At 72.6% G+C, this 111,821-nt stretch carries 99 protein-coding genes (2 of these 99 cut by a window edge); 57 read left to right on the plus strand and 42 right to left on the minus strand.

Annotated elements, in window-relative coordinates; translation table 11 throughout:
• Together glnD and map are read right to left on the minus strand one after the other, a co-directional pair.
• A protein-coding gene (gene glnD, locus EV699_RS00450) for a [protein-PII] uridylyltransferase (protein WP_132537979.1) crosses the window boundary here: on the minus strand, positions 1-2,123 show its 5' portion. It extends 568 nt beyond the left edge of the window; the window shows 2,123 of its 2,691 coding nt (coding positions 1-2,123); the start codon lies at positions 2,121-2,123; its stop codon lies beyond the left edge, outside the window.
• 21 nt (positions 2,124-2,144) lie between these two features.
• Complete coding sequence (gene map / locus EV699_RS00455) at positions 2,145-2,912, minus strand: type I methionyl aminopeptidase (RefSeq protein ID WP_132537980.1); 768 nt, start codon at positions 2,910-2,912, stop codon at positions 2,145-2,147.
• Positions 2,913-3,150: 238 nt separating this feature from the next.
• On the opposite strand from map, the gene rpsB reads away from it, so the two are divergent.
• The 14 genes from rpsB to lpxB all read left to right on the plus strand — a co-directional run bounded on the left by rpsB (position 3,151) and on the right by lpxB (position 16,866).
• Positions 3,151-3,900, plus strand: coding sequence for a 30S ribosomal protein S2 (rpsB, locus tag EV699_RS00460; protein WP_132537981.1), 750 nt, complete (start codon positions 3,151-3,153; stop codon positions 3,898-3,900).
• 107 nt (positions 3,901-4,007) lie between these two features.
• Entirely contained in the window at positions 4,008-4,889 is an 882-nt protein-coding gene (gene tsf / locus EV699_RS00465) for a translation elongation factor Ts (protein ID WP_132537982.1), read from the plus strand.
• Positions 4,890-4,986: 97 nt separating this feature from the next.
• On the plus strand, positions 4,987-5,712 hold the full coding sequence (gene pyrH, locus EV699_RS00470; protein ID WP_132537983.1) for a UMP kinase: 726 nt from the start codon (positions 4,987-4,989) through the stop codon (positions 5,710-5,712).
• A gap of 5 nt (positions 5,713-5,717) precedes the next feature.
• A complete protein-coding gene (frr, locus tag EV699_RS00475) occupies positions 5,718-6,275 on the plus strand; it encodes a ribosome recycling factor (RefSeq protein WP_132537984.1) in 558 nt (185 codons plus the stop codon).
• A gap of 46 nt (positions 6,276-6,321) precedes the next feature.
• Complete coding sequence (gene uppS / locus EV699_RS00480) at positions 6,322-7,083, plus strand: polyprenyl diphosphate synthase (protein WP_424450008.1); 762 nt, start codon at positions 6,322-6,324, stop codon at positions 7,081-7,083.
• Positions 7,076-7,894, plus strand: a complete 819-nt coding sequence (locus tag EV699_RS00485) for a phosphatidate cytidylyltransferase (RefSeq protein ID WP_132537985.1) — start codon at positions 7,076-7,078, stop codon at positions 7,892-7,894. Before uppS ends, EV699_RS00485 begins: the two co-directional genes overlap by 8 nt.
• Positions 7,891-9,081, plus strand: a complete 1,191-nt coding sequence (gene ispC / locus EV699_RS00490; protein ID WP_132537986.1) for a 1-deoxy-D-xylulose-5-phosphate reductoisomerase — start codon at positions 7,891-7,893, stop codon at positions 9,079-9,081. The genes EV699_RS00485 and ispC overlap by 4 nt, the downstream gene beginning before the upstream one ends.
• A gap of 13 nt (positions 9,082-9,094) precedes the next feature.
• A complete protein-coding gene (gene rseP / locus EV699_RS00495) occupies positions 9,095-10,459 on the plus strand; it encodes an RIP metalloprotease RseP (RefSeq protein WP_424450009.1) in 1,365 nt (454 codons plus the stop codon).
• A gap of 43 nt (positions 10,460-10,502) precedes the next feature.
• Positions 10,503-12,788 carry an outer membrane protein assembly factor BamA gene (gene bamA, locus EV699_RS00500; RefSeq protein WP_132537988.1) on the plus strand — a complete coding sequence of 762 codons (2,286 nt, stop codon included), beginning with the start codon at positions 10,503-10,505 and terminating at the stop codon, positions 12,786-12,788.
• Between the two features lie 90 nt (positions 12,789-12,878).
• Positions 12,879-13,406 carry an OmpH/Skp family outer membrane protein gene (locus tag EV699_RS00505; RefSeq protein ID WP_341540208.1) on the plus strand — a complete coding sequence of 176 codons (528 nt, stop codon included), beginning with the start codon at positions 12,879-12,881 and terminating at the stop codon, positions 13,404-13,406.
• On the plus strand, positions 13,403-14,464 hold the full coding sequence (lpxD, locus tag EV699_RS00510) for a UDP-3-O-(3-hydroxymyristoyl)glucosamine N-acyltransferase (protein ID WP_132537989.1): 1,062 nt from the start codon (positions 13,403-13,405) through the stop codon (positions 14,462-14,464). Before EV699_RS00505 ends, lpxD begins: the two co-directional genes overlap by 4 nt.
• A 21-nt stretch (positions 14,465-14,485) precedes the next feature.
• Positions 14,486-14,926 carry a 3-hydroxyacyl-ACP dehydratase FabZ gene (fabZ, locus tag EV699_RS00515; protein WP_165903981.1) on the plus strand — a complete coding sequence of 147 codons (441 nt, stop codon included), beginning with the start codon at positions 14,486-14,488 and terminating at the stop codon, positions 14,924-14,926.
• Entirely contained in the window at positions 14,923-15,693 is a 771-nt protein-coding gene (gene lpxA, locus EV699_RS00520) for an acyl-ACP--UDP-N-acetylglucosamine O-acyltransferase (protein WP_132537991.1), read from the plus strand. Before fabZ ends, lpxA begins: the two co-directional genes overlap by 4 nt.
• Before the next feature lie 12 nt (positions 15,694-15,705).
• Entirely contained in the window at positions 15,706-16,866 is a 1,161-nt protein-coding gene (gene lpxB / locus EV699_RS00525) for a lipid-A-disaccharide synthase (protein WP_132537992.1), read from the plus strand.
• On the opposite strand, the gene EV699_RS00530 is transcribed toward lpxB, so the two are convergent.
• Entirely contained in the window at positions 16,856-18,769 is a 1,914-nt protein-coding gene (locus EV699_RS00530) for an ATP-binding cassette domain-containing protein (RefSeq protein WP_132537993.1), read from the minus strand. The genes lpxB and EV699_RS00530 overlap by 11 nt on opposite strands.
• Positions 18,770-18,924: 155 nt before the next feature.
• Here EV699_RS00530 and EV699_RS00535 point away from each other — a divergent pair, with 155 nt between their 5' ends.
• The 3 genes from EV699_RS00535 (at position 18,925) to EV699_RS00545 (ending at position 21,189) form a co-directional block, all read left to right on the plus strand.
• On the plus strand, positions 18,925-19,266 hold the full coding sequence (locus EV699_RS00535) for a YqcC family protein (RefSeq protein WP_132537994.1): 342 nt from the start codon (positions 18,925-18,927) through the stop codon (positions 19,264-19,266).
• A 91-nt stretch (positions 19,267-19,357) separates the two neighbouring features.
• On the plus strand, positions 19,358-20,689 hold the full coding sequence (rlmD, locus tag EV699_RS00540; RefSeq protein WP_132537995.1) for a 23S rRNA (uracil(1939)-C(5))-methyltransferase RlmD: 1,332 nt from the start codon (positions 19,358-19,360) through the stop codon (positions 20,687-20,689).
• A gap of 11 nt (positions 20,690-20,700) precedes the next feature.
• A complete protein-coding gene (locus EV699_RS00545; RefSeq protein WP_132537996.1) occupies positions 20,701-21,189 on the plus strand; it encodes a DUF2721 domain-containing protein in 489 nt (162 codons plus the stop codon).
• Between the two features lie 7 nt (positions 21,190-21,196).
• Here EV699_RS00545 and EV699_RS00550 read toward each other — a convergent pair whose 3' ends face one another.
• The 6 genes from EV699_RS00550 to EV699_RS00575 form a co-directional block, all read right to left on the minus strand.
• Positions 21,197-23,362, minus strand: coding sequence for a methyl-accepting chemotaxis protein (locus EV699_RS00550; RefSeq protein ID WP_165903971.1), 2,166 nt, complete (start codon positions 23,360-23,362; stop codon positions 21,197-21,199).
• Positions 23,363-23,445: 83 nt separating this feature from the next.
• Positions 23,446-23,847 (minus strand): GtrA family protein, encoded by a 402-nt coding sequence (locus tag EV699_RS00555; RefSeq protein WP_132537998.1) that lies wholly within the window; start codon positions 23,845-23,847, stop codon positions 23,446-23,448.
• Positions 23,844-24,794, minus strand: coding sequence for a glycosyltransferase family 2 protein (locus EV699_RS00560; protein WP_132537999.1), 951 nt, complete (start codon positions 24,792-24,794; stop codon positions 23,844-23,846). Before EV699_RS00560 ends, EV699_RS00555 begins: the two co-directional genes overlap by 4 nt.
• On the minus strand, positions 24,791-26,413 hold the full coding sequence (locus EV699_RS00565) for a hypothetical protein (RefSeq protein ID WP_132538000.1): 1,623 nt from the start codon (positions 26,411-26,413) through the stop codon (positions 24,791-24,793). The genes EV699_RS00560 and EV699_RS00565 overlap by 4 nt, the downstream gene beginning before the upstream one ends.
• Complete coding sequence (locus EV699_RS00570) at positions 26,410-28,182, minus strand: glycoside hydrolase family 17 protein (protein WP_132538001.1); 1,773 nt, start codon at positions 28,180-28,182, stop codon at positions 26,410-26,412. The genes EV699_RS00565 and EV699_RS00570 overlap by 4 nt, the downstream gene beginning before the upstream one ends.
• A 36-nt stretch (positions 28,183-28,218) precedes the next feature.
• Positions 28,219-29,817, minus strand: coding sequence for an ArnT family glycosyltransferase (locus EV699_RS00575; protein ID WP_132538002.1), 1,599 nt, complete (start codon positions 29,815-29,817; stop codon positions 28,219-28,221).
• Between the two features lie 320 nt (positions 29,818-30,137).
• Between EV699_RS00575 and EV699_RS00580 the strand changes: the two genes are divergently transcribed.
• From EV699_RS00580 to EV699_RS00590, 3 genes are all read left to right on the plus strand, one after another.
• Entirely contained in the window at positions 30,138-30,791 is a 654-nt protein-coding gene (locus EV699_RS00580) for a glutathione S-transferase family protein (protein WP_132538003.1), read from the plus strand.
• Positions 30,792-30,825: 34 nt separating this feature from the next.
• A complete protein-coding gene (locus EV699_RS00585) occupies positions 30,826-31,776 on the plus strand; it encodes a LysR substrate-binding domain-containing protein (RefSeq protein ID WP_132538004.1) in 951 nt (316 codons plus the stop codon).
• 129 nt (positions 31,777-31,905) lie between these two features.
• Positions 31,906-33,000, plus strand: coding sequence for an enolase C-terminal domain-like protein (locus EV699_RS00590; protein ID WP_132538005.1), 1,095 nt, complete (start codon positions 31,906-31,908; stop codon positions 32,998-33,000).
• 15 nt (positions 33,001-33,015) lie between these two features.
• On the opposite strand, the gene EV699_RS00595 is transcribed toward EV699_RS00590, so the two are convergent.
• A complete protein-coding gene (locus EV699_RS00595) occupies positions 33,016-34,419 on the minus strand; it encodes an FAD-binding oxidoreductase (protein WP_132538006.1) in 1,404 nt (467 codons plus the stop codon).
• A 134-nt stretch (positions 34,420-34,553) separates the two neighbouring features.
• On the opposite strand from EV699_RS00595, the gene serA reads away from it, so the two are divergent.
• From serA to EV699_RS00615, 4 genes are all read left to right on the plus strand, one after another.
• The gene (gene serA / locus EV699_RS00600) at positions 34,554-35,789 is read left to right on the plus strand and encodes a phosphoglycerate dehydrogenase (RefSeq protein WP_132538007.1); all 1,236 of its coding nucleotides are present in this window, start codon (positions 34,554-34,556) and stop codon (positions 35,787-35,789) included.
• A gap of 14 nt (positions 35,790-35,803) precedes the next feature.
• Positions 35,804-36,625 (plus strand): alpha/beta hydrolase, encoded by an 822-nt coding sequence (locus tag EV699_RS00605; protein ID WP_165903972.1) that lies wholly within the window; start codon positions 35,804-35,806, stop codon positions 36,623-36,625.
• Positions 36,626-36,635: 10 nt separating this feature from the next.
• On the plus strand, positions 36,636-37,169 hold the full coding sequence (locus EV699_RS00610; protein WP_132538008.1) for a DUF2058 domain-containing protein: 534 nt from the start codon (positions 36,636-36,638) through the stop codon (positions 37,167-37,169).
• A gap of 86 nt (positions 37,170-37,255) precedes the next feature.
• Positions 37,256-37,930, plus strand: a complete 675-nt coding sequence (locus EV699_RS00615; RefSeq protein ID WP_132538009.1) for a hypothetical protein — start codon at positions 37,256-37,258, stop codon at positions 37,928-37,930.
• 9 nt (positions 37,931-37,939) lie between these two features.
• Here the strand turns inward: EV699_RS00615 and rarD are convergent, their stop codons facing one another.
• From rarD to EV699_RS00645, 6 genes are all read right to left on the minus strand, one after another.
• Positions 37,940-38,842: an EamA family transporter RarD gene (rarD, locus tag EV699_RS00620; RefSeq protein WP_243662511.1), complete on the minus strand. Its 903-nt coding sequence runs from the start codon at positions 38,840-38,842 to the stop codon at positions 37,940-37,942.
• A 2-nt stretch (positions 38,843-38,844) separates the two neighbouring features.
• The gene (gene acuI, locus EV699_RS00625; protein WP_132538010.1) at positions 38,845-39,828 is read right to left on the minus strand and encodes an acrylyl-CoA reductase (NADPH); all 984 of its coding nucleotides are present in this window, start codon (positions 39,826-39,828) and stop codon (positions 38,845-38,847) included.
• 122 nt (positions 39,829-39,950) lie between these two features.
• Positions 39,951-41,153: a lysophospholipid transporter LplT gene (lplT, locus tag EV699_RS00630; RefSeq protein ID WP_132538011.1), complete on the minus strand. Its 1,203-nt coding sequence runs from the start codon at positions 41,151-41,153 to the stop codon at positions 39,951-39,953.
• 102 nt (positions 41,154-41,255) lie between these two features.
• Positions 41,256-41,540 (minus strand): hypothetical protein, encoded by a 285-nt coding sequence (locus tag EV699_RS00635; protein ID WP_132538012.1) that lies wholly within the window; start codon positions 41,538-41,540, stop codon positions 41,256-41,258.
• A gap of 43 nt (positions 41,541-41,583) precedes the next feature.
• Complete coding sequence (aas, locus tag EV699_RS00640; protein ID WP_132538013.1) at positions 41,584-43,710, minus strand: bifunctional acyl-ACP--phospholipid O-acyltransferase/long-chain-fatty-acid--ACP ligase; 2,127 nt, start codon at positions 43,708-43,710, stop codon at positions 41,584-41,586.
• 141 nt (positions 43,711-43,851) lie between these two features.
• Positions 43,852-44,172: a heavy metal-binding domain-containing protein gene (locus EV699_RS00645; RefSeq protein WP_132538014.1), complete on the minus strand. Its 321-nt coding sequence runs from the start codon at positions 44,170-44,172 to the stop codon at positions 43,852-43,854.
• A gap of 171 nt (positions 44,173-44,343) precedes the next feature.
• Here EV699_RS00645 and EV699_RS00650 point away from each other — a divergent pair, with 171 nt between their 5' ends.
• Positions 44,344-45,264, plus strand: a complete 921-nt coding sequence (locus tag EV699_RS00650; protein ID WP_132538015.1) for a hypothetical protein — start codon at positions 44,344-44,346, stop codon at positions 45,262-45,264.
• 197 nt (positions 45,265-45,461) lie between these two features.
• Here EV699_RS00650 and mfd read toward each other — a convergent pair whose 3' ends face one another.
• Complete coding sequence (gene mfd / locus EV699_RS00655; protein ID WP_132538016.1) at positions 45,462-48,905, minus strand: transcription-repair coupling factor; 3,444 nt, start codon at positions 48,903-48,905, stop codon at positions 45,462-45,464.
• A 126-nt stretch (positions 48,906-49,031) separates the two neighbouring features.
• Here mfd and EV699_RS00660 point away from each other — a divergent pair, with 126 nt between their 5' ends.
• Together EV699_RS00660 and EV699_RS00665 are read left to right on the plus strand one after the other, a co-directional pair.
• Entirely contained in the window at positions 49,032-49,670 is a 639-nt protein-coding gene (locus tag EV699_RS00660; protein ID WP_132538017.1) for a response regulator, read from the plus strand.
• A gap of 482 nt (positions 49,671-50,152) precedes the next feature.
• Positions 50,153-50,683 carry a hypothetical protein gene (locus EV699_RS00665; protein ID WP_132538018.1) on the plus strand — a complete coding sequence of 177 codons (531 nt, stop codon included), beginning with the start codon at positions 50,153-50,155 and terminating at the stop codon, positions 50,681-50,683.
• 18 nt (positions 50,684-50,701) lie between these two features.
• Here the strand turns inward: EV699_RS00665 and hrpB are convergent, their stop codons facing one another.
• Together hrpB and EV699_RS00675 are read right to left on the minus strand one after the other, a co-directional pair.
• Entirely contained in the window at positions 50,702-53,224 is a 2,523-nt protein-coding gene (gene hrpB / locus EV699_RS00670) for an ATP-dependent helicase HrpB (RefSeq protein ID WP_132538019.1), read from the minus strand.
• Positions 53,225-53,235: 11 nt separating this feature from the next.
• Positions 53,236-53,781, minus strand: coding sequence for a hydrolase (locus tag EV699_RS00675; protein ID WP_132538020.1), 546 nt, complete (start codon positions 53,779-53,781; stop codon positions 53,236-53,238).
• 158 nt (positions 53,782-53,939) lie between these two features.
• Here EV699_RS00675 and EV699_RS00680 point away from each other — a divergent pair, with 158 nt between their 5' ends.
• Together EV699_RS00680 and EV699_RS00685 are read left to right on the plus strand one after the other, a co-directional pair.
• Positions 53,940-55,055 (plus strand): response regulator, encoded by a 1,116-nt coding sequence (locus EV699_RS00680; protein ID WP_165903973.1) that lies wholly within the window; start codon positions 53,940-53,942, stop codon positions 55,053-55,055.
• A gap of 227 nt (positions 55,056-55,282) precedes the next feature.
• Positions 55,283-57,907 carry a sensor domain-containing diguanylate cyclase gene (locus EV699_RS00685; RefSeq protein ID WP_132538022.1) on the plus strand — a complete coding sequence of 875 codons (2,625 nt, stop codon included), beginning with the start codon at positions 55,283-55,285 and terminating at the stop codon, positions 57,905-57,907.
• Positions 57,908-57,913: 6 nt separating this feature from the next.
• Here the strand turns inward: EV699_RS00685 and znuB are convergent, their stop codons facing one another.
• Genes znuB through EV699_RS00700 form a run of 3 tightly spaced genes read right to left on the minus strand, consistent with a single transcriptional unit; the run spans position 57,914 to position 59,911 of the window.
• Positions 57,914-58,705, minus strand: a complete 792-nt coding sequence (gene znuB, locus EV699_RS00690) for a zinc ABC transporter permease subunit ZnuB (protein WP_132538023.1) — start codon at positions 58,703-58,705, stop codon at positions 57,914-57,916.
• Complete coding sequence (znuC, locus tag EV699_RS00695) at positions 58,695-59,462, minus strand: zinc ABC transporter ATP-binding protein ZnuC (RefSeq protein ID WP_132538024.1); 768 nt, start codon at positions 59,460-59,462, stop codon at positions 58,695-58,697. The genes znuB and znuC overlap by 11 nt, the downstream gene beginning before the upstream one ends.
• On the minus strand, positions 59,459-59,911 hold the full coding sequence (locus tag EV699_RS00700) for a transcriptional repressor (RefSeq protein WP_132538025.1): 453 nt from the start codon (positions 59,909-59,911) through the stop codon (positions 59,459-59,461). Before EV699_RS00700 ends, znuC begins: the two co-directional genes overlap by 4 nt.
• 87 nt (positions 59,912-59,998) lie before the next feature.
• Between EV699_RS00700 and EV699_RS00705 the strand changes: the two genes are divergently transcribed.
• From EV699_RS00705 to aspS, 4 genes are all read left to right on the plus strand, one after another.
• Positions 59,999-60,943 carry a zinc ABC transporter substrate-binding protein gene (locus tag EV699_RS00705; protein WP_132538026.1) on the plus strand — a complete coding sequence of 315 codons (945 nt, stop codon included), beginning with the start codon at positions 59,999-60,001 and terminating at the stop codon, positions 60,941-60,943.
• 159 nt (positions 60,944-61,102) lie between these two features.
• Entirely contained in the window at positions 61,103-62,122 is a 1,020-nt protein-coding gene (locus EV699_RS00710; protein WP_132538027.1) for a CobW family GTP-binding protein, read from the plus strand.
• Positions 62,123-62,295: 173 nt separating this feature from the next.
• Positions 62,296-62,577, plus strand: a complete 282-nt coding sequence (locus tag EV699_RS00715; RefSeq protein ID WP_132538028.1) for an FmdB family zinc ribbon protein — start codon at positions 62,296-62,298, stop codon at positions 62,575-62,577.
• Between the two features lie 129 nt (positions 62,578-62,706).
• Positions 62,707-64,476 (plus strand): aspartate--tRNA ligase, encoded by a 1,770-nt coding sequence (gene aspS, locus EV699_RS00720; protein WP_132538118.1) that lies wholly within the window; start codon positions 62,707-62,709, stop codon positions 64,474-64,476.
• Between the two features lie 13 nt (positions 64,477-64,489).
• Here the strand turns inward: aspS and EV699_RS00725 are convergent, their stop codons facing one another.
• From EV699_RS00725 to EV699_RS00735, 3 genes are all read right to left on the minus strand, one after another.
• Entirely contained in the window at positions 64,490-65,881 is a 1,392-nt protein-coding gene (locus EV699_RS00725) for a methyl-accepting chemotaxis protein (RefSeq protein WP_132538029.1), read from the minus strand.
• A 65-nt stretch (positions 65,882-65,946) separates the two neighbouring features.
• A complete protein-coding gene (locus EV699_RS00730) occupies positions 65,947-66,369 on the minus strand; it encodes a DNA polymerase III subunit chi (RefSeq protein ID WP_132538030.1) in 423 nt (140 codons plus the stop codon).
• The gene (locus tag EV699_RS00735; protein WP_132538031.1) at positions 66,369-67,874 is read right to left on the minus strand and encodes a leucyl aminopeptidase; all 1,506 of its coding nucleotides are present in this window, start codon (positions 67,872-67,874) and stop codon (positions 66,369-66,371) included. The genes EV699_RS00730 and EV699_RS00735 overlap by 1 nt, the downstream gene beginning before the upstream one ends.
• A gap of 163 nt (positions 67,875-68,037) precedes the next feature.
• Between EV699_RS00735 and lptF the strand changes: the two genes are divergently transcribed.
• Together lptF and lptG are read left to right on the plus strand one after the other, a co-directional pair.
• Positions 68,038-69,126, plus strand: a complete 1,089-nt coding sequence (lptF, locus tag EV699_RS00740) for an LPS export ABC transporter permease LptF (protein WP_165903974.1) — start codon at positions 68,038-68,040, stop codon at positions 69,124-69,126.
• Positions 69,123-70,193 (plus strand): LPS export ABC transporter permease LptG, encoded by a 1,071-nt coding sequence (gene lptG / locus EV699_RS00745; RefSeq protein WP_132538033.1) that lies wholly within the window; start codon positions 69,123-69,125, stop codon positions 70,191-70,193. The genes lptF and lptG overlap by 4 nt, the downstream gene beginning before the upstream one ends.
• Before the next feature lie 9 nt (positions 70,194-70,202).
• Here the strand turns inward: lptG and EV699_RS00750 are convergent, their stop codons facing one another.
• The gene (locus EV699_RS00750; protein ID WP_132538034.1) at positions 70,203-70,721 is read right to left on the minus strand and encodes an RDD family protein; all 519 of its coding nucleotides are present in this window, start codon (positions 70,719-70,721) and stop codon (positions 70,203-70,205) included.
• A 143-nt stretch (positions 70,722-70,864) separates the two neighbouring features.
• Here EV699_RS00750 and EV699_RS00755 point away from each other — a divergent pair, with 143 nt between their 5' ends.
• The 4 genes from EV699_RS00755 (at position 70,865) to EV699_RS00770 (ending at position 73,776) form a co-directional block, all read left to right on the plus strand.
• Positions 70,865-71,221: a DUF2173 family protein gene (locus EV699_RS00755; protein WP_132538035.1), complete on the plus strand. Its 357-nt coding sequence runs from the start codon at positions 70,865-70,867 to the stop codon at positions 71,219-71,221.
• A gap of 48 nt (positions 71,222-71,269) precedes the next feature.
• A complete protein-coding gene (locus tag EV699_RS00760) occupies positions 71,270-71,656 on the plus strand; it encodes a DUF2173 family protein (RefSeq protein WP_132538036.1) in 387 nt (128 codons plus the stop codon).
• A 9-nt stretch (positions 71,657-71,665) separates the two neighbouring features.
• Entirely contained in the window at positions 71,666-71,998 is a 333-nt protein-coding gene (locus tag EV699_RS00765) for a DUF2173 family protein (RefSeq protein WP_132538037.1), read from the plus strand.
• A 137-nt stretch (positions 71,999-72,135) separates the two neighbouring features.
• Complete coding sequence (locus EV699_RS00770) at positions 72,136-73,776, plus strand: L,D-transpeptidase family protein (protein WP_132538038.1); 1,641 nt, start codon at positions 72,136-72,138, stop codon at positions 73,774-73,776.
• A gap of 21 nt (positions 73,777-73,797) precedes the next feature.
• Here the strand turns inward: EV699_RS00770 and EV699_RS00775 are convergent, their stop codons facing one another.
• Positions 73,798-74,256, minus strand: coding sequence for a YybH family protein (locus tag EV699_RS00775; RefSeq protein WP_132538039.1), 459 nt, complete (start codon positions 74,254-74,256; stop codon positions 73,798-73,800).
• A gap of 148 nt (positions 74,257-74,404) precedes the next feature.
• Between EV699_RS00775 and upp the strand changes: the two genes are divergently transcribed.
• The 4 genes from upp to EV699_RS00795 all read left to right on the plus strand — a co-directional run bounded on the left by upp (position 74,405) and on the right by EV699_RS00795 (position 77,212).
• A complete protein-coding gene (upp, locus tag EV699_RS00780; protein ID WP_132538040.1) occupies positions 74,405-75,037 on the plus strand; it encodes a uracil phosphoribosyltransferase in 633 nt (210 codons plus the stop codon).
• A gap of 110 nt (positions 75,038-75,147) precedes the next feature.
• A complete protein-coding gene (fabA, locus tag EV699_RS00785) occupies positions 75,148-75,663 on the plus strand; it encodes a 3-hydroxyacyl-[acyl-carrier-protein] dehydratase FabA (protein WP_132538119.1) in 516 nt (171 codons plus the stop codon).
• A 15-nt stretch (positions 75,664-75,678) separates the two neighbouring features.
• Positions 75,679-76,896: a beta-ketoacyl-ACP synthase I gene (gene fabB / locus EV699_RS00790; RefSeq protein ID WP_132538041.1), complete on the plus strand. Its 1,218-nt coding sequence runs from the start codon at positions 75,679-75,681 to the stop codon at positions 76,894-76,896.
• Between the two features lie 130 nt (positions 76,897-77,026).
• A complete protein-coding gene (locus EV699_RS00795) occupies positions 77,027-77,212 on the plus strand; it encodes a hypothetical protein (protein ID WP_132538042.1) in 186 nt (61 codons plus the stop codon).
• A gap of 30 nt (positions 77,213-77,242) precedes the next feature.
• Here EV699_RS00795 and EV699_RS00800 read toward each other — a convergent pair whose 3' ends face one another.
• The 5 genes from EV699_RS00800 to thiD form a co-directional block, all read right to left on the minus strand.
• A complete protein-coding gene (locus EV699_RS00800) occupies positions 77,243-78,673 on the minus strand; it encodes a sigma-54-dependent transcriptional regulator (protein ID WP_132538043.1) in 1,431 nt (476 codons plus the stop codon).
• A gap of 98 nt (positions 78,674-78,771) precedes the next feature.
• The gene (locus EV699_RS00805; protein ID WP_165903975.1) at positions 78,772-81,633 is read right to left on the minus strand and encodes a response regulator; all 2,862 of its coding nucleotides are present in this window, start codon (positions 81,631-81,633) and stop codon (positions 78,772-78,774) included.
• Between the two features lie 40 nt (positions 81,634-81,673).
• Positions 81,674-82,852 (minus strand): CaiB/BaiF CoA transferase family protein, encoded by a 1,179-nt coding sequence (locus EV699_RS00810; RefSeq protein ID WP_132538045.1) that lies wholly within the window; start codon positions 82,850-82,852, stop codon positions 81,674-81,676.
• Positions 82,849-83,508, minus strand: a complete 660-nt coding sequence (gene thiE, locus EV699_RS00815) for a thiamine phosphate synthase (RefSeq protein WP_132538046.1) — start codon at positions 83,506-83,508, stop codon at positions 82,849-82,851. Before thiE ends, EV699_RS00810 begins: the two co-directional genes overlap by 4 nt.
• A gap of 13 nt (positions 83,509-83,521) precedes the next feature.
• Entirely contained in the window at positions 83,522-84,331 is an 810-nt protein-coding gene (thiD, locus tag EV699_RS00820; RefSeq protein ID WP_132538047.1) for a bifunctional hydroxymethylpyrimidine kinase/phosphomethylpyrimidine kinase, read from the minus strand.
• Between the two features lie 111 nt (positions 84,332-84,442).
• On the opposite strand from thiD, the gene EV699_RS00825 reads away from it, so the two are divergent.
• Positions 84,443-84,607, plus strand: a complete 165-nt coding sequence (locus EV699_RS00825) for a rubredoxin (RefSeq protein ID WP_132538048.1) — start codon at positions 84,443-84,445, stop codon at positions 84,605-84,607.
• Between the two features lie 4 nt (positions 84,608-84,611).
• Here the strand turns inward: EV699_RS00825 and EV699_RS00830 are convergent, their stop codons facing one another.
• A complete protein-coding gene (locus EV699_RS00830; RefSeq protein WP_132538049.1) occupies positions 84,612-85,169 on the minus strand; it encodes a class II aldolase/adducin family protein in 558 nt (185 codons plus the stop codon).
• A complete protein-coding gene (locus tag EV699_RS00835) occupies positions 85,166-85,954 on the minus strand; it encodes a metallophosphoesterase (protein ID WP_243662512.1) in 789 nt (262 codons plus the stop codon). Before EV699_RS00835 ends, EV699_RS00830 begins: the two co-directional genes overlap by 4 nt.
• Before the next feature lie 147 nt (positions 85,955-86,101).
• On the opposite strand from EV699_RS00835, the gene EV699_RS00840 reads away from it, so the two are divergent.
• Positions 86,102-86,722, plus strand: a complete 621-nt coding sequence (locus EV699_RS00840; protein WP_132538051.1) for a YdcF family protein — start codon at positions 86,102-86,104, stop codon at positions 86,720-86,722.
• 71 nt (positions 86,723-86,793) lie between these two features.
• On the opposite strand, the gene EV699_RS00845 is transcribed toward EV699_RS00840, so the two are convergent.
• The 3 genes from EV699_RS00845 to argE form a co-directional block, all read right to left on the minus strand.
• A complete protein-coding gene (locus EV699_RS00845) occupies positions 86,794-87,108 on the minus strand; it encodes a c-type cytochrome (protein WP_132538052.1) in 315 nt (104 codons plus the stop codon).
• A 151-nt stretch (positions 87,109-87,259) separates the two neighbouring features.
• A complete protein-coding gene (gene argA / locus EV699_RS00850) occupies positions 87,260-88,579 on the minus strand; it encodes an amino-acid N-acetyltransferase (protein ID WP_132538053.1) in 1,320 nt (439 codons plus the stop codon).
• On the minus strand, positions 88,576-89,733 hold the full coding sequence (gene argE / locus EV699_RS00855; protein ID WP_132538054.1) for an acetylornithine deacetylase: 1,158 nt from the start codon (positions 89,731-89,733) through the stop codon (positions 88,576-88,578). Before argE ends, argA begins: the two co-directional genes overlap by 4 nt.
• A gap of 180 nt (positions 89,734-89,913) precedes the next feature.
• Between argE and EV699_RS00860 the strand changes: the two genes are divergently transcribed.
• The 3 genes from EV699_RS00860 (at position 89,914) to EV699_RS00870 (ending at position 95,832) form a co-directional block, all read left to right on the plus strand.
• Positions 89,914-92,631 (plus strand): PAS domain S-box protein, encoded by a 2,718-nt coding sequence (locus EV699_RS00860; protein WP_132538055.1) that lies wholly within the window; start codon positions 89,914-89,916, stop codon positions 92,629-92,631.
• A 136-nt stretch (positions 92,632-92,767) separates the two neighbouring features.
• Entirely contained in the window at positions 92,768-95,254 is a 2,487-nt protein-coding gene (locus tag EV699_RS00865; RefSeq protein WP_165903976.1) for a two-component system response regulator, read from the plus strand.
• 89 nt (positions 95,255-95,343) lie between these two features.
• Positions 95,344-95,832: a hypothetical protein gene (locus tag EV699_RS00870; protein WP_132538057.1), complete on the plus strand. Its 489-nt coding sequence runs from the start codon at positions 95,344-95,346 to the stop codon at positions 95,830-95,832.
• Positions 95,833-95,963: 131 nt separating this feature from the next.
• On the opposite strand, the gene EV699_RS00875 is transcribed toward EV699_RS00870, so the two are convergent.
• Positions 95,964-97,367, minus strand: coding sequence for an FAD-binding oxidoreductase (locus tag EV699_RS00875; protein WP_132538058.1), 1,404 nt, complete (start codon positions 97,365-97,367; stop codon positions 95,964-95,966).
• 127 nt (positions 97,368-97,494) lie between these two features.
• On the opposite strand from EV699_RS00875, the gene EV699_RS00880 reads away from it, so the two are divergent.
• Entirely contained in the window at positions 97,495-98,370 is an 876-nt protein-coding gene (locus tag EV699_RS00880; RefSeq protein WP_132538059.1) for a DUF72 domain-containing protein, read from the plus strand.
• A gap of 144 nt (positions 98,371-98,514) precedes the next feature.
• Here EV699_RS00880 and EV699_RS00885 read toward each other — a convergent pair whose 3' ends face one another.
• Together EV699_RS00885 and EV699_RS00890 are read right to left on the minus strand one after the other, a co-directional pair.
• A complete protein-coding gene (locus tag EV699_RS00885; RefSeq protein ID WP_132538060.1) occupies positions 98,515-100,362 on the minus strand; it encodes a sensor domain-containing diguanylate cyclase in 1,848 nt (615 codons plus the stop codon).
• A gap of 60 nt (positions 100,363-100,422) precedes the next feature.
• Positions 100,423-101,034, minus strand: a complete 612-nt coding sequence (locus EV699_RS00890) for a c-type cytochrome (protein WP_132538061.1) — start codon at positions 101,032-101,034, stop codon at positions 100,423-100,425.
• 202 nt (positions 101,035-101,236) lie between these two features.
• Here EV699_RS00890 and ilvD point away from each other — a divergent pair, with 202 nt between their 5' ends.
• From ilvD to EV699_RS00925, 7 genes are all read left to right on the plus strand, one after another.
• Complete coding sequence (gene ilvD, locus EV699_RS00895; RefSeq protein WP_132538062.1) at positions 101,237-103,090, plus strand: dihydroxy-acid dehydratase; 1,854 nt, start codon at positions 101,237-101,239, stop codon at positions 103,088-103,090.
• Positions 103,091-103,261: 171 nt separating this feature from the next.
• On the plus strand, positions 103,262-103,972 hold the full coding sequence (locus tag EV699_RS00900; RefSeq protein WP_132538063.1) for a phospholipase D family protein: 711 nt from the start codon (positions 103,262-103,264) through the stop codon (positions 103,970-103,972).
• Between the two features lie 105 nt (positions 103,973-104,077).
• Complete coding sequence (locus tag EV699_RS00905; RefSeq protein ID WP_132538064.1) at positions 104,078-104,851, plus strand: nuclease-related domain-containing protein; 774 nt, start codon at positions 104,078-104,080, stop codon at positions 104,849-104,851.
• Positions 104,852-104,963: 112 nt separating this feature from the next.
• Positions 104,964-105,461 carry a VOC family protein gene (locus EV699_RS00910; protein ID WP_132538065.1) on the plus strand — a complete coding sequence of 166 codons (498 nt, stop codon included), beginning with the start codon at positions 104,964-104,966 and terminating at the stop codon, positions 105,459-105,461.
• Positions 105,462-105,538: 77 nt separating this feature from the next.
• Complete coding sequence (locus tag EV699_RS00915; protein ID WP_132538066.1) at positions 105,539-105,832, plus strand: DUF2277 domain-containing protein; 294 nt, start codon at positions 105,539-105,541, stop codon at positions 105,830-105,832.
• Between the two features lie 220 nt (positions 105,833-106,052).
• Positions 106,053-107,639: an FAD-dependent oxidoreductase gene (locus EV699_RS00920; protein ID WP_243662513.1), complete on the plus strand. Its 1,587-nt coding sequence runs from the start codon at positions 106,053-106,055 to the stop codon at positions 107,637-107,639.
• A gap of 47 nt (positions 107,640-107,686) precedes the next feature.
• The gene (locus EV699_RS00925; RefSeq protein ID WP_132538067.1) at positions 107,687-108,301 is read left to right on the plus strand and encodes a DUF1294 domain-containing protein; all 615 of its coding nucleotides are present in this window, start codon (positions 107,687-107,689) and stop codon (positions 108,299-108,301) included.
• A 38-nt stretch (positions 108,302-108,339) separates the two neighbouring features.
• Here the strand turns inward: EV699_RS00925 and EV699_RS00930 are convergent, their stop codons facing one another.
• Positions 108,340-108,816 (minus strand): WbuC family cupin fold metalloprotein, encoded by a 477-nt coding sequence (locus EV699_RS00930; protein WP_132538068.1) that lies wholly within the window; start codon positions 108,814-108,816, stop codon positions 108,340-108,342.
• A gap of 242 nt (positions 108,817-109,058) precedes the next feature.
• Between EV699_RS00930 and EV699_RS00935 the strand changes: the two genes are divergently transcribed.
• Positions 109,059-111,614: a proprotein convertase P-domain-containing protein gene (locus EV699_RS00935; protein WP_132538069.1), complete on the plus strand. Its 2,556-nt coding sequence runs from the start codon at positions 109,059-109,061 to the stop codon at positions 111,612-111,614.
• Positions 111,615-111,662: 48 nt separating this feature from the next.
• On the opposite strand, the gene wrbA is transcribed toward EV699_RS00935, so the two are convergent.
• Positions 111,663-111,821 carry the 3' end of an NAD(P)H:quinone oxidoreductase gene (wrbA, locus tag EV699_RS00940; RefSeq protein WP_132538070.1) on the minus strand. It continues 444 nt past the right edge of the window, so only the last 159 of its 603 coding nucleotides appear in the window; its start codon lies beyond the right edge, outside the window; the stop codon is at positions 111,663-111,665.

A 111,821-nucleotide genomic window follows, 5' to 3' on the forward strand; every position in this document is an offset into this window, starting at 1 on the left:
GCGTCCTCGCGCGCGAGCACCAGCACCGGCGGCAGCGGGGTGCTCTCCTTCTTCTTCAGGATCGCGCGGGTGTGCCAGGCGATCTCGTCGGGCGAATAGCGCAGGAAGTAGTCGTCGCCGAAGCCGCTCCACACGGCATCGATGCGTGTGCGGTCGATGCCGGTGCGCGCCAGGTGTGCGCGTGCCGCGCTCTGGATCTCGCGGATGCACTCCTCCTTGTCCAGCGGCGTACCCAGCCCCCGCAGCAGGGCCCGGCGCGTCGCTTCAAAGAGCTCGCGCAGCAGCGACGCGCGCCAGGTGTTCCACAGGCTCGGGTTGGTGGCGCGGATGTCGGCGACGGTCAGCAGGTAGAGGTAGTCGAGGCGGTTCTGGTCGCCGACCTGGCGGGCGAAGGTCTGGATCACCTCCGGGTCCTGGATGTCCTTCTTCTGCGCCGTCACCGACATCAGCAGGTGGTAGCGCACCAGCCACTTGACCAGCCCGGTATCGAACCGCGACAGGCCGTGGCGCTCGCAGAAGGCTTCGGCGTCCTCGGCACCGAGCACCGAGTGGTCGCCGCCGCGGCCCTTGGCGATGTCGTGGTACAGCGCCGCGATGTAGAGCAGCTCGGGCTTGGGGATGCGCTTGCAGACCTCGCTGCAGTGCGGGAACTCGTGCTCGAACTTCGGCAGGTAGAAGCGGCGCAGGTTGCGCACCACGAACAGCGTGTGCTGGTCGACCGTGTAGGTGTGGAACAGGTCGTGCTGCATGCGCCCGACGATCTGCGCGAACTCGGGCAGGTAGGCGGCGAGGATGCCGTACTGGTTCATGCGCCGCAGCTGCCGGGTCAGGCAGCGCGGCTGGCGCAGGATCTCCATGAACAGCGTCTTGGCGCGCACGTCGTTGCGGAAGCGCTCGTCGATCAGCGGCCGGTGGTCGCGCACCAGGCGCACGGTCTCGGCGCGCACGCCCTTGATCTCGGGGTGCTGCTGCAGCAGCAGGAACAGTTCGAGCAGCGCCAGCGGGTAGCGCAGGAAGACGTTCGGGCGGGTGGCCTCGAGGTAGCCCTTGCGCACCTGGAAGCGCCGGTTCAGCGGCTGCGGCGGCGCGTCGTCGTCGGCGAGCAGGATCGCCTCCTCGAAGAGCTGCAGCAGCATGCCGTTGAGCCGCGACAGCTCCATGATCGTGCGGTAGTAGCGCTGCATGAACTGCTCGACCGCGAGCGCGCTGACGCTCTCGGTGTAGCCGAACAGCTTCGCCAGCGTGCGCTGGTGGTCGAACAGCAGCCGGTCCTCGCGCCGCCCGGTGATGGCGTGCAGGCCGAAGCGCACCTGCCAGAGGAAGTCGCGGTAGCCGAGCAGGTCGCGGTATTCGCGCTCCGTCAGGAAGCCGTGGCCGACCAGGTCCTCCAGCGTGTTGGCGCCGAAATGGCGTTTGGCGACCCAGCCGATCATCTGCAGGTCGCGCAGCCCCCCGGGGCCCTCCTTGACGTTGGGTTCGAGGTCGTACTCGGTGTCGTGGTACTTGCGGTAGCGCCGGATCTGCTCCTGGCGCTTGGCCTCGAAGAACTGGCGCACCGGCCACACGCGCTCCGGCCCGGTCCGCGCGCGCATCGCGTGGTAGAGCGCCGCGGGGCCGGCGAGCAGGCGGGCCTCCATCAGGTTGGTGGCGACGGTGAGGTCGGCGGCGCACTCGCGTTCGCAGTCCTCGAGGGTGCGCACGCTCTGGCCGACCTCGAGGCCGATGTCCCACAGGAAGGTCAGGAACTGCTCGATGCGCCCGCCGGTGTCGGCATCCTCGGCGTGGCGCAGCAGCAGCATGATGTCGACGTCGGAGCACGGGTGCAGTTCGCCGCGACCGTAGCCGCCGACCGCGAGCAGGGCGATCTCGGCCGGGGCGGAGCCGAGGAAGTGCGTCCACACCAGCGTCAGCGCGTGATCGATCAGGCGCGCGCGCGCCGTCACCAGCGTGTGCGCCGGCGTGCCGGCGAGGAACTGCTGGCGCAGCGCCTCGCTGCTGGCCTTCAGCGCCTCGCGGAAGGGTTTGACCGCGCCGCCGCCGGCCGCGAGCGCGGCACTGAGCTGGGACTCGTCGAGGAGCGCATCGGCGCGCCCGGGCGCGGTGGCGGCGGATGAAGGCGACATGGCGGGCTGGAGGTCCACGGCTCAGAGCGGATCGGTCGGCAGACGGGTCAGCACCTCGTGGCCGTTGTCGGTGACCAGCACGGTGTGCTCCCACTGCGCGGACAGGCTGTGATCCTTGGTGACCACCGTCCAGCCGTCGGGCAAGAGCTTCACGTGCCGCTTGCCGGCGTTCACCATCGGCTCGATCGTGAAGATCATGCCCGGCACGAGCTCGACCCCGGTGTTCGGCTGGCCGTAGTGCAGCACCTGAGGGTCTTCGTGGAACACGCGCCCGATGCCGTGCCCGCAGTACTCCTGCACGATGGAGCAGTTGTTGGCCTCGGCGTGGCGCTGGATGGCATGGCCGATGTCGCCGAGGCGGATGCCCGGGCGCACCATCTCGATGCCGATGCACATGCATTCGTGGGCGATGCGCGACACCCGCTTGGCGATCACCGAGACATCGCCGACCAGGAACATGCGGCTGGTGTCGCCGTGCCAGCCGTCCTTGATCACGGTGATGTCGAGATTGACGATGTCGCCCTTCTTGAGTTTCTTCGGGCCGGGGATGCCGTGGCAGACGACGTGGTTGACCGAGGTGCAGATCGACTTCGGAAAGCCGCGGTAGTTCAGCGGCGCGGGGATCGCGCGCAGTTCGTGCACGATGAAGTCGTGGCAGATGCGGTCGAGCTCATCGGTGGTGACGCCGTCACGCACGTGCGGGGTGACCATGTTCAGCACCTCGGCGGCGAGCCTGCCGGCGATGCGCATCTTCTCGATCTCTTCGGGCGTCTTGATGCTGATGGCCATGGTGGGGTGGGGGCGTCCTCGGGTGCTGGAGCCGCGGCTGGGAGGCGGGCGGGCAGTGGCCCGCGGAGTCGGGGCCGGGCGCGGCCGCGTTGGGCCGGTTGAATTTTCATGGTATAAAGCGCGCGCCTTCACGGCAATCAATCTCACTTCTCACACGCAGCCGACACATGCGGCCGGGTGCCCGCGAGGGTCGCCGCATGGGGCGCGTGGAGGCAAAACCCCTCCAGGAGCTCAAGCAATGCCCAACGTTTCCATGCGCGACATGCTGGAAGCCGGTGTCCATTTCGGCCACCAGACCCGCTACTGGAACCCCAAGATGGGGCCGTACATCTTCGGTGCGCGCAGCAAGATTCACATCGTGAATCTCGAAAAGACGCTGCCGATGTTCAACGACGCGATGAACTTCGTCGGCAAGCTCGCCGCCAAGGGCGGCCGCATCCTGTTCGTCGGCACCAAGCGCTCGGCGCGCCTGCCGATCCAGGAAGCCGCACGGCGCTGCGGCATGCCCTACGTGAACCACCGCTGGCTCGGCGGCATGCTCACCAACTTCAAGACCGTCCGCCAGTCGATCAAGCGCCTGAAGGATCTCGAGCAGATGGCGGTCGACGGCAGCTTCGAGCGCCTGTCGAAGAAGGAAGTGATCCTGCTCAAGCGCGAGATGGACAAGCTCGAGCGCAGCCTCGGAGGCATCAAGGACATGCCGGCCCTGCCCGATGCGCTGTTCATCATCGACGTCGGCCACGAGAAGATCGCGATCCAGGAAGCCAGCAAGCTCGGCATCCCGGTGGTCGGCGTCGTCGACACCAACAATTCGCCCGAGGGCGTCGACTACGTCATCCCCGGCAACGACGATGCCATCCGCGCCGTGTCGCTGTACGCCGACGGCGCCGCCGACGCCGTGCAGATGGCGCGGGGCGCGCTGCCGGCTGCGTCGCGTGCCGACGAGGACTTCATCGAAGTGGCGGACGCCGACAAGAGCACCGGCTGATCACGTTCCGCTGCACCGGTGGTGGGGGCCCGCGTGCCAGGGAGCGTGCGGGCCCTTTTTCCGCCACCCTCCAGGATTCCGGTTTCAATTCCCAAGAGGTTTACGCCATGTCGATTTCCGCCGCTCTGGTGAAGGAACTGCGCGAGCGCACCGGCTCGGGCATGATGGAGTGCAAGAAGGCCCTCACCGAGACCAACGGTGATATCGAGGCCGCCGTCGAACTGATGCGCAAGCAGGGGCTCGCCAAGGCCGACAAGAAGGCCGGCCGCACCGCCGCCGAGGGCGTCGTCATCGCGCGCCAGTCGGACGATGGCAAGATTGCCGCGATGGTCGAGGTCAACTGCGAAACCGACTTCGTCGCCAAGGGTGACGACTTCCAGGGCTTCGCCGTCGCCGTTGCCGACCTCGTGCTCGGCAGCGATTTCGCCGACCTCGACGCGCTGCTGGCGGCGCCGCTGGCCGATGGCAAGAGCGTGGACCAGGTGCGCCGCGAGCTGGTCGCGAAGATCGGCGAGAACATCGCCGTGCGCCGCTTCGCCCGTTTCGCCACGACCGCGGGGCGCCTGAGCACCTATCTGCACGGCAGCCGCATCGGCGTGATGGTGGAGCTGAGCGGCGGTAGCGACGACCTCGCCAAGGACGTCGCGATGCACGTCGCCGCCAGCAAGCCGGTGTGCGTATCCGCCGAGCAGGTGCCGGCCGAACTCGTCGCCAAGGAGCGCGAGATCTTCGCCGCGCAGGCGGCCGAGAGCGGCAAGCCGGCCGACATCGTCGCCAAGATGGTCGAGGGACGCATCCGCAAGTTCCTCGGCGAGGTCACGCTGCTCGGCCAGCCCTTCGTCAAGGACCCGGACCAGACCGTCGAGAAGCTGCTGAAGGCGGCGGCGGCGAGCGTGCGCGCCTTCGAGCGCTTCGAGCTGGGCGAGGGCATCGAGAAGAAGGTCGAGAACTTCGCCGAAGAAGTCATGGCGCAGGTGCGCGGCAGCTGAGCTGCCCGGCCCCTCCGCTCCCTCACGCCCGGGCGCCCGCTGGCCGCGTCCGGGCGGCTTGATTACACTCCGCCGACGCCGAATGACGAGACGCCCCATGCCGGATGCCAGACCAGCCTACAAACGGATCCTCCTCAAGCTCAGCGGCGAGGCGCTGATGGGCGACGGCGAGTTCGGGATCGACCCGCAGGTGATTGGCCGCATCGCCGACGAGGTCGCCCACATCAACCGCCTCGGCGTCCAGATCGGCATGGTGATCGGTGGCGGCAATCTGTTCCGCGGCGCCGGACTCGCCTCGGCCGGCATGGATCGCGTCACGGGCGATCACATGGGCATGCTGGCGACGGTGATGAATTCGCTGGCGCTGCAGGACGCCCTCGAGCGCATCGGCATCTTCGCGCGCGTGATGTCGGCGATCCGCATCAACCAGGTGTGCGAGGACTACATCCGCCGCCGCGCGATCCGTCATCTCGAGAAGGGCCGCGTGGTGATCTTCGCCGCCGGTACCGGCAACCCCTTCTTCACCACCGACTCCGCGGCGAGCCTGCGCGCCATCGAGATCAATGCCGATGTCATGCTCAAGGCGACCAAGGTCGATGGCATCTACTCGGCCGATCCACTCAAGGATCCGGCGGCCGAGCGTTTCACTCAACTGACGTATGACGAGGCCTTGCGGCGCAATCTGCAGGTGATGGACGCCACCGCCATCGTCATGTGCAAGGAGCACGCGATGCCGCTGAAGGTGTTCAATCTGAACAATCCCGGCGAGATCGTCCGGGCCGTGTGCGGCGAGGATGTCGGTACCACTGTGGTCCGGGGCTGAACGACATGATCCAAGACATCAAGAAGGATTCGGCGGCGCGCATGGAGAAGAGCGTCGACAACCTGCGGCAGGAGCTGACCAAGCTGCGTACCGGGCGTGCCCACACCAGCCTGCTCGACCATATCCACGTCGATTACTACGGCCAGAGCGTGCCCCTGTCCCAGGTGGCGTCGGTATCGGTCGGCGACGTGCGCACCCTGGTGGTGCAGCCGTGGGAAAAGAACATGGTGACGGTGGTGGACAAAGCCATCCGGACCTCCGACCTCGGCCTCAACCCGGCGACCGCCGGCATGGTGATCCGCGTGCCGCTGCCGCCGCTCACCGAGGAGCGCCGGCGCGAGATGGGCAAGATCGTCCGCCACGAAGGCGAGAATGCCAAGGTCGCCGTGCGCAACATCCGCCGCGACGCGATCGCCGATCTCAAGGCCCTGCTGAAGGAGAAGGCGATCAGCGAGGACGAGGAGCGGCGGGCGCAGGACGACATCCAGAAGCTCACCGACAAGTTCGTCGAGGAGATCGACAAGATCGTCGGCGTGAAGGAAGCGGAACTGATGGAGATCTGAACCGGTCGCGCGGGGCGGCTCCCTGCGGACGGTAGAGGCTGACAATTTGAACAAGGCTGAAGACGAGCGGCGTGCGGCGGCGGACCTGCCCCGGCACGTGGCGATCATCATGGACGGCAACGGCCGCTGGGCCAGACAGCGCCGGCTGCCGCGGCCGCTGGGGCATCGCGAGGGCGTCAAGGCGCTGCGTCGCGTGGTGCAGCACGGCATCGACCGCGGCATCGAAGTCATGACCTTCTTCGCGTTCAGCAGCGAGAACTGGCGCCGGCCGGCGCTCGAGGTCAAGTTGCTGATGGGCCTGTTCGCCATCGTGCTGCGCTCGGAGATGAAGCGCCTGATGGCGAACAACGCGCGCCTGCGCTTCATCGGTGACCGCAGCGCCTTCTCGCCGCGGCTGGTCGAGGCGATGGCGCAGGCCGAGGAGACCACCGGACGCAACACCGGTACCACCATCGTCATCGCCGCCAACTACGGCGGGCGCTGGGACATCGCCCAGGCCGCGCGCCGGCTCGCCCTGGACGCAGCGGCGGGGCGCGTGTCGGCCGATTCGATCGGTGTCGACACGCTCGCCCCCTACCTGTCGCTGTCCGACCTGCCCGAGCCCGACCTGTTCATCCGCACCGGTGGCGAGGAGCGCATCAGCAACTTCCTGCTCTGGCAGATGGCGTACACGGAGTTCTTCTTCACCGACCGCCTGTGGCCCGAGTTCGACGAGGCCGCCCTCGACGAGGCCGTCGCCTCCTTCGGCAAACGTCAGCGCCGGTTCGGTCGTACCGGCGATCAGATCGAGCAGGGTAGCGGTGCTTAAGCAACGCCTGCTGACCGCGCTGGTGCTTGGAGCGCTGGTGGTCTGGGGCGTGCTCGCGCTGCCGAGCGCGGCGTTCGGCGCGGTGCTGTTCCTGGTGCTGCTGGTCGGCGCCGACGAGTGGCTGGGGCTCGTCGGGCTGCGCTCGCTCGCGGAGCGCGCCGGGGGTTTCGCCGTGCTGGCGGCGCTGATCGGTGCCGGGGCGCTGCTGCCGAACTCGGTCGGCTGGGGCCTCGTCGTGCTCGGCGCCGGCTTCTGGGTGCTGGCGCTCGCCTGGCTGGCCCGCTTCGCCTGCGCGCCGGAGCGACGCGACGGACGCACGCGCTGGCTCGCCGCCGGTGCCGTGGCGCTGGCAGCACCGTGGTGCGCGCTGTACCTGCTGCACCGCTCGCCGGCCTGGGGCCCGGGTTACGTGCTGCTGCTGCTGGTGCTGGTATGGGCGGCGGACAGCGGCGCGTACTTCGCCGGGCGTCGCTGGGGGCGCACCAAGCTCGCCCCGGCGATCAGCCCGGGCAAGACCCGCGAAGGCGTCTACGGCGCGCTCGCCGCGGCCGCGGTGGTCGCCGTCATCGGCGCCTGGGTCCTCGGCGTGGCGCCGCTGCGCTGGCTGCCGTTCCTGCTGGTGTGCCTGGCCACGGTGCTGTTCTCGATCAGTGGCGACCTGCTGGAGAGCATGCTCAAGCGACAGCACGGCGCCAAGGACAGCGGCCGCCTGCTGCCCGGACACGGCGGCGTGCTCGACCGCATCGACAGCCTCACGGCAGCCGCACCGGTCTTTGTGTGCGGGCTCTGGCTCGGCGAGGTCGCCCGATGAACGCGCCACGCGTGCAGAACGTGACGATCCTGGGGGCCACCGGATCGATCGGCGTCAGCACGCTCGACGTCCTCGCCAGGCACCCGGAGCGTTACCGCGTTTACGCGCTGGCCGCGCAGCGCAGCGCCGAGCGCCTGTTCGAGCAGATCCTCGCGCATCGGCCGCGCTACGCGGTGCTGACCGACCCCGCCGCCGCCGCCGCACTGCGCGAGCGGGTGCGGGCCGCCGGTGTCCCCACCGAGGTCCTCGACGGCGCGGACGCGCTCTGCGAGGTCGCCGCCGCGCCCGAGGTCGACCAGGTGATGGCGGCGATCGTCGGCGCGGCCGGCCTGCTGCCGACGCTCGCCGCCGCGCGCGCCGGCAAGCGCGTGCTGCTGGCGAACAAGGAAGCGCTGGTGATGTCGGGTGCGCTGTTCATGGAGGCGGTGCGCACCCACGGTGCCACGCTGCTGCCGATCGACAGCGAGCACAACGCGGTCTTCCAGTGCCTGCCGTCGGCCGCGCGCTGCGGCGAGGCAGCGCAGGGGGTCACGCGCGTGCTGCTCACCGGTTCCGGTGGGCCGTTCCGCCAGACCCCGCTGGCGGAGCTCGCCGGGGTCAGCCCGGCGCAGGCCTGCGCGCACCCCAACTGGTCGATGGGGCCGAAGATCTCGGTCGATTCGGCGACGATGATGAACAAGGGCCTCGAAGTGATCGAGGCCGCGTGGCTGTTCGCGCTGCCGAGCGCACGCATCGACGTCGTGGTACACCCGCAGAGCGTGATCCACTCGATGGTCGAGTACGCCGATGGCTCGGTGCTGGCGCAGCTCGGTCATCCCGACATGCGCACCCCGATCGCCCATGCCCTCGCCTGGCCCGAGCGGATCGCCTCGGGGGTATCGGCGCTCGACTTCTGCCGGGTCGCCCGGCTCGATTTCCTCGCCCCCGACGTCGACCGCTTCCCCTGCCTGCGCCTCGCCTACGACGCGCTGGCGGCCGGCGGGACGGCGCCGGCGATCCTCAACGCCGCCAACGAGGTCGCGGTGGCGGCCTTCCTCGACGGTGCGATCCGCTTCACCGACATCGCGCGGACGATCGCCGGCGTGCTCGATCGACTGAACTGCACCCCCGCCGACGGCCTCGAAGCGGTGCTGGCCGCCGACGCGCGCGCGCGCGCAGCGGCGGCGACGGTCATCGCGGGTTTCTGACGGGGGCGCAATGGTGGGGGATTCCTTGTTTTCGCTGCTGGCACTGGTGGTCACGCTCGGCGTGCTGATCACCGTGCACGAGTTCGGTCACTTCTGGGTCGCGCGGCGCTGCGGGGTCAAGGTGCTGCGCTTCTCGGTGGGCTTCGGCTATCCGCTGTGGCGGCGCATCGGCGCCGACGACGTCGAGTACGTCATCGGGGCGATTCCGCTCGGCGGCTACGTGAAGATGCTGGACGAGCGCGAGAGCGTGGTGCCGCCGGCCGAGGCGCACCGCGCGTTCAACCGCGCGGGCGTGGGGCGGCGCATCGCCATCGTCGCCGCCGGGCCGGCGTTCAATTTCGCCTTCGCGATCCTGGCCTACGCCATTCTGTTCGCGACCGGTGTCAGCAGCGTGCGACCCCTGCTCGGCGACGTGGTGCCGGGGTCGGCGGCGGCGAGCGCGGGCTTTCGCAATGGTGACGAGATCCTGCGGATCGCGGAGCGGCCGGTGCGGACGCTGGAGGATGCGCTGCTCGCGCTGGTCGAGTTCGCCGACGGCGACAGCGTGCTGCCGGTGCAGGTGCGCGACGCCGACGGCCACGTGGCGACGCGGCGCCTGCTCGCCCCCGATCTCGGCGAGGCTGCCGACGGCCAGGTGCTGTCCCGCGTCGGCCTGGCACCGTACCGGCCGCCGCTGCTGCCGGTGATCGGCCAGTTGAAGCCCGGCGGGGCGGCCGAGGCGGCCGGGCTGCGCCCGGGCGACCGCGTGATCGGTGCCGACGACATCCGGTTCCGGGACTGGCAGGAATGGGCGGCCTACGTGCGGGCGCGCCCGGGCCAGGCGCTCGCGGTGCAGATCGAGCGCGACGGCGTGCCGCTGACCGTGGCGGTCACGCCGGCCACCGTGCCGGGCGCGCGCGGACCCGAGGGGCAGGTCGGCGCCTTTGTCCGGGTGCCGCCCGACCTCGCGGCGAACCTGCGCGTCGTGGTACGGTATGAGCCGTTCGATGCCGCCATCGCAGCCGTCGGCAAGACCTGGGACATGTCGGTTTTCACGCTGCGCATGCTCGGGCGCATGCTGGTCGGGCGGGCCTCGCTCGAGAACATCAGCGGGCCGCTGACCATCGCCCAGATGGCGGGGCAGTCCGCCTCGATCGGTGTCTCGGCCTTCCTGTCGTTTCTCGCCCTGGTGAGCGTGAGTCTCGGCGTGCTGAATCTGCTGCCGATTCCGGTGCTCGACGGCGGCCATCTCGCCTACTACCTGTTCGAGCTCGTGAAGGGCAGCCCGGTGTCCGAGGCGGTGCAGAACGTCGGGCAGCGCCTGGGGTTCGCGGTGCTGCTGCTGATGATGGGATTGGCTTTCTACAACGACTTGGCCCGCCTGTTCGGGTCGCCTTGAACCGTGCCGGGCGCGTACCGCCCGGCCCAGATGCTGACGATCCATGAACCCACTCCATAAGTACCTGTTGCTGTCGGCCTGCGTGGCCGTGCCGGCCTTGGTCCAGGCGGCGGATTTCGTCGTCCGCGACATCCGCGTGGAGGGGCTGCAACGCATTTCGGCCGGGACCGTGTTCAACTACCTGCCGGTCAGCGTCGGTTCCACCGTGCGCCAGGAGGACTTCCCGGAGCTGATCCGGGCCCTGTTCCGCACCGGCTTCTTCACCGACGTCTCGCTGGAGCGCGACGGCAACGTGCTGGTGGTCAACGTCGTCGAGCGTCCGGCGATCTCCGAGGTCACCATCAGCGGCAACAAGGACATCTCGACCGAGGACCTGCAGAAGTCGCTGAAGGCGATCGGCCTCTCCGAGGGGCGCGTGTTCGACCGCGCGCTGCTCGACAAGGTCGAGCAGGAGCTCAACCGCCAGTACTTCGCCCGCGGCAAGTACGCGGTGAAGATCGACACCCAGGTCAAGAACCTCGACCGCAACCGCGTCGCGCTCAACATCGACATCTCCGAGGGCCTGGCGGCGCGCATCAAGCAGATCAACATCGTCGGCAACCGCGCCTTCGACGAGGACGACCTGCTCGCGCTGTTCCAGAGCTCGACGACGGGCTGGCTGTCGCTGCTCACCAAGGACGACCAGTATTCGCGGCAGAAGCTCGGCGGCGACCTCGAGGCGCTGCGCAGCTTCTATCAGGACCAGGGCTACCTGAAGTTCGCGGTCGAATCGACGCAGGTGTCGATCACGCCCGACAAGAAGGACATCTACATCACGGTGAACATCACCGAGGGCGAGCGCTACACGATCAAGAGCATCGCGCTGTCGGGCGAACTGCTGGTGCCGCGGCCCGAGCTCGAAGCCCTGATCACGCTGAAGCCCGGCGACGAGTTCTCGCGCAGCGCGTTGAACGCCACCACCAAGGCGATCACCGACCGCATCGGCGACGAGGGCTACGCCTTCGCCAACGTCAACGTGGTGCCGCAGATCGACGAGACCACCAAGCAGGTCGCCGTCAACCTCATCGTCGACCCGGGCAAGCGCGTGTACGTGCGCCGCATCAACTTCAAGGGCAACGTCAAGACGCAGGACGACGTGCTGCGCCGCGAGATGCGGCAGACCGAAGGCTCGTGGTTCTCGACGCGCGACGTCACGCGCTCCAAGGAGCGCCTGGAGCGGCTGAGCTTCGTGCAGGAGGCCACGGTCGAGACCCCCGCGGTGCCGGGCTCCGGCGACCAGGTCGACGTGAACTTCGGCATCACCGAGCGCCCCGCGGGGAGCCTGAGCTTCGGCATCGGCTACGGCCAGGACGCCGGCGTGCTGCTCAACGCGAGCGTCACGCAGAACAACTTCATGGGCACCGGCAACCAGGTGTCGGCGACCTTCAACAACAGCCAGATCAACACGATCTACAGCTTCTCCTTCATCGATCCGTACTTCACCGCGGACGGCGTCAGCGCGGGCATCCGCGGCGCCTACCGCGAGACCGACGCGACCGAAGCCAACCTGGCGAACTACCTGACCAACGAGTACTCGGTGCTCGGCACCCTGGGCTTCCCGCTCAACGAGACCGACTTCATCAACGTCAACTTCGGCTGGTCCGGGATCAAGATCAAGACCAACGGCAGCGAGACGCCGATCGAGATCTACGACTACATCGCGCAAAACGGCGACAAGAACGAAGGCCCGCGCGTCGAGGTCAGCTGGGCACGCGACTCGCGCAATCGCACCGTCTTCGCCGATCAGGGCTCCTACAACCGGGTGGGCCTGGAGAGCCAGCTGCCCGGGAGCGACCAGCCCTGGTACAAGCTCACCTATCGCAACAGCACCTATTTCCCGCTGACGAAGTCGCTGACGCTGCTTGGGCATTTCGACCTCGGTTACGGCGACGGCATGGGCAGCGCCGACGGCCTGCCGTTCTACGAAAACTTCTACGCCGGCGGCCTGCGTACCGTGCGCGGCTACAAGACCAACACCCTCGGCCCGAAGTGGTCCAACGACGATCCGCGCGGCGGCGCGCTGCGCACCGCCGGCGGGATCGAGGTGCTGTTCCCGGTCCCGTTCATCAAGGATCCGAAGAACGTGCGCCTGTCGGCCTTCGTCGATGCGGGCAACGTCTACGAGGACTACAACAGCTTCGACGCCAGCGAACTGCGTTACTCGGCGGGCCTGTCGGTGCAGTGGATCACCCCGCTCGGGCCGCTGGTGATGAGCCTTGCGCAGCCGCTGAACAAGAAGGACGGCGACAAGTCGCAGCCGTTCCAGTTCACCTTCGGCGTGCCGTTCTGAGCGCTGCGCGCGCCCGCCACGTGCGGAGGTGGCGGGTTTCCGTCGCCTGTATAGACTTGACGCGTGCTTGATCCCCGGGGGACCCCGACCTTGAAGCGCTTGCATCTGGCCGTCGCGCTGCTCATCGGTGCCTGGTTCGCCGGACCGGGTGTCGTCGCTGCCGCCGAACTGAAGATCGGTTTCGTCAATGCGGCCAAACTGCTGAAGAACGCCCCGCAGGCCGAGTCGGCGCTGAACCGGCTGGAGCGGGAGTTCTCGCCGCGCGACAAGGCGCTGGTCGACGCCCAGCGCGCGCTGCGGCGACTCGAGGACAAGATCGCCAAGGACGGGGCGGCGATGGGCGATGCCGAACGGCGTAACCTCGAACGCGACATCATCGCGCAGCGGCGCGAACTCAAGCGCGCGCAGGATGAGTTCCGCGAGGACTTCAACATCCGCCGCAACGAGGAGATGGGCAAGCTGCACAAGCAGATCCAGGACGCGATCACGGAACTCGCGGTCGAGGACGGCTACGACCTGATCATCAACGACGGGGCGGTGATCTACGCGAGCAATCAGGTCGACATCACCGATCGCGTGCTGCGCCGCCTCACCGCCGGCAAGGGCAACAGTCCATGAGCGGGCGCCGGGGCCGTGTCAGCTACACGCTGGGTGACCTGGCCGCTGCGCACGCGGGCGTGCGCCTGCACGGTGACCCGACGCTCGTCGTCACCGGCGTCGGCACCCTGCAGGGCGCGCGCGCCGGTGAACTGAGCTTCCTCGCCAACCCGCTCTACCGGCGCTACCTCGCCACGACGCGTGCCTCGGCGGTGATCATCGCCGCGGCCGATCTCGAGCACTGCCCGGTGCCGGCGCTGGTTGCCGACAACCCGCATCTCGCCTACGCACGCATCGCCGCGCTGTTCGATGCCGCCCCCGATGCCACCGGCCAGTGCGGCGTGCACGCGCGCGCCTGGGTGAGCCCCGACGCGCAGGTCGCTGCCGATGCCTGGATCGGGCCGCAGGCGGTGGTCGAGGCCGGTGCCGAGATCGGCGCGCGGGTGTTCGTCGGGCCGGGGTGCGTGGTCGGGGCGGGGGCGGTGCTCGGCGCCGATACGCGCCTGGTCGCCAACGTCACCGTCTGCCACGGCGTGCGCATCGGTGAACGGGTGCTGATCCATCCCGGGGCGGTCATCGGCAGCGACGGTTTCGGCCTCGCCAACGATCGTGGCCGCTGGATCAAGGTGCCGCAGCTCGGCAGCGTGGTGATCGGCGACGACGTCGAGATCGGCGCCAATACCGCGATCGACCGCGGCGCGCTCGAAGACACGGTGCTCGAGGACGGCGTCAAACTCGACAACCTGATCCAGATCGCCCACAACGTGCGGGTCGGCGCGCATACGGCGATGGCCGGCTGCGTGGGGATCGCCGGCAGCGTCCAGATCGGTCGCTACTGCACGCTGGCGGGCGGGGTGGGCATCGCCGGCCACCTGCAGCTCGGTGACCACGTCCACGTCACCGGCATGTCGCTGGTGACCAAATCCCTGCCGGAAGCGGGCGTGTACTCGTCGGGGCTGCCCGTCGAGCCCGGCCGGTTGTGGAACAAGGTGAGCGCGCGCCTGCGGCGCCTCGACGAACTCTTCCGCAGGGTCGCGTCGCTCGAGAAGCGACTCCCTGCGGATTCCGAAAAGTCCTAGAGGAAAAAGAACTTGGAAGCGATGGACATCTCGCAGGTGCTGAAGTACCTGCCGCACCGCTATCCCTTCCTGCTGATCGACCGCGTGCTTGCCTGCGAGCCCGGGGTGTCGCTCACGGGCCTGAAGAACGTCACCTTCAACGAGCCGTTCTTCCTCGGGCATTTCCCGCAGCGGCCGGTGATGCCGGGCGTGATGATCCTCGAGGCGCTCGCCCAGGCCACCGGCATCCTCGCCTTCCTGTCCTCGGGCGAGATGCCCGAGGAAGGCTCCACCTACTACTTCGTCGGCATCGACCGTGCGCGCTTCAAGCAGCCGGTGGGGCCGGGGGATCAGCTGCTGCTCGAAGTGAAGCTGCTGCGGACCAAGCGCGGCATCTGGATGTTCGGCGCCGAGGCGCTGGTCGACGGCAAGGTCGTGTGCTCGGCCGAGTTGATGTCCACCAAACGGGAGCACGGCCTGTGATCGATGCGCGTGCGATCGTCGATCCCGCCGCCCGGCTGGCACCTTCGGTGCGCGTCGGCGCGTACAGCATCATCGGCCCCGATGTCGAGATCGACGAAGGGACGGTGATCGGGCCGCATGTGGTGATCAAGGGCCCGACCCGGATCGGGCGCGACAACCGCATCTTCCAGTTCGCCTCGGTCGGCGACGACCCGCAGGACAAGAAGTACGCGGGCGAGCCGACGCGGCTCGAGATCGGTGACCGCAACACCATCCGCGAGTACGTCACCATCAACCGCGGCACGGTGCAGGACCAGAGCGTCACCCGGCTCGGCGACGACAACTGGATCATGGCCTACGTGCACGTCGCCCACGACTGCGTCATCGGCAGCCGCACCGTGTTCGCCAACAACGCCTCGCTGGCCGGGCACGTGCACATCGGCGACGACGTCATCCTCGGCGGCTTCACGCTGGTGCACCAGTTCTGCCGCATCGGCGAGCACGCCTTCTGCGGCTTCTCCACCGGCGTGCAGCGCGACGTGCCGCCCTACGTCACGGTGGCCGGCTACCGCGCCGAGCCGCACGGCATCAATGCCGAGGGGCTGCGCCGTCGCGGGTTTTCCGCCGAGGAGATCGTCGCGATCAAGCGCGCCTACCGCGCCGTGTACCGGGCCGGGCTGAAACTGGAAGACGCGATCGCCGAACTGCGCACGATCGCGCAGGACTGGCCCCGCGTCAGCGTGTTCGCCGACTTCGTCGAAAGCTCGACCCGCGGCATCGTCCGCTAGGCCGGGGGCGCGATGCGCATCGCCCTCGTCGCCGGCGAACTGTCCGGCGATCTGCTCGGCGCCGGCCTGATCCGGGCGCTGCGCCGGCGTTACCCGCAGGCCGTGTTCGAGGGCATCGCCGGCCCCGGCATGCTCGCCGCCGGCTGCAGCGGGCTGTTTCCGCTGGAACGGCTGTCGGTGATGGGGCTGGTCGAGGTGCTCCGCCACCTGCCCGAGCTGCTGCGCATCCGCCGCGCGCTGCTCGCGCGCTGGCGCGCCGATCCGCCCGACGTCTTCATCGGCATCGACGCGCCCGACTTCAACCTGCCGCTCGCCCGCCGGCTGCGCGCCGGCGGCGTGCGCACCGCCCACTACGTGAGCCCCTCGGTGTGGGCCTGGCGGCAGGGGCGGGTGCGGGGGATCGCGCGCAGCGTCGACCTGATGCTGGCGCTGTTCCCGTTCGAGGAGCGCTTCTACCGCGATCACGCGGTGCCGGTGGCCTGCGTCGGCCACCCGCTCGCCGACGAGATCCCGCTCGTCAGCGACCGCGCCGCCGCGCGGGCGGCGCTGGCAGTCACCGCCGCCGGACCGGTGCTCGCGGTGCTGCCCGGCAGCCGGCACGGCGAGGTCGGCCGCCTCGGTCCCGACTTCATCGCGGCGGCGCAGGGGCTCGCCGAACGCCACCCGGGTCTGCAGGTGCTGCTGCCGTGTGCGACTCCGGCCTTGCGCGCGCAACTCGAAGCGCAGTTGCGCGCGGCGCAGGCACAGTCCCTGGTCCGCCTCGTCGACGGCCGCGCGCGCGAGGTGCTCGCCGCCGCCGACCTCGCGCTGGTGGCCTCGGGCACCGCCACGCTCGAAGCGATGCTGGTGGGGCGGCCGCTGGTGATGGCCTACCGCATCGCCCCGCTGACCTACGCGATCGCCCGGCGGCTGATGAAGATCGACCGCTTCGCGCTGCCGAACCTGCTCGCCGGGCGCGACCTGGTGCCCGAGTTCATCCAGGACGCCGCCACCCCCGCGGCGCTGTGCGCCGCGCTCGACGCCTGGCTCACCGAGCCCGCGCGGGCGCAGGCGGTGTGCGCCGAGTTCGCGCGCCTGCACGCCGAGCTGCGCCGCGATGCCAGTGAGGCCGCGGCGACGGCGCTCGGCGCGCTGCTCGGGCCGCCGGCCGCCGCCGTCCCCGTCACTCGCTGAGGCGTTCCAGTTCCTCCTGCAGTTCCAGCCAGCGCTCCTCCTGCGTCGCCAGCCCTTTCGCCACCTCGGCCTGCTCGGCGAGCAGCGCCTTGAGCGCGGCCTTGTTGGCTTCGGCGTAGGCGGCGGGGTCGGCGAGCGCCGTCTCGATGCGCGTGCGGGCGGCGTTCAGTGTGTCGAGCGCGCGCTCGATCGTCGCCAGCTCGCGCTCCAGCGGACGCCGGCGTGCGGCCAGGCGGTTGCGCGCCTCGGCCTCCAGGCGCTTCTGCTCCTTGCGCACGGCGGCGGAGTGCTCGGCCGGCGCGCGTTCGGCGTCGTCGCGGCGCGCGGCGGCGCGGGCGCGCTCGGCGAGCCAGTCGCGGTAGTCGTCGAGGTCGCCGTCGAACGGCCTCGCGCGGCCTTCGCCGACGATCAGGAAGGCGTCGGTGCAGGTGCGCAGCAGGTGGCGGTCGTGCGAGACCACGATCAGCGCCCCCTCGAAGTCCTGCAGTGCCAGCGTCAGCGCGTGGCGCATCTCGAGGTCGAGGTGGTTGGTGGGCTCGTCGAGCAGCAGCAGGTTGGGGCGCTGCCAGACCAGGATGGCGAGCGCGAGGCGCGCCTTCTCGCCACCGGAGAAGGGGGCGACCGGCTCCAGCGCGCGGTCGCCACGGAAGTCGAAGCCGCCGAGGAAGTCGCGGATGTCCTGCTCCGACACGCTGGGCGACAGCGCCTGGATGTGCTGCACCGCGCTGCGCTCGGGGCGCAGGGCTTCCATCTGGTGCTGCGCGAAGTAGCCGATGGCGAGCCCCTGGCCTTCGCGGCGCTGCCCGGCGAGCGGGGCGAGCTGCCCGGCGAGCAGCTTGATCAGCGTCGATTTGCCGGCGCCGTTGGGGCCGAGCAGGCCGAGCCGCGTGCCCGGCTGGATGTCGAGCGTCAGGCGTTCGAGCAGCGGCGTGGCGCCGTAGCCGACGGCGCAGCCGTCGAGGCTCAGCAGCGGGTGCGGCAGGCTCGCCGGCGCGCGGAAGGCGAAGCCGAACGGCGAGTCGACGTGCGCGGCGGCGATCAGCTCCATGCGTCCGAGCGCCTTGATGCGGCTCTGCGCCTGGCGCGCCTTGGTCGCCTTGGCGCGGAAGCGCGCGATGTAGCTCTCGAGGTGGGCGATCTCGCGCTGCTGCTTCTCGTGCGCGGCCTGCTGCTGCGCCAGGCGCTCGGCGCGCTGGCGCTCGAAGGCTTCGTAGTTGCCGCTGTAGAGCGTGATGCCCTGCTGTTCGATGTGGGCGATGGCGCCGACGACGTTGTCGAGGAAGTCGCGGTCGTGCGAGACCAGCAGCAGCGTGCCGGGGTAGCCGGCGAGCCAGCCTTCGAGCCAGATCACGGCGTCGAGGTCGAGGTGGTTGGTGGGCTCGTCGAGCAGCAGCAGGTCGGAGCGGCACATCAGCGCGCGCGCGAGGTTGAGGCGCATGCGCCAGCCGCCCGAGAACTCCGCCACCGGGCGGTCGAGCTGCGCGGTGGTGAAGCCGAGCCCGGCCAGCAGCTGCGCGGCGCGCGCGCGCGCGGTCCAGCCGCCGATGGCCTCGAAGCGGGCGTGCAGTTCGGCGAGGCGCAGGCCGTCGTGCGCGGCCTCGGCCGCCGCCAGCGCCGCCTCGACCTCGCGCAGCTCGACGTCGCCGTCGAGCGCGTAGTCGAGCGCGGCGCGCGCGACGGCCGGCGTTTCCTGGGCGACGTGCGCCACCACCCACTTCGCCGGCAGCTCCAGGTCGCCGGCGTCGGCGTGCAGCTCGCCGCGCAGCAGCGCGAACAGCGACGACTTGCCGCTGCCGTTGGCACCGGTCAGGCCGATCTTCTGGCCGGGGAAGATCGTCAGCGTGACGTTCTCGAACAGCGCGCGCGTGCCGCGGCGCAGGGTCAGGTTCTTGAGTGCGAGCATGGTGGTGCGAGTCTATCAGGCGCGGGCGGCGGGCACGTCCGGTGGGCATCGGGCGGCGTGCGCCGGGGCGGTCGCGGCGCTGCCGCCCACCGCCATGCCGGCGCACTGGTCTACGCTTGCCGTCATCGGTCCGCAACCTTCCGGTAACTGCTGCGATGACGCCCGATCATGCCGCCCTGATGTCCGCCCTGTTCGAACTCGAGGCCGAATTGCGACGCCTGGCGCTCTGGGAGGACGAGCCGCCCGCGGCGGAGCGGCTCGCGAGCCGGCTGCCGTTCTGCCACGACACGCTCGAATTCCACCAGTGGCTGCAGTGGGTGTTCGTGCCGCGGCTCGGCGAGTTGCTCGGCTCCGGCGCCGAACTGCCGCACGCGAGCGGCATCGCGCCGCTGGCCGAGATGACCTTCGCCGAGTGCCAGGTGGAGGCCGAGGAACTGGTGGCGATCCTCGGCCGCATCGACGCCCTGCTCAACGCGAGCGCGCCGCGCATCAACTAGGCCCGCGGCGGACTTGAGTTTTCGGGCCCGCGCCGTACCCTAGCGCACCCCATCGCCCACGCGGCCACCCCGGCCGCCGCCCGACACCACCATGGCGCGCCCGCACAAGAAGCCCCGAGTCCCCGAAGGCGTGTTCAGCGCCCGTATCGACGACCTCGCGCACGACGGCCGCGGCGTCGCCCGCTGCGACGGCAAGGCCGTGTTCATCGAGGGCGCGCTGCCCGGTGAGCAGGTCGAGTTCCGTTACACCGCGCGCCGTTCGAGCCTCGACGAGGGCGTCGTCACCGCCGTGCTCGACGCCTCGCCCGACCGCGTCGAGCCGCGTTGCGCGCACTTCGGCCTGTGCGGCGGCTGCAGCCTGCAGCACCTTGCCGCAGAGCGGCAGATCGCCTTCAAGCAGGCGCAGCTGCTGGACAACCTGGCGCGCATCGGCAAGGTCGCGCCGGCCGAGGTGCTCGCGCCGCTGACCGGCCCGCACTGGGGCTACCGGCAGAAGGCACGCCTGGGCGTCAAGGACGTGGCGAAGAAGGGGCGGGTGCTGGTCGGCTTCCGCGAGAAGCATTCGCCCTACCTCGCCGAGCTCACGCGCTGCGAGGTGCTGCACCCGCGTGTCGGCGGCCTGCTGCTCGCGCTCTCCGAGCTGGTCGGCAGCCTGAGCATCCGGGCCCGCGTGCCGCAGATCGAGGTGGCGGTGGGCGATGACGCCGTGGCGCTGTGCTTTCGCGTGATGGACCCGCCGAGCGACGCCGATCGCGAGCGCCTGGTGGCCTTCGCGCAGGCGCACGCGGTGCAGGTGCTGCTGCAGCCGGGCGGCCCGGAGTCGACCGTGGCGCTGTGGCCGGACACCGAGGCGCTCAGCTACCGCCTGCCCGACTTCGGGCTCGAACTCGCCTTTCGGCCCTTCCACTTCACCCAGGTCAACGGCGCGATCAACCGCAGCATGGTGGCGCGCGCCATCGAGCTGCTCGACGTCGGGCCCGCCCACGCGGTGCTCGATCTGTTCTGCGGGCTCGGCAACTTCACCCTCGCGCTGGCCCGGCGCGCCGGGCGGGTGGTCGGCGTCGAGGGCGAGGCGAGCCTGGTCGACTGGGCGCGCGGCAACGCCGTGCGCAACGGCATCGGCAACGCCGAGTTCCACGTCGCCGACCTGACCGCCGACATCCTCGGCCAGGCGTGGCGGCGCGGCGAGTACGACCGCATCCTGCTCGACCCGCCGCGCTCCGGGGCGCTGGAGATGATGCCGCACGTCGCTGCGCTCGGTGCCCGGCGCGTCGTCTACGTGTCGTGCCACCCGGCCACGCTGGCGCGCGACGCCGGCGAACTGGTGCACACCTACGGCTTCCGCCTGCTCGCCGCCGGGGTCATGGACATGTTCCCGCACACGGCGCACGTGGAGTCGATCGCGCTGTTCGAGCGCGGCTGACGGGGGCGGCGGTGGACGGGGTCACGGCGGCGGGGAGCGTGCTCGGCGCGATGATCACGCCGGCGGTGCTGATCTCGGCCGCCGGCACCCTGGTGCTGTCGACGTCGAACCGCCTGAACCGGGTGGTCGACCGCGTGCGCGGGCTGGTGCGCGAGGCCGAGCAGACGCCGCCGGGCGAGGTCGGTGCCGGCCGCGCCGCGCTGATCGAGAGCCAGCTCGACCTGTTCGGCCGGCGCGTCGGCCTGCTGCGGGCGGCGATGACCGCGTTCTACCTCGCCATCGGCCTGCTGGTGGCCACCAGCATCGGCGTCGGCCTGGTGACGCTGTTCGCGTGGAGCCACGGCGGGGTGGTCGCGCTCGGCGGCCTGTGCGGCGCCGGTGCGCTGTTCTATGGCAGCCTGCTCCTGGTGCGCGAGGCGCGCCTCGCGGTCGCGGCGACGATGCAGGAGCTGCGCTACGCGCGCGAGCTCGTCGCCGCGCGCTTCCACCCGCCGGCGTGAGCCCCGCCTAGCAGCGGAAGCGGTGCACCAGGTTCTCGAGCGTCGCCGCGAGCTGGGCCAGCCCGTCGGCCGCGGCGCTCAGTTCGCGCACCGCCTCCGAGGTCGACTGCGCGCGCGCGGCCACGCCGCCGATGCCCTGCGCGATCTCCTGGCTGTTCTGGGCGGCGCCGGCGACGTTGTGGGTGATCTCGGCGGTCACCGCGGTCTGCTGTTCCACCGCGGCGGCGACCGTGGCCTGGATGTCGTTGACTTGGTTGATGATCGCGTCGATGCGCCCGATCGCCTCCACGGCCCGCTGGCTGTCGCTCTGGATGCCCTGGATGCGCGCGCTGATGTCGTCGGTGGCGCGCGCGGTCTCCTTGGCGAGCTCCTTGACCTCGTTGGCCACCACGGCGAAGCCCTTGCCGGCCTCGCCGGCGCGCGCCGCCTCGATGGTGGCGTTGAGCGCCAGCAGGTTGGTCTGCTCGGCGATCGAGTTGATCACCTTGACCACGTCGCCGATCTCGGCGCTGCTGGTGCCGAGCCCGCGCACCGTGGCGTTGGTGGACTCGGCGATCTGCACCGCGCTGCGCGCGATGGTCGAGGCCTGCGCGGTGTTGCGGGCGATCTCGCGCACGCTGGCGCTCATCTGCTCGACGGCGGCGGCGGCGGTCTCGATGCGCGCGCTGGCCGTCGCCGCCGCCTGCGCGACGTGCTGCGCGTCGACCGAGGTGGCCTGGGCGTTGCTGCCCATCTGGCGGCTGGTGTCCTGGGTCTGCGCGGCGGCGGCGGCGAGCGTCTGCGCGGTGGCGGCGATCTCGCGGATGCTCATGCGCAGGTCGCCGAGCAGGCGCTGCAGGCCCTCGGCCATCGCCGCCATCGCCCCTTCGCCGTCGACGCGCGCCTCGTGGGTGAGGTCGCCGGAGGCCGCGGCGCGCACCACCTTGAGCAGCGCCTCCACCTGCTCGCGCAGCACCCGCGCCTGTGCCTGCTCGCGCTCGGCGGCCTCGCGCGCCAGCGTCTCGTTGCGCAGCTGCTCGGTGATGATGTCGAAGTAGTAGGCGGTGCCGAGGCGCGTGCCGTCGGCGCGGACGTCCACGCAGAACATGCGCAGCGCCTCGCCGCCGAGGTGCACGAGCTGGCCGTGGCCGATCTTGCCGGCGGCGAAGGAGGCCTCCATCGCCGCGCGGTCGACCCCGAGCAGCGCGGCATCGGCGCCTTCGAGGGCGTCGGCCGCCACGCCCAGCGCCGGGCCGGCCTGCGCCAGCAGCCGCCGTGCGCTCGGGTTGACGTAGCGCAGCCGCCCCCCGGTATCCGCGAACAGCATGCCGCGCGGCGAGCTTTCGATCATCTGGCGGATGCGGTCGAGCTCCTGGCGCTGCGCGGCGACGCGGTCCCAGTCGACGTGGTCGGCGGCCACCGCGCGGTGCACGTCGTCGATCATGCGGTCGAGTGCCACCGCCATGCGCCCGAGTTCGTCGTGCGTCTGCACGCGCAGGCGCGTGGTGAGGTCGCCGCCGGCGATCCCCTCCAGCACCTGCAGGGCGCGGGACAGCGGGCGCAGGATGCTCGCCCGCACCATCACCGCGAAGCTCGCGCCGACCAGCGCGATGATGAGCGTGATGCCGAAGCCGACCTTGAGCATGCCGTCGAGCTTGCGCGCCGAGTACGCGGTGAACAGGGTCACCGCGTCGTTGGCGACGGTGTGCACCTGCTGGCCGCGTTCGAGCATCTCGCGCAGCCGCGCGCTGCGCTGCGGGTCGCCCGGCGGCAGCGCCAGGAAGGCGTCGGCCGTGCGGTTGAAGTCGGCGATGAGCTGCGCATTCTGCGACAGCTTGGCGCGCAGCTCGTCGGTGGGTGCCGGCGGGATCTGCACGGTGCGTCCGCTGGCCAGGTCGATCACCGCCTCGCCGCCGTCGGCGAGGGCGGCGAGGGTGTCTTCGAGCGCCTTGCGGGTCGGTCGGTAGTCGGCCTGCTGGCCCTGCGCGAGCAGCAGGATCTCCTTCATCTGACGCTGGTTCAGCATGCGCTGGCGCCCGGCGAGGTCGACCAGCAGCGCGTCGGACTCCTGCGCGCGCACCGCGAACAGCGTGTAGCCGAGGATGCCCACCAGCACCAGCGTGGACAGCAGCGGCGTCATCGCGAGCTTGAAGCCGATGCTCATGCGGGACAGCAGGGGAAGGTTGAAGCTCACGTCGGCAGGCTCCTGGGGCAAGCGGTCCGGACGCGCACGGCGCGTCGGGGTGAAGATAGATGAGCGCGCGCCGCGCCGGCGGCCTAGGTGGGGTGCGAGGGGCGGAACACCAGCCATTTGGAACTGGCGAAGTTGATCACCATGCCGGCGAGCGAGCCCGCCGCCACGGCCAGGGCCGGCCACGCGCGCACCAGCTCCAGGTACGCGTAGCACAGCGCCGATACCGCGTAGTTGACCGCGCCGCCGGCCAGCATCAGCGTCACGTAGTGCGCCCACTCGTGCAGCAGCGGGCGCCCGCTGGCGACGCGGAAGGTATAGCGGCGGTTGAACGCCCAGGTGGCGCTCGCCGCGGCCAGGAAGGACACCGCGCGCCCGGCGTAGAAACCCGTGCCGAGCCACAGCGCCAGTTGCAGCACCGCGATGTCGACGACGAGCCCGAACACGCCGCCGACCGCGAAGCGCAGCATCTGCCGGCCGAGCGTCATGGCGCCGGCTCGCGGGTGGCGGGGATCGCCAGGTAGGCCAGGCGCTTCATCTCCTGGCGCCCGCGGGTGACGGTGTCGAGGATGACGCCGCAGGCGGCGCTGAGGAAGGCGACGATCATCATGCCGGTGGCGAGGATCGCGGTGGGGAAGCGCGGCACCAGGCCGGTTTCCAGCCAGGTGATCACCAGCGGCACGGCGAGCAGCACCGCGAGCAGCGCGAGCGCCGCGCCGGCGAGCCCGAAGAAGCCGAGCGGGCGCTCGGTCTTGGCGAGCTTGAGGATGGTGCGCAGGATGCGCCAGCCGTCGCGCCAGGTGCTGAGCTTGCTCACCGAGCCCTCCGGGCGGGCCAGGTACGGCGTGAGCACCTCGGCGATCGGCATGCGCAGCTCGAGCGCGTGCACGGTCAGCTCGGTCTCGGTTTCGAAGCCCTCGGCGAGCGCCGGGAAGCTCTTCACGTAGCGGCGCGAGAACACCCGGTAGCCGGACAGGATGTCGGTGAACACGCGCCCGAAGATGCCTGCCACGCAGCCGGTCAGCAGGCGGTTGCCGAAGCGGTGGCCGCGACGGTAGGCGGCCTGCTCGACGCTCTCGCGGCAGCCGACGAGCATGTCGAGCTCCTCGGCCAGCAGCCGCGCGACCATCCCCGGCGCGCTGGGCGCGTGGTAGGTGGCATCGCCGTCGACCAGCACGTACACGTCGGCCTCGACGTCGGCGAACATGCGCCGCACCACGTTGCCCTTGCCCTGCCGGTGCACGTGACGCACCACGGCGCCGGCCGCGCGGGCCACCGCCACGGTGTCGTCGGTGGAGTTGTTGTCGTAGACATAGACGGTGGCGCCGGGCAGCGCGGCCTGGAAGTCACGTACCACGGTGCCGATCGCGACGGCCTCGTTGAAGCACGGCACCAGCACGGCGACACGGTGGTGCGGGAACAGGGGGGCGGTCATCGACCGGTCTCCGTGGCGGGATCGTCGGGGCGGTGCACGGGGCACAGGGCGTAGGCGCCGGCACCGATGTTGGCCGTCAGCGGGCGGCAGCCCGCGGCGTCGAGCGCGAGCCCGTACTCGGCGAGCTTCTTCAGCATCTCGTGGCGCTCGGTCTCGATGAACAGCGCGCCGAGCGGCCCGCGCTGCGCCGCCACCAGGCGGCGCATCAGCGGGTTGAAGGCGACGGCGTCCTCGCCGGGGTGGGTGAAGGTCGAGTCGATGCGCAGGAAGCGCCAGTCGCGCGGCAGCGCCGGCAGCAGGAAGGACAGCGGCTCGTGCCCGGCGAGCAGCACCACGGCGCCGGTACCGAGCGGCAGCGGCGCCGGCAGCCGCACCTCGATCGCGTGCGCGGCGAAGGGTTCGCGCAGCCAGTCCGGCGGGCGCGTGGTCGCGAGCAGCGCGGCGAGCAGCGCGGTGCTCGCCAGCGCCCAGGCGCGGCCGCGACCGAGCAGCAGGCCGAGCGCGGCCACCAGCAGGGTCGGTGCCAGCATCTCCAGCGGCAGCAGGTAGCGGTAGATGCGGAACAGCGCGAGCCACAGCGCATAGGCGATCGCCAGCGCCAGCGCGAGCCAGACCAGCGGCCGGACCCGCACCGGCGGCGTCGGGCGCCGCCGCCAGGCGAAGACGCCGAAGGCGAGCGGCAGCAGCAGGTAGAGCGCGAGCAGGCGGTGGTCGGTGAACGTCGCCTCGGCGGCGAGGCGCGGGTCCAGCGTGAAGCGCAGCGGAAAGCCCAGCGCTTCGAAGAGGCCCGGCTCGCCCGGCAGGAAGCCCGGATCGCGGTAGCTCTGCGCCAGCGCCCAGGGTGAGCGGAACACGTGATTGTAGAACGGGAACAGCGGGTTGCCGTAGGCGTGCCAGAGCCTCAGCAGCCACCAGCCGCCGCCGGCGGCGGCGCCGGCGAGCACCCCGGTGGTGCCGGCGAGGCCGAGCAGCAGGCGCCGCCCCGGGCGCGCCGGCACCGTCAGCAGCAGCGCGAGGCCCGCGCCCAGCACGAACAGCACCTGCGTCTGCTTGAGCGCGAAGGCGAGCCCCAGCAGCCCGCCGGCGGCGAGCGTGCGCACGAGGCCGCGCGGCCCGGCGGCGAGATCGCCCCAGCCCGCCGCGAGCAGCGCCAGCGCGCCGAGGATGCCGAGCGAGATGACGTTGTCGTGGAAGGTGGTGCCGAGTTCGGACAGCGCGATCGCACCGCCGAGGCCGGCCGCGGCGAGTGCCAGCGCGAGCGCGTCGCGCCGCGGCAGTTCGGCGGCGAGCAGCGCGCGCGCGATCACGAACAGCGGCACCGCGTTCAGGCCCTGCACGCAGCCGAGCACGAAGGCCACGCCGCGCCCCGGCAGCACCTCGGTCAGCGCGTAGTAGGCCACGTCGAGCGCCGGGTTGAAGAAGCTCGGCAGCTGCGCCACCAGCAGGTCGTGGCCGAAGCGCCCGGCGGGCAGCGCGTAACCGTTGTAGTAGTGGTAGTTGCGCAGATCCCAGCTCGCGTCCTGGCCGAAGGCGAGGGCGAGCAGGCCGCAGCCGGCGGCGAGCAGGGCGAGGCCGGCCCCGACCCAGCGGGCCGGCCGGTCCGCCGCCGGCGGCGTCATGCCGGGTGCACCGGGCGCCGCTCGGCCCACAGCGGCAGCGCCAGCGCGAGCAGCGTCGCCACCCAGCCGAGCAGCTCGCGGTTGGCGACGAGGTAGGCCGCGAGCAGCGGCAGGCGCTCGCCGAGGCCCGGGTGGGCCTGGACGAAGTCCTCGCCGTGGGCGAGCGCCCAGCCTTCGCCGGCGAGCACGGCGACGGCGGCGAGCAGCAGCAGCCACGGCAGCCAGCACGCCGGGCGCCGGCGCAGCGGGTCGAGCGCCAGCGCCTCGCGCCACGGCCGCCCCTGCGCGCTGCGGCGCACCGCGGCGAGCGCGAGCGCGCCGAGCAGCGCCGGCAGCAGGTCGGGCGTGGCGATGTCCAGGTAGCGCCCGGCATAGGCGAACAGCGCACTGAAGCCGAGCGCGCCGGCGCAGCAGAGCGCGTAGCCGACGCGGGCATGGCCGTCGTAGCGCCCGCTGGCGCGGCCGGCGAGGGCGTCGCGCAGGCAGGCGACGCTGAGCGCGACGGCGAGCAGCACGCCGAACCCGCGCACCCAGGCCCAGCCGCGGGCGAGCGGCGCGGCGCTGTCGGCGAGCGCGCGGTAGGCGCGGCCGACGGTGTCGGGCGCGAGCCAGCCGAGGTCGGCGCCGAGGAACAGGAGTTTCTGCGCCCCCCAGGTCAGCGAGGTCGGGGCGACGACGAGTCGCCAGGCGCCGTAGGCCGCTTCCACGGCACCGGCGGCGAGCACCTGGCAGGCGATCGCCGCCACCACCGCCGCGGCGGCGCTGCGCGCCGCCGGCAGCACCAGCAGCGCCAGCACGAGCCCCAGCGCCAGCGCGCCCAGCGCCCGTGCGCGGGCGTGCGCGAAGGGCTCGACCGGGCCGGCGGCGGTGAATTTCTGCACGCGGTCGATATCGAACAGCCCCCAGCGCGCGCCCACGGTGCCTTCGAGCTGGGCCTTCCACGGCTGGTCGTAGGCTTCGACGACGTTGTAGTCGAAGCCGTGCGCGGCGGCCAGGCCCGGCAGCGCGCGCACGAAGCGCGCCGCCTCCGGCAGGCTGGCGGTCGCCGGCCCGCGGTTGCGGCCCTCGCTCGGCCAGCCGATCTCGCCGATCAGGATCGGCTTGCCGGGAAACGCCGCGCGAATGCGCGCGAGGATCTCCAGCGTGTGCGTCTCGGCGTCGGCGACCGCCGCGGGCTCGTCCTCCCAGTACGGCAGGATGTGGATGGTGATGAAGTCCACGTGCTCGGCGAGCTGCGGGTTCTTCAGCCAGAAGGCCCAGACGTCGGCGTAGGACACCGGCTGGCGCACCGCCGCGCGCACCTGGTCGAGCGCCGCGATCAGCGTCTCGACCGGCAGGTCGCGGCGCAGCAGCACCTCGTTGCCGACGATCACCCGCTCGATCGCCTGCGGGTAGCGGTTCGCCGCGTTGATCAGCGCCTGCAGTTCGGCGGCGTTGATCGCCGGATCGCGCCCGAGCCAGGCGCTGTGGGTCAGCGCGAAGCCGTGGCGCTCGGCGAGTGCGGGCACCACGTCCATGCCTTCGCGCGCGGTGTAGGTGCGGATGCCGCGGAACACGCCCTTGAGCCGCACGAGGTCGTCCTCGATCTGCGCGGGGTCGGGGTAGTGGCGCGTGAGCGGGCTCTGGCCGTCGCGAAACGGCGCGAACGAGGCGCTGGCGAGGCCGCCCACCCAGCGTTCGGCGACCGCGACCGGGCGCGCGGCGAAGTACCAGGCGAGCGCCGCGAGCAGGGCGGCGGCGAGGGCGGCGAGCAGGCGGATGCGGGGCATGCGGGTATCCCTGGGGCGGGCGGGCCGTCGGCGGGGCTAGGGCAGGTCCTGGCCGCGCAGGTCGCGAACCACGACGAAGGGGGCGCCGAAGCGTTCCACCACGATCAGGTTGGGCAGGGGCAGCTCGCGGTCGCAGCCGTCGTGGGTGAGCGCGATCAGGAAGTCGGCGCGGTCCCATTTCTCCTCGAAGACGAGGAACGGGGGGAAATAGTAGATCGCCGATTCCTCCTTGCCGCACACCGCCACCTTGTAGCGCCGGCGGATCGGCTCGCCCTCGTCCTCGGCGCGCACCACGTCGGCGAGGCGCAGCACCGCCTCGCGCAGCGACAGGCCCCAGTAGTCCATGTCCCAGCGGTCCTCGGCACCCTTGGTGCCGCCGACCAGCGCGTTGTAGTAGGTGTACTCGTACGGGTGCAGGTAGACGACGATGCCGGCCTGGCCGAGCAGCACGGCGCCGAGCGCGAAGGCGAAGGCGCGCCCGGCGCTCGCCGAGATGCCGGCGATGTGGCGTAGCAGGCGGTCGAGCCCGCAGGCGGCGACCAGCACCAGTGGCGGCACCACGAACAGGAAGTGGCGCAGGCCGTTGTAGGCGGTGGTGTGCGCGGCGATCGCGTAGACCACCGGGAAGGTGCCGGCGAGGGCGAGCACCGCCACCACCAGCGGGCGGTGGTCGGCGGCGCGCGGCCGGCGCAGCCACACCAGCGCGAAGCCGAGCGCGAACACCAGCCCGAGCAGCACGAGCTCGGGCAGCGTGATCAGGAAGTACGCCGGCAGGTAGAAGTCGGGCAGCGCGGTGGCCGGGTACCAGACACCGTTGGCAAGCGTCTCGAGGTCGATCGGCAGGTGCGAGAACTGGCTCAGCGCGCGCCAGGGGTTCAGCGGCGCCTGGTAGGCATAGGGCCAGAACGCCGCCATCACCGCGTAGGCGAGGACGAGCGCGGGCAGCAGCCGGCGGTTGATGGTCCACAGCGCGCACGCCAGCTCGCGCCAGGAGGCGCCGGTGCGCCAGCGCAGCAGCAGGTGCAGCACGATGCCGAAGCCGAGGTAGGGCACCAGCAGCACGGCGCCGACGCGCACGCTGATCGCCATGCCGAAGGCGGCGCCGAAGCCGAGCGCCGCCCGCCACGACGGCCGCGGCAGCTCCTCGAGCACCAGGGCGATCGCGTACAGCGACCACAGCATCGCCGTGGCGAAGGGGGCGTCCTTCGGGTTGATGAAGCTGTGGCCGACGAAGGCCGGCGTCAGCAGCAGCAGCAGCAGCGCGAGCAGGCCGACGCGGTCGCCGCCGAGGTGGCGGCCGAAGGCGAACGCCCCCCACAGGCCGAGGATGCCGACCAGGCCGCCGAGCAGGTGGCGGGTTTCGTACTCGCCGAACGGCGAGACCAGGTTCAGCGCGGCGCAGGCCATGTCGAAGGCGCCGCCGTAGCGGTAGAGGTCGATGTAATTCAGCGCCGAACGGTCGGCGAAACCGCTCGCGTAATAACGCAGCAACAACTGACCGTAAGTGTTCTGCACTTCCTCGTCGTTGCTGATGCCGTAGTCGCGGAACACCAGAAACACCACGACGACCAGCCCCGCGAGCAGGGCATAGGCCAGGTAGCGGGCGAGGCGCGACTCGGGAGGCGGGGTGATCATCGGCGGTCGGCGTTCCTTGCGAGGGGACGCAGCGGCACCGGCGGGAAGCGGCGCAGGTGCGGTGGCACGGTGCGGGTCGGCGGATTCAAGTGGAGCCCCGTGGTGGCAAGTAGTTGTTTCGACTGAATCCGTCGATGGGTGGGGGTGCCGGTGGCGGTGGCGCGTGGGGCGCGCGTGGCGCCGCGCGCCGAAGCATAGCCGCCGCCGGCCGGGCGACGCAAACCGGGTGCCGGTGGCGTGCTGTGTTAGGTTCTGGCGGCAAGGCGGCCCGGTGACGGCCGCGGCCGACCTCGCCGCAACGGCTTTACCTCGGAGGATGCATGCATCTCGAACTGACCAGCTTCCCGCTCTGCCCCTTCGTGCAGCGCGCCGTCATCACGCTGAAGGAGAAGGGCGTGCCGTTCAGCGTGCGCTACATCGACCTCAACGCCCCGCCGGACTGGTTCCTCGCGTTGTCGCCGATGGGCAAGGTGCCGCTGCTGCAGGTCGATGGCACGGTGCTGTTCGAGTCGGCGGTGATCAACGAATTCCTCGACGAGACCCACCCGCCGTCGATGCTGCCGGTCGCGCCGCTGGCGCGCGCCCGTGCCCGCGCCTGGATCGAGTTCGGCTCCAACCTGATCGGCCGCCAGTACCAGATGCTGGTGGCGCCCGAGCAGGAGGGCTTCGAGCGCCAGCAGGCGGCCTCGAAGAGCGAACTGCGCTTCCTCGAAGCCGCGCTCGGCGCCGGGCCGCTGTTCCTCGGCACCGGCTTTTCGCTGGTCGATGCCGCCTACGCGCCGCTGTTCATGCGCCTGCGCCTGCTCGACGCCGCGCACCCGACCGGGTTGCTCGACGAGTTGCCGAAGACCGCCGCGTGGGCCGCGGCGCTGTGCGCCCGCCCCGCCGTGCAGGGCTCGGTCCCCGAGGGCTTCGAGACGCTGTTCCGCGAGCGTTTCCGCGCGGCCGGCGGCTGGGTGGGGCAGTTCCTCTGAGCACGCCGGCGCGCGCCGGCGAGGGTCGATCCTGATGGCCTACCGTCTTCCGCCCATCCACTGCCTGGTGGCCTTCGAGGCCGCGGCGCGGCTCGGCAGCCTCGCCGCGGCGGCGCGCGAGCTGTACGTGACGCCGAGCGCGGTCAGCCATCGCATCCGCCAGCTCGAGGATGGCCTCGGCATGCGCCTGTTCGCGCGTGGCGAGCGCGAGCAGCGCCTCACCGCGCGCGGGCGCGACTACCTGCAGAGCGTGCGCCAGGCGCTGCTCGCGCTGAACGCCTACCCGGTGTCGGAGGCCGGTCGCGCCGCGCGCAGGGCGATCAACCTCGCGGTGCCGGCGACCTTCGCGCGGGCGCTGCTGATCGAGCGCCTGCCGGCCTTCGTCGAGCGTCACCCCGACGTCGACGTGGTGATGCAGGTGGCGATCCCGCTGCTCGACGTCACCGCCGACGAGCCCGACCTCGAGATCCGCTTCGGCACCGGCGACTACCCGCGCCTCGCAGTGACGCCGCTGCTCGACGACCGCGTGCTGGTGGTGTGCAGCCCCGACTACCGGCGTCGGCACGGGCCGTTCGAGCACCCGGTCGACCTCGCCCGCGCGAGCCTGCTGCGCTGCCCGCTCGAGCCCTGGCGGCCGTGGTTCGCCGCCGCCGGGCTCGACTGGCCGGAGCCGCGCGACGGCGTGCAGTTCAGCGACCTCGGGCTGATGATGCACGCCGCCGCCTACGGCCAGGGCGTCGCGCTGGCGCGCCAGGTGCTCGCGCGCAACTGGTTCGAGCGCGGCGCGCTGCAGCCGCTGTTCGACGTCAGCAGCGTCTCGCCGCACGCCTACTACCTCGTCTACCACCACCACGTCGCCGAGCGCGAGGAATGCGCGGCGTTCATCGCCTGGCTCAGCGAGCAGCGCTGGGACGAACCCGTCCTCGGCCCGGTGGTGCCGCCGCGCGCACCGCAGCCGCTGCGCGACGACCGCTGGGGCTGGTGAAAACCGTTACCACACGCTGAAAACCATTGGTCGCGAACGTGAAAAATGCTCACTCACCCCTGTGCGGCAGCGTTCCTAGAATCCCCGTTCCACAGACCAGAACACGACACCAGAGACGAGGGGCGCTGCATGCTGGGTGAACGCATCACCATTTCCGAAGTGCAGGTACGGGGCGTGGAACTGCCGCTCGGGCGGCCGCTGCGGCTCGCCGGCGGCGAACTCACCAGCACGCCGCTGGTGCTGGTCGATCTCGAGACCGATCAGGGCGTCGGCGGCTGCGGCTACGCGTTCTGTTACCAGAGCGTGGCGGTGAAGCCGCTGGTGGTGCTGCTGCGCGGCCTCTCGGCGCTGCTGGTGGGCGAGGAGCTCGCGCCGCTCGCGATCGAGGCGCGGCTGCGCCGTGAGGTCACCCTGCTCGGCGCGCAGGGCCTGGTCGGCATTGCGCTGGCGCTGCTCGACACCGCCTGCTGGGATGCCCACGCCAAGGCCCAGGGCCTGCCGCTGGTGCGCCTGCTCGGCGGCACGCCGCAGCCGGTGCGCGCCTACAACGGCTGCGGCCTCGGCCTGGTCGGCGCCGGCGCGGCGGCCACCGAGGCCGAGGCGCTGCTCGAAGGCGGCTTCCGCGCGCTCAAGCTGCGCCTCGGCTACCCGACGCTCGCCGAGGACCTCGCCGTGCTGCGCGCGGTGCGCGGCGCGGTCGGCGACGGGGTCGAACTGATGGTCGACTACAACCAGTGCCTGTCGATCGCCGAGGCGTTCACGCGCGTGCGCGCGCTCGACGACGCCGGGCTCGCCTGGATCGAGGAGCCCACGCGCGCCGACGACTTCACCAGCCACGCGCGCATCGCCGCCGCGGCGCGCACGCCGATCCAGCTCGGCGAGAACTGCTGGGGGCCGAGCGAGCTGTCGCGTGCGCTGGTCGCCGGCGCCAGCGACTACGTGATGCCCGACCCGATGCGCATCGGCGGCGTCACCGGCTGGCTGCGGGCGGCGGCACTCGCCGAGGCCGGCGGCGTGCCGATGTCCTCGTGCCTGTCGCCCGAACTGAGCGCGCACCTGCTCGGCGTGACCGCCACCGCGCACTGGCTCGAGTACGCCGATTTCGCCGCGCCGATCCTCTGCGAGGCGCCGCGACTGATCGACGGCCACGTGGTGCCGAGCGAGGCGCCCGGCCACGGCATGCGCTGGGACACGCGCCAGGTCGAGCGCCACCGCATCGCCTGAGGCCGTCCGGCGCGCTCAGGCGGGGTCGAAGATCTTGCCCGGGTTGAGGATGCCGTGCGGGTCGAACACCGCCTTGAGCGCGCGCAGGTAATCGATCTCGACGGCGTCGCGGGTGTAGCCGAGCCACGGTTTCTTCACCAGCCCGACGCCGTGCTCGGCCGAGACGCTGCCGCCGTGGCGGCGCAGCGTCTCGAACAGCAGCACGTTGACGCGCGCGCACTCGGCGACGAAGGTCGCGGCGTCCCAGTCGACGGGCTTGAGCACGCTGATGTGCAGGTTGCCGTCGCCGATGTGGCCGAACCACACCACTTCGAAGCTCGGGTACTCGCGCGCGAACAGCGCGTCGATCTCGGCGAGGAAGGCCGGCGCCCGTGACACCCGCACCGCGATGTCGTTCTTGTAGGGCTGGCGCGGGGCGAGCGATTCGGTGATGTCCTCGCGCAGCCGCCACAGCGTCTTCGCCTGGGTCTCGCTCGCGCTGATCACGCCGTCGACGATCCAGCCCTGCGCGCCGGCGTGCTCGAACGCCGCCAGCGCGGCGTCCATGTCCTCGGCATGGGCGTGGTCGAACTCCACCAGCACGTAGTACGGCGCGCGCGTGGCGAAGGGCGCCGGCACGCCGCGCGCGAGCACGTGGCCGAGCGCGCGGTCGTCGAAGAACTCGAAGGCGGTGAGCTGCAGGCGCTCGCGGAACGCCGCGAACACCGCCATCACCGCGTCGAGCGCCGGCAGCGCGAGCACCATCACCGCCGGTTCACGCGGCGGCGTGGTCAGGCGCAGCGTGGCCTCGACGATGAAGCCGAGCGTGCCCTCGGAGCCGATGAACAGGTGGCGCAGGTCGTAGCCGGTGGCGTTCTTGATCAGGCCGCGGTTGAGATCGAGCAGGTCGCCGCGGCCGGTGACGACCTTGAGCCCGCTGACCCAGTCGCGGGTGAGGCCGTAGCGGATCACCTTGATGCCGCCGGCGTTGGTGGCGATGTTGCCGCCGATCTGGCTGGAGCCGCGGGCGGCGAAGTCCACCGGGTAGAACAGCCCGCGCTCGCGCGCGTAGCCCTGCAGGTTCTCGGTGATCACGCCGGGCTCGACGGTGACGCTGCGGTCGACCGCGTCGAAGTCGAGGATGCGGTTCATGCGCTCGAACGACACCACCACCTCGCCCTGCGCCGCCACCGCCCCGGCCGACAGCCCGGTGCGCCCGCCCGAGGGCACCAGCGCGAGGCGCTCGGCGATGGCGTGGCGCACCAGCGCCTGCACCTCGTCGATGCTGACCGGGAACACCACGGCGGCGGGGGCGGGGGTGTAGAAGCGCGTCCAGTCCTTGCCGTGGCTGGCGAGGGTGTCGGCGTCACCGCGCACGCGCGCCTCGGGCAGCAGGCGGCGCAGGCCGGCGAGGAGATCGGCGGGGGCGGGCTGGGTCATGCGCGAGGCTCCGGTGGAGGCGATGGAGGAACCGGCCTTCCCTTGGGGCGTCTGTTTCGGGGATCATCACCGGCCTCGTCCGGGACGCCCCGGGCGAGGCCGGCACTATAGCCAGCCGACGGAGTCCCGAGAACATGTCGACGGTGTCCCTCGACAAGCGCGAGATCAAGGTGTTGCTGCTCGAAGGCGTGCATCGCAGCGCGCGCGAGACCTTCGAGGCCGACGGCTACACGCAGATCGAACACCATGACAAGGCCCTGCCCGAGGAGCGCCTGCTGGAGCGCATCGCCGACGCCTACATCGTCGGCATCCGCTCGCGCACGCAGCTGACCGCGCCGGTGCTCGCCGCGGCGAAGCGGCTGATCGCGGTCGGCTGCTTCTGCATCGGCACCAACCAGGTCGACCTCGCCGCGGCGCGCGAGCTCGGCGTGCCGGTGTTCAACGCGCCGTTCTCTAACACCCGCAGCGTCGCCGAACTGGTGCTCGCCGAGGTGGTGATGCTGATGCGCGGCATCCCGGCGAAGAACGCGCTGTGCCACCGCGGCGGCTGGACCAAGTCGGCCGCGGGCTCGGTGGAGGTGCGCGGCAAGACACTCGGCATCGTCGGCTACGGCCACATCGGCACCCAGGTCGGGGTGCTCGCCGAGGCGCTCGGCATGCGCGTGGTGTTCCACGACATCGAGGCCAGACTCGCCCTCGGCAGCGCGCAGGCGACGCGCTCGCTCGACGCCCTGCTCGAAGCCGCCGACGTGGTCACGCTGCACGTGCCGGAGACGGCGCAGACCCGCAACCTGATCGGCGCCGCCGAACTCGCGCGCATGAAGCCGGGCGCGCACCTGATCAACGCCTCGCGCGGCACCGTCGTCGACATCGACGCGCTCGCCGCGGCGCTGCAGGCGCAGCACCTCGGCGGCGCGGCGATCGACGTCTTCCCGGTCGAACCCCAGGGCAACGACGACGCGTTCGTCTCGCCGCTGCGCGCCTTCGACAACGTGCTGCTGACGCCGCACATCGGTGGCAGCACGCTGGAGGCGCAGGAGAACATCGGCTACGAGGTCGCCGGCAAGCTGGTCAAGTACAGCAACAACGGCTCGACGCTGTCGGCGGTGAACTTCCCCGAGGTCAGCCTGCCGGCGCACCCGGGCAAGCGGCGCCTGCTGCACATCCACCGCAACCGGCCCGGCGTGCTGTCGGCGATCAACGACCTGCTCGCGCGCGAAGGCATCAACATCGCCGGCCAGTACCTGCAGACCGACCCGAGCATCGGCTACGTGGTCATCGACATCGACGACGACGCCCACGCCGGACGCCTCGCGCTGCAGCAGCTGCGCGGCGTCGACGGCACCCTGCGCACGCGCATCCTCTACTGAGCCGCGACCCCACCGTGTACTTCCCGAACCGCGCCGCGTCCCCCGAGCAGATCGAAGTCATCAGCCGCCTGCCGGCGCAGGCGCCCGCGCGCACGCCGCTGCTGTTCGTGCACGGCGCCTTCGCCGGCGCCTGGTGCTGGGAGGACCACTTCCTCGACTGGTTCGCCGCGCGCGGCCACCCGGCGTACGCGCTGAGCCTGCGCGGCCATGCCGGCAGCAGCGGCCACGAGCGCCTGCTGTGGAGCGGCCTCGCCGAGTTCGTCGAGGACGTCGCCGGCGTCGCCGCGAGCATCGGCGGGCCGCTGGTGCTGGTCGGCCACTCGATGGGCGGCATGGTGGTGCAGAAGTACCTGGAGCGGCAGCCGGCCGCCGCCGCGGTGCTGATGGCCTCGGTGCCACCGAGCGGGCTCGCCGGCTCGATGCTGCAGTTGCTGTGGCGCGACCCGGTGCTGTGGACCGAGATGGGCCTGGTGCAGGCCGCCGGCCCGCACCTGGCGTCGCGCAGCACCGCCCGCCGCTCGCTGTTCTCGGTCGACGTCCCCGAGGCCCTGGTGGCGAAGTTCGCCAACCGCTCGCAGCCCGAATCGCAGCGCGTGATCGCCGACATGCTCGGCTGGGACCTGCCCGACGTCGCCCGCGTCGGGCGCACGCCGCTGCTGGTGCTGGGCGCGGCCGACGATGCCCTGGTGCCGGTCGCCGAGGTGCATTACACGGCGCGCCGCTACGGCGCCGAATGCGAGGTGTTCAGTCGTCTGGCGCATGCCATGATGTGCGACAGCGGCTGGCGGCGGGTGGCCGAATACCTCGGCGGCTGGCTCGACCGGCGCGGACTTTGAGGAGGCGAACATGTCCCTGCGCGATCAGTTGCTGAAGGCCGGCGTGGTGTCGGCGGATGCCGTCACCAAGGCCGAGAACGAGCGGCGCAAGCAGACGCATCAGGCGAAGAAGGGCCAGCCCGAAGCCAAGACGGCGGAGCAGCAGCGTGCCGCCGAGCAGCGCGCCCGTCAGCAGGCCGAAGCCGAGGCCAGGCGCCAGCGTGACCGCGAGCTGAACGCGCAGCGCGAGGCCGAGCGCAGGCGCAAGGAGGATCTCGCCCGCGCCAGGCAGCTGATCGAGGCCAACCGCGTGAACGACCCCAAGGCCGAGGATCGCTACAACTTCACCGACGGGCGCTTCGTGCGCAGCGTGCGCGTCACCGATGCGCAGCGCCGGCAGATCGCGATGGGCAAGCTCGGCATCGCGCGCATGGACAACAAGGGCTTCGACTTCGCGCTGGTGCCGCGCGAGGTCGCGCTGAAGCTGCAGGGCTTCTGCGCCGACCGGGTGGCGCTGCTGTACGAGGAAACCGACACGCTCGAGGACGACGACTGGGCCTGGTGAGCGCACACACCGGGCCGGCAGCGTACCGGCGCGGCGGGAAAGGGAAAATCGGGAAACGACACGTGCTGATGACGGCGAAGACATCCATGGGGAACGGGGGAGACGGTACGGCGGATCGCCTGCGCGGCCGCCGGCGCAATTCGACGCGCTGGAGCCAACGCAGCAAGCTGCTGTTCGTGGGGCTGGTGTTCTGCGTCACCGCGACGATCGTCACGGCGCTCTATTTCGGCACCCAGATCAAGGTCCTGCGGAGCGACAACGAACGCCTCGGCGCGACGCTGGAGGCGCGCGAGCGCGAGCTGGCGACGCTGCGTCCCGAGGTCGAGCAGTTGCGGGTCGACGTCGACGCCCTGGTGCAGAAGCGCGTGCCCGGCCTGCGCCCGCTGACCTTCGACCAGGTGATCTCCCTCGACGAGCGCTACCTGCGCACCGTGGTGTTCTCGGTGGTCAAGCGCGGCGGCAAGAGCCGCTACGAGTACCGCCTGACGATGCGCAACGACAGCGTGCTGGCGATCACCCCGCGGCTGTCGATCGCGCTGTTCGACCGCCACGGCGTGCACATCGGCGTGGCGCGCATCGGCGTGATGGCCGAGGCCAGCGACCTGATGCCCGACCTGCAGCCCGGCGAGAGCGTGTCGAAGTCGGGCTTCATCAGCATGGTGTCGGACACCGAGGAGGAGCCCGCCTACTTCCTGCTGCGCGTCGCCGAGCCGGTGGTCAAGCCCGAGCCGCTGCCGCTGCCGGCCGACGGCAGCGGCTGACGCGGCACCTCAGCCGCTGCGCGCGCGCTGCGCATCGAAGCTGTAGAGGCCGAGCGCGCACCAGATGCAGCCGAAGGTGACCGCGTGCGCCGGCGTGAACGGCTCGCCGTAGGCGAGCACCGCGAGCGCCATCTGGCAGCTCGGCGCCAGGTACTGCAGCAGGCCGAGCGTCGACAGGCGCAGGCGCTTGGCGGCGTTGGCGAACCACAGCAGCGGCAGCGCGGTGATCAGCCCCGCGCCCACGATCAGCAGGTCCTGTGCCGTGCCGCCGTGCAGGAACACCCCCTCGCCGCGGCCGTCGGCGTAGAGCAGGAAGGCGCCCGCCAGCGGCAGCAGCACCAGGGTCTCGGCGGTCAGGCCGACCAGCGGCTCGATCGGCGCGAGCTTGCGCAGCAGCCCGTAGCTGCCGAAGGTCAGCGCGAGGCTCAGGGCGATCCACGGCAGCGCGTGCAACTGCCAGCCGAGGTTCGCCACTCCCAGCGCCGCGACCGCCACCGCCAGCGCCTGCCAGGGGCGCAGCCCTTCCTTCAGCAGCAGCACGCCGAGCAGCACGTTGAGCAGCGGGTTGATGAAGTAGCCCAGGCTCGCTTCGAGCACGTGGCCGTTCAGCACCGCCCAGATGAAGATCAGCCAGTTGCCGCTCACCAGCAGCGCAGTGAGCACCAGCAGCCCCATGCGGCGCGGGCTGCGCAGCGTGGCGAGCAGCTCGGCGCCGCGGCCGAACCACAGCACCAGCGCCACGGTGACCAGCACCGACCACACTACGCGGTGCGCCACCAACTGCAGCGACGGCACCTGCGCGATCAGCTTCCAGTAGGCCGGCATCAGCCCCCAGGCGAGGAAGGCGAGCACCGCGTAGGTGACGCCGGCGGCGAGGCCGGTGGCGGGGTCGGTGCGCGACGGCAGCGGCACGCTCAGCGGTCCACGTCCACCACCAGGCGCCCGCGCACCCGCCCGGCGAGCAGCTCCGCCGCGGCGGGGATGGCCTCGGCGAGGCCGATCTCGCGGGTCATCGCGGCGAGCCGCTCCAGGTCGAGCTCGGCGGCGAGCGCGGCCCAGGCGGCCTCGCGCCGCGGGCGCGGCGCCATCACGCTGTCGATGCCGGCGAGCGTGACCCCGCGCAGGATGAACGGCGCCACCGTGGCCGGGAAATCCATGCCGCCGGCGAGCCCGCAGGCGGCGACGGTGCCGCCGTAGCGCGTGCCCGCGCAGACGTTGGCGAGGGTGTGGCTGCCGACGGTATCCACCGCCCCGGCCCAGCGCTCCTTCATCAGCGGCTTGCCGGCGACGGCGAGCTCGGCGCGGTCGACGATCTCGGCCGCCCCCAGCGCCTGCAGGTAGTCGGCCTCCGCGGTGCGGCCGGTGGCGGCCAGCACGCGGTAGCCGCGCCGCGCCAGCAGCGCGATCGCCACGCTGCCGACGCCGCCGGCGGCACCGGTGACCAGCACGTCACCCTGCGCCGGCGTCACTCCGGCGCGCTCCAGCGCCTGCACGCACAGCATCGCGGTGTAGCCGGCGGTGCCGATCGCCATCGCCTGCGCGGTGCCGAAGGCCGCCGGCAGCGCGATCAGCCAGTCGCCCCTGACGCGCGCCTTCTGCGCGAGCCCGCCCCAGTAGGCTTCACCGACGCCCCAGCCGTTGAGGATCACCACGTCGCCCGGCTGCCAGCGCGGGTCCGAGCTCGCCTCGACGGTGCCGGCGAAGTCGATGCCCGGCACCATCGGGTAGCGGCGCACCACCGGCGCCTTGCCGGTGATCGCGAGCCCGTCCTTGTAGTTGAGCGTGGAGTGCGCCACACGCACCGTGACCTCGCCCTCCGGCAGGGCGGCGTCGTCGAGTTCGGCGATGCGCGCCTCGACGCGATCGGCGGGTTTCTCCAGGTAGACGGCCTTGAACATGGTGTGCGCTCCGCAGGTTTGCAGGCGGTGGAGCGGCCCGGCGGCGCCGGGCGCGCGAAGGGGGGCGGGGCGGCGTGCCCGCCGGGGAAGCGGCCGCCGCGCGGCCGCGGACGGCGACGCTCTCACCGCTGCCGCCGCCGCGCCACCCACAGCGCGGCGATCGCCGCCGACAGCCCGAGCCCGAACAGCGGGGCGATCAGCAGCACCGGCGTGCCGGCGCCGAGCGCGAGCGTGTACAGGCCGAGCATCGCCAGCATCGCGCCGTTCTCGCCGAGGTTCTGGATGGCGATCGCATGCCCGGCGCCGACGGTTTCCTTGCCGCGTTCCTGCAGCAGCGCGTTCAGCGGCACGATGAAGAAGCCGCCGCAGGCGCCGACCACCGCGAGCAGCATGTAGGCCGGCCCCAGGCTTTGCACCATCGCCAGCAGCGCGACGGCGATGCCGATGCCGACCCCGGCCGGCAGTGCGCGCTCGACCTGGTCGAGCCGCACCAGCGCGCCGGCGAGGCCCGCGCCGAGCACGATGCCCACCGCCACCATCGCGTTCAGGTAGGCCGGCGTGGCGTTGTCGGCGAGGCCCAGCGCCACCGGCACCCAGGCCACCAGCAGGAAGCGCATGGTCACGCCCGAGCCCCAGAACAGGCTGGTGCCGATGACCGAGAAGCGTGTGTCGGGGTGCTGCCAGAGCGTGCGCACCGCGGCGCTGAAGTCGGCGAACAGCGTGCTCAGCGACGCCCCCGCCAGCGGATGCGCCGGCGGCAGCCGCGGGATCAGCAGGTTGGCCGCCGCCGCCACCGCGTACACCCCGGCGCACACCGCCAGCGCGCCCGGCACGCTCCAGTCGGCGAGCACGCCGCCGGCGATCGCCCCGAGCAGGATCGCGGCGATGGTCGACGACTCCATCAGCCCGTTCGCCTTCACCAGTTTGTCGCCCGAGGTCAGCTCGCCGAGGATGCCGTACTTCGCCGGCGAGTAGGCCGCCGCGCCGACGCCGATCAGCGCGTAGGCGGCGAACGGGTTGAGCCCCACCAGCAGCCCCGCCGCGCCGGCGAGCTTGAGGCCGTTGCCGAACAGCATCACCCGGCCCTTCGGCAGGCTGTCGGCGAACGGCCCGGCGAAGGGCGCGAGCAGGATGTACGCCGCGACGAAGAACTGCTGCAGCAGCGGCGCCGCCCAGCCCGGGTAGGCCTCGTGCTTCAGCAGCGCCAGCGCCGAGAACAGCACCGCGTTGTCGCCGAAGGCCGAGAAGAACTGCGCGAACAGCACCGCGGCCATGCCGCGCGACCACAGCGGGCGGACGTCGGGAGAGGGCGAATCCGTGGACATGAGGGCTCCGGGGTGGCGGCGCGCGGCCGGCATGGGCGCAAAGGATAGGCGATGCCCGCGGCGCGCCGGCAACCGCCGCCGCACACCTTGGCGCGCGCGGCGTCAGTCCCGCGTCAGCACGATCACCGCGATGATCGCCGGCAGCGCCACCGCGGCGTCGTAGAAGTCCTTGCCGGCGAGCTGGCGCAGGTGCACGACCTGGGTGCCGACGCTCTGCACGGTGCCGGTGAGTTCCTCGCCGGAGGTGAGCCGCACCGTCACGCGCTTGCCCTGCTGCGCGCCGAGCACGCTCTGGACGGTGTCGTCGGGGCCGACGGCGAGCGGCGCGGCCGTGGCCGGGGCGGCGAGGGCGGCGAGCAGGGGCAGGACGGGCAGCAGGCGGGTCATCGCGGGTCGGCTCCAGGGGCGGGGAGAGGGCGCGGCGGCGGCTTCAGCCCGCCGCCCGTTCGTTCAGGCGCACGTAGTCGGTCTTGCCGGTGCCGAGCAGCGGGATCGCGTCGAGGTGGCGGATGTCGCGCGGCACCGCGAGTTCGGGCGTGCCCTGGGCGCGGGCCTGGGCGAGCAGGGCATCGCGGTCGAGGTCGGCCGCGGTCGTGAACAGCACGATCGCCTCGCCCTTGCCGGGGTCGGGGCGGGTGACCGCGGCGTGCATGGCCGCGGGGGCGACGCCGGCGGCGAGCCGCTCGACCACTTCGAGCGAGATCATCTCGCCGGCGAGCTTGGCGAAGCGCTTCAGCCGGCCGCGGATGTAGACGAAGCCGTCGGCGTCGATTTCGACCACATCGCCGGTCGAGTACCAGCCGGGCTCGCCCTCCCAGTGCGGCGGCTCCAGCACGCCGGGGTTCTCGAAGCGCAGGTAGCCGCGCATCACGTTCGGCCCGTGCACCACCAGCACGCCGCCGTGCTCGACGCCGGGCACCGGCACGAGGCGGTGGCGCATGCCGGGCACGAGCTGGCCGACCGAGCCGCTGCGCGCGGCCATCGGCACGTTGACCGCCACCACCGGCGCGCACTCGGTGACGCCGTAGCCTTCGAGGATGCGGATGCCGAAGCGCTCGATGTAGGTGCGGCGCACGCCCTCGTCGAGCTTCTCGGCGCCGGCGACCACGTAGCGCAGGCGGCCGAAGTCGTAGGGGTGGGCGAACTTGGCGTAGTTGCCGAGGAAGGTCGAGGTGCCGAACAGCACCGTGCAGTTCCGGTCGTAGGTCAGCTCGGGGACGATGCGGTAGTGCAGCGGGCTCGGGTAGAGGAACACCTTGCAGCCGGCGACCAGCGGCAGCAGCGCGCCGCAGGTGAGGCCGAAGCTGTGGAACAGCGGCAGCGCCACCATGAACTTGTCGAGCGGGCTGAAGTCGGCCACCGCGCGCACCTGGGTGACGTTGGCGAGCAGCGAGTCGTGCGAGTGCACCACGCCCTTGGGCTTGCCCTCCGAGCCCGAGGTGAACAGCACCACCGCCGGGTCGTCGGGGCCCTGCGGCAGCCGCGCCAGGCGCGGGAAGAGGAGCCGCGGCAGCAGCCAGCGCTTGTCGGCGCCGGTCATCTGCGCGCGCAGGTCCTCGAGGAAGCGCCAGTCGAGTTCGGGCAGCGCCGCCGGCAGGTGGTCGAGGTGGCCCTTCTCCAGGAAGGTGCGCGAGCTCACCACCACGCGCACCTGCGCCGCGGTGCAGGCGGCGCGCAGGCCGTCGGCGCCGGCGGTGTAGTTGAGCATCGCCGGCACCCGTGCGCGCGCGCTCAGCCCGAGCAGCGCGGCAAGGGTCGGCGCGGCGTTCGGCAGCAGCAGGCCGACGCGCTCGCCCGGCGCGGTGGCGCCCTCCAGCAGGCGCGCGAGGCCGAGCGCCATCTTCGTCAGCGAGGCGTAGGACTCCTCGACCAGGCGCACGTCCTCGACCACCCGGGCGTTGCGCCCGAAGATCGCGCGGGCGTCGAGGAAGGCGTCGAACAGCGTGGTGCGCGGGCGCGTGGCGACCAGCATGTCGAGCAGCAGCGCGCGCATGTGCTCGCCGGCGACGCGCCGGCGCTCGCGCGCGCTCGGGTAGTCGGGCATCGGCAGGCGGCGCGGTTCCAGCACGTGCAGCGTGATCTTCGGCAGCAGGCGCCGCGGGTAGAGCCCGGCGAGGCGGCTGAAGTAGCTGCGCCCGGCGCCGGCGATGCGCACCGGCACCACGGTGGCGCCGGTGTGCGCGGCGACGAAGGCGGCGCCGTCGTAGACCTTCATCAGCGAGCCGGTCACGGTGATGCGCCCCTCGGGGAAGATCACCACCGGCTTGCCGCTCTCCACCAGGCGCACGATGGCCTTGATCGCGAGCGGGCTGGTGGCGTCGACCGCGAGGTGGTCGACGTGGCGCAGCAGGCGCGCGAACAACGGGTTCTGCGCGATCTGCGTGTGCACGACGAAGGTCGGCCGCACCGGCAGGAACAGCCCGAGCAGCACGCCGTCGAGGAAGGATTCGTGGTTGGCGACGATCAGCGTACGCGGATCGCCGAAGACGTCGCGCCGGCCGTGGACCTCGACGCGGAACAGGCCCCAGAGCAGGGCGCGGAGCAGTTTGACGAGCATCGCGGGTTTCCGTGGGCTTTGTTGTTGGTATCAACGCCCCCTTTCCCTCTTCCGGGGGCGGGGCTCGATGCGTCCTTCCCGCGGTGCAGGATGGGGCCGGACTCCCTTCCCCCAGCGGGGGAGGGGCCGAACACATTCTTGTCAGTCGATGACGACGGCGGTGCCGCTGACGGTGACCATCAGCATGCCGTTGCTCTCGCCGAGCACCTCGTAGTCGAGGTCGACGCCGACCACGGCGTTGGCGCCGAGGCCGCGCGCGCATTCGCGCAGGTCCTCGAAGGCGTTGTCGCGGGCGTCGCGCAGCACCTGCTCGTAGGTGCCGCTGCGCCCGCCGATGAAGTCGCGGATGCCGGCGAACAGGTCCTTGACGACGTTGGCGCCGAGGATCGCCTCGCCGGTGACGATGCCGCGGTACTCGCGGATGGCGTGGCCTTCGATGTTCGGCGTGGTGGTGATGATCATGCTGCGCGCTCCTGGCTCGAACCGGTTCCGGAGAGTAGCCGCTGCCGGCGCGCATTGCTCGCCCGGCGCACGGCCTGGCGCCCGTGCCGGGGCGTGCCACACTCGGCGCAGGCGGGGCGCGGCGTCCCGTCGGCCGGCGTCACGCCGGCGCGTCCTCGGGGGAGTGGATCCATGCTGCGTCGTCTGTTCGCCGGTTTCGCCCTGTGCTGCGCCTGGGCGGCGTCCGCCGCCGTGCTCAACGTCGAGTTCAAGTTCACGCCCTACACCGGCGACCCGGCCGGCGAGACCGTCGAGGCGGTGGCCGGCACCGCGCGCGTGTTCCTCAACGAGGTGCCGGTCATCGAGCAGGAGGTGCGGCGGCAGACGCTGCCGGTGATGTTCGAGGCGCGCGAGATCGGCCCGGCGGTGTGGCTGCCGGCGGCCTCGCTCGGCGCCGGGCTGCGCAAGGGCGACAACCGGCTGCGCATCGAGTTCGAACCCGCCGACGCCGCGCTCGCCTACGCCGCGCAACTGCGCTGGGCGGCGGTGACCGACCAGGTCACCGAGCACAGCGCCGACGGCCGCTACAGCGCTACCAACCAGGCCGACGAAGGCGTGGAGACGAAGAACGGCAGCGGCCGGCTGGTGTTCGAGCGCACCTTCGGCGCCGACTTCGCCACCGATCGACCCTGGCACCACTACCCGCCGGTCAGCGCGCTCGACGACGCCGACCGCGCCGCCATCGCCGCGCTGCTGAAGGCGCGCGCCGACGCCTTCAAGCCGCCCTTCGCCGGCGTCTACACGCTGCTGCAGGCGCGCGAGGGCATCCGCGTGGCCGACGTGCGCAAGTTCAAGTGCCTCGACAAGGCCTATGCCGCCGGCGTGCGTGTGCTCGCCCCGACGGCGAAGGACATCGAGTTCGTCACCGTGGGCCAGCCCGAGGTGATGCTGCAGCGCGCCGGCGGCCACCTGTTCGCGCCCGACCCGAAGCCGTTCGAGCGCATCAGGGGCAGCGAGATGCAGTTCTGCGCCGGCGTGGCGCTGGCCGCCGCCTACCCGGCGCGCCTCGCGGTGGTGCGCACGCCGCAGGGGGCGTGGGAGGTCGTCTACTGAGGCCCGGGACGGGCTGCCACCGCGCAGCGCGTGTCGGCGAAGCGCGGCCGAGGGGCCGTTGCTGCGCTCATTCTCGGCGTACATCCATGTACGCCTCCGAGGTACGGCGCCGCTCCGCGCCTTCCGGGCGCTCGCGGCGGCGTAATCCGCTTCGCAACGGCCCCTCGGCCGCGCCCCTGCGCATTCCCCGCCGCCGGTCAGCCGGCCAGGCGTTCGAGCAGGCCGGCGATCTCGCGTTCGCGCGCGTCGACGTCGGGCAGCTCCTTGAGGATGCGCAGCTTCTCCTGGCCGTCGAGCTTGTAGTGCAGGTGCTGCTTCTGGATCAGCGCGAGCAGCGCCGGCACCTCGATCTTCGGCGCGGGGCCGAAGACGATGCGCCCGCCCTTGGGCCCGGCCTCGATCTTCTTCACCCCGAGCGGTGCGGCGGCGAGCTTCAGCGCGGTCACCCGGAACAGGTTGGTCGCCGGCGCCGGCAGCAGCCCGAAGCGGTCGATCACCTCGGCCTGCAGCTCGCGCAGCGCCCCGGCGTCGGCGCAGCCGGCGATGCGCTTGTACAGGATCAGCCGCGCGTGCACGTCCGGCAGGTAGTCGTCGGGGATCAGCGCCGGCGCCGTCAGGTCGACCTCGGGGCCGTGGTCGAGCGGGCGGTCGAGCTGCGGCACCTGCCCGGCCTTGATCGCCTTCACCGCGCGCTCGAGCATGTCCATGTACAGCGTGAAGCCGACCTCGTGGATCTGCCCGCTCTGTTCCTCGCCGAGCAGCTCGCCGGCGCCGCGGATCTCCAGGTCGTGGCTCGCCAGCATGAAGCCGGCGCCGAGGTCCTCGAGCGACTCGATCGCCTCGATGCGCTTGATCGCATCGGCGGTCATCGCCTTGCGGTGCGGCACGATCAGGTAGCAGTAGGCGCGGTGGTGCGAACGCCCGACGCGCCCGCGCAACTGGTGCAGCTGCGCCAGGCCGAGCTTGTCGGCGCGGTTGATGATCATCGTGTTGGCGCTCGGCACGTCGATGCCGCTCTCGACGATCGTCGTGCACACCAGCAGGTTGCAGCGCTGGTGGTAGAAGTCGAGCATCACCCGCTCCAGCTCGCGCTCGGCCATCTGCCCGTGCGCCACCGCCACGCGCGCGCCCGGCACCAGCGCGCCGAGTTCCAGCGCCTGCCTGTCGATGGTGTCGACGTCGTTGTGCAGGAAGTACACCTGCCCGCCGCGCTTGAGTTCGCGCAGGCAGGCCTCCTGCACCAGTGCCTTGTCGTACTCGCCGACCTGCGTCTTCACCGCCAGGCGGTTGAGCGGCGGCGTGGCGATGATCGACAGGTCGCGCAGCCCCGCCATCGCCATGTTCAGCGTGCGCGGGATCGGCGTCGCCGTCAGCGTCAGGATGTCGACCTCGGCGCGCAGCGCCTTGAAGGCCTCCTTCTGCTTGACGCCGAAGCGGTGCTCCTCGTCGATGATCACCAGCCCGAGCTGCTTGAAGCGCACCTCGGCGGAGATCAGCTTGTGGGTGCCGATGACGATGTCGACCGAGCCCGCGGCGAGCCCGGCGAGCACCGCGTCGGTTTCCTTCTTCGAGCGGAAGCGCGACAGCGACTCGACGCGGAACGGCCAGTCGGCGAAGCGGTCGGCGAAGTTCTGGAAGTGCTGCTGCGCCAGCAGCGTGGTCGGCACCAGCACCGCCACCTGGCGCCCGTCCTGCACCGCCAGGAAGGCCGCGCGCATCGCCACCTCGGTCTTGCCGAAGCCGACGTCGCCGCACACCACGCGGTCCATCGGCCGGCCGGCGCGCATGTCGGCGATCACCGCCTCGATCGCGCCCTGCTGGTCGGGCGTCTCCTCGAACGGGAAGGCCGCGGCGAACGCCAGGTACTCGGCCTCGTCGCCGCAAAAGCCGTGCCCCGGCCGCGCCGCGCGGCGCGCATAGATGTCGAGCAGTTCGGCGGCGGCGTCGTTGACGCGCTCGGCGGCGCGGCGCCTGGCCTTCTCCCACTGGTCCGACGACAGCCGGTGCAGCGGCGCGGCCTCGCCGCCGGTGTAGCGGCTGACGCGGGCGAGGCCCGCCACCGGCACGTAGAGCTTCTCGCGCTCGGCGTACTCGATCACCAGGAACTCGGCGTCGACGCCGCCGGCGGTGAGCCGCGTCAGCCCCTGGTAGCGGCCGACGCCGTGGTCCTCGTGCACCACCGGCGCGCCGATCGCGAGGTCGGCGAGGTCGCGGATGATCGCCTCGGCGTCGCGCACCGCGGTGCGGCGCCGGCGCGTCTGCCGCACCCATTCCTGGTGCAGCTCGGCCTCGGTGATCACCGCCAGCGCCGGCTCGCGCAGGCGCAGGCCGTGGTCGAGCGGGGCGATCGCCAGCGCGAGCCGCGCGCTGCCGCCGACGAAGCCGGCCCAGCCCTCGCACGGGCTCGGGCGGATGCCCTGCGCGCGCAGCAGCTCGGCAAGCAGCTCGCGCCGCCCGGCGCTCTCGGCGACGAACAGTACGCGCCCGGGGAAGGCGTCGAGGAAGTCGAGCAGCGCCGCCGCCGGGCGCTCGGCGCGCGCCACCAGGTGCAGCGGCGGCAGCGGCGCGCCGCCGAAGTCGACGCCGCCGCCGGCATCGGTGGCGAGCGTCACCCGGCGCAGCCGGCCGAGGCGCTGCTGCACCTCGGTGGCGTCGAGGAACAGCCGCGGCGGCGGCAGCAGCGGGCGCTCGCGGTCGTAGCGGCGGCTCTCGTAGCGCTCCAGCACCTGCGCGATGAAGCCCTCCATCGCCGCGTCGAGCCCCGGCAGGCACAGCGCCAGCGTCTCCGCCGGCAGGTAGTCGAACAGCGTCGCGGTGGACTCGAAGAACAGCGGCAGCCAGTACTCGATGCCGCCGGGAGCGAAGCCCTGGCTGACCTCGCGGTACACCGGACAGCGCTGCGGATCGCCCTCGAAGGTGGCGCGGAACGCCGAGCGGAAGCGCGTCACCGTCTCCTTGTCGAGCGCGAACTCGCGCGCCGGCAGCAGCTCGACCGCGTCGAGCTTGGCCACCGACTTCTGCGTGTCGGGCTCGAAGGTGCGCAGGCTCTCGACCTCGTCGTCGAACAGGTCGACGCGGATCGGCGCCGCGCTGCCCATCGGGTAGAGATCGACGATCGAGCCGCGCACCGCGAACTCGCCGTGCTCCATCACCTGCGACACGCAGGCGTAGCCGGCCGCCTCCAGCCGCGCGCGGAAGGCGTCGAGGTCGAGGCGCTCGCCGCGCGCCAGCACCAGCGCGTGGCGGTCGAGGTAGCCGCGCGGCGCCAGGCGCTGCATCAGCGTCGCCGCCGGCACGATCAGGATGCCGCGCTTCTGCGTCGGCAGCCGGTACAGCGTCGCCAGGCGCTGCGAGACGATGTCCTGGTGCGGCGAGAACACGTCGTAGGGCAGCGTCTCCCAGTCCGGGAACACCAGCGTGTCGAGCCCGGCGTCGGCGGCGAAGAAGCCGAGCTCCGCCTCCAGCCGCAGCGCGGTGTGGGTGTCGGGCGTCACCGCCAGCAGCAGCCCCTTGTAGCGCGCGGCGGTCTCGGCCAGCGCCAGCGCCAGCGCCGCGCCCTCGACGCCGCCCCAGTGCGCGGCGTGCCGGGCATCGGCGGGCAGCGGCGGCGCGGGCAGGACGGTGGCGGATGCGGTCGGCATGGCGGTGTTTCGTGCGGCGGATTCGGCGGGGCGCCATCATAGCCCATGGCCGGCGCGGCGCCCCGGCCGGGCGGTGTATGCTCGGCGCCGACAGGCGGCGGAGGCCCGTGGCGGCGCGGTGGACCGATGATCAAGGTGATGCTGGTCGACGACCACGAACTGATCCGCATCGCGCTCGCCGCGGTGCTCGGCGAGCGGGACGACATCCGCATCGTCGCCACCGCCGCCGACGGCGAGGAGGCGCTGCGCCTGGCGCGCGCGATGCTGCCCGACGTGGTGCTGGTCGACGTCGACATGCCCGGCATGGGCGGGCTCGAAGCCACCCGCCGCCTCGCCACGCTGGCGCACGCACCCAAGGTCATCGCGCTGTCGGTGCACGAGCAGCCGCCCTACCCGCAGCGCATGCTCGAAGCCGGCGCGGTCGGCTACCTGCCCAAGGGCGGCTCGGCCGACGAGGTGGTCGCCGCGGTGCGCGCGGTGGCGCGCGGCCTGCCCTACATCGCCCCGAAGATCGCCGGCAGCCTGATACTCGCGCGCGTGCACCGCGCCGACAGCTCGCCGCTCGAATCGCTGTCGCGGCGCGAGCTGCAGGTGATGCTGATGCTGGTGCAGGGCCACAACGTCCAGCACATCGCCGATGCGCTGAAGATCAGCACCAAGACCGTCTTCACCCACCGCTACCGCATCTACGCCAAGCTCGGCGTCGACAACGACGTCGCCCTCACGCACCTCGCCTACCGCTACGGCGTGGTCGAGATCGTCTGAACCGGCGCCCACGCCGCCGACCCCGGCCATCCCGCCATCCCGGTGCGGCGCCTTGCCGGCGCGCCGCGCCGGCCGGTGAAAACGCCGCCTTCCGCCGCAGCGTACACGCGTGTAGACGCCTGGTACGGCCGTGTACGTCCTTCGTACACGCGTGTCGTTGCTTCGTACTGGCGTGTACGAGGCTCTTGCCCGCGTGTACGGACCCCGTTTCCGCTTTCGGGAAGCCCGTACACGCGTGCACGAAGCCCGAAGTCGCAAGTTCCTGCCTCGTACAAGCGCTTTTCAGGTTCGTACAGGCGTGTACGAATGTCGTACACGGCGCGTCGAGCGTCCCTGCCGCACCGGCCCGGGGGCGTGCCCGGCGATCGCGGCGGCAGGTCGACGCACGCGCCCGCCCGCACCTTCGCCTATGGTGACGGCACGGGCACCGTGCCGTTGCGGTGCGGTCGTAACTGACGTGATCGCGGCTTGCGGGGGGTGTCGTGGAGGCGAACGCGAAGGCGCCGGACAATGCCCGGCTGCTGGCGGCGGCGCTGCGGCGCGGCCAGCAGCTCGGGCGCATGCGGCGGGTGTGCGAGGCGGCGGGCGGCATCGCCATCGCCGCCGGGCTCGTCGCGCTGCTCGAGGAGCAGATGCCGGTGGCGCTGTCGCTCGCCTTCATCATCGTGCTCGGCGGGCTCGCCGCGCTCGGTTCGGTGACGGTGCTGCGGCGCATCGAGCGCCTGGCGCGGGTGCTGCCGCGGCTGCGCCCGGCGCCGTGCCGGCTGCACCTGCACCTGATCCGCTGGATCGACGGCGTCGACTACGCCGCCGAGGTCGACGTGGCCGGGATGTGGACGCTCAGGGTCGAGTTCGAGCCGCCGGAGCGGCGGCTGGAGCCGCTCGCCGGGCACGAGTTCGAGGCGATCGCCTGGGTGGAGCCGCAGTGGCACAGCCTGTGGGCGGTGGAGCTGCCGCGCACGGTGCTGTGGGTGCGCCGCCAGGTGCGCGCCGGCCAGGGGCTCGGCGACTGAACGCAGCGCCCGCGGCGCTCAGCCGCGCGGCTTGGCGCGGCGCGTCGGGGTGGCGCTCCACGGGTCGTCGGGCCAGGGGTGGCGCGGGTAGCGGCCCTTCAGTTCCTTGCGCACCTCGGGGTAGGTGCGGTCCCAGAAGCCGCGCAGGTCCTGGGTGACCTGGATCGGGCGCTGCGCCGGCGACAGCAGGTGCAGCGTCACCGCCACGCGGCCGTCGGCGATGCACGGGGTGTCGGCGAGCCCGAACAGCTCCTGCAGCTTCACCGCGAGCACCGGCGGCGCGCCGTCGGCCGCATAGGCGAGGCGCAGGCGCGAGCCCGACGGCACCTCGAGGTGGGTCGGCGCGAGCGCATCGAGGCGCTGGCGTGCCGGCCAGGGCAGGCGCGCCTGCAGGATCGCGGCGAGGTCGAGCCGGGCCAGGTGCTCGCGGCGGGTGATGCCGTCGAGGCAGGGTTCGAGCCAGTCGTCGAGGCTCGCCGCGAGCGCGGCATCGGCGACGTCGGGCCAGTCGCCGCCGACGTCCCAGGCGCGCAGGCTCAGCACCCGCGCCTGCCAGTCGCGCAGCGCCGGCGTCCACGGCAGCGCGTCGAGCCCCAGGCGTTCGACGCCGCTGCGCATCGCCGCGCGCAGCCGCGCCGGGTCGACGCGGGCGAGCGGCTGCGTGCCCAGCAGCAGCTCGCCGAGGCGGCGTTCGCGGCGCGCCAGCACCGCCTGCTCGCGCTCGTCCCAGCGCACCGTGGCGAGCTCCTCGATGCGCCCGGCGAGCGCGGCTTCGACGCCGGCGAGCTCGAGCGGCGCGGCGAGGAAGATGCGCGCCTCGGTGTGGCCGGCGTCGAGCGCGGCGACCGCGAGCCAGTCGCTGCCGGCGAGCGGGTCGCCCTCGCGCAGCCGCGCGCCGCGGCCGCCGGCGAGCTGGTAGCGGTCGACCGCGCCGTCGCGGCGGCGGGCGACGCGCTCCGGGTAGGCGGCGGCGACCAGCGCCGCCAGTGCCTGGGGGTCGACGTGGGCGCCGGCGCCGTCGTCCGGCGCGACGTCGAGGCGCTGGCGGTAGGCGCGCGCCGCCTGCGCGGCGCGGGTGCAGGCGGCGGTGTCGGCACCGAAATCGCGTGCGGCCTGGCGGCCGCGCGCGGCGAAGGCGCGCAGCGCCTCGACGCGCAGGCCGAGGTCGGCGCTGCGTGCGGCCTCGCCGCGCAGCACGTCGCGCTCCTCCAGCAGCGCGGCGAGTTCGCAGGCGAGCGTCGCCTGGCCGTCGGCGACGCCGCGCAGCAGCAGGTGGCCGAGCCGCGGGTGCACGCCGAGTGCGGCGAGGCGCCGCCCGGCGGCGCTGATGCGGCCGTCGCCGTCGAGTGCGCCGAGCGCGCCGAGCAGCTCGTGCGCCTGCGCGAGCGCGCCGGGGTTCGGCGGGTCGAGCCAGGTCAGCGTGGCCGCGCCGGCGCCCCACAGCGCGAGTTCGAGCGCGAGCGGGGCGAGGTCGGCTTCGAGGATCTCCGGCACCGTGTACGGCGCCAGCGTGCGCTGCGTCGCCTCGGTCCACAGCCGCAGGCAGCGGCCGGGGCCGAGGCGCCCGGCACGGCCGGCGCGCTGCTCGGCGGCGGCGCGGCTGACGCGCACCGTCTCCAGCCGCGTCAGCCCGCTGACCGGGTCGAAGCGCGGCACCCGCGTCCAGCCGCCGTCGATCACCGTGTCGACGCCGGGGATGGTCAGGCTGGTCTCGGCGATCGGCGTGGCGAGCACCACCTTGCGCCGGCCGTCGGGATCGGGGTCGAGCGCGCGCTGCTGCTCGGCCTGGCCGAGCTCGCCGTAGAGCGGCAGCACCGCCAGCGCCGGCGCGTGCTCGGCGATGAGCGCCTGGGCGCGGCGGATCTCGCCGCCGCCGGGCAGGAAGGCGAGCACGTCGCCGCCGTCCGGGTGCTCGCGCAGCTCGGCGAGCACGCCGCGCGCGACCGCCTCGGCGACCGTGTCGGCGGGTTCGCGGGCGAGGTAGCGCAGCTCGACCGGGTGGGCGCGGCCGGCGCTGGCGACGATCGGCGCGTCGCCGAGCAGCGCGGCGATGCGGGTGCCGTCGAGCGTCGCCGACATCACCAGCAGCTTCAGGTCCTCGCGCAGGCCGAGCTGGGCGTCGCGTGCCAGCGCCAGCGCGAGGTCGGCGTGCAGGCTGCGCTCGTGGAACTCGTCGAAGATCACCAGGCCGACGCCGTCGAGCGCCGGGTCGGCCTGCAGGCGGCGGGTCAGGATGCCTTCGGTGACGACCTCGACGCGGGTGGCGCGCGACACCCGCTGCTCGAAGCGCACGCGGTAGCCGACGCGGCCGCCGGGGGCCTCGCCGAGCAGCGTGCTCATGCGCGTGGCGGCGGCGCGCGCGGCGAGGCGGCGCGGTTCGAGCATGACGATGGCGCGGCCGCCGAGCCAGTCGGCGTCGAGCAGCGCGAGCGGCACGCGGGTGGTCTTGCCGGCGCCGGGCGGGGCCTGCAGCACCACCGCCGGGTGCGCGGCGAGCGCCGCGCGCAGCGCCGGCAGCGCCGCGTCGATCGGCAGCTCCATGGCGGGCCGGCTCAGCGGATGAAGTCGCGGCTGACGGCGCGGAAGGTGTCGGTGCCGGCGCGCTCCAGCCACTCGAAGGCGACCATCTCGCGGCTGACCACGCCGCAGCCGGCGTCGCGCGCGCGCTGCAGCGCGAGTGCCTGGTCGCCGACACGGCGCGAGCCGACCGCCTCGGCGACCAGGAACACCTCGAAGCCCTGCGCGCGCAGGCCGAGCGCGGTCTGCAGCACGCAGACGTGAGCCTCGGCGCCGGCGATCACGCACTGGCGCCGGCCGCCGGCGGTCAGCCGCGCCGGCAGCGCGGGCTCGGCGGCGGCGTTGAAGCAGAGTTTCTCCAGCGTGGCGCCGGGCGGGATCAGCGCCGCCAGCTCCGCCACCGTGCGGCCGAGCCCGCGCGGGTACTGCTCGGTGGCGAGCACCGGCACGTCGAGGCGCGCCGCCACGCCGAGCAGCCAGGCGGCGTGCGCGACGACGTCCGCGCCCCGGTCGAGCGCGCCGACCAGGCGCTCCTGCAGGTCGATGATCAGCAGCGTGGCGTGTTCGGCGCGCATCAGCATCAAAGGGCTCCGTTGGCAAGCGGTGGATTTGCAAACATCAGTTTCGCATGCGATGCGCGCAAACCGCACGGGGATGCGTTTCGCGGCGGGCTGGCCTAACAATACCCGGTGCCGGCCCGGCGGACGTCGCCGGCAGGGGCCGGCTTGGGACGGGGGGCATGGTGCTGAAAACGGCGTTGGTGGTGGACGATTCGCGGCTCGCACGGCTGGCGCTGACGCGCACGCTGGAGCGCCACGGCTGGCGCGTCGAGCAGGCGGCATCCGGCGCCGAGGCGCTCGCGGCACTGCGCGCCCGCCAGCCCGACGTGGTGTTCATGGACGTCACCATGCCCGAGATGGACGGCTTCACCGCGGTTTCCCACATCCGCAACGACCCCGCGAGCCAGGACATCCCGGTGGTGATGTGCTCGGCCGAGGAGACCGACCAGGTACGCCGGCGTGCCGCCGCCTGCGGCGCCTACGCCTTCCTGTCGAAGTCGTCGAGCGACGAGGGCATCGAACGCCTGCTCGGCGACCTCAGCGTGACGGTCGGCCGCGACAGCGTGCCGCCGGCCCCGGCTCCGGCTCCGGCTCCGGCCGTCGCCCCGGTCGCTGCTGTCCCGGCCGAGCCGCCGCCCGTGATGCCGGCAGCGGCCCCCGCGCCCGTCGCCCCGCCGGTGGCAGTGGTGGCGGAGACGACGGCCGCCGGGATCGACGCCCGGGTGCACGCGGCGGTCGAACGCGCGCTCGCCGGGCAGCGCGCGGCGCTCGAGGCGGCGGTCGCCGCGGCCGTGCTCGCGCGCCTCGAGGACCACGGCCCCGAGGGCTGGGAGGCGCGCATCGGCCAGGCCTGGGGCGAGCGCGTCGAGCGCCAGGCGGTGGCGGCGGCGCGCGAGGCGGCGCTCGCGCAGGCGGCGCAGGCGGCGGCACGGGAACTCACCGAACGCCAGGGCGAGTGGCTGGGCGTGGTGGTGCGCTCGCTCGACAGCGGCCAGATCGGCGCACGCCTGCACGAGCTCGCGAGCGCCGCGGCGGCGAGCGCGGCGCGTCAGCAGGTGGCGGCGCTGCTGGTCGAAGTGCGCGAGTCGGTGTTCGCCGCGGTGCAGAACGAGCTGTCGGCACTGCGGCGCGAGCGCGAGACGCTGCCGTCGCCGCGCGCCTTCGAGGACCTGCGCAGCGAGGCGCGCGGTGCCCGGCGGCGCGCCGAGGAGGCGCTCGCGCGCAGCCGCAACGCGCTGATCGTGCTCGCGATCGGCGCCTTCGCCGCGATCCTGTCCTCGGTGCTGCTGCGCTGAGTGCGCGCCGGCGACGGCCGCCCCGGCGGGCCGTCCCCGGTCGCCGGCAGCGGCCAGCGCGACAAAAGTTGACCTAGCCTTACGGCGGGCGTCGGGGTGCGGCTTTTACCATCCCGTCGTCCGCCGCCGCGCCTGCGGGGCGTCGGCGCCCCGGCGCCGGACCCCGGCCGTCGGCGGCCGAGGGAGCGGACCCGAGTGCCATCCAGCCGCCCTTCGAGGAGACCGCCTTGCCGAACACCCCGCGTGGCAATGCCCGGACCGCCCCGGCGCCGAACCCGCCGCCTTCGCGTCTGCGCGGCGTGCAGATGCCGGCGCTGCTCGCCCTCGTCGTCGGGGTGCTGCTGAGCGCCGCGGTGTGCGCCTGGCTGCTCGCGCTGGAACAGGAGCGCGCGCAGACCCAGTTCGAACGCGCCGCGCGCGACCGCTTCCTGTCGCTCGCGCTCGAACTCGAACAGAGCCTCAACGCGCTGCAGGGGCTGAGCGCGTACATGCGCGCCACGCCGAATGTCGGCGACGAGGCCTTCGCCGCCGTCGCCCGGCCGCTGCTCGCGCTGAGCCCGGCGCTGCAGTCGCTGGTGTGGGCGCCACGCGCCGAGGGCGCCGAGCGTTTCCCGGTGCTGCGGGTCTATCCCGCCGACGGCGCGCCGTTCGCGGCGGGCAGCGATCCCGCCGCCAACCCGGCGGTGGCCGCGGCGATCCGCACCGCGCGCGACACCGCCCGGGTGGTGCTGAGCGAGGCGGTGGCCGGGCCCAACGACACCCAGGCGCGCGTGCCGGTCGCGGTGATGCCGGTGTACCGCAACCTCGCCGCGTTCGCCGAGGAGAAGCGCCGCGCCGGCGAGTTCGCCGGTGTCGCGCTCGCCACGCTCGATCCGCGCCGGCTGGTCGAGGCCGCGCAGGCGCGGCTCGATCCGGCCAAGGTCGAACTGCGCCTGTTCGACCTGTCGGCGCCCAAGGGGCGGCAACTGCTCTACCACCCGCTGGTCGAGAACCTCGGCGCGCCGCTGGCCGGCTACCTCGCCGAGCCCGACAACCTCGGCGGCATCGAGCGCCTCAGCCAGCAGCTCGAGCTCGGCCAGCGCCGCTGGCTGCTGGTGGCGACGCCGGTGGCCGGGCAGTTCCTGGCGCAGAGCGGCTGGCGGCCGTGGTGGGGGCTCGCGATCGGCCTCGCGCTGACGCTCGCGCTCGCCTTCTACCTGCACGGCGTGGTCGGGCGCAGCGCCCAGGTCGAGGCGATGGTCGCGCGCCGCGGCGCCGAGCTCGCCGAGAGCGAACGGCGGCTGCGCCAGATCGTCGAGCCTTCGCCCGACGTGCACTGGGTGTGCACCGTCGACGGCGCGCTGCTCCTGTACGTGAGCCCGGCGTTCGAGCGCGTCTGGGGCTACGCGGTCGAGGCGGCGTTCGCCCGGCCGAGCCTGCGGCGCGAGTCGATCTACCCCGACGACCGCGAACCGCTGCGCCGCGCCTTCCGGGCGGTGGCACAGACCGGCGGCTACGAGCTCGAATACCGGATCGTGCGCGCCGACGGCGAGGTGCGCTGGATCCGCGAGCGCGCGCACGCGGTGCGCGGGCCGGGCGACGAGGTCTACCGCATCGCCGGGGTGGCCGAGGACATCTCGCAGCGACGCGCCGCCGACGTCGGCCTGGTCGACAGCGAAGCGCGGCTGCGCGCGCTGGTGGAGGCGGCCGGCGACGGCATCATCACCGTCGACGAGGCCGGCGCCATCGAATCCTTCAACGCCACCGCCGAGCGCCAGTTCGGCCTGCTCGCCGCCGAGGTGCTCGGCCGGCCGCTGGTCGAGCGCATCCCCGGCTTCGATCCGCACCGGGCGCCGGAGCACGGCCGGCAGTGGGAGGGCGTACGCGGCAGCGGGCAGCGCTTTCCGGTGGTGGTGTCGGTCGGCGACATGGAGGGGCGCTCGGGGCGCTGCTACGTGTGCATCGTCCACGACCTCACCGCGCTGCAGCAGGCGGCGGCGGCGGGGCTGCGCGAGCGCGACCGGGCGCAGGCGATCGTCGTCAGCCTCGAAGCGGCGGTGGTCACCACCGACCCCTACGGCCGCGTCGACTACCTGAGCCCGCGCGCCGCCGAGCTGATCGGCCGCGACGCCGCCGAGGCGCTCGGCCGCACGCTGCCCGAGGTGGTGCCGCTGCGCGACCTGCGCACCGGACGCGAACTCGAGGATCTCACCGTGCGCGCCGGCGGGCGCAGCGGCGGCTGCGTGCTGGTGCGCAGCGACGGTGCCACGGTGCCGGTGAGCTACACGCTGACCCCGGTGCGCGTGCCGGGCACGCTGATCGGTGGCGTGGTGCTGACGCTGCGCGAGGGCGCGGCCGCCGAGGCCGACGGGGCCACCGACGGCGCCGTCGCCGCCGCGGTGCTGGATCGCCCGGGCTTCGTCGCGCGCCTGGAGCGCGCGCTCGGCGACTCGCGCCTCGACGGCCGTGTGCACACGCTGATCTACCTGAAGCTGCGCCAGCTCGGCGTGGTTGCTGCGACCGACGGCGCGGAGGCGGTGGAGCGCGTGCTCGCCGAGCTCGGCGAGCGCCTGCGCGCCGCGCTGCCGGCCGGCGGCGCGCTCGGGCGCGTCGGCAGCGACGAGTTCGCGGTGCTCTGCGAGGGGCGTGCGCTGGCCGCCGCCGAACTGCTGCTGCCGGTGCTGCGCCACGCGGTCGAGGAGCACCGCGTCACCGTCCAGGGCCACCACCGGCTGTCGCTCAAGGCCGACCTCGGCGCGATCGCGCTCGACCGCGACTGCGGCGGGGCGCTGGAAGCGCTGGCGGCGGCCGACCTCGCCTGCCACCGTGCCCGCGCCGCCCGCGGCAAGGTGTCGGACGCCGCGACCGGCTGAGCGCGCTCAGCGCGCGCGTGTCGGCACGGCGAAGGCGAGCGCGAACAGCAGCGCGGCGCAGACCACGATCGACGGCCCGGCCGGGGTGTCGAGGTGCAGCGAGGCGGCGAGGCCGCCGCCGACCGCGAGCGCGCCGAAGCCGCTGCCGAGCACCGCCATGCGCTCGGGCGAGCGCGCGAAGTGCCGCGCGGTGGCGGCAGGGATGATCAGCAGCGAGGTGATCAGCAGTACCCCCACCACCTTCATCGCCACCGCGACCACCAGCGCGATCAGCAGCATGAAGGCCAGGCGCACCGCGAACACCGGCACCCCCTCGACCCGCGCCAGCTCCTCGTGCACGGTCGCCGCGAGCAGCGGCCGCCAGATCGCCGCCAGCAGCGCCAGCGCCGCAAGCCCGCCGCCCCAGATCCACGCCAGGTCGCGCATGCCCACGGCGAGGATGTCGCCGAACAGGTAGCTCGACAGGTCCACCCGCACCGTTTCGAGCAGGGCGAGGCCGACCAGGCCGAGCGACAGCGCGCTGTGCGCGAGGATGCCGAGCAGCGTGTCGGTGGCGAGGCGGCGGCTGCGTTCGAGCAGCACCAGCAGCAGCGCCGTCGCCAGGCACACGGCGAGCACGCCGAGGCCCTCGTCGACGCCGGCGAGCACGCCGACGGCGACGCCGAGCAGCCCCGAATGCGCCAGCGTGTCGCCGAAGTAGGCCATGCGCCGCCACACCACGAAGGCGCCGAGCGGGCCGGCGGCGAGCGCCACGCCGAGCCCGCCGAGCAGGGCGCGCCAGATGAAGTCATCGAGCATGGTCGTGCTCCGCGTCCTCGTGCAGCACCTCGCCGTGCAGGTCGTGGCGGTGATCGTGGTGGTGGTGGTAGACCGCCAGGTGGCGCACGCCTTCGAGCCCGAACAGCGCCCGGTAGGCCGGGTCGCGGCTGACGTCGTCGGGGTGGCCGGCGCAGCAGACGTGGTGGTTCAGGCACACCACGCGGTCGGTCGCGGCCATCACCAGGTGCAGGTCGTGCGACACCAGCAGGATGCCGCAGCCGCGGCGGTCGCGGATCGCCCCGATCAGCTCGTAGAGCGCGTACTGCCCGGCGACGTCGACCGCCTGCACCGGCTCGTCGAGCACCAGCAGCGCGGGCCGGCGCAGCAGCGCGCGGGCCAGCATCACGCGCTGCAGTTCGCCGCCCGAGACGCTGTGCAGCGGGTTCCTGAGCACGTGTGCGGCGCCGGTCTCGGCGAGCGCGGCGCGCACCGCCGCGCGCGGGGCCGGGGTGCCGAGGGTGACGAAGCGCTCCACGCTGAGCGGCAGCGTCTCGGCCACCACCAGGCGCTGCGGCACGTAGCCGATGCGCACGCCCGGGCGGCGCCAGACCGTGCCGCGGTCGGGGGCGAGCAGGCCGAGCGCGACCTTGACCAGCGTCGACTTGCCGGCCCCGTTCGGGCCGATCAGGGTGACGATCTCGCCGCCGGCGAGGTCGAGGTCGACGCCGTCGAGCAGGGTGCGCCGCCCGCGCGTCAGGCTCACGCCGTGCAGGCGCAGCAGCGGCTCGCCGCTCATGCCGGGGCGTCGCGGCAGGCGGCGCAGCGGCCGAGGATCTCGACCATCTGCGTGCGCGCGGCGAAGCCCACCGCGGCTGCGGCGCGGACGATGCCGTCCTCGACCTCGTGGCTGTCGAGTTCGCCGACGCAGCCGCACCGCTCGCAGATCAGGAACTGGCCGCCGTGGTGTTCGGCCGGGTGCGAGCAGCCGATGAAGGCGTTGAGCGAGGCCAGGCGGTGGACCAGCCCCTGTTCGAGCAGGAAGTCGAGCGCGCGGTAGACGGTGGGCGGTGCGCCGGGGCGGCCGTCGTCGCGCAGCACGTCGAGGATCGCGTAGGCGCCGATCGGCCGGGCGCTGGCGCAGACGATCTCCAGCACCCGGCGGCGCAGTTCGGTGAGGCGGGTGCCGCGGGCTTCGCACAGCCCTTCGGCGGCGGCGAGCGCGGCGGCGCAGTCGTTGGCTTGCATGGGACCGGGTCCACGGTTGCGGATGGTGAATGTTATACAGTAACGTGTGTTACTGTATAACCTTGCTGAATCCCGGAGTCTGCCGCAATGCCCCGTTCCGTCAAGCCCTGGCTGGCCGCGCTGCTGCTCGCGCTGCCGCTCGCCGCGGCGGCCGCGCCGCGCGTGCTCGCCACCATCAAGCCGGTCCAGTCGCTGGCCGCCGGCGTCATGGCCGGCGTCGGCGAGCCGAAGGTGCTGGTCAGCGGGCGCGCCTCGGAGCACGACTTCTCGCTGCGGCCCTCGGACATGCGTGCGATCACCGAGGCCGACCTGGTGCTGTGGATCGGCCCGTCGCTCGAGGGCTTCATGATCCGGCCGCTCGCCGCGCATCCGCAGGTGCGGGCCGTGGCGCTGCTCGACGCCCCGGGCATCGACACCCTCGCCCCGCGCGCCGGCGGGGCGTGGGAGGTCCACGAGCACGGTGCCCACGACGACCACGACCACGACGACCACGACGGGGCCGGGCACGGTGCGCAGGTCGAGCCGCACATCTGGCTCGATCCGCGCAACGCGCAGGCGATCACGCGCGCCATCGCCGCCGCGCTCAGCGAGCGCGACCCGGCCAACGGCGCGACCTACGCCCGCAACGCCGAGGCCCAGGTGGCACGCCTCGCGGCGCTGGAGGACGAACTCGCGGCACGCCTGGCGCCGCTGCGCGGGCGGCCGTTCGTGGTCTTCCACGACGCCTATGCGTACTTCGAACGCCGCTTCGACCTCACCGCGGTGGGCTCGATCACCGTCAGCCCCGAGCGCAAGCCCTCGGCGCAGCGCATCCAGGCGATCCGCCAGAAGATCCGCGACAGCGGCGCACGCTGCGTGTTCAGCGAGCCGCAGTTCGACGCCGCGCTGGTGGCGACGCTGGTCGAGGATACCGGCGTGCACCGCGGCGAACTCGACCCCACCGGCACCGACGCGGCCGGCGGCGCGGATGCCTATTTCACCCTGCTGCGCCGCCTCGCCGCGGCCCTCGCCGGGTGCCTCGGCGATGCCTGAGCGCGGTCGGCGGCGGCGTGGGGCGTGCCGATGCGCCGGCGGACAGCTACGTCGCGCTGATGCGCCACGATGCCGCGCTGCCGGTCGCGACGATGCAGCGCTGACGGCGCGCCGCGCTACGCTGGAAGGGCGCGTGCAGCGCGCGGTCGAGGTCCATCGATGAACATCGCTCCGCCCCCCGGGGGCATCCCCGTCGTGCTCGTCACCGGTTTCCTCGGCAGCGGCAAGACCACGCTGCTCGCGCGCCTGCTGCGCCGCCCCGAGCTGGCGCGCAGCGCCGTGATCATCAACGAGTTCGGCGCGGTCGGGCTCGATCACGACCTGATCGAGCGCGCCGACGACGACGTCGTCGAGCTCGCCGGCGGCTGCGTGTGCTGCTCGCAGCGCGGCGAGCTCGGGCAGACGCTCGCGCGCCTGCGCGAGCGGCGCGAGGCGGGCAGCGTCGCGGCCTTCGAGCGGGTGCTGATCGAGACCACCGGGCTCGCCGACCCGGCGCCGATCCTGCGCGACTTCCTCGCCGACGCCTGGCTCGCCGACACCTACCGCTTCGACGGCGTGATCACCACCGTCGACGCCGTGCACGGCCTGGGCACGCTCGAGCGTGAGCCCGAGGCGCGCGCCCAGGCTGCCTTCGCCGACCGCCTGCTGCTCACCAAGGCCGATGTCGCGCCGAGCGCGGCCATCGACGCGCTGCGCGAGCGGCTCGCCGCGCTCAACCCGGGCGTCGTGCCGCTCGCGGTGGCGGCCGGCGAGGTCGCCCCCGAGGCCCTGTTCGGGGCGGCGGTGCGCGACCCCCGGGCGACCCGCGAGCAGGTCGAGCGCTGGCTCGGCGCGCGCGGCTTCGTCGGCTGGCGGATCGCGGCGTCGGAGCCGAACCGGCACGGTCCCGACATCCGCGCGCAGGTGCTGGTGCGCGAGGCGCCGCTGCCGGCGGCGGTGTTCCGCGGTTTCTTCGACCTGCTGCTGGAGGCGCGGCGCGACGACCTGCTGCGGGTGAAGGGGCTGGTCAACATCGCCGGCGCGCCGGGGCCGCTGCTGGTGCACGGCGTGCAGGGCAGCTTCGAGCCGCTGCTGCCGCTCGCCGGGTGGCCCGGCGGCGACCGCCGCACGCGCCTGGTGTTCATCACCCGCGGCATCTCCGGGGCGTGGATCGAGGGCCTGCTGCGCTCGTTCGAATGAGCGCGCCGCGGCGGGCTTGGAAGGGCACCGTCGCGCCCCCATCTACGCCAAGGGCGGTTGACGGCAGGTGCAGTCGTGTGCCCGCCCGTGGGCCGTTCTCCGTATACTGGCGCCCCTGTTCCCGTCGTGCGCCGGAGCGCCCCGGCGCGCTGTCCATTCATGAGGTTGACGTCATGCCGATCTACGAATACCGCTGCGACGCCTGCGGCCACGAACTCGAAGCCATGCAGAAGATGAGCGCCGCGCCGCTCACCGACTGTCCCGCCTGCGCGACGCCGGCGCTGAAGAAGCTGATCTCGGCGGCCGGTTTCCGCCTGTCGGGCGGTGGCTGGTACGAGACCGATTTCAAGTCCGGCGACAAGAAGAACGTCGCGAAGAAGGAGGAAACCCCATCGGCACCCGCCGCCTGCGGCAGCGGCGGCTGCGGCGCACCCGCCTGCGCGGCGGGCGCCTGAGCGCCGCCGCTGCCCGCCGCGGGGCCGCCCGCCGGCGCGCGTTGCGTGACCGGGAGCGGCCCCTTACCATGCCCGGCCCTTGCCGCGTCGCCGCTGGCGACGCCCCGAATCGACGGTAATCCACGAATGATGCGCAGCCACTATTGCGGCCAGGTCAGCGAGGCCCTGCTCGGGCAGGACGTGCAACTCTGCGGCTGGGCGCACCGGCGGCGCGATCACGGCGGGGTGATCTTCATCGACCTGCGCGATCGCGAGGGGCTGGTGCAGGTGGTGATCGACCCCGACACCGCCGAGGCCTTCGCCGCGGCCGAGCGCGTGCGCTCCGAGTTCGTGCTGCGGGTCTCCGGGCGCGTGCGCCCGCGCCCCGAAGGGACCGAGAACCCCAACCTCGTCTCCGGCAAGATCGAGGTGCTGGGCAGGGCGCTGGAGATCCTCAACCGCGCCGAGACCCCGCCGTTCCAGATGGACGAGGAGGAGATCTCCGAGGAGATCCGCCTGCGCTACCGCTACCTCGACCTGCGCCGGCCGGTGATGCAGGAGCGCCTGCGCCTGCGCGCCCGCGTGATCAGCTACTTCCGTCGCTACCTCGACGCGCAGGGGTTCATGGACATCGAAACCCCGATGCTGACCAAGGCCACGCCCGAGGGCGCGCGCGACTACCTGGTGCCGAGCCGCACCCACGCCGGCAGCTTCTTCGCGCTGCCGCAGTCGCCGCAGCTGTTCAAGCAGCTGCTGATGATGGCGGGCTTCGATCGCTACTACCAGGTGGTGCGCTGCTTCCGCGACGAGGACCTGCGCGCCGATCGCCAGCCCGAGTTCACCCAGCTCGACATCGAGACCTCCTTCCTCGACGAGAACGACATCACCGGGCTGATGGAGACGATGATCCGCGGCGTGTTCGCCGAGGTGCTCGGCGTCCAGCTGCCGGACCCGTTCCCGCGCCTGCCCTATGCCGAGGCGATGGGGCGCTACGGCTCGGACAAGCCCGACCTGCGCATCCCGATGGAGCTCACCGAGCTCACCGAGGTGATGAAGGGCGAGTCCTTCAAGGTGTTCAGCGAGGCGGCCAATGCCCCGCGCGGGCGGGTGGCGGCGCTGAAGGTGCCGGGCGGCGGCGAGAGGCTGTCGCGCAAGCAGATCGACGACTACACCGCCTTCGTCGCGCGCTACGGCGCGCGCGGGCTCGCCTACATCAAGGTCAACGCCGTCGCGCAGGGCCGCGAGGGGCTGCAGTCGCCGATCGTCAAGAACCTCTCCGACGCCGCGCTCGCGGCGATCATCGAGCGCACCGGCGCGGTCGACGGCGACCTGGTGTTCTTCGGCGCCGACCGCAGGAAGATCGTCGACGACGCCCTCGGCGCGCTGCGCCTCAAGGTCGGGCAGGACCTCGGCCTGGTGCAGGGCGACTGGGCGCCGCTGTGGGTGGTCGACTTCCCGATGTTCGAGTGGGACGAGGGCGAGAACCGCTGGATGGCGATGCACCATCCCTTCACCTCGCCGCGCGACGGCCTCGAGAGCGTGCGCGACAACCCCGAGGCGGCGGTCGCCCGCGCCTACGACATGGTGCTGAACGGCACCGAGATCGGCGGCGGCTCGATCCGCATCTTCCGCCCGGAGATGCAGACCGAGGTGTTCAAGCTGCTCGGCATCGACGAGGAGCAGGCGCGCGCCAAGTTCGGCTTCCTGCTCGACGCGCTGAAGTTCGGCTGCCCGCCGCACGGCGGCCTCGCCTTCGGCCTCGACCGCCTGGTGATGCTGATGGCCGGCGCGAAGTCGATCCGCGACGTGATGGCCTTCCCGAAGACCCAGACCGCCGCCTGTCTGCTGACCCAGGCGCCGGCCGAGGTCACCGAGGCGCAACTGCGCGAGCTCAACATCCGCCTGCGCCGCACGCCGTGAGCGGCGCGGCGCCTCAGGGCGTGTAGGCGAGGCGCAGCCCGCCCCAGTGGCGCCCGTCGACCGTGATCGGCGCCGAGACCTCCTTCATCAGCACGAAGCGGCCGCCGCCCATGTCGCGGCGGTAGGTCTGCAGCAGCACCGGCCGGGTGTTGCGCGCCGAGGCGAGCCCGGTGCGGTCGTTGAAGATGCGCCGGTTGCGGCAGTGCGCGGCGTTCCACACCGGGTCCTTGCGCTGCGCCTCGGCGTACTTGCGGTTGTGCGTCGGCAGGTAGCCGTGGTCGTCGACCGCCGCGCAGAAGGCCACGCGCGCATCGGTGGCGAGCACCGCCTCCTGCAGCGGCGGCAGCACGCGGTCGGTGAACAGCGTGAAGCGGGTCAGGTACTGCTGCGGGTCGGTGCCGGCGATGGGGCGGTAGTTGCGGTCGAACAGGTCGTCGAGGCCGATCTCGCCCTTGGCGAGCGCCTGCGTGAACAGCGCCGAGACCTCGGCGGCGAGCTGCTTCACGCGCTGCACGTAGCGCGCGTCGACGGTGTCCACGCCGTCGACGGCGGTGACGCCGACCAGGCGCTCGCTCAGTTCCTGCACCCGCACCAGCTGGTCGCTCGCCTCGCGCAGGTTGCGGCTCGACGACTGCACGTCGCTGGCGAGGTCGTCGAGCGCGCTGACGGTGCTGCGGCAATCGGCGTCGATCCCCGCCACCGCGCTGCCGATGCGGGCGGCCTGCGCGTCGACGTCGCGCATCGAGGCGTCGAGGTTCGCCATCACTTCCTGGATCGCCTGGGTGCCGCGGCGCACCTCCTCGGACTTGGCCTTGCTGCGCGCGCCCTGCGCGATCAGCGCGCGGGTCTGCTCGAACAGTTCGGCGAGCGTGCGGTCGATCTCGGCGGTCGAGGTGCGGGTCTGCTGCGCGAGCTGCTTGACCTCGCTCGCCACCACGGCGAAGCCGCGCCCGGCCTCGCCGGCGCGCACCGCCTCGATGGTGGCGTTGAGGGCGAGCAGGTTGGTCTGCTTGGCGACAGCGTCGATGCCCTTGGCGACCTGGCCGACGCGCTCGATGGCGAGGCCGAGCTGCGCCAGCTGCGCTTCCATCGCCGCCACCGACTCGGTCAGCGCGTGGATGTCGGCGAACGAGGCGTTGATGGTCTGCAGCGAGCGCTCGACGGCGTGGCGGGTGGTCTCCAGCACGTGCTGGGTGCTGCCGGTGGCGTTGGCCACCTCGCCGTTGCTCGCGGCCATCTGTGTGGCCAGCGCCTGCAGCGCGGCGAAGGCGTCGACCGCGCGCGCGGCGCGCTCGCTGACCTCGCCGACGTGGCCGGTGATGTCGGTGATCGCGATCGCGAGCTGGCCGGCGTAGTCGGCGACCTCCCGGATGATCGAAGCGGTGTCCGTGTCGCTGGCGCTCATGCGCGGGCCCTCGGGCGGCGTGGACGGGCCGCCGGGGCCATCCCGGCGGGGTCTCGGCGGGACCGTCAGAGCCGATGCGTCTCGAGGGCGCAGCCGTGCTCGCGGTAGGCGCGGAAGCGTTCGCGCGAGGCGCCCAGCACGGCCGGCGACTGGTCGATCGGCTCGGCGATGCGGGCGCAGTGCTCGAAGGCTTCGGGCAGGGTCGGCGCGAGGTTGATCAGCACCTCGCGATGCTCCGCCGGCGCCGCGCCGGTGCCGATCAGGACCGGCGCCGTCGGCCCCGCGGCGCAGTGTAGGCGATGGGGAACGAAGCTGCCCTTGCGGAAGCTCCACAGCAGTTCGTCGAGTGCCGCGGCCTGCGCGGCGTCGGCTGCGCGCACGAACAGGCGGTGGCCGCGGCCGAAGGCCTTCTCGGCCAGCCGGCAGGCGAACAGCAGGCGCTCGTGCGGGTCGCTGCCGGCGAGGACGTAGAAGTCGACGCGCGGCATCAGGCGCGCGCGGCCGCCGCGCGATCGAGCAGGAACTGCGTCAGCAGCGGCACCGGGCGCCCGGTCGCGCCCTTGGCCTTGCCGCTCTTCCAGGCGGTGCCGGCGATGTCGAGGTGCGCCCAGTGGAACTTCTTCGTGTAGCGCGCGAGGAAGCACGCCGCGGTGATCGCACCGCCCTCGCGCGGGCCGACGTTGGCCATGTCGGCGAAGTTGCTGTCGAGGCCGTCCTGGTAGTCGTCCCACAGCGGCAGCTCCCAGGCGCGGTCGGCGGCCTGGCGGCCGGCGTCGAGCAGGTCGTGGGTGAGCGGGGCATGGTTGCTGAACAGGCCGTGCGGGTGATGGCCGAGCGCGATCACGCAGGCGCCGGTGAGGGTGGCGATGTCCACCACCACGGCCGGATCGTAGTGGCGCTCGACCCAGGTGAGGGCGTCGCAGAGGATCAGCCGTCCCTCGGCGTCGGTGTTGAGGATCTCGACGGTCTGCCCGGACAGGCTGGTGATCACGTCACCGGGGCGGGTGGCGTTGCCGCCCGGCATGTTCTCGACCGCGGCGATCACCCCGACCACGTGCAGCGGCAGCTGCAGGTCGCGGCAGGCGAGCAGGGTGCCGAGCACCGCGGCCGCGCCGCACATGTCGTACTTCATCAGGTCCATCTCGGCGGCCGGCTTGATCGAGATGCCACCGGTGTCGAAGGTGACCCCCTTGCCGACCAGCACCACCGGCTTCGCGCCGTCCGCCGCGCCGCGGTACTCCAGCGCGATCAGCCGCGGCGGCTGCGCCGAGCCGCGGGCCACCGCGAGCAGCGCCCCGGCGCCCATGGCCTCGAGCTCGGGCTGGCCGAGCACCTGCACGCTGAGCCGCGCATCGCTCTCGGCCAGCGTCTGCGCGCGCTGGGCGAGGTGGACCGGGGTGCAGATGTTGGGCGGCAGGTTGCCGAGGTCGCGCGCCAGGCGCACGCCGGCGGCGACCGCGAGCGCCTCGCGCAGGGCCTGCTCGCCGGGGGCGAGTTCGCGCCGGCTCGGCACGCTCAGTACAATCCGCTTCAGCGTCCGCCGCGGCTGGTCCTTGCGGCTCTTGAGTTCGTCGAAGCGGTACAGCGCCTCCTCGGTGGCCTCGACCGCGTGGCGGACCTTCCACGCCGTGTCGCGGCCCTTGACGCCGAGTTCGGTCAGGTAGCACACCGCCTCGGTCGCTCCGGTCTCGTGCAGCGTGTTCGCCATGTGGGTGATCACCTGCCGGTAGCGGCGATCGTCGAGGTCGCGTTCGCGGCCGCAGCCCACCACCAGCACGCGGTCGCAGAGGGCGTGGGGGGTGTGCACCAGCAGCAGCGACTGGCCGATCTTGCCTTCGAGGTCGCCGCGGCGCAGCAGGTTGGAGAGAAAACCGTCGGTGGCGGCGTCGAACTGCTCGGCGGCCGGCGACAGGCGCCGCGATTCGTAGACGCCGATGATCAGGCAGGCGGTGCGCTGCTTTTCCGGGTTGCCGCTCTTGACAGAGAATTCCATTCAGGGGCTCCGAAGGTCTGGGGGTGGCCGGGCGCGGCAGGCCGGACCGGGCGGCGGTGACGTCCGGAGGGCGGAGGCGGCCGTGTCGGGTGGCGAAAAAGTTTAGCCGGATTGAATTTGCGTTCACAACGCCGCCCGCCGGGGCGGCCCCGGGGAGCCGGCCGTGCTGAAGACCGTCGATCGATTCATCCTGCGCGAGGTGGCCTTGAGCCTGGGCGCGACGCTCGTGGTGCTGCTCGCGATCGTGCTCGCGAGCCGCCTCGCCAACTACCTGACGCAGGTGGCCAACGGGCTGCTGGTCAAGGAGGTGATCCTGCGCATGCTGGTGCTGCAGTCGATCCGCTTCCTGCCGGTGCTGGTGCCGATCGCCTTCCTGCTCGGCATCATGCTGACGCTGGGCCGCCTGTACCAGGACAGCGAGATGGTCGCGCTCACCGCCTGCGGCTACGGCCCCGGCGAGATCTACCGTCCGCTGCTGCTGCTCGCGCTGCCGCTGCTCGTGCTGCTGCTGCTGATCTCGCTGTGGGTCGCACCGGCGGCCGCCACGCTGCAGTTCGAACTGCAGGCGCGGGCGCGCCAGCAGGCGCAGGTGTCGGTGTTCAACCCGGGCACCTTCCGCGAGGCCGCCAACGGCCGCCACGTCGTCTACGTGGCCGCGCTCGACCCGGCCAGCAACGAGATGCTGCAGGTGTTCATCCAGAGTCGCGAGTCCGACGGCGGCGTCGCCATCACCACCGGCGACCGCGGCCACCAGGAAGTCGACGCCGCCGGCAACCGCTTCATGGTGCTGTACGACGGCTACCGCTACGAGGGCCGCCCCGATGCGCTGGACTACCAGGTGTCGCGCTTCGACCGCCTGCGGGTGAAGCTCGAGGCCCCGCCGGCCGAAGCCATCGGCAAGCGTGAAGGGGTGACGAGCGAGCGCCTGCTGGCCGGCTCGCGCCAGGACCTCGCCGAACTGCACGGGCGCCTGGGCGGGCCGGTGTCGGTGCTGCTGATCGCCTTCGTGGCGCCGCTGCTCGCCCGCGCTCGCCCGCGCGAGAACCGCTATGGCCGCGTGCTCGGCGCGATCCTCGTCTACGCCGTGTACATCAACCTGCTCGGCATCGGTAAGGCCTGGCTGGAGAAGGGCACGCTGGGGCCGCTGGTCGGCCTGTGGTGGGTGCACGCGCTGCTCGCGCTGCTCGCGCTGGGGCTGTGGTGGCGGTACTACGGCTTCCGGAGCAGCGAGCGTGTGGAGGTGCCGGCATGAGACTGATGGACCGCTACGTGCGCCGCTCGGTGATCGCGACCTCGCTGATCGCGCTGCTGGTGCTGCTCGCGCTCGAGACCTTCTTCACGCTGCTGGTGGAGCTGGAGGATCTCGGCGTCGGCCACTACGGCATCGACGACATCGCCCTCTACCTGCTGCTGACGCTGCCGCGGCGCGCCTACGAGACCTTCCCGATGGCGCTGCTGCTCGGCGGGCTGATGGGCATGGGGGCGCTCGCCGCGGGCAGCGAACTCGTGGTGATGCGCAGCGCCGGGGTGTCGATCCTGCGGCTGGTGGTCGCGGCAATGAAGGCCGGACTCATCCTGTGCGCCCTCGCGCTGCTGCTCGGCGAGTTCGTCGCCCCGCCCGGCGAGCGCCTCGCCGAGGACCTGCGCAGCCAGGCGAAGTCGCGGACGCTGGCGATCCGCGACGGCAAGGGCTTCTGGGCGCGCGACGGCGCGAACTTCGTCAACGTGCGCGCGGTGCGCCCCGGTGCCGAACTCGCCGACATCTACCTGTACGAACTCGACGAGCATTCGGCGCTGCTGTCGGTGACCCACGCCCGCGCTGCCCGCTACGACGCCGCCGGGCAGCGCTGGCTGCTCAACGACGTGCAGCGCGACGACATCGCCGCCGAGCGCGTGACCCGCACCGCGAGCGCCTCGATCCCGTGGCGCTCGGTGATCGACCCGGGCAAGCTCGAAGTGCTCGCGGCCAAGCCCGAGACGCTGGCGATGCGCGACCTGCTGACCTTCTCGTCCTACCTCGCCGACAACGGCCTCGACGCGCGCAACTACGAGCTCGCCTTCTGGGGCAAGGCGCTGTCACCGCTCGCCAACCTGACGATGCTGTTCATCGCGATGCCCTTCGTGTTCGGCCACCAGCGCAGCGGCAGCGCCGGTCAGCGCCTGCTGATCGGCATCTTCCTCGGCATCGGCTTCTTCCTCGCCAACCGCGTGCTGGCGAACCTGGTGGTGGTCTACGGCGCCTCGCCGCTGCTCGCCGCCGCGCTGCCGATTGTGCTGTTCTTCGGCGGCGGTCTGGCCGCGCTGCGGCGCATGCGCTGAGGGGCGGGTTCAGCGCGGCCGCGCGGCCGCGCGCACCAGCACGGTGCCGGAGTAGCGCTCGTGCAGGCGCGTGAGGACGGTCAGCAGCAGGCAGCCGAGGCCGGCGCCGAGGCTCGGCCACACGCCCACGCCCAGCACCTTGTGCAGGTACACCGCCGGCGCGAGCCACAGCGCACCGCACAGGAAGCGCAGCAGCGCCGGCCACCAGCCCACCCCGCCGCCGTCCTCGGCCTGCACGCGCAGCTTCCACGCGCGCAGGCCGAGCGTCTGTCCGCCGTGCACCCAGAAGCCGCCGTAGAACGCGAAGCTCACCAGCACCAGCCAGGTCTCGTTGAGCGGATGGCCGACCAGGGGGTTGCGGAAGTCGCGGAAGGCGTCGAGGCCGTAGACGGCGATGCCGATCGTGAAGGGCACGAGCTGCGCGCACATCAGCACGCCGGCGAGCAGCAGCGCGTCGTAGACGATCGCGGCGAGGTGGCGCGGCAGGCCCGGGCGGGGCGGGGCGGGGCGCGGGGACGGGTCGGGCATGAGACGGGAACTCGGTGGAGGCGCGGCGCTCGGCCGCGCGGCGCAGGACAACGCGCAAGCATTTAACTATGGTAGGTAGGCTTCGGGAACTGCGTCGGCTGGCACGCACCCGTGAGATACCCACAACGACGACGGGAGGAGGCATGAGTATCGTTGCCGAGTTATTGGCCAAGCCCGGCGTGCTCGCCGCGGGCGAGTACGCGTTCCGGGGCGACCGGTTCTCGTACAAGGGACAGATGTCCGAAGAACACGCGCGGATGGCGTCGATCATGTGTCGCGCCACCACCATGGGGGTATGCATGCAGGGCCGCATGGCCGAGATCACCCGTAGCGGCACCGGTCTGCACAAGCCCCGCGGCTGGCTGTTGCACGGTGCCGACTACAGCATCTGCGTCGTGGCGAACGTGTTCTGCTTCATGCGCAACGACAAGGGCACGGTGAACGCGGTGGTCAAGCACATGCGCCAGGCGCTCGCCGACGTCAACATGGACCTCGTCTGAGGCTCCGCGCCACGCCCACCACCGAATTCAGGATCAGGAGACCCCAGCATGGCCAAACTCGATTCACTGCTCGCGCTGCCCGGCGCGCTCGCCGCATTCGAATTCCGCGCCAGCGGCGAACTGCTCACCCAGGAAATCGCCCCCAACGCGCCGCTCGACCCCGAGATCCTCGACCTCGTGTGCCACATGTGCGCGGCCAACATGAGCATCTGCAACATGCAGACGCGCGGCTGGGAAGCCATCACCGGCATGAAGGGCTTCTTCCCGGTGCGCGAATTCACGCTGGTCGGCTTCGACTGGTCGGTGGTGGTCAGCAGCGCCCAGCGCGAGGCGCAGCGTGCCGCGGGCGAGCCGACGCTGGCGCCGTACCAGGGTGTGGTCCTCGCCAACCCGAAGGCCGATTACGAGGCGACCTTCGCTGCGCTGGACAAGTAGGAGACGGCCATGATCAAGCGTCTCCTTGCACTCGACGGCGTGCTGGCCGTATGCCGCTTCCGCGACGACGGCTCCCTGGTGGAAAGCTACGGTGGCCTCGCCACGGAGAAACTGGCCGCGCTGTCCGACGTCGCCCACGACTACCGGCGCATGGTCCAGGGCCAAGCCGACCAGGTCTCGATGTTCACCGGCATGCGCGGCTGGACCCCGCCGCGCGGCTGGGTGGTGCGCGGCGAAGCCCTGACCCTGTGCGGCGTCGGCAACCTCGTCTGCGTGCTCGACAACGGCGAAGGTTCCTTCAACGACATCCTCACCGAGATGTTGGAAGTCTCCCACTGGTGACATCATGAGCCCGTGACGCGGGCCGCGGTGACCGCCGACGGACAACTGTCCGGGGTCGGATGCAACATCGTGGTTTTGTAGCCACGATGTTGCATGTCTGATACTATCTGTATCGGATGGTCCGGAGAGGCGGTGGAATGATGTTCATGTCGGCGTGGGTCAGGCGCGTGCTGTTCGGGACGCTGTGCGCGTTCGTTTCGCTCGGAGGCGCGCACGCGGCGCCCGGCGAGTCACCGGTGACGGCCGAACTGCGGGGGCGGCTGCAGGCGACGTCCACCGCCGTCGACGACGAACTGCGCTCGCGCCCGCTGGTCGCACGTTTTTATGGCGCACGCGCCTGGCGCCCGGCCTGGACTGATGCGCAGGGGCGGCCGGGGGCGGCCGTCGATGCGCTCTACGGCGCGGTCGCACGCGCCGGCGACGAGGGCCTGCGGCCGGCCGACTACCATCGCGCGGCCCTGCGCAAGCTGCTCGACGGCAGTCGCGGCGGCGCGCTGGGCGTCGCCCAGGCGGCGGAACTCGAACTGCTCGCCACCGATGCCTACCTCACCTACGGCCGCCACCTGCTCGGCGGGCGCCTCGATCCGCAGGGCATCGACAAGGACTGGACCCTCAAGGGGCGTTCGCGCGACCTCGTCGCCGTGCTCCAGCAGGCCCTCGCACAGCAGCGCGTCGCCGAATCCCTCGCCGAACTGGCCCCGGCCTATCCGGGCTACGCACGCCTGCGCGAGGGCCTCGCGCGCCTGCGCCAGACCGTCGCGGCCGGCGGCTGGCCCGCGGTGGGGGCGCTGGCCAAGGGCGAGCGGCTCGAACCCGGCGTGCAGGACCCGCGCATCGCCGAGGTGCGGGCGCGGCTGCTCGCCACCGGCGAGCTCGATGCGACGCAGGACATCGGCGGTGACGTCTACGACCCGGCCCTGGTCGCCGCGGTCAAGGGCTTCCAGGCGCGCCACGGCCTGCTCGAGGACGGCGTGATCGGCGGCGCCACGGTGCTGGCGATGAACGTGACGGCGCGCGAGCGCGTGGCGCAGCTCGAGCTCAACCTCGAACGCTGGCGCTGGCTGCCGGCGGATCTCGGCAGCCGCTACATCCTGATCAACATCCCGGCCTTCGAACTCGCGGTGTTCGAGGGCAACCAGCGCGTGTTCGAGGCGCGCGTGGTGGTCGGGCAGCAGGTCAAGCCGACGCCGGTGTTCACCGGCCGCATGCAGCAGGTGGTGTTCAGCCCGTACTGGAACGTGCCGCGTTCGATCGCGACCGAGGAACTGCTGCCGCAGTTGCGCCGCAACCCGGCCAAGGTGGCGGGGCAGAACATCCGCGTGCTGGATGGCAGCACGGTGGTCGACGCGACCGCGGTCGACTGGTCGCAGGTGACGCCGGCGAACTTCCCCTACCGCCTGCGCCAGGATCCGGGTGCGGCCAATCCGCTCGGGCGCGTCAAGTTCCTGTTCCCCAACCGCTATGACGTCTACCTGCACGACACCTCGAAGCCGGGCCTGTTCGAACGCTCGCAGCGCACCTTCAGCCACGGCTGCATCCGCGTCTCGCGGCCGCTCGAACTGGCGCAGTACCTGCTGCGGCACGATCCGAAGTGGACGCGCGAGGCGATCGACGCCGCCGCCGAGGCCGGGCGCGAGCGCGTGGTGCAGCTCACCGAGGAGGTTCCGGTGCACATCCTGTACTGGACCGCGTGGGTCGACGAGCACGGCGTGCTGCAACTGCGCAACGACGTCTACCAGCGCGACCGGCCCGTCGCCAAGGCGCTGCAGGCCACCTGAGGTCCGCCGTCCGGGGCCGCCTCAGTGCAGGCGGTCGGGGCGCGCGGACGGCTCGCGTGCCGTCGCCACCGCCGGGCCGGGCGAGGCGTGGTGCAGCACGAGGTGCCAGCCGTGCGGCCCGTGGCGGTAGACGTTGGTGGCGAGCACCGGATGGGCGGGCTGCTCGTCGGCGCCGATCACGTGAATGTTCTCCTGCACCAGGCGCACGCACAGCGCGGCATCGGCCAGCACCTCGACCGCGCTGAGCGTGAAGCGCAGGCGCACGCCGCCGTCGAAGATCCGCCGCCAGCCGGCGAGCACGCGCTCGCGCCCCTGCAGGCGCGGGCCCAGCGGGTGGATGCAGGCGCAGCCGTCGCCGGCCTCCCAGACGCGGCGCATCGCGTCGAGGTCGGCGCTCTCGATGGCCGCGTAGAAGGCGCGCTCGGCGGCCTCGGGGCTCGCGTAGCCGCGTTCGGCCGGGGGGATGTCGTCGTCATGCATGGCGCGACGATAGCGGGCGGCGCCCCCGGCCGGCAACGGCGCTTGCCGCCGCGGTGACTGCGCTAGACTGCGCGGCCACGGTCGCGCCGCGCGGCCGCCGTGCGGTGCCGCCCCCGGCCCGATCCCCCCGCGTGCGGAGAGCGTTCGTATGCCCGTGATCGAAATCACCCACCCGCTGGTGCAGCACAAGCTCGGCCTGATGCGCCAGGTCGACACGAGCACCAAGGGCTTTCGCGAACTCGCCGCCGAGATCGCCTGCCTGCTCACCTGCGAAGCCACCCGTGACCTCGAGACCGAGCCCGTCACCGTGCAGGGCTGGGCCGGGCCGGTCGAGGTGCGGCGCATCGCCGGCAGGATGATCACGCTGGTGCCGATCCTGCGCGCCGGCCTCGGCATGCTGGAGGGCGCGCTCGACCTCATCCCCGGCGCCAAGGTGAGCGTGGTCGGGCTGCAGCGCGACGAGACCACGCACCACCCGCGCGCCTACTACGCGAACCTCGTCGACGACCTCGCCGAGCGCACCGCGCTGGTCCTCGACCCGATGCTCGCCACCGGCGGTTCGCTGGCGGCCTGCTGCGACCTGCTGCGGGCGGCGGGCTGCCGCCGCATCAAGGCGCTGTGCCTGGTCGCCGCGCCGGAAGGGCTGGCGCTGATGGCGGCGCGCCACCCCGAGGTGGCGATCCACGTCGCCGCGATCGACCGCTGCCTGAACGAGAACGCCTACATCCTGCCGGGGCTCGGCGATGCCGGCGACCGCATCTTCGGCACCCGGCCCGGCTGAGCGGCGCGGCGCACCGGCCGCTTGCGGCAGCAAAAAACCGATATACTCTGGGCCCGTTTTTGTCCGTTCCGGGTACGACCCGGCACATGCTTCCCAAGGATCGCATCCACGTGTCCAAACCCTCCAGTTACGCCTACGAAGAACTGCTCGCCTGCGGGCGCGGCGAGATGTTCGGGCCGGGCAACGCGCAACTCCCCCTGCCGCCGATGCTGATGGTCGATCGCATCCTCACGATCAGCGAGGAGGGGGGCACCTACGGCAGGGGCGAGATCGTCGCCGAACTGGACGTGCACCCCGACCTGTGGTTCTTCGCCTGCCACTTCACCGGCGACCCGGTGATGCCCGGCTGCCTCGGCCTCGACGCCATGTGGCAGCTCGTCGGCTTCTATCTCGGCTGGATGGGCGGGCTGGGGCGCGGGCGGGCGCTCGGCTGCGGCGAGGTCAAGTTCAGCGGCCAGGTGCTGCCGAGCGCGAAGAAGATCACCTACCGCATCAGCATGAAGCGCGTGATCCTGCGCAAGCTCGTGATGGGGATCGCCGATGCCGTCATGGAGGTCGACGGTCGCGAGATCTATGTGGGCAAGGATCTCCGGGTGGGCTTGTTCACTTCCACCGACGGGTTCTGAGAGAGGTCATCGGCCATGCGTCGCGTCGTCGTCACGGGTATCGGAATCGTTTCCAGCATCGGCCGCGACAAGGCCGAAGTGCTCGACTCGCTGCGCGAAACGCGCAGCGGCATCGCCTTCGCACCCGAATACGCCGAGCTGGGATTCCGCTCGCACGTCCACGGACCGGTACGGGTCAACACCGAGGAACTGATCGACCGCAAGCTGCTGCGCTTCATGGGCGATGCGGCGGCGTTCAACTACCTGGCGATGCGCGAGGCCATCGCCGATGCCGCGCTGCCCGAGGGCGTGGTCTCGAACGAGCGCACCGGGCTGATCGTCGGCTCCGGCGGCGGTTCGCCGTACAACCAGGTCGAGGCGGTCGACATCCTGCGCAAGCGCGGCGCGCGCAAGGTCGGGCCGTACATGGTGCCGCGGACGATGGCGAGCACCACCTCGGCCTGCCTCGCCACGCCGTTCCACATCAAGGGCGTGAACTACTCGATCAGCTCGGCCTGCGCGACCAGTGCGCACTGCATCGGCAACGGCTACGAGCTGATCCAGTGGGGCAAGCAGGACGTGATCTTCGCCGGCGGCGGCGAGGAGGTGCACCCGTACATGTCGGTGCTGTTCGACGCCATGGGGGCGCTGTCGTCCAAGTACAACGAAACGCCCGAGCGCGCCTCGCGCGCCTACGACGCCGACCGCGACGGCTTCGTGATTTCCGGCGGCGGCGGCGTGGTGGTGCTGGAGGCGCTCGACCACGCGCTGGCGCGGGGCGCCCGCATCTACGCCGAGGTGGTCGGCTACGGCGCCACCTCCGACGGCTACGACATGGTCCAGCCCTCGGGCGAGGGCGCGGTGCGCTGCATGCGTCAGGCGCTGGCGACCGTCGAGACGCCGGTCGACTACCTCAATGCCCACGGCACCAGCACGCCGGTCGGCGACATGCGCGAGCTCGCCGCGATCCGCGAGGTGTTCGGCGAGCGCTGCCCGCGCATCACCTCGACCAAGTCGCTGAGCGGCCATGCGCTCGGTGCCGCCGGGGTCAACGAGGCCATCTACTCGCTGCTGATGCTGGAGCACGATTTCATCGGCGCCTCGGCCAACATCGAGCGGCTCGACCCCGAGGCCGAGGGGATGCCGATCGTGCGCAGCCGCATCGACAACGCCGGGCTCAACACCGTGATGTCGAACAGCTTCGGCTTCGGCGGCACCAACGCCACGCTGGTGTTCCGCCGCTACGCCGGCTAGGCGCCGGCGGCGCCGTGCGCGAAGGGCGCCCGCGGGCGCCCTTTTTCATGCCCCGGGCGGGGGTGCAACGTCGTGGTCATGTCGGGTGGCTAGAGTGCGCCGCGCACCCGATGGTCACCGGAAGGAATCCATGCACGTCTCCCTGCCCGAGCTCACCCGCGAGGCTGAACACGCGTTCGGCCGCGAACTGGACCAGCGCGAGTTCGAGCGCTTCGTCCTGACCCGCCACCAGGCGCTCGCGGCGCACCTGCACGAGCTGTGGCATGCCTACCGCGCCGGCAAGGCGCGCCTGGTCTGCCTCACGCTGCAGGGCTGAGCGGCGGCGCGTCGCGAGCACCGCGCGGCGTCAATGCCCGGCCGTGGCATCGAGCCAGGCCTGGCGCTTGCGGTAGATGGTCGAGGCGCTGATGTCGAGCAGGGCCGCGGCGCGCGGAACGTTGCCGTCGCAGGCGGCGATGGCCTCCTCGATCAGCTCGCGCTCCACGTCCTCGAGCCGGCGGATGCGCCGCGGCCCCGGGGCCGCCGCCGGCGCGCTGGCCGCCGCCGCGGCGGCCGGCCGGCCGGCCGGGGCGCGCGGCAGCCGCAGCGCCGGCGGCAGCATCGACGGCAGCACGCTGTCACCGTCGTTGAGCACGACGATCTGGCGCACGACGTTCTGCAGTTCGCGCACGTTACCGGGCCAGCGGTAGTCGAGGAGCAGCACCTCGGCCTCGCGCTCGAAGCGGCGGAAGCGCCGCCCCTCCTCGGCGGCGTAGCGCAGCAGCAGCTCGCGGGCGATCGCGATCACGTCGGTGTCGCGCTCGCGCAGCGGCGGCAGGTGCAGCGGCAGGACGTGCAGGCGGTAGAACAGATCCTCGCGCAGGCGCCCGCTCTCGACCTCGCGCTGCGGGTCGCGGTTGGTCGCGCAGACGAAGCGCACGTCCACCTTCTCCTGGCGGCTGCCGCCGACCGGCTGGAACACCCCGCTCTGCACGAAGCGCAGCAGCTTGGCCTGCAGCTCCGGGTTCATCTCGCAGACCTCGTCGAGGAACAGCGTGCCGCCGTCGGCGAGCGCCGCCGCGCCGCGGCGTTCACCGAGGGCACCGGTGAACGCGCCCTTCACGTGGCCGAAGATCTCGCTCTCCATCAGCTCGTGCGGGATGGCGGCGCAGTTCAGCGCGATCAGCGGCCCGGCGTGGCGGCGGCTCAGGCGGTGGATGGCGTCGGCCGCCAGCTCCTTGCCGGTGCCGCTCTCGCCGGTGATGAACACCGTCGCCTGGCTGGGCGCGGCGCTCTCGATGATGCGGTACACCGCCTGCATCGGCAGCGAGGCGCCGATGAAGCCGCAGAAGCGCTCGCGCGAGCCGTCGCGCAGCGTGTCGAGCAGGTCGTTGAGGTGCTGGCGCTCGATCGCGTTGCGCAGCGTCAGGCGCAGCCGCTCGGCGTCGAACTGCGTCTTCACCAGGTAGTCGTAGGCGCCGGCGCGCATCGCCGCGACCGCCTGCGCGACCGAGTCGTTCGCGGTGATGATCACCACCGAGGTCGGCAGCCCCAGACGCACGATGTGCGCGAGGATGTCCATGCCGTTCATGTCGGGCAGGCCGAGGTCGAGCAGCACCACGTGCGGCGGTGCGGCTTCGAGCACCTGCAGCGCCGCGGCGCCGGTTTCGACGTGCTGGATGCGCAGCCGCTCGTGGCGCAGGTAGCCGCGATAGAGCTCGGCCATGCTCGGGCTGTCCTCGATGATGAGGACGCGGGCATCGGCGTGGCGGGCGGGGAGCAGGGGATTTGCGGACATGGGCGACGGGTTCGGGTGGCGCGCGTGTGGACGCGTGTCGACGGCTCAAGGTTAGCCGTTCCGGGGTGTCCGCGGCGCCCGTCGTCGCCGCGGACGGCTCAGCGCCGCGGCGGGAAGAGCGCGGCGAGCGCGTCGAGCGCCGGCTGTGCCACCGCGCGCAGGCTGCGCGCGAGGGCGGCGGCCTGGACGTGGTCGTTGGCGCGGCAGGCCTCGTTCAGCTGGCGTGCCTGCGTCTGCAGCTGGCGGGCGCCGAAGGTGCCGGCGCTGCTCTTCAGCGTGTGCCCTTCGCGCTGCAGCGTGATCCAGTCGCCGCGCGCGAGCGCCGTGTCGACGTTGTCGAGGCGGTGCGCGGTCTCCTCGAGGAACAGCCGGACCACCCGCGTCAGCACCTCGGCATCGGTGTCGGCGCCCAGCTGGTCGAGCGCGCCGCGGTCGAGCACCGGTTCGGCCTCGCCCGCCGCGCCGTTGCCGGCGTGCTCGGCGGCCGGTGGCACGGTGTCGGCCGGCGTCAGCCAGTGTTCGAGTGTGGCGAGCATCTGCGCGCGGTCGATGGGCTTGGTCAGGTAGTCGTCCATGCCGGCGTTGAGGCAGCGTTCGCGGTCGCCGGGCAGGGCGTTGGCGGTCATCGCGACGATGGGGATCTTGCCGGTCGGCGGCGGCAGCTTGCGGATCTCGCTGGTGGCCTCGAAGCCGTCCATCTCCGGCATCGCCAGGTCCATGATCACCAGGTCGTAGGGGTTGCCGCGCACCGCCGCGACCGCCTCGACGCCGTTGTTGACGGCCTCGACGGTGTAGCCGGCCTTCTTCAGCATCGCCACCGCGACCATCTGGTTGACCGGGCTGTCCTCGACCAGCAGCAGGCGGCTCGCCCGCGCGCGCACCGCGGCGGGCGCCGCCGGTGCCGGCGGCGCGTTCACCGCGGCCTCGGCCTCCTCGTTGCGCTGCAGGGTCTCGGCATCGCCGAGGCCGACCGCCACGCACAGCCAGCGGTACAGGCTGTGCTGGCGCACCGGCTTGGTCAGCGAGGCCTGGAAGCCGAGCTTGCGCACCCGCGCGGTCACCGAGGGTGTGCCCATCGTCGCCATCAGGATCAGCCCGGTGCTGGCGAGCAGCGGGTCGTTGCGGATCGCCTGGCCGAGCTCCTCGCCGTGCATGTCGGCGAGCCACTGGTCGATCAGCACCACGTCGCAGGGCTGGCCGGCGGTGCGCGCGTCGCGCAGCAGCGCGAGCGCCGCCATGCCGTTGGCGACCGACTGCACCGTCATGCCCCAGCCGCCGAGCTCGCGCTCGCGCAGGCGCCGCGACACCGGGTTGTCCTCCACCACCAGCGCGCGCACGCCGCCGAGCGCGCGCGTGCCGGCGGCGGGCTCGACCGTTTCCGCGTCCGCCACCGTGCACACCAGCTCGAACCAGAAGATGCTGCCGATGCCGGTCTGGCTGCTGAAGCCGATGCTGCCGCCCATCAGCTCGACCAGCCGGCGCGAGATCGCAAGGCCAAGGCCGGTGCCGCCGTACTTGCGCGAGTGTGAGGGGTCGGACTGCGTGAAGCGCTCGAACAACTGCGCCTGGGCGACGTCGGGGATGCCGATGCCGGTGTCGGCGATCTCGAAGCGCAGCCGCGCCTGGCCCGGCGACGCTTCGCCACAGCGCGTGACGACGATCGACACGCCGCCCTTGCGGGTGAACTTGACGGCGTTGCCGGCGAGGTTGAGCAGCACCTGGCGCAGGCGGCCGACGTCGGCGCCGAGGCGCCGCGGCACCGAGGAGTCGACGTACGAGCCGATCTCGATGTGCTTGCCGTAGGCGCGCGGCGCCAGCAGCTCGGCCACGCCCTCGACCAGCAGGACGACGTCGAAATCGGTGTTCTCGAGGTCGAGGCGGCCGGCCTCGATCTTCGAGAAGTCGAGGATGTCGTTGATGATCGTCAGCAGCGCCTTGCCGGACTCGCTGGCGGTCTCGACGAAGTTGCGCTGCTCCTCGGTGAGCGGGGTGTCGAGCAGCAGCGTCAGCGTGCCGAGCACGGCGTTCATCGGCGTGCGGATCTCGTGGCTCATCGTCGCCAGGAAGTCGGACTTCGCGCGGTTCGCCGCTTCCGCGCGCTCGGCGGCGGCGCGCAGCAGCTCCTCCGATTCGCGCCGCGCGGCGAGGTCGCGCACCACCGCGCACCAGGCCGCGTTGCCGCCGCCCCCGATCGGGGTGATGGTGACCTCGGCCGGGAACTCGTTGCCGTCGGCCTGCAGCGCCATCACCTCCATGCGCCGCGGCGTCTCCGCCACCTCGCCGGCGAGATGACGGGCGATGCCGGCGGCGTGCGCGGCGCGGAAGCGCTCCGGCACCAGCAGCTCGATCAGCGGCTGGTCGATCGCGGCGGCGCGCGGGTAGCCGAACAGGGTCTCGGCGGCGGCGTTGAAGGCGATCAGCCGGCCGTCGGCGTCGACCGCGAGCGCGGCCTCGGGGAGGGCGTCGAAGGCCGCGGCGGCGAGCGCGTCGGCGGGCGCCGGCGCCGCTTCGAGCGTCGCCGCGGGCTGGGCGCTGACCACGTAGAACGCCGCGCCGGCACCGTCGCCGCGGCGCACGCCCAGCGTCACCGGCACCAGCGCGCCGCTCTTGTGGCGCAGCGCCAGCGCGCCCGGGTGGCCGCCGCCGAGCAGCACGGCGAGCGGCGCCTCGCCGAGTTCGGCGAGCACCGCCGCGGGGAACAGGACCTGCCAGCGGCGGCCGACGACCTCGTCGGCCGCGTAGCCGGTCAGCCGCTCGGCCGCCGGATTCAGGCCGTCGAGCACGCCGCTCTCGTGCAGCACCAGCAGCGGCACGTCGGTGGCCGCGAGCACGTCCTCGGCGCGCGGCAGCGCCGCCGCGGCGCTCGCCGGCGCCGCGCTGCCCGCTGCCGCCGGCTCCGGCGCCGAGCGCAGGAAGCCGAACAGCCGGCCGGTGAGGGAACGCGAACTCTTGTCGTTCATGCGGTCATCCAGGCACGACGGGTGAAGGGGCGGGCACGCATCAGACGACGCCGTCCCGGCGCAGGCGCGCGATCGTCGCGGTATCGTAGCCGGCTTCGGCCAGCACGGCGTCGGTGTGTTCGCCGGGCGCCGGCGGCGGGCGTTCGGGGACGGCGGCGGCATCGCTGAAACGCACCGGGAAGGCGCAGTGCAGCGGGTTGCCCGGGGTGTCGCCGCCGGCGAACAGCCCGCGCGCGGCAAAGTGTGGATCGGCGCGCACCCCGGCCATGTCGAGCACCGGGCTGACGCAGCAGTCGAGCGCGGCGAAGCGCTCGGCCCAGTACGCCTGCGGGCGACTGGCGAAGATCGCCGCGAGCTCGGCGCGCACGCGGGCCCCCTCGGCGCCGCGCGCGGTGTGCCCGGCGAGCAGGTCGGGGCGTTCGAGCGCGGTGCACAGCGTGGCCCAGAACTTCGCTTCGAGGGCGCCCACCGCCAGGTAGCGGCCGTCGGCGGTGGCGTAGACCCCGTAGCAGGGCAGCGCGCCGGTGAGGACGTCGGCACCGCGCGGCGCGCCCGCGCCGTCGGCCTGCAGCGTCATCAGCGGGAACAGGTGGTGCGCGGCGACGCAATCGGCCATCGCCACGTCGACGTAGCGCCCCTCGCCGCGCAGGCGGGCGTCGATCACGCCGGCGAGGATGCCCATCACCGCGCAGGCGGTGCCGCCGAGCAGGTCGCCGAGCTGCAGGCTGGGGATCGCCGGCGGCCCGCCGGCGCTGCCGGTCTGGTCGAGGACGCCGGCGTAGCCGATGTAGTTGAGGTCGTGCCCGGCGCGGTCGCGGTAGGGCCCGGTCTGGCCGTAGCCGGTGATCGCGCAGTAGACCACGCGCGGGTGATGCGCACGCACCGTCGCGTAGTCGATGCCGAGGCGCTCGACCACGCCGGGGCGGAAGCCCTCGACGATCACGTCGGCGCCGGCGGCGAGGCGCAGGAACACCTCACGCCCCTCGGCGCGGCGCAGGTCGAGCGTGAGCCCGCGCTTGTTGCGGTTGGTGAGCAGGAACAGGTAGGCGGTGTCGCCGGCCATCGGGCCGAGCGTGCGGGCGTAGTCGCCGCCGCCGGTGTCCTCGACCTTGATCACGTCGGCGCCCATGTCGGCGAGGTGCTGGGTGGCGAGCGGGCCGGGCAGCAGGCGGGTGAGGTCGAGCACGCGCAGGCCGGCGAGCGGCGGCGGGCGGCTCATGCCGGCGCCTCCGGCCCGAACAGCGCGGCGAGCGCGGCGGCGGCGGCGCGCATGTCGGTTGCACCGAACACGTCGCTGATCACCGCCAGGCTGTTGGCGCCGGCGGCGACCAGTTCGGCGCCGTTGCCGGCGGTGATGCCGCCGATGGCGACGATCGGGCAGGGCAGTTCGGCGCGCGCGGCGCGCAGCAGCGCCGCGTCGGCGCGCACCGCGCCGGGCTTGATGCGCGACGGGAAGAAGGCGCCGAAGGCGACGTAGTCGGCGCCGCCGGCCACCGCGGCGCGCGCGAGGGCGAGATCGGCGTAGCACGACACGCCGATCAGCGCCTGCGGGCCGAGTGCCGCGCGCGCCGCGGCGAGCGCGGCGTCGTCCTTGCCGACGTGCACGCCGGCGGCGCCGACCGCGGCGGCGAGCGCGACGTCGTCGTTGACGATCAGCGGCACGCCGCGGGCGCGGCAGAGCGCGACCAGCGCCGCGGCCTGGGCGTGGCGTCGCGCCGCGTCGTCGCTCTTGTCGCGGTACTGCACGACGCGCGCGCCGCCGGCGATCGCCGCCGCCACCGCCGCTGCCAGCGCGGCATCGGGGAGCAGGCCGGCGTCGGTGATCACGTAGAGCCCGCGCGGCAGGCGCGGGGCCGTTGTCGGGGCGGCGGGCATGGTGGCGGCGGACTCAGTCGAGGTCGGGGGTTTCGTCGTCGGCCCAGAACATGCGGTTGGGCACCAGCTGGCCGCCGCCGACCGCATAGCCGGCCCGCAGCGCCTCCCAGGTGTACTCCTGTGCCTGGTGGATCGCCGAGAGCGGCTCCTGGCCCTGGGCGACCAGTCCGGCGATCGCCGAGGCGAGGGTACAGCCCGAGCCGTGGTAGCTGTGCGGCAGGCGCTCCCAGGTGTAGGTCTCGAGCAGGCGGTGGTTGCCGTAGAGCTTGTTGATCACCCGCGGCGTGTGTTCGTGGGTGCCGGTGATCAGCACGTAGTCGGCGTCGCACGCGAGCAGCGCCATCGCGCAGGCGTCGAGGGTGTCGGCCTCGGGGGCGAGGCGGCGCGCCTCGACGCTGTTGGGGGTCAGCACCGTGGTCAGCGGCAGCAGCTCGCGGATGGCCGTGGCCAGCGTGTCGCCGTCGAAATCGTGGCCGCCGCCGGCGGCGAGGACCGGGTCGAGGATCACCGGGATGTGGCGGTGCTCCTCCAGCAGTTCGACCAGCGCTTCGGCGATCGCCGGGCTGCCGAGCAGGCCGATCTTGATCGCCGCCACCGGCATGTCGGCGAGCACCGCGCGCGCCTGCGCGATCACCAGGTCGGCGTCCAGCGGCACCAGCGCGATCACGTCGTGGGTGTCCTGCACGGTGAGGGTGGTGATCACCGGTGCCGCGTGGCAGCCCATGCTGGCCACGGTCTCGATGTCGGCCTGGATGCCGGCCCCGCCGCTGGGGTCGTTGCCGGCAAAGATCATCACCACCGGGACGGGGGGCGCTGGACTCATGCGGTTTCCTTGCTGGCTGTGGGCTCCGCGGGCCGCGGCACGGGGCCGATTCTCGGAGCCTGGGGGCCGTGGGACAATAGCCCATTCCTTCGGCACGAGCGATGCGCGCCCATGAAAGCCTACATGTGCCTGGTCTGCGGCTGGATCTACGAGGAGGAGAAGGGCTGGCCGGACGACGGCATCCCGCCCGGCACGCGCTGGGAGGACGTGCCCGCCGACTGGCACTGCCCGGACTGCGGTGCCGGCAAGGACGCCTTCGAGATGATCGAGATCTGAGCGGCTAGATCTTGCCGGCCTGCTGGGCGATGAACGCGGTCTTCGCCGACAGTTCGAGCGAGCAGGTCCACTTGTAGGCGAGGTTCAGCGTCTCGGCGCAGGCGAACACGCCGTGGCCGCGTACCACGGCGATCGGCACCCCGGCGAGCGCCGCCGCCACCTTGGCCGGGGCGAGCTCCTGGTAGCGCTCGAACGGGATGGTGATCACCGGCACGCGCCCGAAGTGGTACTGCCCCTCGAAGTCGGCGGGCACGAATTCCTCGTTGTCCATCGTCATCGCCACGGTGTAGGGGCCGTGGCTGTGCAGGATGGCGCGCGCGCGCGGGTTGGCGGCGTAGGCGGCGACGTGCAGCGCGGCGTCGAGCGAGGCGCCGCGGCCGATGTGCCCGGCGAAATCGCAGGCGACGAGATCACCGCTGGTGAGGGTGTCGGCGCAGCAGCCGGTGGGCGTCACCCACACCTCGTCGCCGTCGCGGACCGAGGCGTTGCCGCTGTGCGAGTCGTTGAGGCCGTACACGCGCAGCCAGTGATAGTGGCGGACCAGATCGTCTTTGATGTTCATGATGGGCGCGAAGTATATCGGTGAGCCCCGGCGTCGGGGCGGGAATTTGCCGGCGCTGCGCGCAGGATGCCGGTGGTGAGGCGGCCGTCGGCGTAGAGGTCCAGCCAGCGCGCGCCCGGCGGCAGCCGCGGGTCGAGCGCGAAGCGCGCGCGCCGCGGCCGGAACTGCACGCAGGTCGACGGGCAGCCGAGCACGCGGATGCCGCCGATGCGCGCGGCGAAGCCCTGGTGGGCGTGGCCGAACACCACGGCGCGCACCTGCGGGTGGCGCGCCAGCACCGCGAACAGCCGCTCGGGGGCGGCGAGGCCGATGGCGTCGATCCACGCGCTGCCGAGCGCGAGCGGCGGGTGGTGCAGCGCCACCAGCGCCGGGCGCCGCGGTGCTGCGGCGAGCGCGGCGTCGAGCCGGTCGAGTTCGGCGGCGCCGAGCGCGCCGCCCGATTGCCCCGGCAGCGTCGAGTCGAGCAGCACCAGCCGCCAGGCGCCGAGATCGGCGCCGCCGCTCACGCCCAGCGCACTCGCGGCGAGCGCCGCCGGGTCGTCGTGGTTGCCCGCCAGGCACAGCGTCGGCAGGCCGAGCGGGGCGAGCAGGGCGGCGAGACGGGCGTAGGCCGGCGCGCCGTCGTCGTGCGCGAGGTCGCCGGTCAGCAGCAGCGCATCGGCGCCGCGCGCCGCCACCGCGGCGAGCGTGGCGCGCAGTCCGGCGTCGGCATCGGCGCCGGCCATGCCGGCGGCGGCGCGCAGGTGGGTGTCGCTCAGCTGGACCAGACGCACACGGCTGTTCACGGCACTTCCCCCCGGCAGGCTGCGGTTATAGTACGGCTCCCAGGTCCGCGAGGTTTTCATGCCACGTTCCCGACTCCACCCCGCCGCCTCCCGCGCCGGTCTCGACCGCCGCCGACGGGGCGACGGCCGCTGACGCCGCCTCCGCCGATGCGCCGCCCCGGCTACCTGCTGACCGCGCTGGTGCTGCTGCCGCCGCTGCTCGCGCTGTGGCTGATGCTGCGCATCGTGGTGTTCTCCGACAACCAGGACGTCGAACCCGCCGACGCCGCGGTGGTGCTCGGTGCGGCGGCGTGGAACGGGCGCCCGTCGCCGGTGTTCGAGGAGCGCATCAAGCACGCGCTGACGCTCTACAACGAGGGCCGCGTGCGCGTCGTCGTGTTCACCGGCGGCACCGGCCGCGGCGACAACCGCAGCGAGGCCGAGGTCGCGCGCGCCTATGCGCTGAAGCGCGGCATCCCGGCGACCGCGGTGCTGACCGAAACCGAATCGCGTTCGACCTGGGAGAACCTCGTCGGCGCCAAGCGCCTGCTCGACCTGCACGGGCTCAAGCGCGTGCTGCTGGTCAGCGATCCGCTGCACATGCGCCGCGCGATGACGATGGCGCGCGATATCGGCATCGATGCGCATCCCTCGCCGACCCCCACCTCGCGCTTCATCGGCTTCTACACGCAGTTCGAACTGCTGCTGAAGGAGACCTACGACTACGCGCGCTACAAGTTCGGCCGGCACCTGGTCGACTTCGAGAGCGAGTCGCCCGAGAGCAACTGAGGCCGCGGCCCGCGCGCGGCGGAAAAAGGAACGGCCCCGCGCGGGGGCCGTCGGCTGCGCGCGGCGAGCGCCTACAGCGTCAGGATCCAGGCGACGATCTCCTTGATCTCGGCGTCCGGCACCGTGGCGTTCGGCGGCATCGGGATCTGGCCCCAGACGCCGGCGCCGCCGGCCTTGACCTTCGCCGCGAGCTTGTCGGCGGCGGTGGCGTCACCCTTGTACTTCGCCGCCACGTCCTTGTAGGCGGGACCGACGACCTTGGTCTCGACCTGGTGGCAGGCCATGCAGTTGTTCTTCTGTGCCAGCGCGAGGCCGTCGGCCTGCGCCGGCACGGCGACCAGCGCGCCGAGCAGCAGGGCTCCGGCAGTGCCGAGAATCGCTTTCATACGCTCTCTCCTGGATCGACTGGGTCGGTAGGACGGCCGGGGTGTGCCGGCCGCGGTGCTCCCGCGCCGCGGGATGCACCGTCCATTAGTCTCTGCCGAAGAGTGCCGGCAAGTCGATAACCGGCATCAAGGTTTCGCGGCGGCGGCGGGGTCAGCGCAGCGGCTTCAGGAACACCTTCGAGCGGCGCTGGTAGTTGTACAGCGCCTGCTTCTCCACCGGCAGGTCGGCGATCTCGGCGGGTTCGAAGCCGCGCTCGCGGAACCAGTGCGCGGTGCGCGTGGTGAGCACGAACAGCCCCTCCAGGCCCTCGGCGCGGGCGCGCGACTCCACCGCGCCGAGCAGCGCCTCGGCGCGCCCGCCGCGGCGGTAGTCGGGGTGCACGGCGACGCAGGCGAGTTCGGCCACCTTCTCGCCGGGGAAGGTGTGCAGCGCGGCGCAGCCGATGATGGCGCCGTCGCGCTCGATCACGGTGAAGCGGTCGAGTTCGCTTTCGAGGCGCTCGCGCGAGCGGCGCACCAGGGTGCCGTCCTCCTCGAGCGGGCGGATCAGCTCGAGCAGGCCGGGGATGTCGTTGAGCGTCGCCGGCCGCGCGCCTTCGTAGAGGTCGGCGTTGACCATCGTGCCGACGCCGTCGCGGGTGAAGAGCTCGAGCAGCAGCGCGCCGTCGAGCCGGCGCGGCACGATGTGCACGCGGCGCACGCCGCCGCGGCAGGCGGCGATGGCGTTGGCCAGTGCCTCGGCGGCGTCCTCGTCGAGCGGTGCGCCCTCGTCGAGCCGCCGTTCGGCCTGCTCGATGGTCAGCGCGGTCAGCGGCTGGCCGTCGCCGTCGCAGATGCGCCCTTCCTCGGTCAGCATCACCAACTTCTCGGCGCCGAGCGAGCGCGCCGCCACGGTGGCGACCTCGCGCGCCGAGACGTTGAACACCTCGCCGGTCGGCGAGTAGCCGAGCGGGCTCAGCAGCACGATGGTGTCGGCGCGGTGCCAGGCGCGGATCATGTCGACGTCGACGCGACGCACCTCGCCGGTGAACTGGTAGTCGACGCCTTCGCGCACGCCGAGCGGGCGCGCCACCACGGCGTTGCCCGAGGCCACGCGCAGGCGCGCGCCGTGCATCGGCGAGTTGGCCAGGCCCATCGACAGCAGGCCCTCGATGAGGATGCGGGTCGCGCCCACCGCCTCCTTGACGGCGTCGAGCGCCACCGTGTCGGTGATGCGCACGCCGTGCTCGAAGCGCGGCTCGTGGCCCATCTCGACGAGTTCGGCCTCGACCTGCGGGCGCGCGCCGTGCACCAGCACCAGCTTGAGCCCGAGCGAATCGAGCAGCGCGAGGTCGTGGATCAGCGAGGCGAAGCGCTCGCTGTCCTCGATCGCCTCGCCGCCGAACAGGATCACCAGGGTCTTGTGTTCGAGCGCGTTGATGTACGGCACGGCCTGCCGCAGGCCGTGCACCAGGAGCTTGTTTTCGTTCATGCGGCGGAGGGTTCCAGACAGAAGCGGCGGATCAGCGCGCGCAGCAGTTCGACGGTGGGGTTGAGGCTCGCCAGCGCGATGAATTCGTCGGGCTGGTGGGCCTGGGCGATGTCGCCGGGGCCGAGGACGATCGTATCGAGTCCGAGTTCGCGCAGATACGGCGCTTCGGTGCCGAAGGCCACCGAGCCGGCGGCGTGCCCGGTGAGCGCCTCGGCGGCGCGCACCAGCGGCGAGTCGGCGGCGGTCTCGAACGGCGCGATGCCGTGGATCAGCGGCGCGGTGTCGAGGGCGAGGCCGCTGCCGGCGAGCACGCTGCCGAGGCGGGCGGCGATCTCGCCGCGCAGCGCCGCCATGTCCATGCCCGGCAGCGGGCGGATGTCGATCGCCAGTTCGCAGTGCCCGCAGATGCGGTTGGGGTTGTCGCCGCCGTGGATCGAGCCGAGGTTGAGCGTGGGCACGTCGACCTCGAACTGCGGGTTGCGGTAGCGCTGCGCCCACTCGCCGCGCAGGCTCAGCAGCTCGCCGATCACCCGGTGCATGCCTTCGAGCGCGCTGTTGCCGAGGCGCGGGTCGGAGGCGTGCCCGGCGCGGCCGGTGATGCGGATCGCCTCCATCATCACGCCCTTGTGCTGGCGCACCGGCCTGAGCCCGGTGGGCTCGCCGATCACCGCGAAGCGCCCGAGCGGCCGCCCGGCCGCCACCAGCGCCTGCGCGCCGTCCATGCTCGACTCCTCGTCGGCGGTCGCCAGGATGATCAGCGGCTGGCGCAGCGCCGCCGCGTCGAGCCCGCGTGCGGCCTCGATCGCCAGCGCGAGGAAGGACTTCATGTCGGCGCTGCCGAGGCCGTAGAGGCGTCCGTCGCGCTCGACGCCGCCGAACGGGTCGACGCTCCAGCGGCCGGCGTCGAAGGGCACGGTGTCGGTATGCCCCGACAGCACCAGGCCGCCGGGGCCGCGGCCGAGCGTGGCGATCAGGTTGGCCTTGCGCGGATCGGCGAGCGGCTGGACTTCGGTGCGGAAGCCGAGCGCGGCCAGCCACTCGGCGAGGCGTTCGACGACGGCGCGGTTGCCCTGGTCGAAGGCGGGGGCGACCGAGCTGACCGAGGGCAGTGCGATCAGTTCGCGGATCATGCTGAGCAGGGCGGGAACGGGCATGGCGGCTCCGGTGCGGGATGCCCCGTATTCTAGAGGTCCGCCGCGACGATTTCGGGACGGCGCCCCCGCCCGCCGCCGTCGCGGCGGGCGGGGGCGGACTTCGCCGCGGCGCCGGTCTATAAAAAACTCGCCGAGCGCACCCGCGTCGCCGACGACGGGCGTCCACGCGAGAGACTGCGAGTGCCCCCCGAACCCGCCTCCACCCCCCTGGCCGCGCCGCGGCGCATCGCGCTCGCCTACGCGGCGTTCGCCGGCGCGTGGATCCTGCTGTCGGACCGGGCGCTCGACCTGCTGTTCGCCGACGGCCGGCTGCTCGGCACCCTGCAGACCTACAAGGGCGGCGCCTTCGTCGCCCTCACCAGCCTGCTGCTCTACCTCGCGCTCGCCCGCGACGCCACCCGCCGCCACGCCGCCGAGGCCGGGCTCGCGGACAGCGAGGAGCGCTATCGCCGGCTGCTCGACGGCGTGCAGGAGTACGCCATCTACCTGCTCGATCAGCAGGGCCGGGTGGCGAGCTGGAACCGCGGCGCCGAGCGCGTCAAGGGCTACTGCGCCGAGGAGATCCTCGGCCGCGACTTCGCCTGCTTCTTCCCCGCCGAGGCGCTTGCCGCCGGCGTGCCGGCCGCGCGCCTGGCGCAGGCGGCGCGCGACGGCCAGTGCGCCGACGAGGACTGGCGGCTGCGCCGGGACGGCGGGCGCTTCTGGGCCAGCACGGTGATCACCGCGCTGCGCGACGGCCGCGGGGCGCCGGCCGGCTACAGCGTGATCACCCGCGACATCACCGAGCAGCGGCTGGCCGCGCGGCGGCTCGCCGAGCAGGAGGAGCGCTTCCGCGTCACCTTCGAGCAGGCCGCCGTCGGCATCGCCCACGTCGCCCCCGACGGGCGCTGGCTCAGGGTCAACGAGCGGCTGTGCGCGATCGTCGGCTACTCGCGCGAGGAACTGCTCGCCCGCCGCTTCCAGGACCTCACCCACCCCGATGACCTCGCCGCCGACGTCGCCATGCTGCAGCGCCTGCTCGGCGGCGAGGCCACCACCTACGTGCGCGAGAAGCGCTACCTGCACCGCGACGGCAGCGTGGTGTGGATCGAGCTCACCGTGGCGCTGTGCCGTGGCGCCGACGGCACGCCGAAGTTCTTCGTCACCGTGCTGCAGGACATCTCCGCGCGCAAGCGCATCGAGGCCCAGGCACAGGCGCAACTGACCATGCTCGAAGCCCTCTACTCGGGCGCCGCGCAGCTCACCGGCAACCTCGAGGTGCAGGCGCTGGCCGACGGCACCGCGCGCTTCTGCGTCGAACGCCTGGGCGCGCGCCTGGCCTGGATCGGGCGCGCCGAGCCCGACGGCAGCCTGCGGCTGCTGACCAGCGCGCCGGCCGAATTCGACTACCCGCGGCGCATCGAAGTGCGCTGGGACGACTCGTCGCTCGGCGCCGGCCCGACCGGCATCGCCATCCGCAGCGGCCGGGCGCAGGTGGTCGACGACCTGGGCACCGCCGCCGCCGGCCGCTTCTCGCCGTGGCACGCTCTGGCGCAGGCGGCGGGCCTGCGCACCAGTGCGGCGCTGCCGCTGATCCACCGCGGCGAGCCCTTCGGCGCGCTCAACCTGTACGCGGGCGAGGCGGGCTTCTTCACCCCGATGCGCATCGAGCTGTTCCAGGCGCTCGCCAACCAGCTCGCCGGGGCGCTCGCCGGCGCCACGCTGTACGCGCGCCTGCGCGAGCAGGCCGGGGCGCTCGAACGGCGGGTGGCGGAGCGCACCGCCGAGCTCGCCGCGGCCAACGCCGCACTGACGCAGCAGGCCGAACAGCTCGCCGACCTCTACGACCGCGCGCCCTGCGGCTACCACTCGCTCGACGCCGCGGGCCGCTACCTGCGCGTCAACCAGACCGAGCTGGACTGGCTCGGCTACCCGCGCGAGGCGCTGCTCGGGCAGTCCTTCCGCGCGCTGCTCGGCGAGGCCTCGCAACGCCTGTTCGACGAGAGCTTCGCGTGCCTCAAGCGGACCGGCCGGTTCAGCGATCTCGACCTGGAGCTGCGCCGTGCCGACGGCACGCTGCTGCCGGTGGCGCTCAGCGCCACCGCCGTGATCGATGCCGAGGGGCGCTTCGTCGCGACCCGCTCGACGGTGTTCGACGTCACCGAGCGCAAGCGCGCCGAGGCGCTGGTGCGCCGGCTCAACGCCGAACTGGCCGAGCGTGCCGAGGTGACGGAAGCCGCCAACCGCGAGCTGGAGGCTTTCACCTACACGGTGTCGCACGACCTGCGCGCGCCGCTGCGGGCGATGCAGGGGCTGTCGCAGGCGCTGCTCGAGGACTACGGCCCGGTGCTCGACGCGACCGGGCGCGAGTACGCGCAGCGCGTGCTCGCCGCGGCCGAACGCATGGATCGGCTGATCCAGGACCTGCTCGTCTACAGCCGCCTGGGCTGGCGCGAGCTCGCGTGCACCGACCTCGAACTCGCCGCCGTGCTCGCCGAGGCGCGCGCGCAGGTGCTCGCCGATCCGGCGCGGCGCGGCGCGGTGGTCGAGCTGGTCGAGCCGCTGCCGGCGGTGCACGCCAACGCCTCGCTGCTGCGCCAGGTGTTCGTCAACCTGCTCGAGAACGCCTGCAAGTTCGTCGCCCCCGGCGCGCGGGCCGCGGTGCGGGTGTGGGCCGAGCGGCGCGACGGGCGGCTGCGGGTATGGGTGGAGGATGCCGGCATCGGCATCGCGCCGGAGCACCACGAGCGCATCTTCCGCGTGTTCGAGCGCCTGCACGGCATCGAGCAGTACCCCGGCACCGGCATCGGGCTCGCCATCGTGCGCAAGGCGGTGGAGCGCATGGGCGGCAGCGTCGGGCTCGCGTCCGCCCCCGGCGCCGGCAGCCGCTTCTGGGTCGAGCTGCCGGCGCCGGGCTGAGCGCCGCCCCCCCCGGCCGGCCAGCCGGGGGGCGCCCGACGCTGCGCCGATGGGCCGGCGTGTACTGGGCGCGCGCGTGAAATCGGTACACCATGGCTCATCGCCCCCGCACACCGGTCCGGAGACGCACTGCATCATGGCTACCGCTGCCGAATCGTTGTCGTCGCCGCACATCGTGGTGGTCGACGACAACCCCGACGACCGCCTGCTGGTCACCCGCGGGCTGCTCCGCCAGTGGCCCGGCTGCCACGTCGAGGCGGTGGCCGAACCCCTGGCGCTGGAGGCGGCGCTCAGGCAGGCGCCGCCCGACCTGGTGATCACCGACTACCAGCTGCAGTGGGGCACGGGGCTCGAGGTGTTCGCGCGGGTGCGGGCGGCCTGGCCCGACTGCCCGGTGGTGATGTTCACCGGCACCGGCAGCGAGGAGGTCGCCGTCGCCGCGCTGCAGAGCGGGCTCGACGACTACGTGCTGAAATCCCCGCGCCACTACGCGGTGCTGCCCGAACGCGTGCGCCTCGTGCTCGAACGCGCGCGCGACCGCACCCGCCTCGCCGCCGCACAGGCGGCGCTCGCGGCGAGCGACGCGCGCCTGCGCAGCGTCACCGACCAGTTGCGCGAGGTGATCTTCCAGCTCGACGCCGAGGGCTGCTGCCAGCTGCTGAGCCGGGCGTGGACGCGGATCACCGGCCTGCCGGTGGCCGAGTGCATCGGCCGGCCGTTCGACACCTTCGTGCACGCCGACGACCGCGCCGCAGCCCTCGACCGCTACCTCGCGCTGATGCACGGCGGCACCGACCTGCAGCGCAGCGTGCTGCGGCTGCTGCGCGCCGACGGCAGCCTGCGCTGGGTCGAGGTGCATGCCCGCCCGAGCAGCGACGCCGAGGGGCGGGTGAACGGGCTCGCCGGCACCCTCACCGACATCACCGCCCGCCACCAGGCCGAGGCCAAGCTGCGCCTGTACGCGACGGTGTTCGAGCGCAGCGCCGACGCGATCTACGTCACCGACGCCGACGGCACCATCGTCGCCGTCAACCAGGCCTTCAGCCGCATCACCGGCTACAGCGCGGCCGAGGCCGAGGGGTGCACGCCGCGGCTGCTGAAGTCCGGGCACCAGGACCGCGCCTTCTACGAGGGCCTGTGGGGCGACCTGCTGCGCAGCGGGCACTGGCGGGGCGAGATCTGGGACCGGCGCCGCGACGGCAGCCAGTTTCCGAGCTGGCTGTCGCTGGCGGCGGTGCACGACGAAGCCGGCGCCACCACGCACTTCATCGCGATCCAGAGCGACCTGTCCGAGCGCAAGCAGGCCGAGGCGCGCATCCACTTCCTGTCGCAGCACGACGCGCTCACCGGGCTGCCCAACCGCGCGCTGCTCGCCGAGCGCATCGAGCAGGCGCTGGGGGTCGCGCGGCGCGAGGGCGGGACGGTGGCGGTGCTGCACCTCGACCTCGACCGCTTCAAGGTGGTCAACGACTCGCTCGGGCCGACGGCGGCCGACCAGCTGCTGCGCGGCATGGCCGAGCGCCTGCACCTGAGCCTGCGCATCGGCGACACGCTGGCACGCCAGGGCGGCGACGAGTTCCTCGCCGTGGCGCGCTGCCGCGGCGGTGCCGCCGAGGCCACGCAGTTCGCGCGGCGGCTGCTCGGCGTGGTCAGCGAGCCGCTCGATGCCGGGGAGCGCGACCTGAGCCTCACCGGCAGCATCGGCATCAGCCTGTTCCCCGACGACGGCGGGGATGCCGACACCCTGCTCAAGGCCGCCGGCAGCGCGCTGCACACGGTCAAGGCGCGCGGCGGCAACGGCTACGCGCTGCACACCCCCGAGCTCGCCGTGCAGGCGCAGGAGCGGCTGCGGCTCGAGACCGCGCTGCGCGGCGCCCTCGACGCCGGCGAGTTCCAGCTGCACTACCAGCCGCAGCTCGACCTCGCCAGCGGCCGGCTGTTCGGCGTCGAGGCGCTGCTGCGCTGGCAGCACCCGGAGTTCGGCCACATCCCGCCGCAGCGCTTCATCCCCCTCGCCGAGGAGACCGGGCTGATCGTGCCGATCGGCGACTGGGTGATCGCCCGCGCCTGCCGCGACCTCGCCGACTGGGGCGCGCAGGGCATCGCACCGCCGCGGGTGGCGGTGAACCTGTCGGCGCGCCAGTTCGCGCAGCCGCAGCTGTTCGCGCGGGTCAAGGCGCTGCTGGAGGCGAGCGGCCTGCCGCCCGGGCGCCTGGAGGTGGAGATCACCGAGAGCCTGCTGATGCAGGACCCGGAGGCCACCGTGGCGACCCTGCGCGCCTTCGTCGAGCTGGGCGTCAGCGTGTCGATCGACGACTTCGGCACCGGCTATTCGAGCCTGAGCTACCTGCGCCGCTTCCCCATCCACACGCTGAAGATCGACCGCTCCTTCGTCATCGAGCTGGGGCACGACGCCAGCGACGCCGCGATCGTCAGCGCCATCATCGCGATGGCGCACCGCCTCGGCCTGCAGGTGATCGCCGAGGGGGTGGAGACCGCCGCGCAGCGCGACTTCCTGGCCGCCGAGGGCTGCGATGCGATCCAGGGCTACTGGCTGGCGCGGCCGATGCCGGCGGCGGCCTGCGCCGAGTGGATGCGCGGGCACGACGCGCAGGCGGCCTGAGGCCTTGACACGGCGGTGATTCCCCGCTGGGCGGTGCGCCGCCTGCTTTACTTGGGGGGCTTCGAAACATCACGCGGGAGGGCCGCATCATGCTCGAAAGCGTCAGACACGGCTGGTACAGCCTCGCGCCGCACTGCGAGGTCGAGTTCGAACACGGCGTGCCGGTGCGCATCGCCTGCGAGTGGTCGCGCAAGCCCGAGCACGAGGCGTCCCTGGTCGACGACATCCACGCGCTCTGCGGCTTCCGCGTGAGCATCGGCGCCTGGAGCGGTGACGGCAGCCCCGAGCGCGAGGCGCCGCTGACGGTGGCAGCGGCCGAGTTCGACGGCGTGCTCACGCGCCGCGCGCGCTCCGCGGCGGCGACCTTCTTCGACCGCTACGGGCACGCGCTGCGGCCGCAGGACACCGACTTCGAGGAGGAGGCCTACGCGCAGGATTTCATCGCCGCGATGCACCACTGCGGCGTCGGCTGGGACGACGTCGACAAGGAGGCGCACTTCGCGGCCTGGCGCAGGACGCTGCACGCCGAGGCCGAGCGCCTGGTGGCGCGCGACGGCGAGGTGCAGGAAGAGCCCTGAGCCGCGGCGCGGCGGCGGACGGCGCGCGCGGCCAGGCCGAGCCCGCACCGCGCGCCGCGCCCGCCCGCGTACCCGTGCCCCCGCCCTCCGCCCGACCGTGCGCTCGGCGCAGCCGGCGGCGTGCCGCACGCTCAGCCCGGCGGCAGTACCGCGCCGGGGTTGAGGATGCCGCGCGGGTCGAGCGTGCGCTTGATGCCGCGCATCAGTTCGAGTTCGAGCGGGGACTTGTAGCGCGCCATTTCGCCGGTCTTGCTGCGGCCGACGCCGTGCTCGGCGCTGAAGCTGCCGCCGCAGGCCGCCACCAGGTCGTGCACCACGCGCTCGCAGCGTCCCCAGCAGGCGAGGAAGTCCGCCGCGGCCATGCCCGGCGGCTGGCTCAGGTTGAAGTGCACGTTGCCGTCGCCGACGTGGCCGAAGGGGTAGGGGCGCACCCCCGGCAGCAGCGCCGTGCACGCCGCGCTGGCCTGGCGGATGAACTCCGGCACGCGGCTCACCGGCACCGCCACGTCGTGCTTGATGCTCGCGCCCTCGTGGCGCTGCGCCTCGACCAGCCCCTCGCGCAGCCGCCACAGCGCCGCGGCCTGCGCCTCGCTCGCGGCCGTCGCGGCATCGACGATCTCGCCGGCGGCGAGCGCATCGGCGAGCAGCGCCTCGAGCCGCGCCGCCGGAGCGTCGCCGGCGCCGTCGAGCTCCAGCAGCACGCACCAGGCGTGCGCGACGTCGAACGGGTCGCGGCAGCCCGGCACGTGGCGCACCGCGGCGTCGAGGCCGATGCGCGGCAGCAGCTCGAAGCTCGTCAGCGTGTCGGCCGAGGCGTGCCGCGCCCGCGCCAGCAGCGCCAGGCAGGCATCGAGATCGGCGAGCGCGGCGAGCGCGGTGGCGCGCCGCTCGGGCAGCGGGAACAGCCGCAGCACCGCGGCGGTGATCACCCCCAGCGTGCCTTCGGAGCCGATGAACAGGTCGCGCAGGTCGTAGCCGGTGTTGTCCTTGCGCAGCCGGCGCAGGCCGTCCCACACGCGGCCGTCGGCGAGCACGACCTCGAGCCCCAGGCACAGCGCGCGCGCGCTGCCGTAGCGCAGCACGTTGAGGCCGCCGGCGTTGGTCGCGAGGTTGCCGCCGATCGTGCACGAGCCCTCGGCGCCGAGCGACAGCGGGAACAGCCGGCCGTGGGCGCGCGCGGCCGCCTGCACGTCGGCGAGGATGCAGCCGGCCTCGGCGGTGAGGCTGCCGTCGAGCGCATCGACGGCGCGGATGCGGTCGAGCCGCGCCAGGCTCAGCACGAGCTGCCCGGCCGTCGGCAGCGCGCCGGCGCAGCGCCCGGTGTTGCCGCCCTGCGGCACCATGCCGACGCCGGCCTCGTGGCAGGCGGCGAGCACCGCGGCGACCGCGGCGGTGTCGGCCGGGCGCACCACCGCGAGCGCGGCGCCGTGGTGGCGCGCGCGCGATTCCTCCAGGTAGGGCGCCATCGCGGCGGGCTGGTCGAGCCAGCCGGCGGGGCCGAGGCGGGTGCGCAGACGGGCGAGGGCGGGGTGCATGGCGGTGCGGCGGGCGGCGGGGAGGCATTCCAGTCTACGGCCTGCCGCCGTGCGGCGCCCGCGGTGCGGCGGCGGCACACTCGGGTAGGATCGCAGCGCATCCGCCCCTGCGCCCCCGGAGGGCACCGTGACGACGCCCCCGCTGTACCTCGGCTGCCCGGTGTGGAGCGAGCGCCGCTGGCTCGGGACCTTCTTCACCGCCGCCGCGCGGCCCCATGAACACCTCGCGCAGTACGCCAGCGTGTTCGACGCGGTCGAAGGCAACAGCACCTTCTACGGCCTGCCGCGCGCCGAGACCGTGCAGCGCTGGGCCGCCGACGCGCCGGCGCGCTTCCGCTTCTGCTTCAAGTTCCCGCAGCGCATCAGCCACGCGCTCGCGCTGCGCGGTGCCGAGGCCGACACCGCCGCGTTCCTCGCGCGCCTGGCGCCGCTCGGCGCGTGCCTCGGCCCGTGCCTGCTGCAACTGCCGGCGAGCTTCGGCCCCGACGGCGTGCCGGCGCTGCTCGCCTACCTCGACGCGCTGCCGGCCGAGTACACCTGCGTGGTCGAGGTGCGCCACCCGGCATTCTTCGCCAAGGGCGAGGCGGAGATCGCGCTGAACCGGGCGCTGCGCGCGCGGGGTGTCGACCGCGCGATCCTCGACAGCCGCGCGCTGTTCAGCACGCCGCCGCCCGATGCGGCGAGCGCCGAGGCGCAGGCGCGCAAGCCGCGCCTGCCGGTGCACGCGGTGGCGGTGGGGCCGCGGCCGCTGCTGCGCTTCATCGGTCACCCCGAGCTCGAACGCAACCGCGCCTACCTGGCGCCCTGGGTCGACAAGCTCGCGGCGTGGATCGGCGAGGGGCGCACCCCCTACGTCTTCACCCACATGCCCGACAACCGCGACGCGCCGGCGCTCGCGCGGCTGTTCCACGGCCTGCTGCGCGCACGGCTGCCGGAGCTGCCGCCGCTGCCGCCGGCGCCGGCCGCGCGTACGCCGCGGCAGCGCCAGGCCGATCTGTTCTGAGGGGGAGGGGGTGGGCGGCGCCGGTGCCGGCGCACCTTCCTGTACGCCTGCGCGGTGCGGCGCCGCCCTGCGCCCGCGGCGCGTGCAATCCGCTCCGCGGCACCGCCGGGCACCGGTGCGGACGCCCGCAGGCCGGTGGCGGCTTCAGGCGGTGCGGGCGAAGTAGCGGAAGCCGTTGCGGCCGTCGCACTTGACCCGGTACATCGCGCTGTCGGCGTGGTTCAGCAGGGTGTCGAGGTCGGTGCCGTGCTCGGGGTAGAGGCTGATGCCGATGCTCGCCGACACCTGGCACTCGTGGCCATCGAGCACGCAGGGCGCGGCGAGCGTTTCGAGGATGTGGCGGGCGATGCGGTCGAGGTCGGCCGGGTCGCGGATGTCTTCGAGCAGCACCACGAACTCGTCGCCGCCGAGGCGCGCCACGGTGTCGCTCGCCCGCACGCAGGCGCGCAGGCGCCGGCCCGTCTCGTGCAGCAGGCTGTCGCCGCTGGCGTGGCCGAGGCTGTCGTTGATCTGCTTGAAGTGGTCGAGGTCGATGAACAGCAGTGCCAGCCCGGCGCGTTCGCGCTCGGCAAGGCCGAGCGCGGTGCGCAGCCGGCTCTGGAACAGCGAGCGGTTGGGCAGGCCGGTGAGGGCGTCGAAGTGCGCGAGCTGGCGGATGGTCGCGGCGTCGCGCTCCTGCAGCAGCGTGGAGCCGAGCCAGCGCGCCAAAAGGCGCATGAACTCGATCGACTCGGCGTCGAACGGCGCCGGCTCGGTGCCGAAGAACTCCACCGCGCCGCGGATGCCGTCGCCGAGGTCGGGGTCGCCGAGCGGCGCGCCGATGTAGCGGCGCAGCTCCGCGGGCAGCCCGGCCCCGGCGGCGTCGTGGGCGAGATCGGCGATCGCCAGCACCAGCCCGGCGCCCGGCGGCTGCGTGCAGAGCTGGCTCGGGCCGACCGCGCCGGCGGGTATCGGCGTGCTGTAGAGCACGCGGCAGCCGCGCTCGCGATGGCCGCCGCAGACGCGCCCGTAGGGCATGCCGAGGTGCCCGGCGGCGAGCTCCAACGCCTGGCGCAGGCGTTCTTCGAGCGGATGGTGCCCCGCGGCCATGATCGCGTTCAGCGTGTGCAGGCCGCGCTGGTGGTGCAGCAGCCGCGCCTGCGCGGTGTGGCGTTCGCTGATGTCGCGCACGATCGCCGTGGTCAGGCGCACGCCGTCGCCGGCGGTGAAGTGGGTCAGGTGCACCTCGGCCGGGAAGCGGCTGCCGTCGGCGCGCTGGCAGAAGGCCTCGAAGCGCGCCTGGCCGGTGGCGGTGCCGAGGTCGCCGCGCCAGCGCGGATCGGCCGGGTCGCCGATCTCCTGCCAGCGCCGCCGCTGCAGCGTTTCGGGGGCCCAGCCGAACAGCGTGCGCGCGGCCGGGTTGGCATCGAGCACGGCACCGTCGGCGGCGGCGAGCAGCAGCGCGTCACCGCTGCTGTCGAACAGCGCCCGGTAGCGCGCCTCGCTCAGCGCCAGCGCGGCCTCGGTGCGCCGCGACAGCATCGCGATGGCGGCGAGGTTGGCGGCCTCGGCGATCACCTGCTGGGCGCGCTCGTCGGGTTCGCACACCTCGCGGTAGTACACCGCGAAGGTGCCGAGCACGTGTCCCTGCGGGGCGAGCACCGGCGTCGACCAGCATGCGCGCAGCCCGTAGGGGCGCACGACGTCGACGTAGGGTGCCCAGTTCGGGTGGGTTTCGATGTCGGCGACGACGACCTGCCGGGCGTGCCAGGCGGCGGCGCCGCACGAGCCGACCTCGGGGCCCATGTCGAGGCCGTCGATCGCCGCGTTGTAGTCGTCGGGCAGGCTGGGGCCGGCGCCGAAATGCAGGCGGCGGTCGGGGCCGACCACCAGCAGGCTGCACAGCGCACCCGGCAGCTTCTCCTCGATGCCGAGGCACAGCGTGCCGAGCACCTCGCGCAGACCGGCGCCCTGGCACAGCAACTGGATCACCTGCTGTTCAGTCCGCGTCATGTCAGCGCCCTCCCGGCACCGGGCCCTGCGGGCGGGGCGCGCCCGCGGGCTTGCCTGCTCTCACTTCACGACGGAAAGGCCCTTCGGCTGCGCGGCGAACCACGCCGCGAGGTCGAGGCGGTCCTGCGCACTCAGCGACTTGGCGATGCCCGCCATGATCGGATTATTGCGCGCACCGCTGCTGTAGTCTTCCAGGGCCTTCACCAGGTAGTCGGCGTGCTGGCCGGCGATGCGCGGAAACGCCGGTGCCGGCGAATGGCCGTCGGCGCCGTGGCAGGCCGCGCACACCTGCGCCGCCTTCTGCTTGCCGGCCTCGGGGTTGCCGCGCGGCGTCGGCGTGCCCGCGGCCGGCTCGACCGCGGCGACGTAGGCGGCGATGTCGGCCATGTCGGCCTCCGACAGCGAGGCGGCGTTGGCGCCCATCGTCGGGTGATGGCGCTGCCCCGACTGATAGCCCTTCAGCGCGGCGACGATGTAGTCGGGGTACTGGCCGCCGAGCTTGGGCACGTGATAGGTCGGATAGACGTTGGTATAGCCCGGAATCGCGTGGCAGCCCGCGCAGGTCGAAAACTTGTACTGGCCGGCCTTGGCATCGCCGGCTGCCGGTGCCGCCGCGGCGAAGCCGAGGCAGGCGGCGCCCAGCAGCAGACGGCTGAAACTCGCATTGATCATCGGGGGTCTCTCTGGATGGTTGCGGGGCGTGGGGTGAGGTCTGCGCGCCCTTCGGCCGTAAGACTACCGGGGCGACCGGCATTTACAAGCGCATCGGGGGCGCGAGCCTTAACCGCCGCCGGCGCTTGTGCTCAAATGCTTCCCCCTCCAGCCCACGGGCGGGCGACCGGCCCGCCCCCTCTCGCCAGTGGAGCCTGCCCCCATGCCCGAGTATCGATCCCGAACCACCACCCACGGCCGCAACATGGCGGGCGCCCGCGCCCTGTGGCGCGCCACCGGCATGAAGGACGGCGACTTCGGCAAGCCGATCATCGCCATCGCCAACTCCTTCACCCAGTTCGTGCCCGGCCACGTGCACCTGAAGGACCTCGGCCAGCTCGTCGCGCGCGAGATCGAAGCCGCCGGCGGCGTCGCCAAGGAGTTCAACACCATCGCCGTCGACGACGGCATCGCGATGGGCCACGGCGGCATGCTGTACTCGCTGCCCTCGCGCGAGCTGATCGCCGACGCCGTCGAATACATGGTCAACGCGCACTGCGCCGACGCGCTGGTGTGCATCTCGAACTGCGACAAGATCACCCCCGGCATGCTGATGGCCGCGATGCGCCTCAACATCCCCGCGGTGTTCGTCTCCGGCGGCCCGATGGAGGCCGGCAAGACCCGGCTGGCCACCGGCGAGGTCAAGCTCGACCTGGTCGACGCCATGGTCATGGCCGCCGACAGCCACGCCAGCGACGAGGAGGTCGAGCGGGTCGAGCGTTCCGCCTGCCCGACCTGCGGCTCGTGCTCCGGCATGTTCACCGCCAACTCGATGAACTGCCTCACCGAGGCGCTCGGCCTGTCGCTGCCGGGCAACGGCTCGCTGCTCGCCACCCATGCCGACCGCAAGGAGCTCTTCCTCGAAGCCGGCCGGCGCGTCGTCACCCTCGCCCGGCGCTACTACGAGGAGGGCGACGGCTCGGTGCTGCCGCGCAGCATCGCCAACTTCCAGGCCTTCGAGAACGCGATGAGCCTCGACATCGCGATGGGCGGCTCGACCAACACCGTGCTGCACCTGCTCGCCGCCGCGCACGAGGGCGGCGTCGGCTTCACCATGAGCGACATCGACCGCCTCAGCCGGCGCGTGCCCAACCTGTGCAAGGTCGCCCCGGCCACGCAGACCTACCACATGGAGGACGTGCACCGCGCCGGCGGCGTCATCGCCATCCTCGGCGAGCTCGACCGCGCCGGCCTGCTGCACACCGACGTCAGGACCGTGCACAGCGAGTCGCTCGCCGCCGCGCTCGCCGAATGGGACATCGCCCGGCCGAGCTGTTCCGACGTCGCGCGCCGGCGCTTCACTGCCGGCCCCGCCGGCATCCCCACGCAGGTCGCCTTCAGCCAGGACACCCGCTGGCCCTCGCTCGACGCCGACCGCAAGCGCGGCTGCATCCGCGACAAGGCCCACGCCTACTCGCAGGACGGCGGCCTCGCCGTGCTGTTCGGCAACCTCGCGCCCGACGGCTGCATCGTCAAGACCGCCGGCGTCGACGAGAGCATCCTCAAGTTCCACGGCCGTGCGCGGATCATGGAGAGCCAGGAGGAGGCGGTGAGCGCCATCCTCAACGACGAGATCAAGGCCGGCGACGTGGTGCTGATCCGCTACGAAGGCCCCAAGGGCGGCCCGGGTATGCAGGAGATGCTCTACCCGACCAGCTACCTGAAGTCCAAGGGCCTCGGCAAGGCCTGCGCGCTGGTCACCGACGGGCGCTTCTCCGGCGGCACCTCGGGCCTGTCGATCGGCCACGTCAGCCCGGAGGCCGCCGAGGGCGGCAACATCGGGCTGGTCGAGGAGGGTGACACCATCGAGATCGACATCCCCAAGCGCAGCATCCGCATCGCCGTGTCGGACCAGGAACTGTCGCGCCGCCGCGCGGTGATGGAGTCGCTCGGCAACCGCGGCTGGAAGCCCGCCAACCGCCAGCGCCAGGTCAGCCTCGCGCTGCGCGCCTATGCCGCACTGACCACCTCCGCCAACCGCGGCGCGGTGCGCGACCTGTCGCAACTCGAAGACTGATCCTGCGCGGAAGCCGGGGCAGCGCAACGCCGCCCCGGTGCGCCTGCGCAGGCCAAGGCCGCGCCGGCCATCAGGCTGCGAAGGTTGGGTTTTGCCTTCGTTCACCCGGGCTGCGGACCGGGTAATCCGGCCACATCGTCAATTCCATTCCCGGTCGCATCTCCCGATACCATGGCGAAATTTCTCAATACCAGCGCAACGAATTACTTTCTCGAAGAACTGATCAAGGGCGCGAAGGATCGGCTGATTCTCATCAGCCCCTTCCTGAAGCTCAACGATCGCGTCAAGGAGCTGCTCGCCGACAAGAACCGGCTGAAGATCGACGTGCGCATCGTCTATGGGAAAAGCGAACTGCAGCCCGAGGAGATCGGCTGGCTGAACGAACTGACCTACATCAGGACGAGCTTCTGCAAGAACCTGCACGCCAAGTGCTACCTCAACGAGGAGCTTTGCATCGTCACCAGCCTGAATCTCTACGAGTTCAGCCAGGTGAACAACAACGAGATGGGGGTGCTGATCCGCCGCGGCGAGGATGCGGAACTCTATCGCGAGGCTTACGAGGAGGCGCAGCGCATCATTCGCATCAGTGAAGAGGTGCGGATTTCGCTCGAACGTGTGGTCCAGGATACGGCCGAGTCCAAGCCTGAAGCGGAGGAGCCGAGCGGCAAGCTGACCTCCTCGAAACTCGCGAAGGCGCTCGGTTTGAAGACCCATGAACTGATCGAGCAACTGGTGGGCTTGGGGCATCTCGAAGCGAGGGACGGGAAACATTTCCTCACTGCAAAGGGTAAGGAGGCCGGCGGCGAGTTTCGCGTCAGTCCGAAGTTCGGACCTTACTTCCTCTGGCCGGAAAGCCTGCGGCTCGCCGGCAGCCGGGATTGAGCGCGTGCCTGCCGAGGTCTCGGTAAGGCGGGAAAACCGGCCGGCGGCGGGCGGGCCCATATCCATCGCCAGAAGCGGGAACACCCTGTCAGGAGACAAATGGGCATGGATCCATCACCGATCGTCCACGAAATCCTGAAAGCCTTTGGATCGGTCCTGCCGATCATCATCGTCATCGGGCTGTTCAAGACCCCGTGGGCCAAGGGCTTCTTCGGTGAGCTGCTGGTGAAGCTCATCGCCTGGCTGCGGCTGGACAAGCACACCTACCGGCGGGTACATGACCTCACCTTGCCGACGCCGGACGGCAGCACCCAGATCGACCACGTGTTCGTGTCGCGCTTCGGCATCTTCGTGCTGGAAACCAAGAACATGCGCGGCTGGATCTTCGGCGGCGCGGAGCAGGCGCAATGGACGCAGACGCTCTACCGGCGGACTTTCAGGTTCCAGAATCCGCTGCGGCAGAACTTCAAGCACGTGAAGGCGCTCGAGGCGGCGCTCCGGGTGCCGCCGGAAACGCTCCACTCGGTCGTGACCTTCGTCGGCGGGAGTAGCTTCAAGACCACGATGCCTGCCAACGTCACCCAGGGCGCGGGGTTCGTTGCGTACATCAAGTCGTTCCGCCAGCCGGTGTTCACCGCGGGCGAGGTCGAGGAACTGCTGCGCAGGATGGCGTCGGCTCGCCTGGAGCCCGGCTTCGCCACGCACCGCGAGCACGTGCAGAACCTCGGGAGCCGGGCGGACCCGAACGCCGAGCGGCGCTGTCCCCGCTGCGGCAGCCCGATGGTGCTGCGCACCGTGAAGGCGGGCGCGCGCGCCGGCGAGCGGTTCTGGGGCTGTTCGACCTTCCCGAAATGCCGGGCGATCCAGAACCTCGCGTAGGTGGCGCCGGTCGTCACGGGATAGGCGGGTCGTGAGCCTCGGCCACGGCCCGGTTGCCGAGCGCGGCCCTGCGGGGCCGCGGCCTTGTTCAGGTCCGACCAGGAGGTGGCACATGCCGACCTTGCAGAGGATCACCCCGTTCCTGTGGTTCGACGATCAAGCCGAGGCGGCCGCCGCGTTCTACGTCGGCATCTTCCCGCATGCGCGGATCGTTAGCGTTTCCCGCTACGGCGAGGCGGGGCAGGAGGTGCACGGCAGGCCGGCGGGATCGGTGATGGTGGTGAGCTTCGAGCTCGACGGGCAGCGTTTCGACGCCCTCAACGGCGGCCCGGTGTTCCGCTTCAACGAGGCCGTCTCGTTCCAGATCCACTGCGCGACGCAGGCGGAGGTGGACCATTACTGGGACGCCCTGGCGGCGGGCGGGGACGAACGCGCGCAGCAGTGTGGCTGGCTCAAGGACCGCTACGGGGTGTCGTGGCAGGTCGTGCCCGATGGGCTGGCCGAGTTGCTCGCCGACCCCGACTCTGCCAGGGCCGGCAGGACCATGGCGGCGATGCTGCAGATGAAGAAGCTCGACATCGCCGCCCTGCGGCGCGCCCACGCCGGGTAGCGGGCGGCTTGCCGCGTGTCGCGCCGGCAGGAATCATCGGCCGGGCGGCGCGGCATGCGCCCGCCGGAGGGATGACGATGTGCCGGAACATCAAGACGCTGTTCAACTTCGAGCCGCCGGCGAGCGAGGCCGAGATCCGCGCCGCCGCGCTGCAGTTCGTGCGCAAGCTCAGCGGCTTCAACAGCCCGTCCAAGGCCAACCAGGCCGCCTTCGAGCGGGCCGTCGACGGGGTCGCGGTGGCGGCGCGCGCGCTCATCGATGCGCTGGTGACCACCGCCCAACCGCGTGACCGCGAGGTCGAGGCGGCGCGGGCGCGGGAGCGCGCGGCGCTGCGCTTCACGGTGGCGCGCCGCACGGAACGCCCGACGTGAGCGCGGCGCACCCCGCTGCCGGCGGCCGGGGCCGATGATGCCGCGGCGTTCGCGCGCGCTCGCGCCGCCCGACGCGCGCTGAACGCCGTGTGGCCCGTGGCGCTGGCGCCGGCCGGCGCGGGCCACTACCTTGGACATCCGTGGCCGGCGGCGGCGCGGGCGGGGTGCCGGGCGGCGCCCGTCGACGGGGTTGGCGCGAGACGAGAGGAGCGGTTCCCGCTTGAACACTGCAACCGATGTGGACGTGCTCGTCGTCGGTGCCGGCCCGACCGGCCTGATGCTCGCCAACCAGCTCGCGCGCCGCGGCGTGCGCGTGCAGGTCGTCGAGCGCAACGCCGGGCCGTCGCGGCAGACCAAGGCGCTCGGCGTGCAGGCGCGCACGCTGGAGATCTACGCCCGCCTCGGCGTCGTCGAACGGGCGCTCGCCTGGGGCACGCGCGCCATCGCCGCGAGCCTGTGGGTGGAAGGGCGCCCGGCGGCGCGGGTGCCGCTCGGCGACATCGGGCACGACCTGAGCCCGTACCCGTTCCTGCTGATCCTCGGCCAGGACGACAACGAGCGGCTGCTCGGCGATGAGCTGCGCGCGCGCGGCGTCGAGGTGCAGTGGGGCACCGAACTCGTCGGCCTGACGCAGGATGCCGAGCGTGCCACCGCGACGCTCCGCCAGGCCGACGGCACGACGCGGGAGCTCACCGCCGCGTGGGTCGCCGGCTGCGACGGCGCGCACAGCACGGTGCGCCGGCTGAGCGGCATCGACTTCCCCGGCGCGCCGTACGAGCAGGTGTTCTTCGTCGCCGACACCCGGGTGAGCGGGCCGATGGCGGCGGGTGAGCTCAACGTCTACCTGTGGCCGAGCGGCTTCCACCTGTTCTTCCCGATGCGCGGCAGCGACCACTGGCGCGTGGTCGGCATCGTGCCGCCGGCGCTGCGTGGGCACGACGATCTGGATTTCGACGCGCTGCTGCCGGCGCTGCGCCAGGAGGTGGGCGCCGGGCTCGCCTTCCAGGCGTGCACGTGGTTCTCGACCTACCGCATCCACCACCGCCGCGCCGCGCGCTTCCGCGAGCGCCGCTGCTTCCTGCTCGGCGATGCCGCCCACATCCACAGCCCGGTCGGCGCCCAGGGCATGAACACCGGGCTGCAGGACGCCTACAACCTGGCGTGGAAGCTCGCGCTCGTCAGCCACGGGCATGCCGCCGCCGGCCTGCTCGATTCCTACGAGGCCGAGCGCATACCGGTGGCCGAGCGGCTGCTGCGCACCACCGACCGGGCGTTCTCGATCGTCGTCTCCAACCGCTGGCTGGCCGGGTTGCTGCGCATGCGCGTGCTGCCGAAGCTGCTTGCGCTGGCGATGCGCGGCGAGCGCACGCGGCGGCTCGCCTTCCGCACCATCTCGCAGACCGGCATCCGCTACCCGGACAGCGCGCTGTCGCAGGACCTCGCCGCCCCGCCCGGGCACGCGCCGCGCGCCGGCGACCGCTTCCCGTGGCTACGGCTCGCATTCGCCGCGGATGGCGCCGCCGAGGACCTGTACGCGCGCCTCGACGACACGCGCTTCCACCTGCTGCTGGTCGGCCAGGCCGCACCGCCCGGACTGCCCGACGCGCTCGACGGGCAGCTCGACGTCCACGTCATTCCTGAGCATCCGCACAACGCGCAGGCGCTCGACCGCGCGCGGATCCCGCGCCCCGCGTTCTACCTGCTGCGCCCGGACGGCCACGTCGGGCTCGCCGGCACCCGGCTGGATGCCGCGGCGCTGCGGCGCTACCTGGCCGAGCGCCTGCAACTGCAGCCGCGCACCCCCTGAGCGGCGGCGCCGTTCGACCTTTCGGCACCCATCACGACAGGCCCGCCATGCGCCATCGCGGCAGGATCACCCAGTGGAAGGACGACAAGGGCTTCGGCTTCATCACCCCCGACGGGGGCGGCAGGCCGGTATTCGTCCACATCACCGCGTTCGCCGGCCGGCAGCGCCGGCCGACCGGCCAGGAGCGCGTGCGCTATGACACCCGCACCGATGCGCAGGGGCGCATGCAGGCGGTGGACGTCGTCTACGCCGGCGTGTCGGGGCGGGCGATCGGTGCGGCGCTGCTGAACGGCGGGCTGCTGCTGCTGGCGGTGGCGTTCCTGGGCGGCGTGGTCTGGGCGGTGGCGGCGGGGCGGCTGCCGCGCGCGCTCCTCGGGCTCTACCTCGGCGCCAGCGCCGTCGCCTTCGTCGCCTACGCGCTCGACAAGTCGGCGGCACGCCACGAGCGCCGGCGCACGCCGGAGAACACGCTGCACCTGTTCGGCCTGCTCGGTGGCTGGCCGGGGGCGCTGGCCGCGCAGCGCCTGCTGCGCCACAAATCGCGCAAGGCCTCGTTCCAGGTCGTGTTCTGGGGCACCGTCGGGCTCAACGGCGGCGCCCTCGGCTGGCTGCTGTCGCCGGCGGGGGAGCGGACGCTGCGTTCGCTGCTGGCCGCGGTCTGACGCTCGTCATCCCTGAGCGGCCGCCGGCGGCAGGGCGCTCAGGCGAAATGCCCGCGCATCCAGGCGCGGTAGGCGTCGGCCTGCGGCGAACCCTCGGGCGGGGCCCAGGCGCCGAACTCGTCGGCTTCGACCGGGCGGTAGGGGCCGGCCTTGGCTTCGAAGAAGACGCTGCCCGGTGCGAGCGCGACCACCGCGTGCAGCACGCCGGCGGGGATGTCGACCCCCGGCGTGTCGCCGCCGGCGCGCAGTTCGAGCGCGCGCTGCACGCGGCCGTCGGCGTCGAACACCAGCACGCCGAGGCCGCCGGCGAGCACGACCAGGGTTTCGGCCTTGGCGGGGTCGCGGTGCAGGTGCGGGCGCACGTAGGAGTCGGGCTCGATCGCCACCAGCAGGCGCTGGCAGGCGTCGTCGAGGTCGACGTGGAAGTTGTGGTTGGCGCGCCGGCGCGGGCGCTCGCCGGCGGTGACGGCGAGGGCGGCGAGCAGCGGGCGGTCGATCGGGACGAGCTCGGACATGCGATCTCCACGGGACGGCGGATGGCGGACGGAGCGGATGATACGCAGCCGGGTGGCGCGGCTTCGAGGCGTGAGGGCTGCGGGGCGCCCGGCCGGGCGGAGCCTCGGCGCCTGCACGAGGGCTCTCGTCAAATGCCTCTCAAATGATAAAAATCCTTCTGATCCAGTAGTTTGCGTGTACACGGCTATACTCGGGCAGCCGGGTTTCCACCCGGCGCAACGGAATCTGCAGGAGGCCCGGGATGAACGACACCACCTACACCTATCGCGCCGGCGTGCGGCTGCCGCTGGTGAAGGCCGCGGACCAGTTCGTCGTTCGCGCGCTGCCGGACAGGGTCGGCACCGCGGGCGTGCGGGCGCTGGAGCAGGTCTCGCCGCATTCGACGCGCGTCACCGTCGATCCCGCGCAGCGCGATGCGGCGATGGCCGACAGCCGCGCCGAAGCCGTCACCCACCACGCCTACAGCAGTGCCGACAGCGGTGCGGAGTTCCTGATCACCGACCGCGTCTTCGTGCGCTTCCGCAACCCGCCGACGGCGGCCGAGCTCGATGCCTTCGCCGGCCGCTACGGCCTGCTGCGTCTGGCCACCTACGGCGAACGCGACTTTCTGTTCCAGCTCACCGACCACACCGGCATGAACCCGGTGAAGCTGGTCGTGGCGCTGACCGAGAACGATCCGGCGGTCGAGAGCGCCGATCACGATCTCAACCAGCGGGCGAAGCGCTACCAGCTCGCGCTGCCGACCGATCCGTCCTACCAGCGCCAGTGGCACCTGCACCAGCACCTGCTCGACCCGCAGTTCGATCCGCGTGCGTCCAGCCGCTGCGAGCAGGCCTGGGAACTGCTCGGCCATTACGGCAGCGCCGACATCGTCGTCGGCATCACCGACGACGGCTGCAAGCTCGATCACGGCGATTTCGCCGGGGCCGACAAGTTCGCCGGCTGGGGCTATTTCGTCGGCAGCCGGCTGGTGGTGCGCGACGACCCCGATGCCGATCCGCAGCGCATGTACGAGTCCGGCTCCAACCACGGCACCGCCTGCGCCGGCGTCATCGCCGCCGCGGTCAACGGGCGCTTCGTCGTCGGCGCCGCGCCGGGCTGCCGGCTGCTGCCGGTGAAGTGGGAGGCGCAGGGGCCGGCGCTGCTGATCAGCGATTCCAAGCTCCTCGCCGCGCTCGACTACCTCGCGCCGCGCGTGGACATCGTGTCGAACTCCTGGGGCGGCGTGCCGACCAGCCTGTGGTCGCCGCAGGTGGTCAGCCGCATCGGCGAACTCGCGCGCAGCGGCGGCCGGCGCGGCAGCGGCATCCTGTTCCTGTGGGCCGCGGGCAACGAGAACTGCCCGATCCAGCACCAGGCCGACCAGTCCGTGCCCTACGACGACGGCTGGCAGGTGCGCACCGACGGCAGCTGGGCCTGGGTCGGCGTCAGCCGCACCCGCAGCTTCCGCAACAACCTGGTCGGCATCAACGGGCTGATGCACGTCGCGGCGCTGGCGAGCACGGCGGAGCGCAGCCATTACTCGAACTACGGCACCGGCATCCTGATCGCGGCGCCGAGCAACAACGTCCACGAGTACCAGCGTCTCAGCGTACGCGGGCTCGGCATCACCACGACGACGGGTGCGTCGGCCGGCATCACCGCGAGCTTCGGCGGCACCTCGAGCGCGACCCCGCTGGTCGCCGGCATCGCCGCGCTGACGCTGTCGGCGAACCCGGCGCTGAGCGGCTTCGAGCTGGGCGCGGTGCTGCGGCGTACCGCGGCGAAGGACGTCGACTTCGAGCGCTACCCGCGCACCCCGCCGGCGAGCTACGACCCCGACACCAGCTGGGACGTCTCGCCGGTCGCACCCTGGGCGCAGGGCGAGTTCCGCGACACCGGCGATGCCGACGGCAGCTGGAGCCCGTGGTACGGCCACGGCCGCATCGACGCCGCGAACGCGGTCGCCGAGGCGCTGCGCCGGCGCGGCGGCGGCACGGGCGGTGGCACGGGCGGTGGTGGTGGCGGTGATGGCGGGGCGGGCGGCACGACGCTGCAGTTGCGCAGGACGTCGAGCCCCGCGCGGGTCATCCCCGACAACGATCCGGCCGGCATCGGCGACCGCATCGCCGTCGGCGAGAGCGGGCGGCTCGCCGGCGTGCGCGTGGAGGTCGACATCAGCCACACCTGGATCGGCGACCTGCGCGTGAGCCTGGTCGCGCCGGGCGGCGACGAGGTCGTGCTGCATGCCCGCGGCGGCGGGCGCGACGACGACATCCGCCGCGCCTACGACATCACGACCACGCCGGCGCTGGCGGCGCTGCTCGGCAAGCCGGTGCAGGGCGACTGGACGCTGCGCGTCGCCGATCTCGCGCGCAGCGACGTCGGGCGCCTGAACGCCTGGGTGCTGGCGCTGGAGGTGCAGGTGCCGCAGCCGGCGCAGCCGAGCGAGGTGGTGCTGGAGGATGCGCCGGGGCTGGGCATCCCCGACGCGACGGCGGCCGGCATCGAGCGCGTGCTGCGGGTCGCGGCGCCGGGGCGGGTGCAGGCGGTCACGGTCGACGTCGACATCACGCATTCGTGGATCGGCGACCTGAGCGTCGATCTGATCGCGCCGTCCGGCCGCACCGCACCGCTGCATCAGCGCGCCGGCGGTTCGGCGGACAACCTGATCGTCCGCTACGCCGATACCGCGGCGCTGCGTGCGCTGGTCGGCGAGGCGGCCCAGGGCGACTGGCGCCTGCGCGTCGTCGACCACGCCGCCGAGGACGTCGGCAAGCTCAACCGCTGGGCGCTGCGGGTGCGCATCGGCGCCTGAGGGCGCGAAGCGCACGGCCCGCCCGCAGCGGAGCGGGCGGGCCGGGGATCAGCTCGCGAGCTTGTGGGTGATGCGGGCGACGTGCTCGCCCTGGTAGCGGGCGACGTCGAGTTCGTTGGCGCTCGGCTGGCGGCTGCCGTCGCCGCCGGCGAGCGTGCTGGCGCCGTAGGGGGTGCCGCCGGTGATCTCGGTCATCACGGTGAGCCC

Source organism: Plasticicumulans lactativorans (genome assembly GCF_004341245.1).
GTDB classification, from domain to species: domain Bacteria; phylum Pseudomonadota; class Gammaproteobacteria; order Competibacterales; family Competibacteraceae; genus Plasticicumulans_A; species Plasticicumulans_A lactativorans.

Bases quoted from the DNA above. Each gene is read 5' to 3' on its own strand.
- map (WP_132537980.1), bottom strand. From the start codon at position 2,912: ATGGCCATCAGCATCAAGACGCCCGAAGAGATCGAGAAGATGCGCATC.
- rpsB (WP_132537981.1), top strand. From the start codon at position 3,151: ATGCCCAACGTTTCCATGCGCGACATGCTGGAAGCCGGTGTCCATTTC.
- tsf (WP_132537982.1), top strand. From the start codon at position 4,008: ATGTCGATTTCCGCCGCTCTGGTGAAGGAACTGCGCGAGCGCACCGGC.
- pyrH (WP_132537983.1), top strand. From the start codon at position 4,987: ATGCCGGATGCCAGACCAGCCTACAAACGGATCCTCCTCAAGCTCAGC.
- frr (WP_132537984.1), top strand. From the start codon at position 5,718: ATGATCCAAGACATCAAGAAGGATTCGGCGGCGCGCATGGAGAAGAGC.
- ispC (WP_132537986.1), top strand. From the start codon at position 7,891: ATGAACGCGCCACGCGTGCAGAACGTGACGATCCTGGGGGCCACCGGA.
- bamA (WP_132537988.1), top strand. From the start codon at position 10,503: ATGAACCCACTCCATAAGTACCTGTTGCTGTCGGCCTGCGTGGCCGTG.
- lpxD (WP_132537989.1), top strand. From the start codon at position 13,403: ATGAGCGGGCGCCGGGGCCGTGTCAGCTACACGCTGGGTGACCTGGCC.
- fabZ (WP_165903981.1), top strand. From the start codon at position 14,486: ATGGACATCTCGCAGGTGCTGAAGTACCTGCCGCACCGCTATCCCTTC.
- lpxB (WP_132537992.1), top strand. From the start codon at position 15,706: ATGCGCATCGCCCTCGTCGCCGGCGAACTGTCCGGCGATCTGCTCGGC.
- EV699_RS00530 (WP_132537993.1), bottom strand. From the start codon at position 18,769: ATGCTCGCACTCAAGAACCTGACCCTGCGCCGCGGCACGCGCGCGCTG.
- EV699_RS00535 (WP_132537994.1), top strand. From the start codon at position 18,925: ATGACGCCCGATCATGCCGCCCTGATGTCCGCCCTGTTCGAACTCGAG.
- rlmD (WP_132537995.1), top strand. From the start codon at position 19,358: ATGGCGCGCCCGCACAAGAAGCCCCGAGTCCCCGAAGGCGTGTTCAGC.
- EV699_RS00555 (WP_132537998.1), bottom strand. From the start codon at position 23,847: ATGACGCTCGGCCGGCAGATGCTGCGCTTCGCGGTCGGCGGCGTGTTC.
- EV699_RS00560 (WP_132537999.1), bottom strand. From the start codon at position 24,794: ATGACCGCCCCCCTGTTCCCGCACCACCGTGTCGCCGTGCTGGTGCCG.
- EV699_RS00565 (WP_132538000.1), bottom strand. From the start codon at position 26,413: ATGACGCCGCCGGCGGCGGACCGGCCGGCCCGCTGGGTCGGGGCCGGC.
- EV699_RS00570 (WP_132538001.1), bottom strand. From the start codon at position 28,182: ATGCCCCGCATCCGCCTGCTCGCCGCCCTCGCCGCCGCCCTGCTCGCG.
- EV699_RS00575 (WP_132538002.1), bottom strand. From the start codon at position 29,817: ATGATCACCCCGCCTCCCGAGTCGCGCCTCGCCCGCTACCTGGCCTAT.
- EV699_RS00580 (WP_132538003.1), top strand. From the start codon at position 30,138: ATGCATCTCGAACTGACCAGCTTCCCGCTCTGCCCCTTCGTGCAGCGC.
- EV699_RS00585 (WP_132538004.1), top strand. From the start codon at position 30,826: ATGGCCTACCGTCTTCCGCCCATCCACTGCCTGGTGGCCTTCGAGGCC.
- EV699_RS00590 (WP_132538005.1), top strand. From the start codon at position 31,906: ATGCTGGGTGAACGCATCACCATTTCCGAAGTGCAGGTACGGGGCGTG.
- EV699_RS00595 (WP_132538006.1), bottom strand. From the start codon at position 34,419: ATGACCCAGCCCGCCCCCGCCGATCTCCTCGCCGGCCTGCGCCGCCTG.
- serA (WP_132538007.1), top strand. From the start codon at position 34,554: ATGTCGACGGTGTCCCTCGACAAGCGCGAGATCAAGGTGTTGCTGCTC.
- EV699_RS00610 (WP_132538008.1), top strand. From the start codon at position 36,636: ATGTCCCTGCGCGATCAGTTGCTGAAGGCCGGCGTGGTGTCGGCGGAT.
- EV699_RS00615 (WP_132538009.1), top strand. From the start codon at position 37,256: ATGGGGAACGGGGGAGACGGTACGGCGGATCGCCTGCGCGGCCGCCGG.
- acuI (WP_132538010.1), bottom strand. From the start codon at position 39,828: ATGTTCAAGGCCGTCTACCTGGAGAAACCCGCCGATCGCGTCGAGGCG.
- lplT (WP_132538011.1), bottom strand. From the start codon at position 41,153: ATGTCCACGGATTCGCCCTCTCCCGACGTCCGCCCGCTGTGGTCGCGC.
- EV699_RS00635 (WP_132538012.1), bottom strand. From the start codon at position 41,540: ATGACCCGCCTGCTGCCCGTCCTGCCCCTGCTCGCCGCCCTCGCCGCC.
- aas (WP_132538013.1), bottom strand. From the start codon at position 43,710: ATGCTCGTCAAACTGCTCCGCGCCCTGCTCTGGGGCCTGTTCCGCGTC.
- EV699_RS00645 (WP_132538014.1), bottom strand. From the start codon at position 44,172: ATGATCATCACCACCACGCCGAACATCGAAGGCCACGCCATCCGCGAG.
- EV699_RS00650 (WP_132538015.1), top strand. From the start codon at position 44,344: ATGCTGCGTCGTCTGTTCGCCGGTTTCGCCCTGTGCTGCGCCTGGGCG.
- mfd (WP_132538016.1), bottom strand. From the start codon at position 48,905: ATGCCGACCGCATCCGCCACCGTCCTGCCCGCGCCGCCGCTGCCCGCC.
- EV699_RS00660 (WP_132538017.1), top strand. From the start codon at position 49,032: ATGATCAAGGTGATGCTGGTCGACGACCACGAACTGATCCGCATCGCG.
- hrpB (WP_132538019.1), bottom strand. From the start codon at position 53,224: ATGGAGCTGCCGATCGACGCGGCGCTGCCGGCGCTGCGCGCGGCGCTC.
- EV699_RS00675 (WP_132538020.1), bottom strand. From the start codon at position 53,781: ATGCTGATGCGCGCCGAACACGCCACGCTGCTGATCATCGACCTGCAG.
- EV699_RS00680 (WP_165903973.1), top strand. From the start codon at position 53,940: ATGGTGCTGAAAACGGCGTTGGTGGTGGACGATTCGCGGCTCGCACGG.
- znuB (WP_132538023.1), bottom strand. From the start codon at position 58,705: ATGCTCGATGACTTCATCTGGCGCGCCCTGCTCGGCGGGCTCGGCGTG.
- znuC (WP_132538024.1), bottom strand. From the start codon at position 59,462: ATGAGCGGCGAGCCGCTGCTGCGCCTGCACGGCGTGAGCCTGACGCGC.
- EV699_RS00700 (WP_132538025.1), bottom strand. From the start codon at position 59,911: ATGCAAGCCAACGACTGCGCCGCCGCGCTCGCCGCCGCCGAAGGGCTG.
- EV699_RS00705 (WP_132538026.1), top strand. From the start codon at position 59,999: ATGCCCCGTTCCGTCAAGCCCTGGCTGGCCGCGCTGCTGCTCGCGCTG.
- EV699_RS00710 (WP_132538027.1), top strand. From the start codon at position 61,103: ATGAACATCGCTCCGCCCCCCGGGGGCATCCCCGTCGTGCTCGTCACC.
- EV699_RS00715 (WP_132538028.1), top strand. From the start codon at position 62,296: ATGCCGATCTACGAATACCGCTGCGACGCCTGCGGCCACGAACTCGAA.
- aspS (WP_132538118.1), top strand. From the start codon at position 62,707: ATGCGCAGCCACTATTGCGGCCAGGTCAGCGAGGCCCTGCTCGGGCAG.
- EV699_RS00725 (WP_132538029.1), bottom strand. From the start codon at position 65,881: ATGAGCGCCAGCGACACGGACACCGCTTCGATCATCCGGGAGGTCGCC.
- EV699_RS00730 (WP_132538030.1), bottom strand. From the start codon at position 66,369: ATGCCGCGCGTCGACTTCTACGTCCTCGCCGGCAGCGACCCGCACGAG.
- EV699_RS00735 (WP_132538031.1), bottom strand. From the start codon at position 67,874: ATGGAATTCTCTGTCAAGAGCGGCAACCCGGAAAAGCAGCGCACCGCC.
- lptG (WP_132538033.1), top strand. From the start codon at position 69,123: ATGAGACTGATGGACCGCTACGTGCGCCGCTCGGTGATCGCGACCTCG.
- EV699_RS00750 (WP_132538034.1), bottom strand. From the start codon at position 70,721: ATGCCCGACCCGTCCCCGCGCCCCGCCCCGCCCCGCCCGGGCCTGCCG.
- EV699_RS00755 (WP_132538035.1), top strand. From the start codon at position 70,865: ATGAGTATCGTTGCCGAGTTATTGGCCAAGCCCGGCGTGCTCGCCGCG.
- EV699_RS00760 (WP_132538036.1), top strand. From the start codon at position 71,270: ATGGCCAAACTCGATTCACTGCTCGCGCTGCCCGGCGCGCTCGCCGCA.
- EV699_RS00765 (WP_132538037.1), top strand. From the start codon at position 71,666: ATGATCAAGCGTCTCCTTGCACTCGACGGCGTGCTGGCCGTATGCCGC.
- EV699_RS00770 (WP_132538038.1), top strand. From the start codon at position 72,136: ATGATGTTCATGTCGGCGTGGGTCAGGCGCGTGCTGTTCGGGACGCTG.
- EV699_RS00775 (WP_132538039.1), bottom strand. From the start codon at position 74,256: ATGCATGACGACGACATCCCCCCGGCCGAACGCGGCTACGCGAGCCCC.
- upp (WP_132538040.1), top strand. From the start codon at position 74,405: ATGCCCGTGATCGAAATCACCCACCCGCTGGTGCAGCACAAGCTCGGC.
- fabB (WP_132538041.1), top strand. From the start codon at position 75,679: ATGCGTCGCGTCGTCGTCACGGGTATCGGAATCGTTTCCAGCATCGGC.
- EV699_RS00795 (WP_132538042.1), top strand. From the start codon at position 77,027: ATGCACGTCTCCCTGCCCGAGCTCACCCGCGAGGCTGAACACGCGTTC.
- EV699_RS00800 (WP_132538043.1), bottom strand. From the start codon at position 78,673: ATGTCCGCAAATCCCCTGCTCCCCGCCCGCCACGCCGATGCCCGCGTC.
- EV699_RS00805 (WP_165903975.1), bottom strand. From the start codon at position 81,633: ATGAACGACAAGAGTTCGCGTTCCCTCACCGGCCGGCTGTTCGGCTTC.
- EV699_RS00810 (WP_132538045.1), bottom strand. From the start codon at position 82,852: ATGAGCCGCCCGCCGCCGCTCGCCGGCCTGCGCGTGCTCGACCTCACC.
- thiE (WP_132538046.1), bottom strand. From the start codon at position 83,508: ATGCCCGCCGCCCCGACAACGGCCCCGCGCCTGCCGCGCGGGCTCTAC.
- thiD (WP_132538047.1), bottom strand. From the start codon at position 84,331: ATGAGTCCAGCGCCCCCCGTCCCGGTGGTGATGATCTTTGCCGGCAAC.
- EV699_RS00825 (WP_132538048.1), top strand. From the start codon at position 84,443: ATGAAAGCCTACATGTGCCTGGTCTGCGGCTGGATCTACGAGGAGGAG.
- EV699_RS00830 (WP_132538049.1), bottom strand. From the start codon at position 85,169: ATGAACATCAAAGACGATCTGGTCCGCCACTATCACTGGCTGCGCGTG.
- EV699_RS00840 (WP_132538051.1), top strand. From the start codon at position 86,102: ATGCGCCGCCCCGGCTACCTGCTGACCGCGCTGGTGCTGCTGCCGCCG.
- EV699_RS00845 (WP_132538052.1), bottom strand. From the start codon at position 87,108: ATGAAAGCGATTCTCGGCACTGCCGGAGCCCTGCTGCTCGGCGCGCTG.
- argA (WP_132538053.1), bottom strand. From the start codon at position 88,579: ATGAACGAAAACAAGCTCCTGGTGCACGGCCTGCGGCAGGCCGTGCCG.
- argE (WP_132538054.1), bottom strand. From the start codon at position 89,733: ATGCCCGTTCCCGCCCTGCTCAGCATGATCCGCGAACTGATCGCACTG.
- EV699_RS00865 (WP_165903976.1), top strand. From the start codon at position 92,768: ATGGCTACCGCTGCCGAATCGTTGTCGTCGCCGCACATCGTGGTGGTC.
- EV699_RS00870 (WP_132538057.1), top strand. From the start codon at position 95,344: ATGCTCGAAAGCGTCAGACACGGCTGGTACAGCCTCGCGCCGCACTGC.
- EV699_RS00875 (WP_132538058.1), bottom strand. From the start codon at position 97,367: ATGCACCCCGCCCTCGCCCGTCTGCGCACCCGCCTCGGCCCCGCCGGC.
- EV699_RS00885 (WP_132538060.1), bottom strand. From the start codon at position 100,362: ATGACGCGGACTGAACAGCAGGTGATCCAGTTGCTGTGCCAGGGCGCC.
- EV699_RS00890 (WP_132538061.1), bottom strand. From the start codon at position 101,034: ATGATCAATGCGAGTTTCAGCCGTCTGCTGCTGGGCGCCGCCTGCCTC.
- ilvD (WP_132538062.1), top strand. From the start codon at position 101,237: ATGCCCGAGTATCGATCCCGAACCACCACCCACGGCCGCAACATGGCG.
- EV699_RS00900 (WP_132538063.1), top strand. From the start codon at position 103,262: ATGGCGAAATTTCTCAATACCAGCGCAACGAATTACTTTCTCGAAGAA.
- EV699_RS00905 (WP_132538064.1), top strand. From the start codon at position 104,078: ATGGATCCATCACCGATCGTCCACGAAATCCTGAAAGCCTTTGGATCG.
- EV699_RS00910 (WP_132538065.1), top strand. From the start codon at position 104,964: ATGCCGACCTTGCAGAGGATCACCCCGTTCCTGTGGTTCGACGATCAA.
- EV699_RS00915 (WP_132538066.1), top strand. From the start codon at position 105,539: ATGTGCCGGAACATCAAGACGCTGTTCAACTTCGAGCCGCCGGCGAGC.
- EV699_RS00925 (WP_132538067.1), top strand. From the start codon at position 107,687: ATGCGCCATCGCGGCAGGATCACCCAGTGGAAGGACGACAAGGGCTTC.
- EV699_RS00930 (WP_132538068.1), bottom strand. From the start codon at position 108,816: ATGTCCGAGCTCGTCCCGATCGACCGCCCGCTGCTCGCCGCCCTCGCC.
- EV699_RS00935 (WP_132538069.1), top strand. From the start codon at position 109,059: ATGAACGACACCACCTACACCTATCGCGCCGGCGTGCGGCTGCCGCTG.